A 114,093-nucleotide genomic window follows, 5' to 3' on the forward strand; every position below is an offset into this window, starting at 1 on the left:
TCACCCGCACGCTGACCACGCTGAAGCAGGACGAGACGCTGCTCGTGCAGTCCGGCCGTCCGGTCGGCGTGATGCAGACCCACGAGTGGGCCCCGCGCGTGCTGATCGCCAACTCCAACCTGGTGCCCGACTGGGCCAACTGGGAGGAGTTCCGCCGGCTGGAGTCGGCCGGACTGACCATGTACGGCCAGATGACCGCCGGCTCGTGGATCTACATCGGCACCCAGGGCATCCTCCAGGGCACCTACGAGACCTTCGCCGCGGTCGCGGCCAAGCGCTTCGGCGGCACCCTCGAAGGCACCATCACGCTGACCGCCGGCCTCGGCGGCATGGGCGGCGCGCAGCCGTTGGCGGTGACCATGAACGGCGGCGTGGTCATCTGTATCGACTGCGACCCCTCGCGGATCGACCGCCGGATCGAGCACGGCTACTGCGACACCCGGGTCGAGACGCTGGACGCCGCGCTCCAGCTCGCGGTCGAGGCGCGCGACGCCCGCCGCCCGCTGTCCATCGGCCTGCTGGGCAACGCCGCCGAACTGGTCCCGCAGCTTCTCGCGATGGACGCCCCGATCGACATCGTCACCGACCAGACCTCGGCCCACGACCCGCTCGCCTACCTGCCGGTCGGCGTCGCGTTCGAGGACATGGCCGAGTACGCGCGCACCAAGCCCGCCGAGTTCACCGACCGCGCACGCGAGTCGATGGCCCGCCACGTCGAGGCGATGGTCGGCTTCCAGGACAAGGGCGCCGAGGTCTTCGACTACGGCAACTCGATCCGCGGCGAGGCGCAACTGGCGGGCTACACCCGCGCCTTCGACTTCCCCGGCTTCGTCCCGGCGTACATCCGGCCGCTGTTCTGCGAGGGCAAGGGCCCGTTCCGCTGGGCCGCGCTCTCCGGCGACGCGCGCGACATCGCCAAGACCGACAAGGCCGTGCTCGACCTGTTCCCGGAGAACGAGTCGCTGGCCCGCTGGATCAAGCTCGCCCAGGAGAAGGTGCACTTCCAGGGCCTGCCCGCACGGATCTGCTGGCTGGGCTACGGCGAGCGGGACAAGGCCGGCGAGCGCTTCAACGACATGGTCGCCTCGGGCGAGTTGGCCGCGCCGATCGTGATCGGCCGCGACCACCTGGACTGCGGCTCGGTGGCCAGCCCGTACCGGGAGACCGAGGGCATGCTCGACGGCTCCGACGCGATCGCCGACTGGCCGCTGCTGAACGCGATGGTCAACGTGGCCTCCGGCGCCTCGTGGGTGTCCATCCACCACGGCGGCGGTGTCGGCATCGGCCGCTCGATCCACGCCGGCCAGGTCACCGTCGCGGACGGCACGCCGCTGGCGGGCGAGAAGATCCGCCGGGTGCTCACCAACGACCCCGGCATGGGCGTGATCCGGCACGTGGACGCCGGCTACGACCACGCCGTCGACGTCGCCGACGAGCGCGGCGTGCGGGTGCCGATGCGGGAAGGCGACGCGTGAGCACCGGCTTCGAGGCGATGTGGCGCGACCTGCTTCCGGTGGGTCGCGCCACGACCGGCGGCTACCGCCGGTACGCGTGGACCGACGCGGACACCGAGTGCCGCGCCTGGTTCCGCGAACAGGCCCAGAGCCGGAACCTGATCTACGAGGAGGACCGCAACGGCAACCAGTGGGCGTGGACCGCGCCCGGCGCCGACGCGATCGTGATCGGCAGCCACCTGGACTCGGTGCCGGACGGCGGCGCCTACGACGGACCGCTCGGCGTGGTCTCCTCGTTCGCCGCGCTCGACCTGCTGCGCGAGCGCGGCGCCGACTCGGCGCGGCCACTGGGGATCGTCAACTTCGCCGACGAGGAGGGCGCCCGGTTCAACGTCGCGTGTGTCGGATCCCGGTTGTCCGCCGGGGTGCTGACGCCGGATCAGGCACGTGCGCTGAAGGACGCCGACGGCGTCTTCCTGGGCGACGCGATGGAGCGCGCCGGTGTCGACCCGGCCGGGATCGGCGCCGACCCGGAGCGGCTGGGCCGCATCCGCGCGTTCGTCGAACTGCACGTCGAGCAGGGCCGCGACCTGGTGCACCGCGACCGCGCGGTGGGCGTGGCCTCGGCGATCTGGCCGCACGGACGCTGGCGGTTCGACTTCCGGGGCGAGGCCAACCACGCGGGCACCACCCGCCTGGAGGACCGGCACGACCCGATGCTGACCTACGCCAACACCGTGCTCACGGCCCGCAAGAAGGCCCACCTCGCCGGCGCGCTGGCCACCTTCGGCAAGGTCGACGCGCGGCCCGGCGCGGCCAACGCGATCGCCTCCGAGGTGCGCGGCTGGCTCGACTCGCGGGCCGCCGACGAGCACACGCTGGACGACCTGGTCGCCGAGATCATCCGGACCGCCGGCGAGCGCGGCGACCGGGACGGGGTCGCCGTACAGGTCACCCGCGAGTCGTTCACGCCGGTCGTCGAGTTCGAGGGCCCGCTGCGCGACCGGATCGCCAAGCACCTCGGCGGTGCGCCGATCCTGCCCACCGGCGCCGGACACGACGCGGGCATCCTGTCCGCGCGCGTACCCACGGCGATGTTGTTCGTCCGCAACCCGACCGGCGTGTCGCACTCGCCGGCGGAGAGCGCCGAGATGGTGGACTGCCTTGCGGGCGTCACGGCGCTCGCCGACGTGGTGACCGACCTGATCAGCGAGGACCTCGGGTGAGCGAGTACTGGTGTGAACTGGTGCAGACCCGCACCGGGATCGAACGCGACGTGCTGCTCGTGGTCGAGGACGGCCGGATCGCGTCGGTCACCCCCGACCGCCCGGCACCGGGCGGCGCCTCGGTGCTGCCCGGGCTGACCATCCCGGGCCTGGCCAACGCCCACTCGCACGCCTTCCACCGGGCGCTGCGCGGACGCACCCAGACCGGCACCGGCACGTTCTGGACCTGGCGCGACCAGATGTACCAGGCGGCCGGCCGGCTGGACCCGGACAGCTACCTCGCGCTCGCGCGCGCGGTGTACGCGGAGATGGCGCTCGCCGGGATCACCTCCGTCGGCGAGTTCCACTACCTGCACCACGGTCCGGACGGCACCCCGTACGACGACCCCAACGCGATGGGCCACGCGCTGATCGAGGCGGCCCGCCAGGCCGGCGTCCGGATCACCCTGCTGGACACCTGCTACCTGCACGGCGGCCTCACCGCCGACGGCTACCGGCCGCTGGAAGGCGTGCAGCGCCGATTCGGCGACGGCGGCTCGGACGCCTGGTACGAACGCTGGGGCGCGCTGCGCGGCGACGACAACACCCGGATCGGCGCGGCCATCCACTCGGTCCGGGCGTTCGACACCAAGGACGGCTACGCGACCTGGGCCGCGCGCACCGAGGGTGTCCCGGTACACGTGCACCTGTCCGAACAGCCCGCCGAGAACGCGGCGTGCGTCGCGCACCACGGGCTGACCCCCACCGGGCTGCTGGACGCGCACGGCTTCTGGAGCGCGAACGCGACGGCGGTGCACGCGACCCACCTCACCGACGCCGACATCGCCGCGCTGGCCCGGGCCGAAGCCGGCGTGTGCTTCTGCCCGACCACCGAACGCGACCTCGCCGACGGCATCGGCCCGGCCGGCGAGCTGGCCCGAGCTGGCGTGCCGCTGTCCCTGGGCAGCGACAGCCAGGCGGTGATCGACCTGTTCGAGGAGGCCCGCGCGGTCGAACTCGACGAGCGGCTGCGCACCGGCCGGCGCGGCCACTTCACCTCCGCCGCGCTGCTCGCGTACGCCACCGGCACCGGCCACCGCGCGCTCGGTTGGCCGGACGCCGGCCGGATCGAACCGGGCGCCCTCGCCGACCTGACCACGATCGGCCTGGACTCGGTCCGACTGGCCGGCACGGTTCCGCGGCTGGCCACCGAGGCGGCGGTGTTCGCGGCCACCGCGAGCGACGTCACGCACGTCATGGTCGGCGGACGCACCATCGTCCGCGACGGCGTGCACCAGCTCGTGGACGCGGTGCCGCAGGCGTTGGGCACGGCCATCCACGGCCTGTTCGGCTGATCCGCGGCCGTTCCGCCCCGGAGCGGCCGATCCCCCTCGAACCGGAAGGGACCACTCGCGCGTGGCCACCACCCTGATCACCAACATCGGCTCGCTGGTCACCAACGACCCCGACCTCGGCACCGGCCCGCTCGGCCTGATCGAGGACGCGGCTCTCGTGCTCGACGGCGACCGGGTCGCGTGGGTGGGGGCCGCCGCGGGTGCCCCGGACGCCGACACCCGCCACGACGCCGAGGGACGCGCGGTGCACCCCGGCTTCGTCGACTCGCACGCGCACCTGGTGTTCGCGGGCGACCGCACCGCCGAATTCGACGCGCGGATGTCCGGACAGGCCTACCGGGCGGGCGGCATCCGCACCACGGTGGCCGCGACCCGCGCCGCGAGCGACGAACACCTCGCCGCGAACGCCGCGCGGCTGATCGAGGAGGCGGCCCGCCAGGGCACCACCACGATCGAGATCAAGTCCGGCTACGGCCTCACCGTCGCCGACGAAGAACGCGCGCTGCGGATCGCGTCCGCGTTCACCCCCGAGACCACCTACCTGGGCGCGCACATCGTCGCGCCGGAGTACGCGGACGACGTGGCCGGCTACGTCGACCTGGTCACCGGCCCGATGCTCGACGCGTGCGCCCCGCACGCCCGCTGGGTGGACGTGTTCTGCGAACGCGGCGCGTTCGACGGCGACCAGGCCCGGGCGATCCTGAAGGCCGGCGTCGCCCGGGGCCTGATCCCGCGCGTGCACGCCAACCAGCTCGGACACGGGCCCGGCGTACAGCTCGCGGTCGAACTCGGCGCGGCCTCGGCCGACCACTGCACCCACCTCACCGACGCCGACGTGGACGCGCTGGCCGCCGGCGACACGGTCGCCACGCTGCTCCCGGGCGCCGAGTTCTCCACCCGCGCGGTCTACCCCGACGCCCGCCGGCTGTTCGCCGCCGGCGTCGACGTCGCGCTCTCCACCGACTGCAACCCCGGATCGAGCTACACCACGTCGATGCCGTTCTGCGTCGCGCTCGCGGTCCGCGACATGGGCATGACGCCGGACCAGGCGCTGTACGCGGCGACGGCCGGCGGCGCCCGCGCGCTGCGCCGCGAGGATGTGGGCGTCCTGCGTGCGGGCGCGCGCGCCGACGTGGTCGAACTCGACGCGCCCTCGCACGTACACCTGGCCTACCGGCCCGGGGTGCCGCTGGTGCGCGGGGTGTGGCGCGCCGGAGTGCGGGTCTGACCGGCGGTAACCGTCGGGGCACGGGTCGGGGCACTCCCCGGGGCCTGCGTCCGACAGACCGTTCGAAATCGACGTGCCCGCGTTACGGACCCCCTCTGTCGCGACCCGCCGCGCTCGTGGATACTCCCCGGTAACTCTCTCAACCAGAAGCGTGGCCGGGACCCCGGTGGTGGGGCCCGGACATGCGCAGACGGAAGGAGCGCCGCCCATGGGCCGCCTCGCACAGACCGACGGACTCACCGATGTCCAGCGGGAGATCCTCGCCACCGTGCGCACCTTCGTGGACAAGGAGATCATTCCGGTCGCCACGGAGCTGGAGCACAGGGACGAGTATCCGGCGGAGATCGTCGAGGGCATGAAGGCCATGGGCCTGTTCGGTCTGATGATCCCGGAGGAGTACGGCGGCCTCGGCGAGTCGCTGCTGACCTACGCGCTGGTGGTCGAGGAGATCGCGCGCGGCTGGATGAGCGTGTCCGGCATCATCAACACGCACTTCATCGTCGCGTACATGATCAAGCAGCACGGCACCGACGAGCAGAAGGCGTACTACCTGCCGAAGATGGCCGAGGGCGAGATCCGCGGCGCGTTCTCGATGTCCGAGCCGCACTGCGGGTCCGACGTCTCGGCGATCCGCACCAAGGCGGTGCCGGACGGCGAGTTCTACGTGCTCAACGGTCAGAAGATGTGGCTGACCAACGGCGGCAGCGCCAACCTGGTCGCGGTGCTCACCAAGACCGAGTTGGGCGAGGAGTCGGTCTACCGGAACATGACCACGTTCCTGATCGACAAGGAGTCCGGCTTCGGCGAGACCCGGCCGGGCCTGACCATCCCCGGCAAGATCGACAAGATGGGCTACAAGGGCGTCGACACCACCGAGATGGTGCTCGACAACTGTCGCGTGCCGGCCGACCGGATCCTGGGCGGGGTGCCCGGCAAGGGCTTCTACCAGATGATGGACGGCGTCGAGGTGGGCCGGGTGAACGTGGCCGCGCGCGGCTGCGGGGTCGCGCATCGCGCGTTCGAGCTGGGCATCCGGTACGCGCAGCAGCGGGAGACCTTCGGCAAGCCGCTGACCGGCCACCAGGCGATCCAGTTCAAGCTGGCCGAGATGGCGACCAAGGTCGAGGCCGCGCACGCGATGATGGTCAACGCGGCACGCAAGAAGGACGCGGGCGAGCGCAACGACCTCGAGGCGGGGATGGCCAAGTACCTGGCCTCCGAGTACTGCAAGGAAGTCGTCGAGGACGCGTTCCGGATCCATGGCGGGTACGGGTTCTCGCGCGAGTTCGAAATCGAGCGCCTCTACCGCGAGGCCCCGATGTTGCTGATCGGCGAAGGTACGGCCGAGATCCAGAAGATGATCATCGGGCGGCGCCTGCTGGAGGACTACAAGCTCAAGGGCTGACGCCTGGGGCAGCGCTCCCGCCTCGGATCTCGGGGCGGGAGCGACCCATACCCGCGAGCGCGGGGCCGACGCGTCCCTATACAGCCGTTCCATTTCGAATTCGGAACCATCCCCGCAGCGCGGGGCTCGAAGTGCGGCGCAACCAGCCCAACGAGCGGGTCCCCGTGTCGTTACGCCGAACTCGGCTCGGTGCCCTGCGCGCGTGTGTGCGACCAACCGGGTCCGGTATGGGCTTGGTCGGCGTAGTGGTCGCGTCGTTGCGGGGCGAGGATGGGGTGGCGGCCGATGATGGCGATACGTGTAACCGCCAGTGATCGGGAGCCCACCATGGCCGCGAGACGCCCGGTACCGGTACCGCCCGGCACATTCGTCCGGATCGACGGGACCGCCGTGCACGTGGTGCGCGAGGGCACCGGACCGGTGGTGATCGCCACCGGCGGGCTCGGGGGCGCGTGGTTCGACTGGGATCCGGTGGTGCCGCTGCTCACCGCCGACTGCACGGTGGTGCGGTTCGACCGGCCGGGCCTGGGCTACTCCGAGCCGGACCCGCGACCGCCCACCCTGGCGGGCGAGGCCGAGCGGATCGCCGCGCTGGCCGACGCGCTCGCGCTGCCCGGCCCGTACGTCCTGCTCGCCCACTCGCTCGGCGCGTTCCACGTCGAGGGCTTCGCGCGGCTGTTTCCCGAGCGCACCGCCGGACTCGTGCTGGTGGACCCGAGCAACGAGGACAAGCCCAGGTCCCGACCCGCCCGCCGGGCCCGGGTGCGGGCCGCGCGGCTGGCCGGGGGAGCGATGCGGGTCAGTGGGCTGGCCCGGGCGATCGGCCCCGCCGCGCGCCGGTCGATCCTGTTCACCCAGTCGCGCCGGCATCGCGACGTGGCGGACGCGCGCTGGGTGCGCGGCAGTTACGGATCGGGCCGGTTCTTCGCGACCGCGCTGACCGAGAACGCCACCTACTTCGACGTCGCCGCCGAGCTCGCCGATCTGCGCCGGGTCGCACCGCTGCCGGACGTGCCGTTGCGGGTGCTGGCCGCCGCCGGCGGGTACGAGAGCCTGGCCGCGCGGGCCCGCTGGGTGCGCGCGCTGCGCACGCTGGCGAACCTGTCCCCGCGCGGGCGCTGCGACGTGCTGGACGACTCCGCGCACTTCGTGATGCTGGACCGCCCGGACGCGGTGGCCGATGCGGTGCGCGAGGTTTTGTCCGATTGATCGATTTCTATGGATTGGTCACGTGTTGTGACCAATTTCGCCGGGTACACGCATCGGGTCGAACAACCACCCGGCCCACCACCCGGCATCGATGCGAGGCGGCACACCCATGTTCGGTCAGCAGAACCTCCCCCCGGGCGCCGGTGCGCCCGGCCCCGACCTCGCCAACACCGGCCAGGTGATCGCGTCGTACACGAACTACGCGGGTGCCCAGCGTGCGGTCGACTACCTGTCCGACAACGAGTTCCCGGTGGAGAACACCGCCATCGTCGGCGCCGACCTGCGGATGGTCGAGAACGTGCTCGGCCGGCTCACCGCGGGCAAGGCGGCGGCGTCCGGCGCGGCCAGCGGCGCGTGGTTCGGTCTGATGATCGGACTGTTCCTGGGCATCTTCGCGGTCCGCGCGCACGGTTGGCTCTGGCTGGTGCTGATGGGCCTGGTCTGGGGTATCGCGGCGGGCGCGCTGTTCGGCTGGCTGGGCTACAAGGCCCTGGGCGGGCGCCGGGACTTCGTCTCCACGAGCCAGATCGTGGCCTCCCGCTACGACGTGGTGGTGCGTCCGGACCTGGCCGAGCGGGCCCGCAATCTGGTGGGCCGGCTCGACCTGTAGGGGCGCGTCCGTCCGGGTGGCCGGCGCGGGCCCGCGCGTGGCCGTCGCGTCCGCGCGCGGTCGGTGTACGTGCGCGGCCGGCGTGTATGTGCGGCGTGTACGTGCGGCGTGTGCGTCACAACCACCCGTTGCGACGGAAGCCCCGGTGCATGAGCGTGCACACGACGACGATCACCGACAGCGTCATCGGGTAGCCGTACCGCCACTTCAGTTCCGGCATGTGCTCGAAGTTCATGCCGTACACGCCGGCCAGCATCGTGGGCACCGCGAAGATCGCCACCCACGCGGAGATCTTGCGCATGTCCTCGTTCTGCGCGACGGTCACCTGCGCGAGATTGGCCTGCAGGATCGAGGTCAGCAGTTCGTCGAACGAGGCCACCTGCTCGCCGACGCGCGACAGGTGGTCCTCGACGTCGCGGAAGTACTCGCGGATGTCCGGGTGCACCTGGCGCATCGGGCGCTCGGCCAGCGCGTGCAGCGGGCGGGCCAGCGGCGCGACGGCGCGCTTGAGTTCGAGCAGTTCGCGCTTGAGCTGGTAGATCCGACCCGCGTCGCCCGCGCCACCGCCGCCGAACACGTCGTTCTCGACCTGGTCGATGTCGTCCTGGATGAGCTGGGCGACGTCGAGGTAGGTGTCCACCACCCGGTCGGCGACGGCGTGCAGCACCGCCGAGGGCCCGGCGGCGAGCAGTTCGCCGCCGTCCTCCAGCCGACAGCGCAGGTCGGCGAGCGCGCCGTGCCGGCCGTGCCGCACGGTGACCACGAAGTCGTTGCCGAGGAAGACCATGATCTCGCCGGTCTCGACGATCTCGCTGGTCGCGGAGAGCTGCTCGTGCTCGACGTAGGTCACCGTCTTGAACACCGCGAACAGGGTGTCGTCGTAGCGCTCCAGCTTGGGCCGCTGGTGCGCGTGCACGGCGTCCTCGACGGCGAGCGGGTGCAGCCCGAACCGCTCGGCGATACCGGACAGTTCGAGCGCGCTGGGCTCGTGCAGGCCGATCCAGACGAAGCCGCCGCCGGTGCGCACCTCGTGGATCGCCGAGTCGGGATTCGCGTACCCGTCCAGGCGCCGGCCGTCGCGGTACACGGCGCAATCCACCACACAGTTCCCAGTCGCCACGGGCGTGGTGGACGGCAGCGGGGTGCGGCGGGACGGGCGGACTGCGGCGCGGAGGTCGCGGATCATCGACATGACGGGTCTCCTGCACTGACCGGCACGCGCCGACGCCGCCACGCCGCGGCGGGCAGGCCGCGGGGAGCGTCGACACGGGCGAGCGGAACGAATCACCGAAAGAACGGCAAAAGATCCTGACGCCCCGTCACGGAGGAAATTCGGAGATCGGGTACCGGGTCGCGATGCGGTGGCCGGCACTCGGCGAAAGTCTCGGAAACCCTCAGAAAGGGCGGGGCGTGCGACTGGATCGGGGAAGATCGGGTGAGCCGCCGGTACTGCACGGTGTGCTGGTATGCACCACGATCACCTCCCACGGCCGGTCCCCGCTGGGGGAAAGCCTTCGCTCGTCGACCGGGTGGGTCGAGGCGAGGGCGAGTCCGTCATCCGATGGCGCGCGAGGATGTCCACATCCGCGGGCCGACTACGTAGAGTACACCAGGACGCCGGCTGCAATGGCCGGTATGCGAAGGGCTCCTGACGGCGAATTAGCATGCAGGCATGTTCGACTTCACGCCGGGACCCGAGCCGGTCGACCCCACCTCGCAGGTCGAGGCGCATCTGACGGCCGCGTTCGGCGACCCCACCGGCCGAGCCGGTGTCACCTTCGTCGGCGCGGATCGCATCGAGGTGCTGCGTTTCGGACCCGACGCGGGCGGCGTGGTCCGGTACGCGACGCTGGGCATGTCCCGGGCCCCGATGGCCGATCCGGCGGCGGTGCTGGCCGATCCGATCGCGGGCCCGCGGGCCGAGTTGGTGCTCTCGGTACGCGGCGGGCACGACTCGGTGTTGCGGCCGTTGGCCGTGCTGGGCGCGACCCCGCAGGTGGAGGGCCTGGTGATCGCGCCCGGTGCCTCGCTCGACCTGGGCGGCCCGCTGTGGGACGGCGCCGGCTTCCACGCGGTGCTGGTGGCCGAGCCCGGCGGCCTGTTGGCCGACCTGCCGCTGCCCGAACCCGCCGACGCGGTCCGCTTCTTCCCGTTGTTGCCGATGACTCCGGCCGAGGCCGCCTGGAAGCGGGCCCAGGGCGCGGAGGCGCTCCAGGAGAAATGGCTCCGCGCGGGCACGGACCTTCGTGATCCGAACCGCCGTGCGGTGCCGCTGGGTTGAGGGGCGGGTTGGTGTGTTCGGGCCGCCGGCCCCGGGGGTCTCGTGGGGAGATTCCTCCGGGGCCGGCGGCCTTTGCGGGGGCGGGTGCGCCCTTCGCGTGCGCTTTGGGAGTGCTTTCCGGGTGCGCGTGCGCTTTTCGTGTGGGCTTTTCGTGTGCGGTGGATTACGGGATCAGCAGGACCGGGCACGCCGAGCGGTGGGCGACCGCGTCGCTGACGCTGCCCAGGAACAGGCTCGCCACGCCGCCGTGTCGGCGGGCGCCGAGCACGAGCAGGTCGGCGTCGAACGCGCGGGCCTGGTCCAGGACCGCGTTGGGCACGTCGCCGCGCACGGTTTCCTCGGTCCAGCCCTCGACGTTGGTCACGCCGGCCGCCTTGAGCGTGTCGACGGCGGCGGTGACCACCTTGACCGCCGCGTCGGCGGTCTCGTCCTCGACGACGCCGCCCACTCCGCCGCCGTCCACCACGTCCAGGGTCTGTACGTGCAGGACGCGGACGGCGGCGCCGCCGGCGGTCGCCAGTCGAGCGGTGTGCGCCAGGACTTCGTCGGCCTCGGGCGTGGAGTCCACCGCGACCAGAATCCGCTCGTACATGTCGTGCACTTCCTTTTCCACAGGTTTATGGATATCGAACTATGTGTACTCGCTCGGCCGAGTCGGGCTGCGGCCGGGTCAGGCGGCTGCCGGGACCGGCTGCGGCGCACGCACCGCCGCGGTGTCGTGGTGGTCGACCGCGGCCAGTGTGCGGCGCGCGCCGAACAGCACCGCGGCGGCGACCAGGCAGGTCGCGCCGGCGACCAGGAACGGCACGTGCACGTTGAAGTGTTCCTCCAGCTTCGGCGCCAGGAACGGCGCGGCCGCGGCGGCGAACCAGCGGACGAAGTTGTACCCCGCGCTCGCCACGGGTCGCGGCGAGTCCGAGACTTCGAGCGCCATCTCGGTGAACACGGTGTTATTGATACCGATGCAGGCTCCCGAAACGATGACACCGGTCACAATGACGGCCTTCGACCCGTACGCGAGCACGCCGAGGTCGACGGCGAACAGGAGCAGGCTCACGGCGGCCACGTTCGCGGAGCCGAACCGGGCCTGGAGCCGAGGGGCTACCAGGACCGAGCAGACGGCGAGCAGGACGCCCCAGCCGAAGAACACCGCGCCGCTGCGGTAGGGGCTCATGTTCAGCACGAACGGGGTGAACGCGAGCACGGTGAAGAATCCGTAGTTGTAGAAGAACGCGCCTGCGGCGGTGGTCGCCAGGCCCTTGTGGCCGAGCGCCTTGAGTGGGTCGAGCAGGCCGACCTTGCGGGCGGGCCCGGGCTGTTCCTGGAGCAGGGCGACGATCAGCGCGAAGCCGATCGCCATCAGCGCGGCGGTGCCGTAGAACGGGTAGCGCCAACTGGCGTCGCCGAGCACCGCGCCCAGCAACGGGCCGCACGCCATGCCGAGGCCGAGCGCCGATTCGTAGAGCAGGATCGCGGCGGACGAACCACCGCTCGCGGCGCCGACGATCACGGCCAGCGAGGTGGACACGAACAGCGCGTTGCCCAGGCCCCAGCCGGCTCGGAAGCCGACCAGTTCGCCGACGGATCCGGAGGTGCCTGCGAGTCCGGCGAAGAGTACGACGAGCGCGAGGCCGAGCAGGAGCGTGCGTCGGCCGCCGATCCGGCTGGAGACGAAGCCGGTGACCAGCATGGCCACGGCGGTGATCAGAAAGTAGCTGGTGAACAGCAGCGACACCTGGCTCGGCGAGGCGTCCAGCCCCTTGGCGATCGAGGGCAGGATCGGATCGACCAGGCCGATCCCCATGAACGCGACCACGGCCGCGAACGCGGTGGCCCACACGGCCATCGGCTGTTTGAGGATGCGACCTTGCTCGGGGGCGTGTTCGGGGGCGTGCTCGGCCTGGGTATTGCCCCGGGTCTGCCCGCCGTCGGAAAGGGACCGCATGCGAGACCTCCGCACTCACTGGACATGCTTGTTAGCTTGGCTAATAAATGTAATCTACATCTATGTGTGGGCGTGCGGCAAGAGACAGGCCCGAATCATGAGGGCCGGTGGGCGGGGCGGGTTGGTGTGAGGCGGCGTGGCGAGGAGTGGGGGGCGTGGCGCAGGTCCGCGGGCGTGGCGGGGGAGTGGTCGGCGCGAGACGGGCTTGGGGGGGGGGGGTGACGGGGGTCGCGTTCGCCGGCACGGGTCCTCCGTGGCCCGACGCACGTCTGCTCCGCAGCCGGGGTCGGGCCGCTCGCTCCGCGCCGGGACGCCCGTCCGCTACGCGGCCGACACGGCAACCGGTCCGGTGCGGGTGCGGGTGCGGTGTGGGTGGCGCAGGGGGTGCGGGTCGGCCGGTCGGGTTGCGGGAGCGGGCAGGCGAACGGCTTTAAGCGAACGGCTTCATGCGCCGTCCCACCCGTCGATGGCCACCTCGGGGCGCTCACCCGTGAGGTACCGCTCCAACGCGTGCAGGGTCGACGGAACGAATCGTTCGGCAGGTCGCCGGTGTCGACCCAGGCCACGGCCGAGTGCTTGCCCGGCTCGGCGTTGACCGCTTCGCCGTCCCACTCCTCCCAGCGAAGACCAGCACGACGAACCCCTCCGGCGCCTCCGGGCTGTCCACGCTGTGCGTCACATGGGCAAGGCGCAACGCCTGCGGTTTGACCTCCAGGCCTGTCTCTTCACGGAGTTCGCGAACGGCCGTGTGCGTGATGGGTTCCCCGGGCGCTCCTTTGCCGCTGGGCAGACTCCACATCCCGGGCGCGAACGCCTTTTTGTTGCCCCGACGCAGGAGTACGACTCGCTTGTTCGCCCGATCATGCACGATGACCGAGACGGCGAGCATGACCATCAGCCTTGGCCCACAGCTGACTTCCTCGCGCACATGCGCCTCTTACCCGTGACGTCGGATCACTGTTTCATGGACTGCGTCAGAGCCGCCCAGGCGGCCGGTGATATGGCCAGATGGCCGTGCGATCTGTTCTTGGAATCGCGGGTGCCAACGAAGTCGTCGAGTTGTGTCACCTCGACGCACTCTGGGGCGGTCTGACCGCTGAAGCTTGATTTCCGCCAATGGCGTGGCTGGGGCTCTGCCTTGTTCATTTGCTCTCCAAGAGATCTCGCAGAAGCGCGTGTGAACGCGAGGGTGAAAGAGCCTCAGCTCGCAGTAGATCGTATCGGCGCTGCACTTCCACCACAGCGTGGCCCTCGGCGACCATCTGTTCCTTGAACATGCCCTCTGCATAGGCGCACTCACCACGGCCAGGGATCGAGAGCAGGACGAACGCGCCATCCATGCACGGATGTAGGCCACAGTCCATCGGGACTACTTCGAGTACCACGTTCGACAACTCGCTCAGTTCCAGCAGATGGGCGAGTTGCGGCTCGGCAACCTTCGGATCGTCGTGCTTCAGCCGGATGAGGGTGGCCTCGTCGACGGCGGCCCAGTACTGCGGCGGTTCCATCTTGGTCAGCAGCCGCTTCCGCTTGAGTCGTCGTGTGACCAAAGAATCGATGGTTGCCGGCGCAATTCTCGCTCGCTGTAGTAGGGCCCGCGTGTACTCCTCGCACTGGAGTAGTCCCGGAACTACCTGCGGCTGAAACGTGCGGATGCGCGCGGCCTCCTGCTCGGTCTTCGCAAAGGTCTCGAACCAGCCAGGCTGTGCCTCCGCCAAGCGGTATGCGTGCGATGCCGTTGCGATCAGCAGACCGGTCCCGCCCAGGACCGCGTCAAGGTTGGCCACGAACTCGGAGCTCGGCCGCCGCTCGGCAGTCTCTATCTGTCCAACAAAAGACCCTGTTGAATGCAGGTCGCCCCCCAACTCCTGCTGCGTCTTGCCCGCGAGTTTGCGGAGAAATCGCAGGTGAGCGCCGAACAGGGCCCACATCGAGGCTTCCGGGTCAAGATCTTTCGCTGCCGGCATTGCGCGCCTATCCCTCAGATTCCACTGCTGAACGCTGCACCGTTCCCAAGGTAGACCCAAGGGTGTTCTCTCAGTAGCAGAACGGTCACACACAGAAGCAGTTCGATCCGCTGCGCCTGCTCGGATCGGTACCTCGTCAGGAGAGACCCATGGGTGTGCGAGAGGGCGAGAGCCGGATGACCATGCGCGTCTACCGCCTCTACCCCAACGGGGAACGCGAGGACATCAAGCCTCGCGAAGACTTCGAACTCGGCGATGCTTCAAGGTCGTTGCCCCAACTGCGAAACGGCGAGCAGAGCGAGTTGCCGATGCCGTGGCCGAAGCCGTACTGACGACAACCGGAGGCGAAGGCATGTTCACGACCGACACCGCAGGCTCGGCTGCCGCGCCCGGCGCGGTGGACTGGACCTTGGTCCGGATCGCCAGATGGGGAGTTCGGCATTACGGCAAGTTGTTCCGCGATCCGTATCGGGGAACCGTCGGCCGTCTCCGCGAAGTCGAGGGCCTCCTGGCCGTGTTGCGGACTCGGCAGGGGCTGGAGGTCGCTTGCTCCGTAAGGCACCTGGTGGGTGTCACCACCGGTGACACGGCCCGCGCGGTGTTGACCCCATGCGGCGAGAGCGGGTGACGCCGTGCGCATGGAGGAGACCACCGAAGCGGACAGGATGGCCGGGCGAGTGCTGGCATATCGCTACCTCGGGGCACGGGTGCACGAGGACGTGCGCGGTCCCACCGGGCGCGAAGGCGAACTGACCGCCGTCGACGGTCGACAGGCATGGGTGCGAACCCGAAGCGGAATCGAATTCGTCGTCCCGGTGCGCCGGTTGGTGATCGACACGTTGCCCGCGCCACGTGCGGGACAACCGGTGCGCCACCGCGACACCAAGGACCCGGTCGGCATCTACCTGTGCGTCCTTGCCGGACCGGACGGCCCGAGCGCGGTCGTACAGCGTTGCGACGGCACGCCGACCCGGGTCGGCCATCCGGACGACCTGGTGCCCGACTACCCCACAGGCCGCATCACCTGGCCGCCTCCCCCTTGAACCACCACACGGCTGCGCCTTCGGGAGATTGCGGGTTCACGCCCGCAATGCGCTCGCGAACCGAGTCCGAACCCAATCCGAAACGCGGGCAGTTCGACCCAGGACCGGGCTGAGCCCAGGGCATCCGGCGGAAACGTGGTCGATCGGCGCAGAGGCGCGCAAGCCACCCCTGAGTCACTGCCCGAGAGGCAGAGACACCGAACATCGGCTACCAGAGAGGACACTCGACAATGCACAACACCATCGAGGCACAGGCTCCTACGCAGCAGACGCCGGATGCTGATCTCCTCGTCCCGCTCCACCTGGATTACGGCATGTCGGTATCGAACGAGACTCCGTTTCCGGGGGCCGTGACCCTGGACGAGCGCCGGCAGATCGCCCTGGTGGACGGCGTCCCGATCATCGAGAGCGGGCTGATCGTGCGCATGGCCATCACGTCCTCCGACGTTCACTTGGACGGACAACAGGGCGCGATCGACCAAGGCCAGCCGGACGACGCCACCCCCAATGCCTGACCCGCGAATCCTCATTGCCACCGGCTCGTTCGACGCCACCGCCGATTTCGTGGTCGAAGAACTCAATCGACGGGGAATTCCGCTCGCACGGATCGACACCGGCGCGTTCCCGGACTCGGTGGACCTGTCGGCGACGTTCGGGCAGGACGGCTGGCGTGGCCGGCTCTCGGAGGGTGCCAGGACCGTGCGCCTGGAAGACCTGCGTGCGGTCCTCTGGCGTCGTCCGTCGAACTTTCCGGCGGACAGTGTCGAGGCGGGCCCCTCTCGGGAGTTCGCCTCCCGGGAGGCCCGTAGCGGCATGATGGGCGTGCTGTACTCGCTCCCCGATGTCGCATGGGTGAACCACCCTCTCGCGATCATGGCGTGCACCAAGCCGGCGCAACTTGCCGCGTTCGCTACGGCCGGTCTACTCGTTCCGGCCACCTGGATCGGCAATGTCCCGCAGGATCACGGCAGCTTCTGTGTGGAGGAATCGGCCGTATCGAAGACACTCGGCCCGATCGCCTACGACGGGCCCGAGGGGTACCAGGTGCTGTACGTCTCGCGGATTCCGCCGGAGCATCAAGGGCATCCGCGAGCGCGAGCGACTGCCAACTTCCTCCAACACGAGATCCGCGACAAGGTGGTCGAGTACCGGGTGGCCGTAGTGGCGGACCGCCTGTTCATCAGCGAGGCGCACTCGTCCGTGCCGTACCTCGACATCCGCGCGGCCGGCCGGGACGCGGTCACCTACACGCCGGCGACGCTGCCAGAGGCGGTACAGACGGGCATTCGTACCGTAACCCGCGGCTTCGGTCTGGTGTTTGCCGCATGGGACCTCGTACAGGACGTTGCGGGCAGGGTTTGGGCACTCGAAATGAACCCGAACGGGCAGTGGGCCTTCACACCCGACCGCGACGACATCTGCCGGGCCATCGCCGACTGTTTGGAGGAGGCCGCAACCACATGACGACTCTCGAAGGAGAAGAAGCAGTCCCACGGCGCACGGCCATGGTTGACGCGTTGATCGCCGGTGGCCACGCGCTCCGGCAGGAAGTGGTCGACGCGTTCCGGGAGGAGCCGCGCCACGTCTACGTACCTCGGTTCACGCGCCGTCGTCGGGTCGAGGACGGCTCGTGGGTGTCCGAGGAGGTGGATCGCAGACACCCGGACTGGCTCGACGAGGTCTACCGCGACCAGGTGCTTCTCACCTCGACCTGGCCCAGCATGTCCTCGTCCACGGTGCCTTCGCTCATGGCCGACATGCTCGATGCGCTCGATGTGCGGCGGGGGATGACGGTGACCGAAATCGGCACGGGGACGGGATACAACGCGGGCCTTCTGGGTCGGCTCGTGGGAGACGAAAACGTCCTCTCCATCGACGTTGCCCCGGAACTGGTCTTCGACGCCCGAGCCGCACTCGAAGCCACCGGGCACGGCGAGATCACCGTTGTCTGCGGCGACGGCGGAAGCGACAGCGTGGTCAAGCCCGACAGCACCGATCGACTCATCGCGACCTGCGGAGTGAATCGTCTCCCGGCCGCGTGGCGCCGGGCCGTTCATCCCGGCGGACTCATCGTCGTTCCACTCGGCGCCGGCATCGCCGTCCTCGACGTCGACAAGGAGCACGGCGTCCAGGGCCGGTTCCTTTCGACCGGGGCGTACTTCATGAGCCTGCGCCCGGCCGACGGCGCGCCGTTGATGCGGCGTCCCGACGACCCCAAGGGGCCTGCGGAGCCCTGCGCGATGCCGGTGACGGCCTGGGAGGACAGCGAGTTCACGTTCCTGGTCTCGCTGTGGCTGAGTCCGGACGAAGTCCTGACCGATGCCTCATCACCGGGTGTGCTTACCCTCTGGCACCGGGATGGCTCGATTGCGACCGTCACCGTCGAGGGAATCGCACGCCAAGCGGGGCCGCGCCGGTTGGCCGATCTACTGGGCCGCCTCTGGGGTGACTACCAGGCGCATGGGCACCCGTCGCGCAGTGCGTATCGAATCGCGGTTGCCCCCGACGGGACACGCGCCGTGTCAGTCGAGTGCACTGGAGGGGAGTGGCTTTTCCCGCCCTACGCCGGATAGCGTCTTGGTCGAACTGCGTAGCCCCCGCTTCGGCGGGGGCTATGGAGTTCCCCACGGCCGGCACGGCCGGGTGACGGCAGTGCGGTCGCCGGGCTCGGACCATTGCCCATGGAGGCCCGAGTGCCTCGGCCCTCCGCCTATCGAATCGGGCTGCGAGCACGGGCTCAGCAGGGGGCCTGAAGCGCTTTGATCAGCCCTGCCGCCTCATGCCGAGCGGGCTCGTACAGGGGGTCGGCGGGATCGCCGTATCCGCCGACGACCTTGGCACAGAAGAACAGAGCCATCACCCGGCCCTCCGCGCTCTCCAGATCCGCCCGACGCTCACGGCGTACGCGCTCGGCCAACTGTGGGAGAGCAAGCGAGGTTCCCCAAAGGGTGGAGGCATCCAGGCCGCGGGGGGCCATGCCCCAGTCTTCCCAGTCCAGAATCCAGCACTTGCACGACGACGTTACGTTCGCCCAGTGGAAGTCGGCATGTGCCGCTGACCATGTGTGAACTGTCGTGTCGATGGGCTGCGGAAACGCTTCTCGGATCGTCTTCGAGACCAGATCCTGGGTGATCGTCACAGTGTCCGGCGTTGCCACCCTTGTCGTCCTTTGTGAGGCCAGGGCGTCGAGTGACCCGTTGAGCGACTCCCACCATGCATCGGGCAACAGCGGATCGAGGAGGAGCCTCCCGCCCGGTTTCACCGGCCGAGCGGTCACCAACTCGGTCTCGTCCACCCGCCACATTGCCCGCGCTTCGTCATCCCTCCAAGACATGCCGGCAATCCATCTCGGTTGAAGAACGCCGTCCAAGACTGCGGCGGCCTCGATCCCGTTCCAGCCCTGACCTTCGATCCGGGACAAGGAGCGACGCTCGATACGCACCCACGTGCCCCGGTCGGTGGCGCTGCCGATGGATCGCCGCTTGCGGACCATGGTGGCCATGTCGAGACGTGTGTCCAAGCCGCGTGCGACACGATCGAGGACTGCGTCGATGGCCTCGGTGCGCAGATCTCCTGCATGGCTCATACCGCGAACCTAATGCGTACGGGGCCTGAGCAGCCGGTACGGGGCCGGTGCGGTGAAGCTCGCGTTTCGCGAGGTCGGGCGCGAGGTCCGCGTCCGGGGGCGCGGCGGGTGGAGCTCGGGGTCAGCCGCGCGCCCCTCGGTCAGCAGCGCAGCAGCGCCCGCGCTTCGCCTGCCGGCGAGTTGCCTGCTCCCGACTGTCCGGCGCCGCCGGCCGCTCAGCCCTCCGTCAGTTCCGTGCCCGGGAGGCCGAATTCCTGGTTGAGGCGGTCCCAGAAGCCGTTGCGCAGGGCGCGGCGCAGGTCCTCGTGCGGGCGGAGCGAATATTGCAGCACGCTCTCCGCGTCCACGAGCAGGCCCCGGTCGATCGCCTGCGGCAACATCGGGCCCGGCATCAGGTCGGCCAGGTTCTCCCGGCCGCGCACCACCAGCCAGCGCTTGGCGATCTCCTGGCCGATCCGCCACGCCTGGTCGGCGGTCGGCGGGCCGCCCGGCTGGACCGCGAGCGCGCCGGCGTGCGACGGCGGCAGCATCACCGGTGTCACGCACGTCTCGCAGAACTCGCGATGCAGCATCCGGGTGACGTCGGCCTCCCACACGAGTGGGTCGGCCTGGTTGGTGCCGTAGGCCGGCTCCACGCCCCACAGGTGCACGCGTACGCCGTAGGACTGCGCGGCCTCGACCGCCGAGACCAGGTCCTCGTCGCCGCTGATCACCACGGCGTCGTCGATCGCGTGGTTGCGCGCCAGCGATTCGAGGTCGCTGCGGATCAGCGAGTCGACGCCCTTCTGCTGGTTGTGCGCGTTGAGGTTGCCCAGCCGGACCTTGACGTCGGGCAGCTCGGCGATCTGCCGCTGCTCCACGGTGTGCACCCGCTCGCGCGCGCCGTCGTACCAGTACACCCGCAGTAGTCGACCCTCCGGGAAGACCCGGCGCGCCTCGTCGATCAGGCCGGTGATCAGTTGTTCGGCGTCCACCCGGAAGGCGCGACGTTCGGCCGAGCCGGCCACCAGCAGGCCCATCGCCGCGTACACGTAGCCGACGTCGACGAACAGCGCGTGCGTACCGAAGTGCAGGGGCGGCGAGACGGACTGGACCAGTACGGCCGGTCGGGTGAACGGTTCCGCCAGGTCCGGCAGCGGTCCGGGTCCGGCTTCGAAGCCCGCGACCGGGTGGTCCTCGAGCGGACCACCGTGCTCGGTGCCGAGGTCCCCGCCGGATTCGTGCACCACGGCGCCGAAGACGGCCGTCGCGCCAGTCCGGACGTCGTCCTCTCCCGGATCGTGCAAAGTCTCTCGTCCTCCCATGGCTGCTGCTGCCCGATCGGCGTCCGGCCGATATCTGTCAGACCGGCATTGTCCTATGCCGGTCGCCGTCGCGTCCTCGCTTGCTCGGCGCGTGATGTCGCGTCATGCGTCACGTGTAACCCGGGGAGAGTCAGGAAAGGAACATTTCAGTCAAGGGAATGCTATCGGTGTGACCGCTGTTGTTCAGTGCGGTGCCGGTAGTGACCCCTGCCGGGTCTTTGCCGATCCGTACGGATCCCGGCACCCAATCCTTGTAGACGAGGCCGTAGCACCATTCGGCCCCGTGCGACTTCGGACCGGAGGGAAGGGAGACGCGTATGCGTTACCGAATCACGAACCTCAGCCGAGCCCAGGAGAAGACCGGGTCCAACCCGGTCAGCTGCGCTGCCGACATCGACACCGTGCAAGCGGCTCTCAAACGAGCCGAGGCATACGGCGAGCGCCTGTACATCCGCCCCGTCAAGGTGGCGGAAGCCGGCTGATTGCGAATGAACCGAGGGCGCTTCCCCGTGTGGGGGAAGCGCCCTCGCCATGTCCGCAGGCCGTCGGGCCGGCTCAGTGGCCTCGGGCCACCCAGGCGTCGTAGTCCTTCGCCTCCGTGCCGATCGTCGTCTCGTCGCCGTGTCCGGTGAGCACGCGCGTGCCCTCGGGCAGCGCGAGCAGGCGAGCCTTGATCGAATCGAGGATCACCGGGAACGACGAGAACGAGCGCCCGGTGGCACCCGGGCCACCCTTGAACAACGTGTCGCCGGAGAAGAGCACACCCGGCTCCGGGGCGTACAGGCACACCGCGCCCGGCGCGTGGCCGGGCGTGTGCACCACCCGCAACTCGGTGCCCGCGACGGTGATCACCTCGCCGTCGGCCAACGCGACGTCCGGCGCGCGGTCCGGGTACACCACGTCCCACAACATCCGGTCCCGCGGGTGCAGGTGGATCGGCGCACCGGTGAGTTCGGCCAACTCGGCGGCGGCGTTGATGTGGTCGTTGTGGCCGTGGGTGAGCACGATGCCGGTCACCGTACGATCGCCGACCCGGGCCGCGATGGCCGCCGCGTCGTGCGCGGCGTCCACGACCACCACCTCGCGGTCGTCGCCGAGGATCCACACGTTGTTGTCCACGTCGAAGTCCTGGCCGTCGAGCGAGAAGACGCCCGAGGTGACCACGTGGTCGATCCGCGTCACAGGATCACCACCGAACGCAGCACGTCGCCGTGGTGCATCTTCTCGAACGCGGCCTCGACGTCTTCCAGGGTGATCCGCTCGCTGACGAACGCGTCCAGGTCGAAGCGCCCCTGGCGGTACAGGTCGATCAGTGTCGGGAAGTCGCGCGAGGGCAGACAGTCGCCGTACCAGGACGACTTGAGCGCGCCGCCGCGGCCGAACACGTCGAGCAGCGGCAGCTCGATGGTCATCTCCGGAGTGGGCACACCCACCAGGACCACGGTGCCGGCCAGGTCGCGGGCGTAGAACGCCTGCTTGTAGGTCTCCGGGCGGCCGACCGCGTCGATCACCACGTCCGCGCCGAAGCCGCCGGTCAGTTCGCGGATCGCCTCGACCGGGTCGCCGGCCTTCGAGTTCACCGTGTGGGTGGCGCCGGCCCGGCGCGCCCACTCCAGTTTGCGGTCGTCCAGGTCGACGGCGATGATCCGGGCCGCGCCCGCGAGCCGGGCACCGGCGATGGCCGCGTCGCCCACGCCGCCGCAGCCGATCACCGCGACCGTGTCGCCGCGCCCGACGTTGCCGGTGTTCATCGCCGCGCCCAGGCCGGCCATCACCCCGCAGCCGAGCAGGCCGGCCGCGGCCGGGTCCGCCTCGGGGTCGACCTTGGTGCACTGTCCGGCGGCGACCAGGGTGAGTTCGGCGAACGCGCCGATGCCGAGCGCGGGGCTCAGTTCGGTGCCGTCCTCCAGCGTCATCTTCTGCTTCGCGTTGTGCGTGGCGAAGCAGTACTGCGGACGGCCGCGTCGACACGCGCGGCAATCGCCGCACACCGCACGCCAGTTCAGGATCACGAAGTCGCCGACGGCCACCTCGGTGACGCCCTCGCCGACCGACTCCACGACGCCGGCGGCCTCGTGGCCGAGCAGGTACGGGTACTCGTCACCGATGCCGCCCTCGCGATAGTGCAGGTCCGTGTGGCACACGCCGCACGCCTGGACCTTCACACGCGCCTCGCCCGGACCCGGGTCCGGCACCACGATGGTCTCGATCGAGACCGGTGCGCCCTTGCCGCGCGCGACGACGCCGCGTACCGACTTGCTCATGTCCTCCGCCTCTCCCCAACCGCTGGATGCTCCGCTTCGCACCTTATGGCTTCGCCTCGATGAAGCCCCGGACCCCGTCCGCGCACAAGTCGTACGGCGATCGCGGACAGCCGGAGGCCGGAGAGCCGGGTCACCGAAGCACGCCGCTCTCCGTGATCACGAAGAGCGCGACGAAGGACGAGCCGAAGACGGTGACGTCGAACCGGTTCACGGGGTGATGGGCCTTGCTCCTGTCGCCAGTTCCGTGATCGCCCCGTACGCATCGGGATCCGTGGTGTTTTCCCCGAGGTCGATCGATTTGCGGGTGCCGTGGTAGTCACTCGAACCGGTGGTGATCAGCCGCAGTTCGCCGGCCAGCCCGCGCAGGTGCGCCCGCATCGCGTCGTCGTGATCCATGTGGTCCACCTCGACACCGGCCAGACCGGCATCGGCAAGTTCGGCGATCGTGGCGTCCGAGACGGTCCGACCGCGCCCCACCGCACCGGGGTGGGCGAACACCGCGACCCCGCCCGCGCCGCCGATCAGTCGGACGGCGTCGATTGCGTGGATCTCGTACTTCTCGATGAACGCCCGCCCGCCGTCCTTGAGCCACTCGGCGGTGAACGCGCCCGACACGTCCGCGACCACGCCCGCCTCGACCAGCGCGGTGGCCACGTGCGGCCGACCCACCGCGCCGCCGCCGGCGATCTCTCGGACCCGGGCCCACGTGATCGGCGCGCCGAGTTCGCGGCAGCGCTCGACCATCGCCTCGGCCCGGCGGACCCGGTCGGTGCGCACCAGTTCGCGGGCTCGGGCGAACTCCGGCTCGGTCGGGTCGAACAGGTAGCCCAGCATGTGCAGGCTGATCCCGCCCTCGGCCACACACGAGATCTCCGCGCCCCGGACCAGGGTCAGCCCGTCCGGCAGCGCCTCGACCGCGGCCGTCCAGCCGGCGGTGGTGTCGTGGTCGGTGAGCGCGACCACGTCCAGGCCGGCGGCGCGTGCCTTGACGACCAGTTCGGCGGGCGTGTCGGTGCCGTCGGATGCGGTGCTGTGGGTGTGCAGGTCGATGCGCACGCTGACCTCGTCTGCCGGGAGGGTCGATGTGGACGCTCACGACCCTAACGACCTCGGCCGAGCGCCTTCATGGGGCGGCCGTGCGGTCCGGGTGGCCGCCGTCCCGCTCGCGGCGCCCGTCGCCGGCCCGCCCGCGCGCCTTCGGGTGCGGGCCCTCCCGCCCCGGAGCGGTCAGTACTCCAGCAGTTGCGGGGACAGCGCGCCGCACGGCAACAACTGCAACTCGGCGCCGGCCTCGCGCAGATCGGTGAGCACCACGTCGTCGTAGACGAGATGGCCCGCCTTGCCCGGCCACAGGATCGCCCACAACCACAGGCCCATCGCCTCGCCCGCGTACACCGCGCGGTCGGCCGGTGCGTCGATCACGCACCACAGCGGGGTCGGCCGGCCGGCCGCCATCACCTTCGCGGGCGCGGACTTGACGAAGTCGCCGCCCGGGTCGTGCCCGGTCAACCCGGCGTACCGGGCACCGAGTCCGACGCCCACCTCCTCGGCGATCAGCAGCAGTTCGCCGCGTCCGCCCAGTGGCGCGGGACCCGTACACGCCACCGCCACCGCCCGCGAGCCGTCCCGATCGTCGCCCGCGTGCGCGACGCCGGTGTACAACCAACCCACCGGCAGCGGCCACGGCAGCCAGACCGGGACCCGTGAGCGGCGCACCACCGCGTCCAGCGCCTCGACGCTGGGCGGCACGACGGGTTGCAGCGGGGGAACGGCGCCATGGATCTCGCACTCCCACGTCTGTGAGAACAGACCCGGAGCGCGGACCCGGCCGCCGCAGCGGGGGCAGCTCGGCTCGCCCTTCATAGGACTAGACGGTCCACTGCCCGGGGCCCCGCGTCAAGGACGATCACTCCTTCGGTGCGCCCACACCCCCGACCGGCGTACGGGAGCGCCGGGGCGTGTCATCGATCCCCGTCGGGCCCCGCGCGTGAGCGCAGCGAGGAGCCCGAAGGGCGGATGCGGTGCCGGGCGTCGTGGAACTCGGCGGGGGATCGAAGACACGCCCCGCGCGCCGGGCCGCGCGCCCTCGCGCTGCCGGGCGCCGCGCGGCCCGCGGTCGATGTCCCGCTGCACGTCGGCGCCGGGGACTAGGCTCGGCAGGCATGCGGCTCATTCCCTGCGTCGGCGCGATCGTCCTCGATTCCGAGGGGCGGGTGCTCCTGGTGCAACGCGCGAAAATGCCGGGCGAGGGGCAGTGGTCGCTGCCCGGCGGGCGGGTCGAGGACGGCGAGACCGACGCGGTCGCGCTCGCCCGCGAGATGGTCGAGGAGACCGGGCTACAGGTGACCGTCGGACCATTGGTCGGGTCGGTGCTGCGGCCCGCGCCCGGCGGTGGGACGTACGAGATCAGGGACTACGCGTGCACGCCGCACGGCGGGGCGCTGCGCGCGGGCGACGACGCGGACGCGGTGCGGTGGGTGGCCACCGGCGAGCTGAGTCGGCTCGACCTGGTCGACGGACTGCTCGACGCGCTGCGCGAGTGGAACGTGCCGGGGGTGGCGTGAGCGGCGACCACGCGCGGCTGCTCGTGGTCGGCTCGATCAACGCCGACCTGGTGGTCCGGGTGCCCCGGCACGCGCGGCCGGGAGAGACGGTTCTGGGCGGCGACCTGGTCGTGCACCCGGGCGGCAAGGGCGCCAATCAGGCGGTCGCGGCGGCCCGGTTGGGCGCCGACGTCGCGTTCGCCGGGCGGGTGGGCGACGACGACCACGGCCGGATGTTGCGGGCGACGCTGCGCCGCGAGGGTGTGCGGACCGACGCGACGCGTACCGTCCCCGGCACCTCGGGGGTGGCCTTGATCACGGTGGACGACGCGGGCGAGAACACCATCACGGTGGCGCCCGGGGCGAACGGGCGATTCGGGCCGGCGGACGTGGCCGACCTGGCACCGGCGATCGAGGCCGCCGCGGTCGTCTCGCTCCAGTTGGAGATCCCGCTCGACACGGTATGGGCGGTGATCCGGCGCTGCGAGGCGGTGGACACCCGGGTCGTGCTGAACCTGTCGCCGGTCGTGGCCGCGGACGTCCTGACGTCCGCGTCGGTGGTGCGGGTGTGCGATCCGTTGGTGCTCAACGAGCATGAGGCGAGCGTGACGACGGGCGCGAAGGCGGGCGACGCGGGCGAGGCGCTGAAGGTGTTGCGCGCGCTCGATCCGCGTCCGCGTTCGATCGTGCTCACCCTGGGCGGCGGCGGCGCGCTGGTCGCGGTCGGCGACGCGGAAGCGGTACACGTGGCCGCGCCGAAGGTGGCCGCGGTCGACACCACGGGCGCGGGCGACGCCTTCACCGGCGCGCTCGCCTGGCGGCTGGCGGCCGGCGACGATCCGGTCGCGGCGACCCGGTACGCGGTCCGGGTGGGCGCGGCGGCGGTCCGGAGCGCGGGCGCCCAGTCGTCGTACCCGACGGCGGACGAACTGCCGTAGGGCGAAGGCCACGCGGGCCGCGAAGGCCGCCTCGGACCGCGAAGGCCGTCTCGGGACGCGGAGACGGGCGGGCCGCGCCGTCCCTGGGCGACCCGCCCGCGTTCGATTCCGGGATCGGACCCCCGGGTCGGTGACCGATCGGCGACCGATCAGCCCTCGATCAACTCGGGGCGTCCGGGCTGCTCGCCGCCACGCTTCTCGCCGTAGCTCTCCTTGGGCACCATGACCTTGCGCTTGAACACGCACACGAGCGTGCCGTCCTGTTTGTAGCCCTTGGTCTCCACGTACACGACGCCGCGGTCGTCCTTGGACTTCGACTCCCACTTGTCCAGCACCAGGGTCTGCCCGTAGATGGTGTCCCCGTGGAACGTGGGTGCCACGTGCCGCAACGACTCGATCTCCAGGTTGGCGATCGCCTTGCCGGAGACGTCCGGCACCGACATGCCGAGCAGCAGCGAGTAGATGTAGTTGCCCACCACGACGTTCTTGCCGAAATCGGTGGTGTTCTCGGCGTAGTTGGCGTCCATGTGCAGCGGGTGATGGTTCATCGTGAGCAGACAGAACAGGTGGTCGTCGTACTCGGTCACGGTCTTCCCGGGCCAGTGCTTGTAGATCGCACCGACCTCGAACTCTTCGTAGTAGCGGCCGAACTGCATGTCGGTCCCCTCTCACCTGGTGGCACATCGATCAGGACGTTCGCGTCCGACGATCGTCGAGCCCCGGTCGGATACCCGCCCGGGTGGGTCGGGTGACGACGGCTCGGCGAGTGCGTCGGCGGATGGCTCCGAGGATAGGGACGTTACCGGTGAGTTCAGTAGAGGCGGACCAGTGACGTAGGTCATGGGGTGTGGCGACGTCGACAGGTGCGGCCGGGAGTCGTCCGGATCTTGCGGGGAGGCATGGTCGCGGACCGTCGCTCCCACCGTTCGCCTCGTCTGGTCGGGCCGGTCAGCCCTTCCGGGCCGCGTAATACACGTTGAGGAAGTCGCCCTCCAGGGAGTGGCTCTCGATGTCGGTGAAGCCGACGCTCGTGAGAGCGGCGCGGGCGGCCTGTCGGCCCCACGCCGTGCCCAGGCCCTCGCCGCCCTCGCCCAGCGAGACGGTCATGCAGTAGAAGACCGAGAACGTGTACAGCCCCGGGCCCAGGGGATGGTCGAGGTTCTCCTCCAAGCGGCTGGAGGCGTTGACCTCGCCCATCAGGAACACGCCGTCCTCGCGCAGCGCGTCGGAGACCGCCGCCAGCGTGCGGGTCGGCCGGGCCAGGTCGTGGATCACGTCGAACGCGGTGATCAGATCGTGCGAGCCGAGCGGCTCGGCGGCGTCGACCACCGTGAACTCGGCGTTGTCCAAGCCCAGTTGCTCGGCCTCGCGGCGCGCAGCGGCGATGCCCTGGGTGGAGATGTCCACGCCTTTGACCCGGCTCTTCGGGAACGCCCGGGCCAGCACGTTCACCACGTGCCCCTGACCCGTCCCCACGTCCAGCACGTCGATACCCGCCGTCAGGCGCTCGGTCAGCCCGGGCACCATCGGCAGTACGCCCTGCACCAGCGCCGCGTCCCAGATCCGGCCGGACTCCTCGGCCTGGAGCGCCTGGAAGCGCGGGTAGGCCGAGTACGGCACGCCACCGCCCTGCCGGAACGCGTTGACGACCTGCTGCTCGACCTCGCCCATCAGCGCCAGGTACTGGGTCAGGCCGGCCAGGTTGTCCGGCCCGGCCGCGCGGGTCAGCGACGCCGCGTGCTCGGGCGGCAGCCGATACGTGGCCGTCTCCGGGAAGTATTCGACGATCCCGCCGGTGACCATTCCGCCCAGCCACTCGCGCACGTAGCGCTCGGTCAACCCGCAGGACCGGGCGATCTCGTCGCTCGTCGCGGCCGGCATCCCGGCCATCGTGTCGAACAGCCCGGTCTGGTGGCCGACGCTGGTCAGGAAGGCCAGACAGGCGTTGTCGAAGATGTTGAGCATCCGTCCCGCGAAGGCTTCCTGTCGCGCGGGGTCGACGTCGATGACGGTCATGGCAACTCCCGGTCGGTCGGCTCGACGGGAGCCGCCGTGGGTGCGCCGCCCCCCGCGTGCCGGGGTGGTCTCCCCGGATGTCCGGACACCGAGAGCACGGGCGACGCCCGTGGTGAGAGAAGTGTCTCCGTTGCCACGCTACGCCCGATCCGACGGGCCCGAGACCTCGGACCCGTCGCCGCTCGCGTCCGGGTTCAGGCCCGATCCGCGTATGCCGGCACGCTCGTCCAGAAGTCGGCCAGGGCCGCCGCCGTGGCGTCGGGCGATTCCACGTTGGGCGAGTGGTGCGTGTCCGGGATCACCACGTGCGGTACGCCCAGGCGGTCGGCCATCTCGGCCTGCCAGGGCAGCGGCCACGCGTAGTCCTCGACGCCGGAGACCACCAGCGCGGGCAGGCCGGCGGTCACGAGCGCGGCCAGTTCGGCCACCCGGTCGGGTTCGGTGCGCAGTTGTTCGGCCATGCCGAGCAGGCCCTCGGGGGTGGTGCCCAGCCAGCGGGCGTGCACGAACTCGGCGATCACCGGGTCGGCGGGCGGCAGCAGGCCCTCCTCGAGTTCCATGGCCCGCATCGCGTCCCACACCTCCTGCCGGGAGAGCACCGGGAGCACCTCCTCGAGCAGCAGGAGCCGGGTGATCTCGTCCGGGCAGATCGCCGCCGGCCCGGTGCTCATCAGCGTCAGCGAGGCCAGTCGGTGCGGCGCGCGCAGGGCCACCGAACGGCACACCAGGCCGCCGAAGGAGTGCCCCACCAGGTGGATCGGCTCGCCCGGGGCCACCGCGTCGGCGATCGCGAGCACGTCCGCCACGAGCGCGTCGCGGGTGTACGCCGCCGGATCCGTCGGACCCTCGGTCTCGTACTGGCCGCGCTGGTCCACGGACACCGTATGGAAGCCGCGTCGCGCCAGCGGGTCGCCGAGCGCGATGAAGTCCTCCTTGCTGCCGGTGAACCCGGGTACCAGCACGGCGGTGCCCAGGCGCGGCGCGGCGGTCGGCGGGGCGGACTCCAGGACGGCGAATCGTCCGCGCCCGGTCGCCAGGCGACGGGAGCGGACGGTCCCGGGCAAGGTCAGAAAGCGTGGCGTACTCACGGCTGCGAGCCTACTTACCCACAGGTACGACGACGGCCTCCGCCGCGAAGCGCGGACGTGATCGTCCACACTCCACACCGGAGGCCGTCGGCCTCGTGTTCGGCCGACCTTCGAGCCGGTGGTCGAGCGCCGGCCCTCGTGGGTCAGCCCTCGTCGGTCGCCACGGCGCCGGCCTCGGCACCCTCGGGACGGCGACGGGTGCGGCGACGGCGACGGCGCGGCGCGCGCTCGCCGTCCGCGTCCGCGTCCGCGACGACGGCCGGGCCGTCGACGGGAGCCGCCTGGGCGGGCACGGCCGACGGTTCGACGAACGTCGCGGTGGGGTCGAGCACGACGGCCTCGCCGGTCTCACCGTTGACGCGACGACGACGGCGCGAGCCCGGTGCCCGACGGCGGCTGGGGTCGCTCGCCTCGGCGTCGGCCGAGGACGGGCCCGAGGCGGCCGGCCCGGACGTGGCGGGACCGCTGCGGCTGCGCCCACCGGTGCCCTTGCGGCCCGAGTTGCCCCGGCTGTTCTTGCCGGTCTCGCCCAGGTCCTCGACGTCCTCCGCGCCCAGGCCCGCACGGGTGCGGTCGGCGCGCGGCAGCACGCTGCCCACGGTGGTGGGGATGTCCAGGTCGGTGAACAGGTGCGGCGAGGTCGAGTAGGTCTCGACCGGTTCGGCGAAGCCCAGGTCCAGCGCCTTGTTGATCAGGCTCCAGCGCGGGATGTCCTCCCAGTCCACCAGCGTCACCGCGGTGCCGGAGGCGCCCGCGCGGCCGGTGCGACCGATCCGGTGCAGGTAGGTCTTCTCGTCGTCGGGGCACTGGTAGTTCACCACGTGGGTGACACCCTCGACGTCGATCCCGCGGGCCGCGACGTCGGTGGCCACGAGCACGTCCACCTTGCCGTTGCGGAACGCGCGCAGCGCCTGCTCCCGCGCGCCCTGACCGAGGTCGCCGTGCACGGCGGCGGAGGCGAAGCCGCGCTCGGCCAGGCCCTGGGCCAAGTCGGCCGCGGTGCGCTTGGTCCGGCAGAACACCATCACCAGGCCGCGCCCGTTGGCCTGGAGTACCCGGGCCATCAGTTCGGGCTTGTCCAGGCCGTGCGCGCGGTAGACGCGCTGCTGGACCGACTTGACGGTGGCGCCCGCGTCGTCCGGCTCGGACGCGCGGATGTGCGTGGGGCGGCTCATGTAGCGGCGCGCGAGGGTGATGATCTGACCCGGCATGGTGGCCGAGAACAACATCGTCTGGCGGCGGGCCGGGAGGCGCTCGACGATCTTCTCGACGTCGGGCAGGAAGCCCAGGTCGAGCATCTCGTCGGCCTCGTCCAGCACCAGCATCTTGACCTCGGACAGGTTCACGTGACCCTGTCCGACCAGGTCGAGCAGTCGACCCGGGGTGCCGACGACGACGTCGACGCCCTTCTTGAGCGTGTCGATCTGCGGTTCGTACGCCCGCCCGCCGTACACGGCCAGCACGCGCACGTTGCGCAGCTTGCCCGCGGCTTGGAGGTCGTTGGTGACCTGCACGCACAGCTCGCGCGTGGGCACCACGACCAGGGCCTGCGGCGTACGCCCGGCAACCGTGCCGGCGGGCGCGCGGCCGGCCTCGATGTCGGCCGCGACGGTGATCCGCTGCAGCAGTGGGATGCCGAAGCCGAGGGTCTTGCCCGTTCCGGTCTTGGCCTGGCCGATCACGTCGTTGCCGGACAGAGCGACCGGAAGGGTCATCTCCTGGACGGGAAAGGCCTCGATGATGCCGAGCGCCTCGAGGGCCTCGGCGGTCTCCGAAAGTACTCCGAGTTCGCGAAAAGTTGTCAGGGGTCCAGCCTCTTCTGTGTGTTTGGGGGCCGTCCGTACCGAAAGCGGGTCGAGACCATGGCGCCCACCGAAATTGCGGGGCGCTCCACGGGACCTCTCGCCTTCGGGCGGCCACCCGAGCGGGTCGGTCGGAGCCAGTCGTCCTCCGACCGGGCATCCGCGTTCACTACCACTGTACCCGGCGAGGTGCGGCCGGTGGGGTGATGCTCATTACTGCTTGTCCGGAGATGGGCGACTCCGCCCGGACGTGGTGCCCCCGTGACCATGGTGCGCTCACTACGCTGCGTACTTGTGAACACTGGGGCGGCGGGCACGGACGAAGGGGCCGACATGAGCGCAGGTACGGAGCCGACCGGGGAGATGCGGGCCGCCGTGATCGAACTGCTCGGCGTACTCGCCTACGGCGAGATCACCGCCTTCGAGCGGCTCGCCGAGGACGCCAAGATGGCGCCGACGGTGGACGACAAGGCCGCGCTGGCCGCGATGGCGGTGGCCGAGTTCCAGCACTACACGCTGCTGCGCGACCGCATCGCCGCGCTGGGCGCGGACCCCGCCGCCGCGATGGATCCGTTCATCGCGCCACTGGACGAGTTCCATGTGCACACCGCGCCCGCCGACTGGCTGGAGGGCCTGGTCAAGGCGTACGTGGGCGACGGCATCGCGGCCGACTTCTACCGCGAGGTGGCCGCGCACCTGGACGAGGTCAGCCGGGATCTGATCGTCGAGGTGCAGCGCGACACCGGGCACTCGGCCTTCGTGGTCGACGCGGTGCGCTCGGCGATCGAGCGCGACCCCAAGGTGGCGGGCCGGCTCGCGCTGTGGGGGCGGCGGCTGATGGGCGAGGCGCTCAGCCAGGCGCAGCGGGTGGCCGCGGAGCGGGACGTGTTGTCCACGATGCTGATCGGCGGCGGGGCGGGCCCCGGATTCGACCTGGCCGAGATCGGGCGGATGTTCAACCGGATCACCGAGGCGCACCAGCAGCGGATGGCCGCGCTCGGGCTGGCGTCCTGACCCGGAGCGGGATCCCGAAAAACATTGCCGAAAACCCGAGGGTGGGTGGATCCGCGTGCGGATCCACCCACCCTCGGGTCGTGCGGTGCCGGTGTCGGCACCCGGCACTCAGGCGTTGGCGCCGAAGCCGACCTTGCGCGCCGACGACTCGCCGATCTCGACGTAGGCGAGACGGTCGGCGGGCACGATCACCCGGCGGCCCTTCTCGTCCGTCAGGGACAGCAGCTTGGACGCCCCCGACAGCGCGTCGGCGATGGCCCGCTCGACGTCCTCCGGGTTGTCCGTGCTCTCCAGCACCAGTTCCCGCCCGGCGTGCTGTACGCCGATCTTGATCTCCACGGCTGTCCCTCCGGCCTTGAAATTCTGGAGATCGGCGCCGCGACGACCGCGGGCCGTACCCATTCCAGCAGGCTAGTCGAGAGCCGGGGTCACCCAACGCCATGACGGGTACGCCGAACGCGAACGCCGGACGGGAACAAGCGCGTCCCCGGCCCGACGCCGCAGGTCGGCGGGCGTTCAGTGCTGCGGGTCGTCCTTGCGCGGGAACCGCGAGATGCCGCGCCAGGACAACGACGAGACCAGTAGCGAGGCGGCGTCGCGCGGGATGGTCGCGCCGCGCGCGATCCAATAGCGCGCGGTGACCTGCGCCATGCCGGTCAGGCCGATCGCCAGGAGCATCGATTCCTCCTGACCGAGCCCGGTGTCCTCGGCGATGATCTTGCTCACCGCCTCGGCGCACATCTCGCTGACCCGCTCGACGCGCTCGCGCACGGCGCTCTCGTTGGTCAGATCCGACTCGAAGACCAGACGGAACGCGCCGCCGTCGTCGTCCACGAACGCGAAGTAGGCGTCGACCGTGGCGGCCACGCGGAACTTGTTGTCGTGCGTCGACTCCAGCGCGCGCTGCACCGCCGCGAACAGCGCCTCGCAGTGCTGGTCGAGCAGCGCCAGATACAGCTCCAACTTGCCGGGGAAGTGTTGGTACAGCACGGGCTTGCTGACGCCGGCGCATTCGGCGATGTCGTCCATCGCGGCCGCGTGGTAGCCCTGCTTGACGAAGACTTCCTGGGCGGCGCCGAGGAGTTGCGTCCTGCGCGCGAGCCGGGGCAGCCGGGTACCGCGAGGACGGGGGTCCGCATCCTGGATGGCTGTCACGGGGCTCCTCAAGGTGTCGCTCAACGTGTCGCGGACACCGGATGGTTCGGTGATCCGGCGGGTCTCTCCACCACGTCATCCTACTTTCGGGTAACCCAGGGCGTAAGTTTCGTGGCGCAACGAAACAGGATCCCGCGCCTGTGACGACCCCCGCAAGGGGGCGCGTGAAGTGCGCGGAGGGTGGTCGCGAGCCCTGGGCTGCGGCGCGGGAACCGACCCTCAGCGATAGTCGTCGTCCTCCCGGCGCCCGACTCCCCGGCGCTGCTCGGTCGCGTCCGCGGGGTCCACGCCATCGGGCACCGACTCCCATACGGGATCGCCGTCGCCGTCGTCCGCCACCACCGCGGTGTGCTGATCCACCGCGTCCGGAACCGGAATCTCGGGGTCGTCGGCCGTCTCGTCGGAGAGTGCGGCGTCACCTTCGGTGACGTCTTCGAACTCGGGGGTTTCGTCGATGCGGTACATACGGCCTCCCTGCCCGTGCGGCGCGCCGCTATGCGGGCTTCCCGCAAGTCCATGATCCGCCCGGCGTGTGTTGCCGCACTTTCGGGATCGATGTCGAAACGTGATGTGGGAAGCGTTTACAGTGACGTCATGAAACAGGGCATAAGAGCCGAGAGCACCCGGGCCGACGAAGCCGGTCGAGGCATCCGCCCTTCCGTCTCAGTGATCATCTCGTAATATTGCCCACCGTGACGACCATCAGCCCCGCAAGCGAAGCCGACGCGACGCCTTGGCCTGCGCGTACGGTCGAAGTCGCCACCGGCAGCGAGGTCGTGGTGCGCCGCGACGCGCTCCGCGACGCCGACCTGCCGCCCGCGATGATGATCCACGGCCTCGGCGGCTCCTCCCTGAACTGGACGGAACTGGCCGCCGAACTGCGGTCGGATCTTTCCGTGGAGATGATCGACCTGCCCGGGTTCGGGTATTCGCCGCCGCCGCGGAACGGGGACTACTCGATCTCCGCGCACTGTCGTGCGGTCGAGGGCGCGATCCTGTCCCTGCGCAAGGGCCCGGTGCACGTGTTCGGCAATTCGATGGGCGGTGCGGTGGCCACCCGGCTCGCCGCGCGACGCCCGGACCTGGTCCGCACGCTGACCCTGATCTCGCCCGCGCTGCCGGACCTGCGGGTGCGTACGTCGGTGCTGCCGACGGCGATGCTCGGCGTGCCCGGCGTGGGTCGCGCGCTGCTGCGGCTCAGCCGCAACATGACGCCCGAGCAGCGCACCCGGATGTCGATCGCGATGATGTACGGCAACCCGGACACGGTCGGTGACAAGGCTTTCGCCGACGCCGCCGCCGAGTACCGGCGTCGACTCGAACTCCCGTACATGATGGACGCGTTCTCGCACTCGACCCGGTCGGTCATCGGGGCCTACCTGGAGCGCGGCGAGCGGGCGTTGTGGCGGCAGGCGGCCGACGTGCGGGCGTCGACGCTGCTCGTCTACGGGCGCCGGGACAGATTGGTCGACCCGCGCATGGCCAAGCGCGCGACCGAGACGTTCCCGGACGCACGACTGCTGGTGGTGCCCGACTCCGGGCACGTGGCCATGCTCGAACACCCCCGCGTGGTGGCCCGGGGTTTCCGCGAACTTCTCGACGGGGCCCTATCGCCGTCGAACGTGGTGGGGTGAACGCAGACTCATGGGACGTCACTCGGGAACGCAGACGAGCGTGCAGTACGGCGGTGAGGGGTTGCCGGACGACGCACTGTCCGGCGGCTACGCCGCGGTGCCGCAGCAGGGCGCATATGGACAGGCGCAGCAGGACGGATACGCCGGCGGCCTGGCCGACACCTCGTACGCGGGCGCGTATCCCGGGCAGGACACCGGCTACCACGACTACCCCGCGGACCCCGGCTACGGCGGCTACCAGGCCGCTCCGCAGGGCGGCCTCGGGTACGACGGCGGGCAGCAGCACGGCTGGGAGCACCCCGCGCCGGAGGCCGGCTCCGGGACCTGGACTGCGACCGGGACGATGCCCGGCGAGCCCGCGCACTGGGACGACCCGCTGGAGCCGTACGGCGCGCAGGCCGCCTCGGGCGGCTACGCGGCACAGACGTTCGGCGCGGACACCTTCAACACCGACACCTTCAACACCGATGGGTTCGGCACCGATACGTTCGGCGCGACCGCGTTCGCGACCGGCTCGTTCGGCGGTGACGCCTACGGCGCGGACTCCTACGGCGCCGACCCGTACGCCACCGGCGGCTACACGGCGGTGGGCCACGCGAACGACCTGTACGCCGCGGACGGCTACCCCAGTGGCATGCACGCGGTCGTCGAGGCGCCCGCCGCGCCGATGTACGACACCACCACGTTCGAGCCGCAGAGCTTCGTCGGCTACGGCTACGACACGTCGGGCGCCTACCAGGCGGTGTCGCCCGTGCGCGATCCGCTGGTGGACGCGCTGTACGAGATGCCCGCAGAGTCGGCGCAGGCGGCCGGTCCCGGTGCCGGGCAGTATGCGATGGAGGCCGAGCCGTGGGCCGTGTCGGCCCCCGAACTCGACCTGGAACAACTCTCGTTCGCGACCGAACCGGGCGAGGACTTCGCGGACGCGGAGTCGGAGTCGGCGTACGCGGTGGAGCCCGAGCCGGAGTACGGCTTCGAGCCGGACGCCGGGAGCGCCCCGCCGAAGGGCCGCGCGCAGTCCCGGCGGGCGAACCGTCCCGCGCCCCGCAAGGGCCGGCGCACGCTGGTCGCGGCGAGCGGCGCGGTGGTCACCGGTGCGGTGCTCGCCGGCGCGGTCGTGCTCCAGATGCCCGACGAGGGCACCTCCAGCCAGGCTTCCGGCGACGACCAGGCCGGGCCGGGTGCCGCGCCCCGGCCGACCGACCAGGCCGCGTCGCGCTCCTCGGATCGCGACCCGGTCGCGCAGGGCGGCGCCTCGTCGTTGCCGCTGCCGACGCCCGCGTCGCCGACCACCACCGACCAGCTCACCGTGCGCTTCCCGCTCGATCCCAAGCTCGGCCTGAGCGGCAGCTTCGACACGGTGCCCGGCAAGGAGGCCGCGCCCGGCCCCGGTCGCAAGTACACGTACGCCGTGGAGATCGAGCAGGGCCTGCAACTGGACGGCGAGCTGTTCGCCACGACGGTGCAGAAGACCCTGAACGACAAGCGCAGTTGGGCCACCGGCGGATTGACCTTCGAGCGCACCGACAACTCGCCGAAGGCGGACTTCGTGGTGCGGCTGGCCAGCCCGCAGTCGGTGCACAAGGCGTGCACCCCGCTCGTGGGCGACACCAGCGCGGACAACGTCTCGTGCGACGCGTACGGCACCCGGTACGTGATGATCAACGCGTGGCGCTGGGCGCAGGGCTCGACCGCCTACGGAGACGACATCGTCGGCTACCGGCAGATGCTGATCAACCACGAGGTCGGGCACCGGCTCGGGCACAACCACGAGAAGTCCTGCGGTGCGGGCGGCATCGGCTCGAACCTGGCCCCGGTGATGATGCAGCAGACCAAGACCCGGGTCGCCAGTGAGGGTGCGATGAAGGGCGAGACCTGCGAGGCCAACCCGTGGCCGTACCCGACGGGCAAGCTCACCAAGTAGGGCCGGCCGAGCCGCTCCGGGCGCCGTCGAAGGCGCCCGGAAGGCCCTCGCGCGCGCGAATCTCACGGACCGGACCCGATGCCCGGGAATCGGGACGAGCGTGGCACTGTTGCGGTAGGAAAAGAGCCGAGATGAACAGTCCGACCATCGGAGTTTCCGTGTCGCAGCTACCACCCCTGGTCGAGCCGGCCACCGAGCTGACCGTCGACGAGGTCCGTCGTTATTCGCGCCACCTGATCATCCCCGACGTCGGGATGGACGGGCAGAAGCGGCTGAAGAACGCCAAGGTGCTCTGTGTGGGCGCCGGTGGCCTGGGCTCGCCGGCGCTGATGTACCTCGCCGCGGCCGGTGTCGGCACCCTCGGCATCGTCGAGTTCGACACCGTCGACGAGTCGAACCTGCAGCGTCAGATCATCCACGGACAGAGCGACATCGGTCGCTCCAAGGCCGAGTCCGCGCGCGACTCGGTCAAGGAGATCAACCCGTACACCAAGGTCGTCCTGCACGAAGAGCGGCTCGAGGCCGACAACGTGATGGAGATCTTCGGGCAGTACGACCTGATCGTCGACGGCACGGACAACTTCGCCACCAGGTACCTGGTCAACGACGCCTGTGTACTGCTGAACAAGCCGTACATCTGGGGTTCGATCTACCGCTTCGACGGCCAGGCCAGCGTGTTCTGGTCCGAGCACGGCCCGTGCTACCGCTGCCTGTACCCGGAGCCCCCGCCGCCCGGCATGGTGCCCTCGTGCGCCGAGGGCGGCGTGCTGGGCGTGCTGTGCGCCTCGATCGGCTCGATCCAGGTCAACGAGGCGATCAAGCTGCTGATGGGCATCGGCGAGCCGCTGGTCGGCCGGCTGATGATCTACGACGCGCTGGAGATGACGTACCGCACCGTCAAGGTGCGCAAGGACCCCGAGTGCGCGGTGTGCGGGAAGAACCCGACCGTGACCGAGCTGATCGACTACGAGGCGTTCTGCGGCGTGGTCTCCGAGGAGGCCCAGGAGGCCGCGCTCGGTTCGACCATCACGCCCCGCCGGCTCAAGGAATGGCTCGACGCGGGCGAGAACATCGACCTGATCGACGTTCGTGAGCCGGGCGAGTACGAGATCGTCAGGATCCCGGGTTCGCGGCTGATCCCGAAGAACGAGTTCCTGATGGGCCGGGCCCTGGAGGAACTGCCGCAGGACAAGCGGATCGTGCTCAACTGCAAGACGGGCGTGCGCTCGGCCGAGGTGCTGGCGGTGCTCAAGAGCGCGGGCTTCGCCGACGCGGTGCACGTGGGCGGCGGTGTGATCGGGTGGGTCAACCAGATCGAGCCGGAGAAGCCGGTCTACTAGGTCCTCGGGGCCGGACGGCCGTGGGTCGGACCCGACCTGCGGCCGAGGCGTCCGCACACGCCGGACGAGCCGGACGGGATCGGGCTTCGGCCGGATGATCCTCGAACGCCGGACGGGCCGATTCCCATCGGCCCGTCCGGCGTTTTTTCGAGCCGTGGCGAGGGCTCAGATCGCCTGTTTGCGTTGCAGGTGGGTGAAGGCGAGCCAGCCGGGCAGGACCGGCAGCCAGAAGGTCAGGAAGCGGTAGAGCAGGACGGCGGCCGTCGCGGTCTCGAACGGCAGGCGCGCGGTGCTGGTCAGGCCCGCGATCAGGGCCGCCTCGACCGCGCCGATGCCGCCAGGGGTGGGTGCGGCCGAGCCGATCGCGTTGCCGGCCAGGAAGACCACCGCGATCGCGGCGAAGTTGGCCGAGCCGCCGAAGGCCCGCACGCTGGCGTCCAGACACAGGATGAAGGACAGCGTGAGCAACACCGTGCCGCCCAGCCCGGCCGCGAGCTTGGTGGGGGTCTGGAGCACGTCCAGCAGACGCGGCACGATGCCGGAGAAGAGTTGGCGCAGCCGCTTGACGATCCAGCGCCGCAGCGGCGGTACGGCCATCACCAGCAGCGTCACCAGGGCCAGGACCAACAGGCCCGCGATCACCGCGCCCGACGGCGCGAAGGACGGCGTCTCGGCGGTGCCCGCGATGTAGCCGAAGAAGGCCAACAGGCCGACGTGGAAGACCAGGCCGCCCAACTGCGAGACGCCCACGCTCGCGGCGGCGAGGGTGGGCGGGATGCCCGCCTTCTGTAGGTAGCGGGTGTTCAACGCGACGCCGCTGACCGCCGGTGGCGCGACCAACTTCACGAACGAGCCGGCGAGTTGCACCACAGTGGTACGAAACAGCGACAGCCGTTCCGGGACGAAGCCGAGCAACATCAGCGCCGCGCACACGTAGCTGAGCGAGGAGGCCAGCAGGCCGATCGCCGCCCAGCCCCAGTTCGCGCTGTCGAAGATCTCGCCCAGGTCCACGTGGCTGAGCTGGGACAGCAGGAAGTAGCCCGCGAACGCGCTGGCCACCACGGTGACCAGGGTGCGCGCGCGGACCCGCTCCAGGCGGACCGGCTCGACCTCGGCCTGCGGACGCAACTCCAGGATCTGCTCGCGGATCCGGGAGAGCAGGTTCTTGTCCTTGCGCAGCACCGCGCGGGTGCTTCGGCTGAGCGCGACCTTCTGCAACAGCGGCAGGCACGCGGCCACGGTGTCCGCGCCGAGCACCTCCGCGGCGGTGTGCACCGCGCGCTCCTCGCCCACCCGCAGCGCGATGGTGGTGAGCAACTGCGCGGTGTCGATCCGCAGCGCCAGATCGCTGGAGGCGATCTCGCCGGCTCGCAGGTCCACCAGCCACGGCTCGCCGGTGCCGTCCACCAGGATGCTCTCGGCGACCAACCGCCGGTGGGTGAGCCGGTGTGCCTGGAGCAGCCCCAGCAGCCCCCACAGCCGGGCCAGCAGCTCGTCGGTGAGCTCGTCGTCCTCGAGGGTTTCCAGGGTGCGGCCGGGCACGTGCGCGTAGGCGAGCAGCGCGGCGTCCGGGCCGACCTCGGTGGTGGCCACCAGCCGCGGCGCGCGCACTCCCGCGTCGGCGCAGGCGTACGCCATCAGCGACTCCTGCTCCAGCGCGCGGCGGGTGGACAACACGGTGCGGCGCTGGGTGACCCCACGCAGCACCAGGCGGCGGTAGAAGCGGTAGATCGCGCCGGAGGCCTGCTGGTCGCGGTCCAGCACGGTGACGTCCAGCAGCCGCTCGTCGGCCAGCCGGACCGCGTAGCGGCGGGTCTCCTCGGGGCCGTCGTCGGTGCGCACGCAGGACAACGCGACCAGGCCGAACCGGCGCAGCGCGGCGACCACCGACTCGGCCGGCGGCCGGGTGTTCGGCAGGCCGACCGCGTACAGCGTGGCGTAGGCGATGGTGCGGCCGAACAACACGCTGGTGAGCAGCGCGACGGGGGTGGTGTACCCGCCGACCAGGACGGTCGCCGCGTTCAGCAGGAGCAGCGTCCACACCACCAACTGCCAGCGCGGTCTGCGGACCAGGCCGACCGCGGTGACGTAGGCGACGATCGGCGCGAGGTAGCCGTGCACCGGGTCGGTCCAGCCGCTCCGCGGCAGCGGCAGCGGGCGGGTGAGCGCGTCGCGCAGCGCCTCGGGGCCGGGGCCGGTGATCCACCAGTCCAGGCCGAGCGAGGCCAGGTAGGTCATGGCGGCGGCGATCACCCCGTCGGCGACCCGCAACCCGTCCCGGCTGATCAGGCGTTCGATCCCGTAGGCCACCGGCACCACGAGCACCGCGACGGCGAACACCCCGCCGGAGAGGTTGAGCAGCAGGTGCGGCGTGCTGTTCTGGGCGCCGCGGACGATGTCCGATTCCAGGCCGGAGGTGGTCTGCCGGGCGATACTGGCCAGGAAGAAGACGACGCCGAGGGTGAGCACACCGAGCAGGACTCGGATCAAATCGGACGATCGGTGCACACGCAGCGGTTGTGAGGGCTCGACTACGAGGGCGCGCCCGTTCCCGGGGGCCCCCGTCGCGATCGTTTCGTCATGCTCTCGAATCACCCGTCACCACCGCGTCGATGGTGCCACGACCCGCGCCCGGGATTGCGCCCGGCCGCGCCGTAGTGCGGCCGAAAGGGGCGGGCGGTCGTCCGACCCCGTGTCCGACGACTCTGTCACCATGTGCGGATGAGTGACCCTAACCCCTTCGCCGAGCGGGTGCTCGACCTGGTCGAGCGCATCCCGCCCGGGCGGGTGATGGCCTACGGGGACGTCGCCGAGGCCCTCCAGGAAGGCGGCCCTCGGCAGGTCGGCCGCGTGATGGCGCTGTACGGCGGCGGGGTGCCCTGGTGGCGGGTGGTGCGCGCGGACGGCTCGTTGCCGCCGAGCCACGCGGTGCGCGCGCCCGGGCACTACCGGGCCGAGGGCACGCCGTTGCGTTCGGGCGGCGAGCGGGTGGACATCGGGCGGGCGCGCTGGGTGCCGGCGCCCGACGAGGTGCCCGCGGAGGCGCCCGCCGACCGGGAGGATCCGCCGATCTCCTGACCGTGCGGGGTGGGCCGGGTCACAGTGGTCGCGCCCCGATCCGGTCCCGGAAGTCCTGTGTGCTCCCGGGGCGAGCGGGCCGGGTGTGATCTGATGGGCATCGGCCGCGCCCTGCCGACCGGGGCGCGGCCGACCCACCGCGACCGAGACCGCTGTCCGACCTGTCGACGGCGCGGCCCGTGCAGACACAGGATTCGACGGCGACCCGAAGGCACTTTCGGCCAGATGACCACCCCGACCCCGGCGTACCGCCTGCGGCGCACCCCCGTGGCCCCGCCCGCGCCCGTGATCCCCGACGACTATCAGCGTGCCGTCGTCGAGCACCGCGGCGGGCCGCTGCTCGTGCTCGCGGGTCCCGGCACGGGCAAGACCACGGTGCTCGTGGAGGCGGTCGCCGAGCGGGTGGCGCGCGGGATCCGGCCGGAGGAGATCCTGGTCCTGACCTTCGGTCGCAAGGCGGCGGGCGAACTGCGCGACCGGTTGACCGCGCGGTTGCGCGCCGCCGGGGCGCGGACCGCGGCGGTGCCGACCGCGACCACGTTCCACTCGTTCTGCTACGCACTGGTGCGCGAACACCAGCCGGCCGAGTTGTTCAGCTATCCGCTGCGCCTGTTGACCGGTCCCGAGCAGGACGTGTTCGTGCGCGAACTGCTCGCGGGCGGGGTCGAGGAGGGCAGCCAGAGCTGGCCCGCCGAGCTGCGTGCGGCGGTGGGCACCCGGGGCTTCGCCGACGAGGTGCGCGCGGTGATCGCGCGCAGCCGCGAACTCGGGCTCGATCCGGACGCGTTGGCCCGGTTCGCCAAGGACACCGGGCGCCGGGACTGGGGGGCCGCGGCCGACTTCCTGGCCGAGTACCTGGACGTGATCGACGCGCAGGGCGTGGTCGACTACGCCGAACTGGTACATCGCGCGGTGTTGCTCGCCGAGCGGCCGGAGACCGCCGAGATCCTGCGCGGGCGCTACAAGGCGGTGTTCGTCGACGAATATCAGGACACCGACCCGGCGCAGGTGCGCCTGCTGGCGGCGCTGGCCGGGGACGGGCGGGACCTGATCGCGGTGGGTGACCCGGACCAGTCCATCTACGCGTTCCGCGGCGCGGACGTGAACGGCATCCTCGACTTCCCGCACCGCTTCCCGCGTGCCGACGGCGAGCCCGCGGACATCGTCGTGCTGCGCACCTCGCGCCGGGCGCCGGCCGGGCTGCTGGCCGCGTCCCGGGTGGTCACCCAGCGCATGCCGCTGAGCCGGCTGCCCGGCGACCGGGTGCGCGCGCACCGCGAGTTGATCCCGTCGGTGTCGGGTGAGCGGGACCCGAGCCGGGTCGAGGTGTACACGTATCCCACGCCCGGCGCGGAGCTGGACAACATCGCCGACATCCTGCGCCGCGCGCACCTGGAGGAGGGTGTGCCGTGGGGGGAGATGGCCGTGCTGGTGCGCTCGGGCGCACGTTCGATCCCGGGTCTGCGGCGGGCGCTGTCGGCCGCCGGGGTGCCGTTGGAGATCGCCGGCGACGAGTTGCCGATCGCGGCCGAGCAGGCGGTGTCGCCGCTGTTGACCGCGCTGCACGTGGCGGCGGATCCGAACGTGTTGGACGCGGAGACCGCGCGCTCGTTGTTGCAGTCTCCGCTGGGGGGGTTGGACGCGGGCGATCTGCGCCTGCTCGGGCGGGCGCTGCGGGCCGAGGAGCGGGCCGCGTCGGGCGCCTCGGTGACCAGTACCCGGCCCTCCGCCGAGCTGATCCGGGACGCGCTGGCCGAGCCCGGTCAACTGGTCGGGATAGAGCAGCGGGTCGGCGGCGGCGCGTTGCGCCTGGGCATGCTCGTCCGCAAGGCGCGCGAGGTGCTCACGGGCGGCGGCAGCACCGAGGACGCGCTGTGGGAGCTGTGGCAGGGCACGCCGTGGCCCGGACGGCTGGAGCGCGCGGTGCTGCGCGGCGGTACCGCCGGGCGCAACGCGGACCGCGACCTGGACGCGGTGGTGGCCCTGTTCGAGGTGGCCGCCAAGGCCGAGGAGCGGGCCGGCCATCGGGGCGCGCTGAACTTCCTGGCCGAGCTCAAGGCCCAGCAGATCCCCGGCGACCGGCTCGACGACAGCGCGCTGCGCGGCGAGTCGGTGCGCTTGCTGACCGCGCACCGGGCCAAGGGCCTGCAGTGGCGCCTGGTGGTGGTGCACGGGGTGCAGGAGGGGCTGTGGCCGGACCTGCGTCGTCGGGGTTCGCTGCTGGAGGCGGACCGGATCGGTTCGGACGGCCTGGCCGAGCCGCTGTCGCCGGGCGCGCTGCTCGCCGAGGAGCGGCGGTTGTTCTACGTCGCGGTCACCCGGGCGAAGGAGCGGCTGGTGGTGACCGCGGTCGACTCCAGCTACGACGACGGCGATCAGCCCTCGCGCTTCCTGGAGGAGCTGGGGGTCACGCCGGTGGAGGTCAAGGAGCGGCCCCGGCGTCCGCTGTCCACCTCGGCGCTGGTGGCCGAGCTGCGGTCGGCGGCGGTGGATCCGCTGGCGCCCGCCGTGCTGCGCCGGGCCGCCGCGCGGAGGTTGGCCGCGCTCGCGGACCTGCGCGACGACGAGGGTCATCCGCTGGTGCCGGCCGCGCACCCGGATCGGTGGTGGGGACTGGTGGCGCCGACCGATCCGGGGGTGCCGATCCGGGATCCGGATGGCGCGGTGCGCCTGTCCGGCAGTTCGGTGGCCAAGGTGCGCGACTGCGCGCTGAGCTGGTTTCTGGGCAGCGAGGTGCACGCGGACTCGCCGCGCTCGGCGGCGCTGGGCTTCGGCAACGTGGTGCACGCGCTCGCGGACGAGGTGGGTACCGGCGCGACCGCGGCCGAGTTGCCGGTGCTGATGGACCGGCTGGACCGGGTGTGGGACGCGTTGGCGTTCGACGCGCCGTGGCAGTCCGAGCAGCAGAAGGACGAGGCCCGGACGGCGCTGGAGCGGTTCCTGTCCTGGCACACCCACGAACGGCACCGGGTGGTCGCGGCGACCGAGCACGGCTTCGAGGTCGAGCTGACCGCGGGCGAGTACCGGGTGGTGATCCGGGGCTCGATGGACCGGGTCGAGCGCGGCGAGGACGGCCTCGCGTACGTGGTCGACTTCAAGACCGGGCGTCGGCCGCCGACCCGCACCGAGATCGAGGACCACCCGCAACTCGCGGTGTACCAGGTCGCGGTCGCGGCCGGCGCGCTCGACGATCTGCCCGGCTTCGAGGGCGGGCGACCGGCCTCCGGCGGTGCCGAGTTGATCCAGTTGCGCACGTCGGAGAAGGGCGACGCCGAGCAGCCGCTGGTGCTGGCCCAGGACCCGCCGCTGCCCGGGCCGGACGGCGGGACGTGGGTGGGCGGGTTGCTCGCGGACGTGGCCGGCCGGATCATCGGCGAGCGGTTCACCCCCAGCACGGGTTCGCACTGCGACATGTGCGATTTCCGCAAGTGTTGCAGCGCGCGTCCGGAGGGACGGATGACGGTCGACTAGCCGGTGTGCCGGCCGGTTTCGACGCGTCCGCCGGCCGGCATTTCCCTGTGAAGCCGCACGTATCGGGGCGGTTGATCATGCTTTCTTTGCCATGGCCATACTCGTGCGCAGGTCACTCCGGTCCCCGAGTCAAGGAGTTTCGTGCGCACTGCACGTATGTTTGCGATCGTCCCCGTCGTCGCTGTCGCCTTCGCCGGGCTGACCGCCTGTGGCGGCTCGGAGGCGAAGTCGAACGCCGGAACCGACGCCAAGGTGTTGGCCGACGAGGCGCAGCGACTGCTCGAATCCGTCGCCGACTACAAGATGGTCGGCGGTGGTCGGGACGAGGAGACCAGGATCGAGTGGGACCTGTGCATCCGCAACGGCGCGGACGTGCAGGGCAAGATGGTCATCGACGGCGACCCGGTCGAGATGATCATCGTCGGCAAGGACCAGTACATGAAGGCCGGCTCGGCCTTCTGGAAGAAGTCGATGAGCGACTCCGTCCCGGCCGCGGTCCTGGATCGGGCCGTGGCGCTGGTGTCCGGCAAGTGGGTCAAGACCCCGGTCGACGACGAGGACGGCGGCCCCGGCAGCATGGCCGACCTCTTCGACGGCTCCACCGACGGGGTGAGCAAGGGCGAGCCGGTCGAGATCGACGGCGTGAAGGTGATCCCGCTCGGCAAGAAGGACGAGGACGGCGTCACGACCACCGTCTACGTGCGGGAGAAGGGCAAGCCCTACCCCTACCTGGCCAAGTCCGAGGGCGACGGCGACATGTCGGTGAAGTTCACCAAGGGCAAGAGCAAGTGCGAGCCCACCGCGCCGGCCGAGTCGATCACCAAGGAAGAACTCAAGGGCCGATTCAAGGACGCGTGATCGGGCGCCCCGCCCGGACACCGGTCCCGCGCCCACACCGGCCCCGCACCGCGACCGCTCCTGTCGCCGTGCGGGGCTAGTGTTCCTCCGGTGCACGCCGTACTGACCGACCCGGACGACCTGTGTCGCCTCCTGGGGATCCCCTTCACACCGGAGCAGCTCGACGCGGTGCTCGCGCCGCTGAGCCCCGGGGTGATCGTGGCCGGGGCCGGATCCGGCAAGACCACGGTGATGACCGCGCGGGTGGTGTGGCTGGTGGGCACCGGTGCGGTGCGTCCCGACCAGGTGCTCGGCCTCACCTTCACCAACAAGGCCGCCGGTGAGCTGGCGCAGCGCGTGCGCAAGGCGATCGCCCAACTGCGCGGCGGCGAGATCCCGGCCGACGAGGACGCGGGCGAGCCGACCGTGTCCACGTATCACGCGTTCGCCGGCCGGCTGCTCCAGGAGCACGGGCTGCGGATCGGCCTGGAACCCTCCGCCCGGTTGCTCGCCGACGCGACGCGCTACCAGCTCGCCGCCCGGGCCGCGCGCACCGCGCGGGGCCCGTTCCCCACGCTGACCGGCCGGCTGCCCGACGTGGTGGCCTCCGTCCTGCACCTGGGCGGCGAACTCGCCGAGCACCTGGTGCCCGTCGACCGGCTCCAGGAGTGGGACCGGGCCTTCGTCGCCGACGTGGAGGCCGCCGCGAAGCCCTCCGCCGCCGCGCGCAAGGCCGCCGACGCCGCGCGGAACCGGCTCGACCTGACCCGCCTGGTCGACGCGTACGCGCACGCCAAGAGCGGCCGCGACCTGCTCGACTTCGGCGACCAGATCGCCTACGCGGCCAGGATCGCGGGGGAGCGGCCCGAGGTCGGCGAGATCCTGCGCGACACCTACAGGGTCGTGCTCCTGGACGAGTACCAGGACACCTCGGTGGCCCAACGCGTGCTGCTGCAGGGGCTGTTCGGGCACGGCCACCCGGTGACCGCGGTCGGCGACCCGTGCCAGGCGATCTACGGCTGGCGCGGCGCCTCGGTCGCCAACATCCACGACTTCCCGGTGCACTTCCCGCAGCGCGACGGCACCCCCGCGGCCCGCTACGCGCTGTCCGAGAACCGGCGCAGCGGCGGCCGGATCCTGGCCTTCGCCAACGACCTCTCCGAGCCGCTGCGCACCCCCGAGAGCGGTGTGGAGGCGCTGCGCCCGGGTCCCGGCGCCGAACACGAGGGGTGGGCCGTCGCGGCGCTGCTGCCCACCCACCGTGCGGAGATCGACTGGCTCGCGGACCGGATCGGTACCGCGATCGGCACCGTCCTGGACAAGAACGGCGACCCGATCACCCCCGGCGACGTCGCCGTGCTCGCGCGCACCGCGGCCGACTTCGCGGACATCCACGCCGCGCTGGTGCGCCGCGACATCCCGGTCGAGGTGGTCGGCCTGTCCGGGCTGCTGCACCTGCCCGAGGTGGCCGACCTGGTGGCCGTGTGCGAGGTGCTCGACGACCCCACCGCCAACTCCGCGCTGGTGCGTCTGCTGGCCGGGCCGCGCTGGCGGATCGGGCCGCGCGACCTGGCCCTGCTCGGTCGCCGGGCCGCCGAGCTGGTTCGCGTCGATCGGGCCGGCGCCGACGACGCGGACGCGCGCCTGGAGGAGGCGGTGGCCGGGATCGACCCCACCGAGGTGGTCTCGCTCTCCGACGCGCTCGCCGACCCCGGCGAGCACCACCCCTTCTCGGCCGAGGCGCGCCGCCGGTTCGCCCGGGTCGCCACCGAGATCCGCGACCTGCGCCGGCACCTGGGCGAGCCGCTGATGGACCTGCTGCACCGGGTGCTGGCCGGTACCGGCCTGGAGGTCGAGCTGTCCGCGTCGCCCGGCGCGCTGGCCGCGCGCCGCCGGGAGACGCTGCACGCGTTCCTGGACGTCGCGGCGGGCTTCGCCGACCTGGACGGCGACCCCTCGCTCACCGCGTTCCTGGCCTTCCTGCGCACCGCCGCCGAACACGACAAGGGGCTGGACGGCAGCCTGCCCACGGCCGGCGACTCGGTGAAGGTGCTCACCGCGCACAAGTCCAAGGGCCTGGAGTGGGAGGTGGTGGTGGTCCCCGGGTTGATCGAGGGCGTCTTCCCGAGCGTGCGTACGCAGACCAAGTGGATCACCAACGGCAAGGCGCTGCCGCACCCGCTGCGCGGCGACGCGGACGCGCTCGCGGTGTTGCCGGACCTGACGCCCAAGGGCTTCAAGGCGTTCGACGCCGCGATGCGCGAGCACCAGGCGACCGAGGAGCTGCGCCTGGGCTACGTGACCTTCACCCGCCCCAAACAACTGCTGATCGCGTCCGGCCACTGGTGGGGGCCGACCCAGAAGAAGCCGCGCGGCCCGTCGGCGTTCCTCACCCGGCTTCGCGAGCACTGCCGGGCCGGCAACGGCACTGTCGAGGTGTGGACGCCCGAACCCGCCGAGCCGGTCAACCCGTATCTGGCGGACACCCTCGAACACGCCTGGCCGCTGCCGCTGGACCCGACCGCGCTGGTGGAGCGCCGCCGGGCGGCCGACGCGGTGCTCGCCGAACTCGCCCGGCGCGAGGCCGCCCGGCGGGTCGACCACGCGATGCAGCACCCGTCGGTCGAGTCCGAGCCCGAGTCCGAGCCTCGGACCGAGCCCGAGCCCGAGTTCACGGTCGCCACGGCTCCGACCGACGACGAGCGGGTGCCGGTCGAGGTCTACGACGCGCACATCCCGCCGGACCCGGAGCACGAGGCGCCGCCGCCGGAGCACGACCCCGGGCCGCCCGCCCGCGACCTGCCCTCGCGCGATCACGACGACGCCCGCGAACACACCGACGAGGTGCGCGCCGGGCACCCGGCGGTCGAGGGCCCCGCGACCGGCGCCGCCGGCCGGTTCGAGCCCACCCCGGACGAACTGGCCCTGATCGAGTCGTGGGACCGCGACCTGGTCCGGCTGGCCGAGGAACTGCGCCGCGGCCGATCCGGGGTGCGCGAGGTGCCGCTGCCCGCGACGTTGTCCGCGTCCCAGATGTTGCGCCTGTCCAACGACCCGGACGGCCTCGCCCGCGAACTGGCCCGGCCGATGCCGCGCCCGCCCGCCCCCGCGGCCCGCCGCGGCACCCGCTTCCACGCGTGGGTCGAGTCGTTGTTCGGCGAGCGCCCCCTGCTGGAACCGGACGACCTGCCGGGCGCGGCCGACGAGGAGATCACCGACGAGGCGGACCTGCTCGCGCTCCAGGAGGCGTTCCTGCGCACGCCCTACGCGCAGCGCGCCCCCTACCGGGTGGAGGCGCCCTTCCAGCTCTTCCTCGGCGGCCGGATCGTGCGCGGCCGGATCGACGCGGTCTATCGCGAGGGCACGGGGTTCGAGGTGGTCGACTGGAAGACCAACCGGGTGCAGAACGCGGACCCGCTCCAGCTCGCGGTCTACCGGTTGGCCTGGGCCGAATACGCCGACGTGCCGATCGAGGAGGTCTCCGCCGCGTTCTTGTACGTGCGCACCGGGGAACTCGTCCGGCCCAAGGGTTTGCCCGGGCGAGACGAACTGGAACAGTTGTTCACGGAAGGTGACGAACCGGGCCCGGACCAGGGTTCTTGATCCGGAGGAAACCCCGGTCGGGTGACGATGGGCCCGATGCGGCCGGTTTCCGACACTCGTATGGTTTATGAGGATCGGCAGTACGGCGAACTTCGAACGGGACGGGAAACGGCACCGGTGCGCGGAACAGCACAGACGAGACGGGCACTGCGGCTTGTCGGCGTCGCGGGTGATCGCCCCCTGCTGCCGGTGATCGGCCTGGTCCTGCGCCTGCTGTCGTTCCTGGTGATCTTCGCGGTCGTGGTGCTGGCCGCCGCGACGCCGGAGAACGTGCACGTGGGACCGCTGCTCGCGGTCGCGCCCGCGCTGTCCGGACTCACCCAGACGGCCCCGCGCGGACCGCTGATCACCGGCGCGGTGGCGGCCGTGGTGGCGGTGGCGCTGACCGCGCTCGGCCAGGGCCGAGGCGGCGGCGAGCCGTTCATCACGCTCGTGTCGATCGCGCTGGTGACCACGACCGCGTGGGCCGGCGTACATGTGCGAATGCGCCAGGAACGCACCATCGAGGAGGTGCGCAGCGTCGCCGAGGCGGCCCAGGAGGTGCTGCTGCCCCAGGTGCCCCGGTCCATGGGCTCGCTCACCGTCGGTGTGCGCTACCGCGCGGCGGCGGCCGAGGCGCGGATCGGCGGCGACCTGTACGAGGTGGTGCCCACGCCGTTCGGTGTCCGGGTGGCCATCGGCGACGTGCGCGGCAAGGGGCTGGGCGCGGTGCGTACCGCCGCCGCGGTGCTCAGCGCGTTCCGCGAGGCGGCGTACGAGGAGCCGGACCTGCCGGGCGTGGCGCGGCGGCTCTCGGCGAGCCTGGAGCGTCGGCTCGGCGAGGACGACGAGGAGTTCGTCACGCTGATCCTGCTCGGCTTCCCGAGCGAACCCGCGTGCGTGGACATCCTCAACTGCGGCCACCCCGCGCCGCTGCTGCTGCGCGCCGCGCACGCGCAGGCGCTGGACCCGCCGGCCCCGACGCCGCCGCTGGGCATCCTGGACCTGCGCGAGTCGGACCTGCCGGTGCTGCGCGTGCCGTTGCAGCCCGAGGACCGGCTGCTGCTGTACACCGACGGGATCATCGAGGCGCGCAACGCGGCCGGCGAGTTCTACCCGCTGCCCGACCGCGCGCCCGACAGCCTGCCCGGCGTCGAGGACACCCTGGACCGGCTGGAGGCGGACGTGCAGCGGCACGTGGGCCACCCGCTCCAGGACGACGCGGCGATGGTGCTCCTGCGCTACCGGCCCGTGCTCGCCCGGCAGGACGGGCTGCGCGGGGCGCGCCTGAGCGCCTGAACCCCCGGCGCGCTCAACCCACGTTCACCTCCACCACCAGCGCGCAGTGGTCCGAGACGCCCAGACGGACCGCCTCGGTGCGGCGCACCGCCTCCGGACCGATCCCGTGTCCGAGCACGTGGTCGAACTGGACCCTGGGGTGATACGAGGGATACGTGGGCACCCGGGCCAGCGATCGCCAGCGCACGGCTCCCGCCCCCGCGCCGCGCCCGCGCCGACCCACCACCGCCTGCGGGATGCGCCCGGGCAGGTTGAAGTCGCCGAGCAGCAACTGCGGACCGGGCAGGTCGGCGGTGGAGCGGCGGATCCGGGCGAGCTGGGAGATGTTCCAGCCGGGCACGAAGGACAGGTGCGCCGCGAGCACCGTGAACGGTCCGTGCGGGCCCTCCACGACCGCCGCGAGCACCCCGCGGGGTTCGTCCGGCACGCGGGTCAGGCCGGGCCGGCCCTGCACCCGCAGCGGCAGGCTCAGCGGCGCGGCCGGGAAACGCCGGACCCGCCAGCGCGACACCGGCAGCCGGGACAACAGCGCGATGCCGTACCCGGGGCCGCCCTCGCCCCGTTCGTCCGCCGTGTACACCCGACGCTCGTCCGGTACCGGATCGTCCTCGGTCCAGCCGGACACGGGCGCCGGCACGCCGTGCACCGAGGCCAGGAAGCGCCACTGCGACATGCCCAGCGCCTCGGCCGCGATCGCCGCCTGGTCCGCGCCGCCCGAGCGCTCCTGATGCCGGTCGACCTCCTGGAGGGCCACGATGTCCGCGTCGAGATCGGCCAGCGCGGCGCGCAGCCGCTCCGGGTCGGATTCGCCGTCGGCCAGGTCCATGCCGTGCAGCAGGTTGAAGGTCGCGACACGCAACGTGGTCATCGCCCGACGGTAACCCCACCGGGTGCGGAGCGTGCGGCGATCGGCGCGCCGGCGCCCGGTGCCACCCGCCCGGGCGGCGGGCATATGGTCGAATCCATGAGCATCCCCGACCGCGACATCTCCGCCTATGTGCACGCGCACGCCGCCGACTTCTTCGCCGATCTGCGCACCTGGCTGGCCATCCCGTCGATCTCCGGCGACCCGGCCGCGGCGGCCGACGTCGAGCGCAGCGCGTGGTGGCTGGGCGGCGCGTTGCGCGACGCCGGCTTCCCCACCGTCGAGGTGTGGGAGACGTCCGGGCTGCCGGCCGTGTTCGCCGAATGGCCCTGCGCCGACCCGGACGCGCCCACCGTGCTGGTCTACGGGCACCACGACGTACAGCCCGCGGCGCTCGCGGACGGGTGGAGCACGCCGCCGTTCGAGCCCACCGACGTGGGCGATCGGCTGTACGCGCGCGGCGCGGCCGACGACAAGGGTCAGGTGCTCTTCCACCTGCTCGGCGTGCGCGCGCACCTGGCCGCGACCGGGCGGGACACGCCCGCGGTCAACCTCAAGCTGATCGTCGAGGGCGAGGAGGAGTCCGGCTCGGAGCACCTGCCGGCGCTGCTGCGCGAGCGCCGGGACCGCCTGGCCTGCGACGTCGTGGTGGTCTCGGACACCGGCATGTGGGGCGCGGACACGCCCAGCACCTGCACCGGCATGCGCGGCCTGGCCGAGATGCAGATCGACCTCTTCGGCCCCACCTCGGACATCCACTCCGGCTCGTTCGGCGGCGCGGTGCCCAACCCGGCGACCGCGCTGGCCCGGCTGATCGCCGCGCTGCACGACGAGGACGGCCACGTCGCGATCCCCGGTTTCTACGAAGGCGTCGGCGAACTCACGGACCGCGAGCGGGAGTTGTTCGCCAAACTGCCGTTCGACGAGGCCGCGTGGCTGGGCAACGCGAAGTCCGCCGCGGCGAGCGGCGAGGCCGGCTACAGCACGCTGGAGCGGGTGTGGGCACGCCCCACCGCCGAGGTCAACGGCATCTGGGGCGGCTACACCGGCCCCGGTCGCAAGACCATCGTGCCCGCCTCCGCGCACGCGAAGATCTCCTTCCGGCTGGTGGACCGCCAAGACCCGGAGCGGATCGAGCAGGTCGTGCGCGCGTGGGTGGCCGAGCGGCTGCCCGCCGGGATCCGCTGCGAACTCGACTTCGGCACCGGCGTCCGGCCGTGCCTGACCCCGCTGGACCACCCCGCGCTGCGCTCGGTGGTCCGCGCGCTCGGCCGCGCGTTCGACACCGAGATCCTCCACACCCGCGAGGGCGGCTCCGGGCCCGAGGCGGACCTCCAGGAGGTGCTGGGCGCGCCGGTGGTCTTCCTCGGCGTCTCGCTGCCCGACGACGGCTGGCATTCGGTCGATGAGAAGGTGGAGAAGCCGCTGCTCCTCAAGGGCGCGGAGGCCGCCGCGCACCTCTGGGAGGACCTCGCGGCGACCTGGCACGAAGCACGATCCGGGAGGGACGTCAGTTGATCCACCCCAAGCCTGTCGCCGGGCAGGCACTGGCCCGATCCGCCCTCGACCGGGCGGCCGAACACCGCCTGGACCAGGGGTGGTTGGATCGGGCCTGGCGCGCGCCGAAGACGCGCGTGCTGGTCCTGGGACAGGGCCGGGCGCACTGGTCGGGCGACACGGGCGCGCCGCACCTCGTTCTGGTCGATCCGGCACACGCGCCGGAGGGCGAGCGCTACCTGCTCGGCGTCGACGCGGCCGGCGTGTGCTACTTCGCGGTCTCGGTGGGGGAGTTGGCCGAGCCCGCGGCGGGAGTGCGCGAGGGCACCCTGCGCGAACTCGGCACACTCCTGGACGACCGGGACGCGGGCCTGCTCGTGCACGCGACCGGCCTGCACCACTGGCACCGCACCCACACGTTCTGCGCGCGCTGCGGGCAGCCGACCGAGATCGCCGCGGCCGGTCACGTGCGGCGCTGTCCGGCCTGCGGGGCCGAGCACTACCCGCGCACCGACCCGGCGGTGATCATGCTGGTGCTGGACCGGGACGACCGGTGCCTGCTCGGCCGCCAGGCGAGCTGGCCGGACAAGCGGTTCTCCACCTTCGCCGGCTTCGTCGAGCCCGGCGAGTCGCTCGAACAGGCCGTCGCGCGCGAACTGCACGAGGAGGTCGGCGTGCGTACCGCGTCCACGGAGTACGTCGCCAGCCAGCCCTGGCCGTTCCCGTCCAGCCTGATGCTGGGCTTCCTCGCCTACGCGGTGGACGAGCGGGTGCGGGTGGACGGCGAGGAGATCTCCGAGGCGCACTGGTACTCGCGGGCGCAGCTCAAGGAGGCGATCGACACGGGCGAGGTGGTCCTGCCCGGGGCGTTGTCGATTGCCCGCCACCTGATCGAGAAGTGGTACGGCGAGGCGCTGGACGAGGACAACCACTGGTAGCCGCGGCCCGCACGTGCGGCGGCCCGCGACGGGAATCCGTCGCGGGCCGCCGCTGCGCCGGGGTGCGGCTCGCCCGGGTTCAGGCGGCGAGCTCCGCCACGGCGGCCTTGACCTGGGCCAGGCTCGGGTTGGTCGCGGTCCACAGCGGCGCCCCGCCGTCGGGCGGCAGGATGACCAGCGTCGGCACGGTCTGGTTGCCGCCGTTCACGCTCATCACGAAGTCGGCGGCCTTGGGGTCGTGCTCGATGTTCACCTCGGTGTAGGCGATGCCCTCGCGCTCCATCTGGCTCTTGAGCCGGCGGCAGTAGCCGCACCACGTCGTGCTGTACATCGTCACGGGGGCCGACATCGTCATGCACTCCTTTGTGTTCGCCCGGTCCGGGAACGGTTGTCCACATCGGCAACATGTGCGCGGTCGGTTTGATTCCACACCTGTGCGGATCACCGGGGGCTGTGCACAACCGGCCTCGGGCCGAGGGGATGCCTGAGAGGATGGGCCGATGATCGCTTCCCCCGACGACGTCCTGGACGCGCTCGATCCCGAGCAGCGGCGGGTGGCCAAGGCCGTCGACGGCGCCGTGTGCGTGCTCGCGGGCGCGGGCACCGGCAAGACCCGCGCGATCACCCATCGCATCGCCTACGGCGTGCTGACCGGCACGATGCAGCCCGGCCAGACGCTCGCGGTCACCTTCACCGCGCGAGCCGCGGGGGAGATGCGCGGCCGGCTGCGCGACCTGGGCGTGCCCGGCGTGCAGGCGCGCACGTTCCACGCGGCGGCGCTGCGCCAGCTCTCGTACTTCTGGCCGAAAGTGTTCGGCGGAGCCCCGCCGCAACTGGTGGAGACCAAGTTCCCGCTCGCCCGCGACGCGGTGCAGCACTGCCGGCTGCGGGCCGATCGGGCCGAGCTGCGCGACATCGTCGGTGAGATCGAGTGGGCCAAGGCCACCCAGACCGCGGCGGACGACTATCCGCGCGTGGTGCTCGCGGCGGGCCGCAAGCCGCCGCGCGCGGCGGCCGAGATCGCCCACGTCTACGCGGCCTACGAGAAGATCAAGTCCGGCAAGGGCCTGATGGACTTCGAGGACGCGCTGCTGCTGACCATCGGCCTGCTCGACGAGCGCCCCGAGGTGCGCGAGGCGGTCCAAGCGCAGTACCGGCACTTCACCGTGGACGAGTACCAGGACGTCAACCCGCTCCAGCAGCGGCTGCTCGACCTGTGGGCGAACGAGGCGCGCAGCCTGTGCGTGGTCGGCGACGCGAGCCAGACCATCTACTCGTTCACCGGCGCCACACCCGCCTACCTGCTCGGCTTCCGCCGCCGCTACCCGGACGCGGAGGTGGTCGAGCTGGTCCGCGACTACCGCTCCACGCCGCAGGTGGTGGGCCTGGCCAACCGGCTGCTCGCGCACGCCACGGGCGAGGCCGCCAAGCACCGGCTGAAGCTGATCTCGCAGCGCGGCGAGGGCCCGGCGCCGCGCTTCGTCGAGCACGCCGACGAGCAGGCCGAGGCGGAGAGCACCGCGAAGCAGATCCGCGCGCTGATCGAGGAGGGCGTGCGGCCCGCCGAGATCGCCGTGCTGTTCCGTACCAACTCGCAGTCCGAGTCCTACGAACAGGCGCTGGCCGATCAGTCCGTGGCGTACCTGCTCAAGGGCGCCGAGCGGTTCTTCGAGCGGGCGGAGGTCCGGCAGGCGATGGGCTTCCTGCGCGCGCACGCCATCTCCGGCGGGTCCGAGGCCGAGCGCGGCCCGCTCGCGGGCGAGGTGCGCGCGGTGCTGGGGAACACCGGGTGGAGCGCACAGCCGCCCGCCGGATCCGGCCAGGCCCGGGAGAAGTGGGAATCGGTGGCCGCGCTGCTGCGGCTCGCCGAGGAGTTCGAGGTCAAGTGGCCGGAGGCGACGCTGCGCGACTTCACCGCGGAGTTGGCCGAGCGGGCGAGCGCGCAACACGCGCCGACGGTCGAGGGCGTCACCCTCGCCTCGCTGCACGCGGCCAAGGGCCTGGAGTGGGACGCGGTGTTCCTGGTCGGCCTCAACGAGGGGATGATGCCGATCGCCTACGCGGACACCCCGGACAAGATCGAGGAGGAGCGCCGGCTGCTCTACGTCGGGGTGACCCGGGCGCGCGAGCGGCTGACCCTGTCCTGGTCCCTGGCCCGCACTCCGGGCGGCCGGGGCCGCAAGGCGTCCCGGTTCCTCGACGGCCTGCGCGGCGCGGACGGCTCGCGCGGCCCGGGTTCCGCGCTGCCCGACGCGTTCCGTTCACCGGCCCGCGGCCCGGACGGTACGGTCCGGCCCCGGCGCAAGGTGGGCCCGGTGCGCTGCCGGGTGTGCGCCCGGGCGCTCCAGGACGCCGCCGAGCGCAAGATCGGGCGCTGCCTGGACTGCCCCTCGGACGTCGACGAGTTCCTCCTCGAGCAGTTGATCGTGTGGCGGCAGGGGCGGGCACAGGAGCAGAGCCAGCCGGCGTTCGTCGTCTTCACCGACGCGACGTTGACCGCGATCGCCGAGACCCGGCCGCTCAACGAGCGGCAACTGGCCGGGATTCCGGGGGTGAGCCGGACCAAGCTGGAGCGATTCGGTGACGACGTGCTCGCGCTGTGTGCCGGTCACGACCTCGCGATCGAGCCCGCGCCGGAGGACTTCGGGCACATCCCGGAGGACGAGGATGCTCCTGCCGGGGAGTGAGATCCGAGGGGTTTCCCTCGAGTGACGAGGACCATGCAATAAATCGTTTGCGTCTCGCTCCGAACCGCATCTACGCTCACGAGCACGGTCGGAACGTTCGACCGTGCTCGTCCATGAAACCTGGAAACACCTCTGCGGTGTTCCCCGAACCCTCTCGAAAGGAGGTGAACGTCGTGATTACCAGGAACTTGAAAGCCCAGCGTCAGGCGTTCACCGCCGCTTCGGTCGTGGTGTCGGTGGGCTCCGCCAAGCTGTCGCATGCCGATCTCTCCCTGTCCAAGTCCGGCCTGGCCGGGCTCCCCACGGATCTGTCCTATGCCGGGACCGATGCCCTGATCACCGCCTCCGCGCGACTGCGCGGCAACGGCAGTGGTGCGTCCGCAGTCGCGAGCGCCTCAGGTCTCGTCGGTCTGGCGGGCAGCGCCGAGGGTCCGTGGCAAGGCGAGCAGGCAGCGGCGACGCGTCGCAACGAGCGACCGTCGAACGCGGCGGCTTGCGAGCAGGCGCAGACGCAGGAATCGCAGCAGGCCAATGGAATGACCATGGCGGCCTTTGCCGGTAACAACGGGTATCCGTCCTGGAGGAACAGGACCTGACGTAACGTCAGGTCGGCACCCTCCAGGGCCGCGGAATCCCGAACACCGGGATCCGCGGCCCTTGTCTTTTGTCGGCTGTCAGCAGCACCGAGTAGCGACCACCGGGGACCCGAGTCCCACGAATCACAGGAGCACCACGTGCCCCACGGCAAACCCCCCGCACCCGGCAGCACAGCCACAGCGACATCGGAGGTAGACCTGATGACCCTTACCGCTTTCGAGGACGTCGAGCAGCTCGAGTCGACGATCCCCTGCCGTTCCTACGACCCGGAGGTCTTCTTCGCCGAGTCCCCCGAGGACGTCGAGTACGCGAAGGCCCTGTGCCGTGAGTGCCCCGTGCGCGAGATGTGCCTGCAGGGCGCGCTCGAGCGCCGCGAGCCCTGGGGTGTCTGGGGTGGCGAGCTCTTCGTGCAGGGCGTCGTCGTCGCCCGCAAGCGTCCCCGTGGCCGTCCGCGCAAGACGGAGGTCGCCGCGTGACCCCGCCGGCGGGACCCCGACGCACGAGCACCCGACACACCACGTACGCGCAGGAACCCATGAAGCACATTCACGACACGAACGCCGTTTTGCCCAATGACAGGAGCAGGGAGTTGCATCTCATCAACGAAGCCCTCGCGAGGGCTCAGATGGATCAACAGCTCCGTGAAGCGGAGCTCCAACGCAGGGCGTACCACGTCCGGATGGCGCGCAGGATGCGTCGTCGGGCGGAGGTCGCCTCCATGCGCGCGCGCCGGGCGCTGGCCATCGCGGTGATGTAAGCCGCCGATGTCGCCCGACCGGTACGCGGCACGCCGAAGGGCGGGCACCCCTCGAGGGGTGCCCGCCCTTCGGCGGTTCGCGGCGGCGCGGACGGGCCCTGACGCCCGGCGGTGTCCTAGGAGTTGTCGGTCTCCTCCGCGTCCTCCACGTCTTCGATCTCCTCGATGTCCTCGATGGAGAAGTCGAATTCCTCGGCCTCGTAGTCCTCGTCGACGAACCCGGGCAACCAGGTGGCCAGTTCATCGCGGAACGGCGCGGTCGCGCCGAGCTGACACAGCACGCCGATCGTGCTCAACGTGACCCGGTGGATCAGCAGGTAGCTCGGCGGCAGGTTGAGCTGGCGGGCCAGCGCGGACGCCGGATTGCGCGGGTCGCCGATCCGCGCGCCCTGCTCGCGCATCCAGGCCCGGGTGAAGGTGAACTCCTCGGCCTCGGCCGGCTCCAGGAACGGCAGCAGATAGTCCAGGACTTCGGCGGCGTCGAGCTTGATCGACGGCTTGACGAAGCCCTCGGTGCGCAACACCTGCATGACGCTGTCCGCGTCGCCCTCCAGCGCGAGTCGGAATGCCAGGCCGATCGGCTCGGGCAGCCCCTCGGGCAACCGGTTGACCGTGCCGAAGTCCAGGACGCCCAGGCGCCCGTCGTCCAGCAGCCGGAAGTTGCCGGGATGCGAGTCGGCGTGCAGCATGCCGGTGCGGGCGGGACCGGAGAACAGGAAGCGGCTGAGCATGTGCCCGGCCCGGTCGCGCTCTTCCTGGCTGCCCTTGTCGATCACCTGGGACAGCGGTTTGCCGTCCATCCACTCGGTGATCAGCACCCGCTCGGTCTGGTGCACCACGTGCGGCACGAAGATGTCCGGGTCGCCGTCGAACTCCACCGCGTGCGCGGTCTGCGCCTCGGCCTCGAGCTGGTAGTCCAGCTCCTCGGCCACCCGGGCCTTGAGCTCGGCGATCAGCGGCTTGACGTCGATGCCCGGGATCAGCGCGCCGGCGAAGCGCGCGACGTGCCCGAGCTGGTTCAGGTCGGAGATCAGCGCGTCGCCGGCCCCGGGGTATTGGATCTTGACCGCGACGGTGCGGCCGTCGTGCCACACCGCCCGGTGTACCTGGCCGATCGAGGCGGCCGCCGCGGGGCTCTCGGAGAACTCCTCGAAGAGCGAGCGCCAGTCCGCGCCGAGATTCTCCGCGAGCGCCTTGTGCACGGTACGCGCGGGCATCGGCGGCGCCGCGTCCTGGAGTTTGGTCAGCGCCGAGCGGTAGGGCCCGGCCACTTCCTCGGGCAGCGCGGCCTCGAACACCGACAGGGCCTGCCCGAGCTTCATCGCACCGCCCTTCAGCTCGCCGAGCACCTTGAAGAGCTGCTGGGCGGTGCGCTGTTGCAGTTCGGCGGCGACGATCTCGGCCGGTCTGCCGCCGATACGCCTGCCCAGGCCCAGTGTCGCCCGGCCCGCCACCCCCAGCGGGAGGGACGCGAGCTTGGCGGTGCGGGTCACGGCCCTACGCGGAAGATCGCTCACGCGACCCATTGTGTCCGACTCGGCGACGCGGCATGTGTGATGGGGCCCACCTCTTGCGCCGCGTGGGTGGCGCGGCAGTCGCAGCGCGGGTGTGGCGACCAGCTCCGGCGCCGGGTCAGGCCGTCCGGCAGCTCGATCTCCACGGTGCCGTCCACGGTGGTGGGCAGCGCGCCGTCGAGGAAGGTGAGCACCTGAAGGGCCGCCCGGGCCGCTACCTCGGTGGCGAGCACCACATCGCACGGGGTCTCGCCGGGGCCGGGCGCCGCCGCGAGCTGGGCCAGCAGGCGCGGCCAGCCCGGGTCGCGATCGCTGCGGGCCAGGTCCAGGCAGCGCCCGCACGCCGACCGGCCCACCAGCACGAACGGTCCGATCACCCCGGTGGTCTCGCGGATGTCCGCGTACAGGTGCGGGACCCGCTGCCGGATCAGGCGGGCGCCCGGCTCCGGATCCGGGCGGCCCTCCGGGACGAGCACCGCGACGTCGGGCGTGCCGCGTCCGGCGGGCAGCGCGCAGCGCACTCCCGGGGCGGAGCGACGCAGCGCGGCCCGCACGGTGGTCTCCCGACGCGGGCGCTCGTCGTCCCAGCCGAACGCCACCGGCCCGGCGTCTCCCGGGCGCACCGGACGGCGGTCGGCGGGCACCACGTGACCCACCCCGGCGGCGGCGAGCAGGCCGGCCACCGCGGCGCCGACCCGACCGGCGCCGTGCACCGCCACCACCGCGCGGGCGCGTCGGTCGAGCGCGGCCAGGCCCGCCTCGCCGCTGCCGTGCAGCAGCGCGAGCGAGGTCAGGTCCGGACCCAGCCGGGCGCGCTCGTGGGGCAGCGTGGGCACCGGGGTGGGCCGCCCGGAGGCGTCCTCCAGCACACCCTCGCGGGCCAGCAGGTTCAGCACCGCCTCGGCGTGCGCGCGAGCGAGGCCGACCCGTTCGGCCAGCTCCCAGGTGCGCTCCAGGTCCCGGGTGCCGTCCAACTGCTCGACGAAGCGGGTGGTGGTCGGGTCCAGGCCGCCCACCAGCACGGCCCGGCGCGGATCCAGGCCCAGTTGCAGGGTCTGTCGATCGCGCCACAACCGACGCAGGGCGGGCTTGAGGAGCGGGCGCATGAGAGGGCCTCCGGAGGAGCGGTGCACCGGGAACGGGGACGGCGACCGGGCGCGCGGGGCGACTCGGCCGATCCCAGCGTGCCCGCCCGGGAAGCGCCGGGTATTTCGTCGTCCACAGCCCGCGTATGAATATGCTATTTGGAAATATTAGGCCGAGAAGAATGGAATGGGAATAATCGAACGAATAGTGCTTATGCCCGTGAGAAGCGGTGTCGAATATCCCCCGGCCGGCCCGAAGCGGCGGCGCCCTGTCGGTGCCGTCGGTTAACGTCCTGGTTATGGTCGCGGATCCCGGGGCCGGACACGACATGCGGTCCGGAGCCCCCTACCAGGGTGCCGTCGAGGTGCGTCGCAGCGCCCGACGGAGACGAACCGTGTCGGCCTACCGGGACGGGGATCGGACCGTGGTCCTGCTCCCCGGCCGGATGACGCAGACCGAGGAGAAACGCTGGGTCGGCGTGATGCTGGAGCGCCTGGCCGCCCAGGAGCGGCGCCGGCGGCCCAGTGACGAGGATCTCGCCGCGCGGGCACTGGAGCTGTCCGCCCGCTATCTGGACGGCCGGGCCCGGCCCGCGAGCGTGCGCTGGGTGGGCAACCAGAACACCCGTTGGGGTTCGTGCACGCCGATCGACGGCACGATCCGACTCTCCACCCGGCTGCGCGGCATGCCGACGTATGTCGTCGACTATGTATTGCTGCACGAGTTGGCGCATTTGCTGGTGCCCGGCCACGGACCGCGTTTTTGGACACTGCTCGCCGCATATCCGCGGACCGAACGCGCGCGGGGATATCTGGAGGGTGTCGCCGCCGCGAGCGGACTCGCGATGAGCGACGACAAGGACGATGTGGACGCCGCGCCCGGCGCCCCGAAGTCGGCGGTGCCGGAACCGGCCCCGCCGACCCGCGGCCGAGCCGCCGCGGCGGGGGGTCGAGCGGCTCGCAAGGGCACCGCCGCTGCGGACGGTACGCGCGCCGGGACAACGCGCGATCGCACCGCCCGCAAGCCCCGCGGCTGACCCGGATCCGGCGCGCGAGAGTCGTCGCGGTGCCGGATTCGGGCGTATAGCGTGAGGCGCGTACACAGCCGGGAACCGGTCGCGGGCAATCGCTCGTCGCAAGCACGAGACTGCCGCCGGGCGTTTTGCCGTACCCGGACCGGGGCGGATCCGATGTTGTAGCGTGCCGTGCGCGGCGGGGACCCAGGTGGTGGGCGCCCGCACCGCCGGCGGCGGAAAAGCGGGGAAGGGAGCCACACAGTGGTCGAGTTCAGGAAGGGACAGAAGTCGAAGCTGTCCGACCTGACCGCGGGGACCGATCTGTATGTCGGGGTACATCTGGACAGTCCCGGGCTGACGTTCGACATCGCGTGCTTCGGGTTGGACGCGGGTGAGCGATTGTCCGACGATCGGTACTTCATCTTCTTCAACCAGCCCAAGTCGCCCGAGGAATCGATCCAGCTCCTGGGCGCGCAGGCCGGTGACACCGAGTCCTTCCGCGTGACGCTGGACCGGGTACCGCCGAACGTCAACAAGCTCGCGTTCACCGCGACCATCGACGGCGACGGCGTGATGTCCCAGGTCGCCTCCGGCTACCTGCGGATCGTGGCGGGCGGCCAGGAGGTCGCGCGCTACGCGTTCACCGGGCGCGAGTTCAGCACCGAGCGCGCCGTGATGATCGCGGACATCTACAAGAAGGACGTCTGGCGGTTCTCCGCCGTCGGGCAGGGCTTCGACGGCGGGCTGCGCGCGCTCCTGGAGAACTTCGGTGGCGAGGTCGCCGAGGACGAGCCGGACGAGGCTCCGAAGCCGGCCCCGGTACCGCCCGGCGGTGCCCCGGGCTTCGCCCCGCCCGGCGGCGGGATTCCGGCGCAGCAGCCCGCGCCCTCGTTCGGGCCGCCCGGGGGCGGCCCGCCGCCGCCCGCTCCCGCGCCGAACTTCGGTCCGCCGCCCGGCGCGCCGCAACCGGTCGGTTCGATGCAGGGCGGTCCGCCCCTCCCGCCGCAGTACAACGAGCCCGGCACGCCGCCGCACGGCGCTCCCGGCGGGTATCCGCCGCCGCCCGGCCCGCCGCAATACAACCAGCCCCAGGGCACACCGCCGCACGGCGCGCCGGGAGGCTACCCGCCGCCGCCCGGTCCGCCCGGCCCCGGCGGCTACCCGAACCAGACCCCGCACCAGGGCCACATGGCGCCGCCCGCGCATCCCGGCATGGGTCAGCCCGGCGGCTACCCGCCGCCGCCCGGCCCCGGTGGCTACCCGCCGCCCGGTGGCCCCGGCCCCGGCGGCTATCCGGGTGGCGGTCAGCCCGGCCAGATGCAGCCCACGCTCCAGATGCCGGTGCCCGGCGGCCCGCCGGCCCCGCCGCAGGGCATGCAGGGTGTCGGCGTGGCCTCGGCCGAGCCGGCCTTCCAGTACGGCGTCGAGCAGTACCGCGAGGTGCCCGCCGGCGGTCGCTGGACCCAGCAGAACGCCAAGATGGTCCGGGTCGACGTCTCCGGCGGCAAGGTGATCGCCCGCCAGGGCGTGATGGTGGCCTACCAGGGCGACGTGAAGTTCAAGTTCCAGGGCCAGACCCTGCGCAGCCGCTTCGACAACCGGCAGACCGGCCAGTCGCTCGAACTGATGCGCTGCGAGGGCAACGGCGAGGTGTTCTTCGCCGAGGACGCCGCGCACCTGCACCTGGTCGAGCTCCAGGGCACCAAGCTGTTCGTCAACGTGGCCAACGTGCTCGCCTTCGACGAGGGCCTGACCATGGAGCCGGCCCGGGTCGAGGGCGTGGGCATCCCCGGCGGCGCGCTGTTCGCGCAGACCTTCAGCGGCCAGGGCACGATCGTGATCAAGACCCAGGGCATCCCGCTGGTGCTCCCGGTGCAGGGCCCGACCTTCGCGGACAGCAACGCGATCGTGGCGTGGACCGACATGGACGTCTCCACCACGACCCAGATGCGGCTGCGCAGGACGGCCTTCCCCGGCCACAGCGGCGAGACGGTCAACCTGCAGTTCCGCTGCCCGCCGGGCGGCAACAACTTCATCGTCGTCCAGCCCTACGAGGTGTGAGGGGAACATGGATCAGCAACTGATCGCCGCGTACGGGCAGACCGCACCCCAGGCTCGGATGAGCGCGCACGGCAACAAGATCTGTCGGGTCAACATCCAGCCCAACTCGCCGGGAGTGTTGGCCAAGCAGGGCGCGATGATCGCCTACGAGGGCTACATCCGCTTCGAGGGCCACGGCCAGGGCATGCAGCGCCGGATGACCGGCGGCATCACCGGCGAGCGCATGCAACTGATGAAGTGCACCGGCCAGGGCGACATCTACTTCGCCGACTACGGCGCGGACGTGGCCATCATGCAGCTCAACCCGAACGAGGGGCTGTCGGTCAACGCGAGCAACATCCTCGCGTTCGACGAGAACCTGGAACACCGGATCAAGATGGTGAGCGGGGTCACCGCCAAGTTCAGCGGCAACGGCCTGTTCAACATGGAGCTGTCCGGCCAGGGCTGGGTCGCGATCACCACGCGCGGCACGCCGGTCGTCCTCAACCCGTCCGAACGCGAGACCTACGTCGACCCGGACGCCCTCGTCGCGTGGAGCACCAGCCTCAAGGTGGGCACCAAGCGCTCGATGCGGCTCGGCGGCATCGTGGGGCGCGGTTCCGGCGAGGCGATGCAGGTGTCCTTCAAGGGCAACGGCTTCGTCGTCGTGCAGCCGGCCGAGGACGCCACCGACCGTTTCCACGTGCGCGGCTGACCGCGAGCGAAGGAGGAATACCGTGCAAAGCTCGCTTTTCGGCCACGCGCCCGTGCAGACGCCCGAGCGGTTCAGTCTGCAGAACCCGCACATGCTCAAGGTCCAGCTCGGCAACGGGCTGCCCGACCACTGTCTGGCCCGGGTCGGTTCGATGGTCGCCTACCAGGGCGCGATCGACTTCGACGGCAACATGCGCTCCGGCGCCGAACGCCAGGCCGCCGCGGCCACCGGTGAACAGCTCAACCTGATGCGCGCCCACGGCACCGGCACCATGTGGCTGGCCAACATGGCCCAGTCGATCCACGTACTCGACCTCGACTTCGAGGGCCTGACCGTGGACGGCGAGTACGTGCTGGCCCTGGACAGCTCGCTGAGCTGGAACGTGGTGGCGATCGAGAGCGCGCAGTCGGTCGCCGGCGCCGGCTCCTACAACCTGGACATCAGCGGCAACGGCAAGATCGCGCTGATGACCTCGGGCAAGCCGCTGATCATGCGGGTCACCCAGGGCACCGAGGTGTTCGCGGACGCCGACGCGGTGATCGCGTGGAGCACCCGGTTGTCGATCAGCATGCAGGCGCAGACCAACTCGGCGCGCATCTACCGACGCCGCCGGGGCACCGGCGAGGGCTGGAACATGGCCTTCATGGGTGAGGGCTACGTGGTGGTCCAGCCCAGCGAGATGTTGCCGCCCGTCGACTTCATCTCCTCCGGCGGCTACCTGGCCAACCGCGGCCTGGGCCAGAACGGCGGAGTCCAGGGCAACACCTGGGGCCAGTAGCAATCCGGGAACACGTACGCCGAGGGGCGCCCGACCGTCGACGGTCGGGCGCCCCTCGTGGCGTTCGCGCGGCTCAGACCGTCTCGCGGGCCCGGGCCACCAGCGCGCGCACCGCGTCGTCCGTGTCGGCGGGCAGCGCGTCGAACGCGAACCAGCGCAGATCCAGCGACTCCTCGCTGATCAGCTCGGTCGCGCCGGGCGGGGCCAGCGCGACGTACTGCACGTCCAGGTGCACCGCGCACGGCGTGTGATGCCGGTCCAGGCCCACCGGCGCACCGCCCGCGAGCAGGCTCAGCCCGGCGATCCCGGACTCCTCGCGCGCCTCGCGCAGCGCCGCGTCGGCCAGCGTGCGGTCCACCGGCTCGCAGTGCCCGCCGGTCTGCAACCACATGCGGATCTTCGCGTGCAGGGTGAGCAGCACCCGGGCCCGGTCCGCGTCCACGATCACCGCGCTCGCCGTCACGTGCCCGTCCCGACAGGCCTTGAGCATGCCGTCCTCGTGCGCCGCCAGGTGCTCCAGGTACGCCCCGCGCAGTCGGTCCGCACGGTCGTCGGGCGCGTTCCACTTCGACAGCACGTCGACCGCGTCGAGCCGTAGGCTCACGCGCCGGGCCCCTTCTTCCCGTCGTCCTCGCCCTTCGAGTCCTCGCCGCGACCCGGCTCGCCGGCCGGCTTGTCGTCGCCTGCCTGCTCGTCGCCGGCCTTGTCGTCGCCGGGCTTGTCGCCGGTCGACTCCAGCTTGTCCAGGTCCGCGTCCAGCTCGGCGTCCAGGCCGGAAAGGTCGAGCTCGGCGTGGTGCACGAAGCCGTCCGGGTCGTCCAGGTCGTCGGCGGTCGGCAGCAGGTCGGGGTGCTGCCACACCGCGTCCCGGCCGTCGACGCCGCGCGCGTCCGCGAGCGAGGCCCACAGCCGCGCCGCGTCGCGCAACCGGCGCGGGCGCAGTTCCAGGCCGACCAGGGTGGCGAAGGTCTGCTCGGCCGGACCGCCGGTCGCGCGCCGCCGCCGCAGCGTCTCGCGCAGCGCGCCCGCCGAGGGCAGCCGGGGTGCGGCGGCGCTGTGCACGACCGCGTCCACCCAGCCCTCCACGAGCGCCAGCGCCGTCTCCAGACGCGACAACGCGGTCTTTTGCTCCGGCGTCTCCTCGGGCTCGAACAGACCCTGCGAGAAGGCCTCCTGGAGCGCCTCGGGGTTGCTCGGGTCGATCCGCCCCGCGGCCTCCTCCAGCCTGCTCATGTCCACCTTGATGCCCCGCGCGTACGCCTCGACCGCGCCGAACAGGTGCTGCCGCAGCCACGGCACGTGCGCGAACAGTCGCTGGTGCGCGGCCTCGCGCAGGGCCAGGTACAACCGCACCTCGTCCTGCGGCACGGACAGGCCCTCACCGAACGCGGTCAGGTTGGCCGGCAACAGCGCGGCCTTGCCCGCGGGCCCGATCGGCAGCCCGATGTCGGTCGAGCCGACCACCTCGCCGGCCAGCGCGCCCAGCGCCTGCCCGACCTGGGCGCCGAACATCGCGCCGCCCATCCCGCGCATCATGCCGAGCAGCGGCCCGGCCATGCTCTGCATCTCCTCGGGCATCATCTCGCCCATGGCCGCGACCACCCGGGTGGCCAGCGGCTCCACCAGCGCGCGCCACTGGGGCAGCGTCGCCTCGATCCACTCGGAGCGGCTCCAGGCGGCCGTGGTGTGCACACCGGAGGGCAGCGAGGTGGCCTCGTCCAGCCACAGCTCGGCCAGCCGCACCGACTCCTCGACACCCGACCGCTCGACCGCGCCGATCGACGCGTCGCCCTGCTGGGCCACGGTCTGCCGGGCGATGTCGCGGGCCAGGTCCCAGTTGACCGGGCCGCCCTCGTACGACAACAGCTTGCCCAGTTGTTGGAAGGCCGCGCCCAGGTCGGCCTGGTTCATCTGCCCGAACAGCGCGCCGAACGGGTTGTTCGGGTCACCGCCGGCCGCGCCGAAGCCGAACGGGTCGTTCGGATTCGAGCCGCCGGAACCGCCGCCGGGGCGATCGGGATCGTCGTCGCCCGAGGGCTTGCCGAAGCCGAAGGGGAAGTCAGCCATGGTGGGGCCCCTCTACGTTGTCCAGGTGTGTGGTGCCCTCGGGCCCGACCACTCGATGCTGACTCACGGTTACCTCGTCTCGCTCGGCCGGTCCGCCGTCCCGGTCGGAGGCGACGCCGCGCGAAGGCCGAAACGCGCCTGGCGTGAAGATCACAACAACACCTCCGGCAGGATGGATCGCGGACACTGACAGGAAAGGCAAGCAGTCGCGCGTACCTTTCTTGACGAACCGCTCGTACCAAACTAACCACGGGAGACCGCCAGTGAGTTCCCAGCCCCCACGCGTTCGCTCTGGGCGGAGCGGGCGGGAGAGCACGAGCGATGGCACCGGGACCGATGCCTCGGAGACCGCTCCGGAGCCCATTCCCTCGGCCTCGGACCAGCCCTCGGACAAGAGTGTGCCCCGGGTGCGCCCGGTCATCGCGGTCACCGGTGCCGCGGCCGGCCTCGGTCATCGCGTCGCGTCCCTTCTGGCCGCGAACGACCAGGTCAAACGTCTGATCGCGATCGACGAGCGGCGCGGTGAGATTCCCGGCGCACAGTGGCGGATCATGGACGTCCGCGACCCCGCCCTGGCCGGTCGGCTGGAGGGCGTGGACGTGGTGGTGCACCTCGCGCTCGACATGTCGCTCGACTCCGAACCCCGCGCCCGCGGCGCCCGCAACGTGCGCGGCACCCAGACCGTGCTGACCGCCGCCGCCGCGGCCCGGGTGCCCCGGGTGGTGCTGTGCACCTCGGCGATGGTCTACGGCGCGCTGCCGGACAACGCCGTACCACTGGCCGAGGACGCGCCGCTGCGCGCGACGGCGGACGCGTCGCTGGTCGGCGATCTGCTGGAGATCGAGGAACTGGCCGAGCGCACCCCGCGCGCCCACCCGCACGTCAAGGTCACCGTGGTGCGCCCGGCGACGCTGGTCGGCGGGCCCGAGGCGGACAGCGTGATGACCCGGCACTTCGAGGCGCCGCGCCTGCTGGTGGTCTCCGGCGGGCAGCCGCGCTGGCAGTTCTGCCACCTCGACGACCTGGCCTCCGCGCTGGAGTTCGCCGCGCTGGGCCGGGTCGAGGGTGTGGTCACCGTCGGCTCCGAGGGCTGGCTCGAACAGGAGGAGATCGAGGAGCTGTCCGGCATGCGCCGGATGGAGCTGCCCGCGTCGCTGGCCCTGGGCACCGCCGAACGGCTGCACCGACTGGGCATCACGCCCGCGCCGGCGGGCGACCTCGCGTACACGATGCACGGCTGGGTGGTGCCCTCCGAGCGGCTGCGCGCGGCGGGCTGGCGCCCGGTGTGGACCAACGAGGCGGCCTTCGCGGTGCTGCTGGAGGACGTCGACGGGCGGCACGCGCTGGTGGCCCGCCGACTGGGCCGCAAGGACGCCACCACGCTCGGCGCGGCGGGCGCGACCGTGGCCCTGGTGGGCACGGCCGCGATCGTGCGCAAGGTTCGGCGCCGGCGCCGCGGCTTCTGACCTTCGCCGACCTCGCCGACCTCGCCGTCCGCGAGCGGCCCGTCCGCGAGTGCCGGGCGGGCGGGCCCGGCACTCGCGGACGGCGCGCACACGTGCGCGAGGGGACCGGGATGATCGCCCCCGACCGGTCGCGCGCGATACTGCCCGGTATGGACGTCATCCGCATCGCCGAGATCCGCGACACGCCGTTGTCCGTCGACGAGGTTTTCGCCGCGCTCGGCGACCCGTCGGCCGGTGGCACGAGCCTGTTCGTCGGTACGGTCCGTAACGCCGACAGTGGACGCTCGGTCACCGCGCTGGAGTACTCCGCGCACCCCTCGGCCCGGGCCGAGCTGCGTCGGGTGATGGAGAAGATCGCCGCCGACCTGCCGGTGCGCGCGATGGCCGCGGTGCACCGGGTCGGCCGACTGGAGATCGGCGACCTCGCGGTCGTGGTCGGCGTCTCCTGCCCGCATCGCGCGGAGGCGTTCACCGCGTGCCGGCGGCTGATCGACGAGCTCAAGCACGAGGTGCCGATCTGGAAGCTCCAGCACTTCGTGGACGGCGACTCGGACTGGGTCGGCGCCTGCTGAACCCGGCCCGGACACCCGCTCCGATCCCACCCGTCCCCGAGGTCACACCCACCTCGGAGCGGCGGAAATGCACCATCTCCACCACATACATATGATTTAAGCCGTCACCCTCCCCCTCCTGTGGACGGAGTACGTCATGGCGTCTGTCGCGTGGTGGTGGGCAATTCCGGGGGTCGCGCTCGTGCTCGCGGTCTGCTGGGCGGCGTGGACCTGTCGGTCCTTCCGGACGCCGAGCATGCACGAGTCGATGTCCGACTTCGCGGAATGGAGCGCGGCCCTGGACCGGGTCCGCACGGCGACCCCGGTGCAATCCGAACCCACCCCCGACGATGTCGCGGGACCGGCCCAGGAACCGGGCTGCGAAACCCCGTGACGGCCCGGGCCGCACCGGGAAAACCCGGGTGCCGTAGGGTCGGGCGCATGTCGCGCCGCACCGCCACACTGGTCGTCTCGGGGCTGTTGCTGCTGGCCCTGGCCTGCGCCGTCCTGTTCGCGCCGGTGCCCTACGCCGAGCTGAGCCCCGGGCCCACGTACAACACGCTCGGTGACGAAGGCGGCAAGCCGGTCATCGAGATCTCGGGCCACGAGACGTATCCCACCAGCGGCCACCTGAACATGACCACGGTGTCGGTGACCAACAAGTCCTACGACATGCCGCTGCTCGACGCGCTCGCCGGCTGGGTCAAGGGCGACTCGGACGTCGTGCTCAAGAAGTCGCTGTACCCCGACGACAAGTCCGCGGCCGAGGTCGAGCGGGAGAACGCCGAGGAGTTCAGCTCGTCGCAGGAGCACGCCAAGGTCGCGGCGTTCGCGGCGCTGGGCATCCCGATCGAGAAGCAGGTGATCGTGTCCACGGTGGCCAAGGACGCGCCCGCGCTCGGCAAGCTGCACGCCGGCGACATCATCCTGGCCGTGGACGGGACGCCGATCGGCAAGCCCGAGGATGTCGCCGCGGCGATCACCAGGCACCAGGCCGGCGAGAGCGTCACGCTCACCGTCGATCCCGCGGACGCCCGGGGCACCCGGCGCGACGTGCAGGTGGTGACCCGCAAGGCCGAGGACGACGGCCGGGCCCTGGTCGGCATCACGCCGGGCATCCTGCCCAAGTTCCCGTTCAAGGTGGAGATCCACCTCGAGGACGTCGGCGGCCCGAGCGCGGGGATGATGTTCGCGCTCGGCATCGTGGACAAGCTCAGCCCCGGCGACCTGACCGGCGGCAAGTTCGTGGCCGGCACCGGCACCATCGACGACGCGGGCAAGGTCGGCGCGATCGGCGGCATCCAGATGAAGACCATCGGGGCCCGCCGGCAGGGCGCGAAGTACTTCCTGACGCCCAAGGCCAACTGCGCCGCCGCCGCGCAGACCAAGCCGGGCGGGCTGACCCTGATCCAGGTGGAGACCCTGGACGACGCGCTCAAGGCCCTGGAGACGATCCGCACCGGCCAGGGCACGCTGACGGAATGTCATGCGTGACCGGTGCGGACCCCCTCGGGGACTATCGGTCCTCGTCCTCGTCTCCCTCGCCGAACGTGGCCAGCAGCGCCTCGGCCAGCCCCGGCACCAGATCCGCGCCGGAGAGCACCTCGGAGTCGTCGTCCTTGTCCCGCAGCCGCACCGCCGACTCGCGCGAGCCGTCGCGCAGCACGCCGACCGCGAGCCGGACCTCCTGCCGCTGCGGGTGCGACGCCACCCACTCGTGGATCTCCCGATCGCTGCCCACCGCGGGCATGGTCGCCTCGGCGGCCGGCGGCAACATCAGCCGCTCGACCACCAGCGCGCAGCCGAGCACCGCTTCCGGCCACGCGATACTGGCCAGGAACTCGTCGATCGCGACGTTCTCGGGGACTTCCTCCTGCTCGATCGGAGTGAGGGTGTCGATGGGCGCGTCACGGTCGGCGGACAAGCCGAGCTGTGCCGCGAGGTCGGGTTCGGTACGGGCCAATTCCGCGGTGTCCACGAGCGCGTAGAGGCGGGCCTGCTGGTCCCAGCCGTACGCCGCCACGTGGCGTTCGATCTCGACGAGGGCCTGGGTGAGTGCAACGGTCATGGCCCCATCTTCCCGTCTTCACCCCACGGCGGATCACGAGCCTGTATCGGCCGTGTCTGTGGGGAACCACGTCCTGTCTCGGTAAGTTGACCCATCGAGCGCCGACCGGGCGCGTCCAGGTAATGATCGAGGTGCGCACCCTTGGTTTTTCAGATGCCCGAACGAGGCGGCTCAGGTGGCCGTCGGATCAGAATGGGAGCTCCGTCCCGCAGGTCCAGAACCCTGCTCCTGACGCTGGCCATCCTCGTGGTGATCGTTGTCGCGTGGGTGCTGTTCGCGAATTTCTGGACGGATTGGCTCTGGTACAAGTCGGTCGGCTACGGAAACGTATTCACGACCAAGCTGTGGACGCGCATCGGGTTGTTCCTGGTGTTCGGTCTGCTCATGGCCGGGGCCGTCGGCGCCAACGTGTATGTCGCCTATCGACTGCGCCCGGCCTTTCGCGGGATGTCGCTGGAGCAGCAGAGTCTCGACCGATACCGGTCGGCCATCACCCCGTTCCGCACGTGGTTGCTGATCGGCCTGTCGGTCATCATCGGCATCATCGCCGGCACGTCGGCGTCGGGACAGTGGAAGACGTGGCTCCAGTTCGTGAACGGGGTCTCGTTCGGGACCAAGGACCCGCAGTTCCACAAGGACGTCTCGTTCTACGCGTTCGACCTGCCGTTCTATCGGTTCCTGATCAATTTCGCGTTCGTCGCGGTCGTCGTCGGCCTCGTCCTCGCGGTGATCACGCACTACCTCTACGGCGGACTTCGGGTGCAGAGCCCGGGGTCGCGGGCGACACCGGCCGCGCAGGCGCATCTTTCGCTGCTGCTCGGCCTTTTCGTGCTGTTCAAGGCCGTCGCGTACTGGCTGGACCGCTATTCGCTCGCGGTCTCGTCCGGTGATTTCAAGCAGGCCTCGCAATTCACCGGCCTGCGGTACACCGACGCGCACGCGGTATTGCCGGCCAAGACGATCCTGTTCATCGTCGCGCTGATCTGCGCGACGCTGTTCTTCGTCAACGTCTTCCGCCGCACGTGGGCGCTGCCGATCATCGGCTTCGGCCTGATGGTGCTCTCCGCCGTGCTCATCGGCGGGCTGTACCCGGCCATCGTCGAGCGCTTCCAGGTCAAGCCGAACCAGCAGGCCAAGGAAGCCAAGTACATCGAGCGCAACATCCAGGCGACGCGCGACGCGTACGGCATCGACAAGGTGGAGCCGGAGAGGTACGACGGCAACGTCGAGGCCAAGCCCGAGCTCAAGGACCAGGCCGCGAACACGGCCAGCATCCGCCTGCTCGACCCGAACATCGTCTCGCCGACGTTCAATCAGATGCAGCAGCTGCGGCAGTACTACGGCTTCCAGACCACGCTCGACGTCGACCGCTACATGATCGACGGCAAGATGCAGGACACCGTGATCGCGCTGCGCGAGCTCAACCCGAGGGGTGGTCAGAGCCACAACTGGGTCAACGACCACACCAAGTACACCCACGGCTACGGCGTCGTCGCGGCCGAGGGCACCCGGGTGGACCGCGAGGGCAAGCCCGTCTACATCGAGGGCAACATCCGTACGGACGCGCAGGAGGCGGAGACGCCCAGCCCGCTCGGCCCGTACCAGCCGCGGATCTACTTCGGCGAGTCGACCACCGAGTACTCGATCGTGGGCGCGCCGAAGAACACCACGCCGACGGAGGTGGACTACCCGACCGACACCGCGTCCGGCCAGGCCACCTACACGTACAACGGCAAGGGCGGCGTCCCGATCGGCGGCATGTTCAACAAGCTGCTGTACGCGACGAAGTTCCAGGAGGGCAACATCCTGCTCTCCGACACGATCAACAAGGATTCCCGGATCCTGTACAACCGCACGCCCAAGGAGCGGGTCGAGGCGGTCGCGCCGTGGCTGACCATCGACGGTGACCCGTATCCGGCGGTGATAGACGGCAAGGTGCAGTGGATCGTCGACGCGTACACGACCAGCAACGGTTATCCGTACGCGACCCGCACCACGCTGGGCGACGCCACCGCGGACTCGCTGAACGCGGAGGACCGGGCCCGGGGGGCGGTCGGCAACACCGGCAACGTCAACTACATCCGCAACTCGGTGAAGGCGACGGTCGACTCGTACGACGGCTCGGTCAAGCTCTACCAGTGGGACGAGCAGGACCCGGTTCTGAAGACCTGGATGAAGGCCTTCCCGAACACGATCAAGAAGAAGAACACGATCCCGCCCACCCTGATGGAGCACCTGCGCTACCCGCAGGACCTGTTCAAGGTGCAGCGTGATCTGCTCACCCGGTACCACGTGACCGACCCGCGCACGTTCTTCAACGGCTCCGACTTCTGGAAGGTCCCCAAGGACCCGACGGGCCGGGTGCCGGGCTCGGGCGACCAGCCGCCGTACTACCTGTCGATGAAGATGCCGTCCGCGACGCCGGGCGGTGCGCCCGACGCGCAGCAGTCGTTCCAGTTGACCAGCACGTTCGTGCCGAAGGAACGGCAGAACCTGGCGGCCTTCATGGCGGTGAACTCCGAACCGGGGTCACCGGGCTACGGGAAGATCAGACTCCTGAGTCTGCCGCCGAACACGGCGATCCTGGGTCCGGATCAGATGCAGAACCAGTTCAAGTCGAACGCCGCGGTCGCCCAGGTGATCAACATCCTGCAGCGCGGTGACTCGGTGGTGGTCTACGGCAACCTGCTGAGCCTGCCCGTGGGCGGCGGCATGTTGTACGTGGAACCGGTGTACGTCCAGGCGAACGCCGCCGGGTCGTATCCGGTGCTGCAGAAGGTGCTGGTCTCCTACGGCGGCAGCATCGCCTTCGAGGACACTCTGGATCAGGCCCTGAGCAAGGTGTTCAGCGGCTCGCCGACCACGACGGTGCCACCGACCGACACCGGTACGCCGCCGTCCACCGGCACCCCGCCGGGCACCGGCACCACGCCGCCGCCGACGACCGAGAACCCGACGGTCAAGCAGGCGCTGGATGAGGCCAACCAGGCACTCAAGGACGCGGACGCGGCCATGAAGGCCGGTGACTTCGCCAAGTACGGCGAGGCGCAGAAGCGGCTCCAGGCCGCCGTGAACAAGGCCATCGCGGCCGAGCAGGCGGCGGCGCAGCCGCCGGCGGGCACCCCGCCGGCGTCGACGCCGCCCGCGAGCGGGACGCCACCGGCCTCCACGGCGCCCAAGCCGTGACCGCCGGTGCGTGACGCGTGACGCAGGCCCGTCCCCTCCGGGGGCGGGCCTGTCGCGTTATCGATTTGGTGTGCGGCCTCGGGTCACGTAAGCTCAAGGCACAACGCATCGCGGGGTGGAGCAGTTCGGTAGCTCGCTGGGCTCATAACCCAGAGGTCGCAGGTTCAAATCCTGTCCCCGCTACTCGATGAAAACGCGAGAGGCCCGGTTCCTTGGGGAACCGGGCCTCTCGCGTTGTGTGTGCCGGGAGTTGCGGGTCGTGCCGCGTTGCTCGATGCCCGCGGGCCGGATCGGTCGGGTCGGCCGTGATCCGGATCGGGACATGACCCGACTCGGAGAGTCGGGCGGAGGCGCACGGACTTGAGGGTGTCGGACTAGAGCGCGATCTGGCGGCGGCGCTTGGCGCGCAGCGGAGCCATCAGGGTCACGCGTGCCAGCCGATGGGTGCCGCGCTGATCGTTGCGCGGAGCCAGGCTCTGGATGATGGCGGCCGATTCGAGGCTGTTCGCCGTCTCCTGCGTCGTGGCATGGCCGATGAGGGCGAGGTGCCGCTCGAGGCGCTCGCCCACGCCGCTTCGGCCTACGTCCATCGGCGGAACCGGGACTCGGCGCGGCATGCTCGGATGGTCCATTCCTGATATGACCACGACGCAGACCGTACCCCATCGGGGGGACGCCGTGACGGCTTCCGGCCCCATGTCGAGACCCGATCGTGTTTCGGATTGGCCGGCAACCCGGTTGTGGCGCAATCGAACTCCTGGGCAACCAGGGGTAATTGCTGTCAAAGGGGAAGCACGCGGGGCTCGGGGTGGGCGCGCGCATGTTCACCCCATGGTCTGAATCCGGCCGCTCTCCCGGGGGACGTGCCGATGCGCGCGGGTCGAAGGCGCCGGGTCGGGTGCCCGGGGCCGCCTCGGAGCGGATTTGCCTGCCCCGGGGCGCTGTCGTACAGTTGGGTCTACCGACGCGGGGTGGAGCAGCTCGGTAGCTCGCTGGGCTCATAACCCAGAGGTCGCAGGTTCAAATCCTGTCCCCGCTACCACATCGAAGGGCCCGGTCTCACGACCGGGCCCTTCGTGCGTGCGCCGACAAGGTGTGTTCCGCCACAATTCGGTCCGAGTCGGGTGGGTCGTTGCCGAATCGCGACTGCATGGATGTGGCCCGAGATGCCACGATGGACTCATGGGGGCGTGGAAGGGACATCGCGGACGGCGGGGGGAGCACCCACCGCCGGATCCGGACGTCTTCGAAGCGGTGCCGGAGGGCCCCGACACCGTGGTCCTGGACCGCGGTCGAGCCGCTGCCGCGACCGCTCCCGCGCATCCCGACGACTACGCGGTCCTGGTTCCGTTCCGACCGCGCCGGCGTAGTCCCGGCGGCAGCGTCGAGGGGCACGAGGCGCTGGATCGACACGAGTCGGCCGAACTCGAGCGACGCTATCGCGAGCGGGCCGGCCGCAGCCCCTCCGCCGCGAACACCCTCGCGCTGATGTTGCTCGAGCGGGGCGAACAGGACGAGGCCGCCGAGTTGTTGCACCGGGCCGCCGAGGCGGGACACCGGGGCGCGGCGACCAACCTCGGCGTGTTGATGCACCGTCAGGGGCGGGACGACGCGGCGTCGTTGTGGTGGCACCGGGCGGCCGAGGCGGGCAGCCGGATCGCGGCGTTCTCGCTCGGCGCGCTGCTGCTGGATCAGGCCGACGCGGCGCGGGCGGGTGCCGGCGCGGGCGTGGGCGAGTACCACGATCTGTCCGGGCAGGGCGTCTATTGGCTGCGCAACGCGGCCGAGTCGGGGCATGTGCGGGCCGCGCTCACGCTGGGCGAGTTCTTCGAGCTGACCGGGCGGGCCGGGGCCGAGCGGTGGTATCGCCGGGCGGCCGAGGCGGGGCATCCCGAGGCGGCCTATCGGCTCGGCCGGATGGGGCAGGAGCGCGACGACGAGCGCGCGGCGTCGACGTGGTTCCTGCGCGCGGCCTCGTGCGGGCATGTGCGGGCCGCGGTGCGGCTGGCGACCTCGCTGGAGCGGGCGGGGGATACCGCGGAGGCGATCGGGTGGTACCGGCTCGCGGCCGAGGAGGGCGATGCCGAGGGCGCCCGGGCGCTCGGGTTCCTGTTGCAGGACTCGGGCGACGTCGAGGGCGCGGTGCGGTGGTGGCAGGTCGCCGCGGAGTCCGGCGACGGTACGGCGGCCAACGCGCTCGGGGCGTGGTTCGCCGCCGGTGGGCGCGCCGGTGAGGCGGCCCGGTGGTACGAGCGGGCCGCGGCGGCGGGCGAGTGCAACGGGGCTTTCAACCTGGGCCTGTTGCACGCCGAGCACGAGGATGTGGCGGGCGCCGAGCGCTGGTTCCGGATGGCCGCCTACGCGGGGCACGGGGACGCGGCCAACGCGCTGGCCGGGCTGTTGCTGGAGCGCGGGGACGACGAGGAGGCGCGGATATGGTTCGCGCGGGCCGCCGAGGCGGGCAGCGTGGACGGCTCGTACAACCTGGGCATCCTGCACTCGCGCAACGGTCTCGACGACGCCGCCGAGACGTGCTGGCAGCGGGCGGCGGAGGCCGGACACGCGGACGCGGCACTCCAGTTGGGGCTGTTGCTGGAGCGTCGTGGCGATGCCGAGGGGGCGGCGCGCGCGTATGAGACGGCGGCGCGGGCGGACCGGCCGACGGCGGCGTTTCGGCTCGGTGCGATGCTCGCGGACGCGGGGGCGGGCGAGCAGGCGGAGCGCTGGTACGGGGTGGCCGCGGACGCGGGGCACGTGACGGCGGCGCTGCGCTGCGGGGTGCTGTGTGCGCGGCGCGGCGAGGACAAGTCGGCGGCGCGGCGGTTCAAGGTCGCGGCCGAGGCGGGCAGTGTCTCGGGCGCGTGGAACCTGGCGCTGTTGCACCTGCGGCACGGGGACCCGGAGGGCGCGGAGCCGTGGCTGACGGTGGCGGCGCGCGGAGGGCACGGGCGGGCGGCGTTGCGGCTGGTGGTGTTGGCGCTGCGGCGTGGGGATCTGGCCGACGCGGAGCACTGGTGTGGGCCGGCGGTGGAGCACGGTCCCGCGGAGGTCGCGGCGAAGGCGCAGCGGCTGCTCGACGCGTTTCGTGCGGAGTCGCTGGCGAGTTGACCGTTGGCTCCGCGATGTGGGTTGGCCTGCGGCTGGGTGTTGCGCGGCTTTGGTGTCCTCAAACGCCGGACGGGCTGATTTGGTGTGGTCGGGTGGGTCGGCTGCGGTTGGGTGTTGTGCTGGGTTGGGTGTCCTCAAACGCCGGACGGGCTGGATTTTGGGTGGGTCTGGTGGGTGCGCTGCGGTTTTCGGGTGTCCTCGAGCGCCGGACGGGCTGACTGTGGTGCGGTCGGGGTGGGTTGCCGGGCTGGGTGTTGCCGGGTCGGGGGGCCTCAAGCGCCGGACAGGCTGATTTGGTGTGGTCGGGTGGGTTGTTGTGGTTGGGGGGCGAGTGGGGTGGATTTGGTGGGGGCGGTGGGTTGTTGGGGGCGGGGGTGTGGTGGGCTGGGGGATGGGTTCGGGGTTTGACGGGAGGCGGGCTATGGGGCGTGGGCGGTTGTGGCGGGGGCGGGGGGTCGGGGACGCGGGGATTGTTGTGGGGGAGTGGCCCCGAGGTGGTGGGCCGGGGGAGTTGGTGGCGTATTTGCGGGGTGTGGCGCTGACGGGGGACGGGGACCTGGACGCGGTCGTGGCGCGGGTGGTCGGGTTGTCCGCGGGCACCCTCGTGCGGGTGGATCGGGCCGCTCGGCCGAGGTCGGCGGTGGGGGTGCTCGGCGGTTTGGGGCCGGCCCGGGTGTTGTTGCGTACGCGTCCGCATCCGTTGGTGGCCGCGGTGTCGAGCATGGACGAGAACGGTGGGCTGCGCGAGGAGGCGGTGGTTCGGCTGGCGGCCGAGCCCGGGCCGTTGGCCGCGGTCTTCCTGGCGTTGCGCACCGACGACTGGGTGGACTCGGTGCGCGAGCGGGCGTTGGCCGCGCTGCGCTGGCACGACGAGCCGGACGAGGTGCGGGCGGTGGTACCCGTGCTCGACGCCCTCAGTGGGCGGGCCCGGTCCAAGGGTGTGCTGGACGCCTATCGCCAGGCGCTGCTCGCACATCCGCGTCAGGACGCCGTGGGTCGTGCGTTGGCCGCCGAGAAGGAGCCGAGCGTGCGTCGCCTGGGAGTTGAACTCCTGGACGAGGCGGCCCTGTTGGCGATCGCGCTGCGGGACGCGGATCACGCGTGCCGGACCGCCGCCGGGCATGCGCTGCTGGCCCGCCTGCGCGGTCGGGACCGGCATCACGTCGCGTTGCGGCTGCTGCGGGTGCCCGACCCGAGGGTGCGTGAGCGAGCGGTCGAGGTGTTGCCGGCCGGGACCGAACCGGCCGCGCTCGCGGGCGCCCTGGCGGATCGTTCGCCCAAGGTGCGTGACGCCGCGCGGCGCAGGTTGCGGGCCGGGGGCACCGATCCGGCCGCCGCCTACCGGGACTTCCTGCGTGCCCAGGCGTCGCCGGGGATGTTGCTCGGTCTCGCCGAGTGCGGCGGTGACGAGGACCTGGACATCCTGCACGCGCACCTGGACGCGGAGCGGTCCGCGCTGCGCCGGGCGGCCCGGGCCGGCGCGGTCCACCTGGTCCGCCGGACCACGTCCCCCTGACCCGTGCCCCGGCGCCGGCCCGGGCGCCGGGGTCCCCGCTTCAGGGGCGCTTGCAGTCCGGGCAGATGCCGCGGAAGGTGATCTCGGCGCCGGAGACGTCGAAGCCGAAGCGCTCGGCCTCGGGGAGGCCGGCGACCGGGTCGCAGTCCGGATGCACATCGCGGATCGTCCCGCACGCGCCGCACACCAGATGCTGGTGCGCGATGCGGGCGTTGGGGTCGTACCGCTTCGCGCGCCCGTCGGTGCCCACCTCCAGCACCTCGCCGAGCAGGACGAGTTCGCCCAGCGTGTTGTAGACGGTCGCCCGGCTGATCTCCGGCAGTCGTTCGCCGGCCCGCGCGTGCACCTCGTCGGCGGTCAGATGCACGTGGTCCCCGTTCAGCACCTCGGCCACCACACGACGCTGCGCGGTCAGGCGCCATCCCCGCGCGCGCAGTCGCTCCGGAAGGTCGCTCATGGGAACGAAGATACACGTCCATGATTGGAACTGGTCTAAATACTGTTCTGGACAAAGTCCAAACTTGGCTCTAGGTTGGGCGTCGGACCGCAGCACGAGCAACGCCAGGGGAGACGCAGACCATGTCGCAGCAGCCGAACACGCTGACCACCGAATCCGGCGCACCGGTGGCCGACAACCAGAACAGCCAGGCCGCGGGCCCCGGCGGGCCGTTGTTGCTCCAGGACCAGTACCTGATCGAGAAGTTGGCCCGGTTCAACCGCGAGCGCATCCCGGAGCGTGTGGTGCACGCCCGGGGCTCGGGCGCGTTCGGCCACTTCGAGGTCACCGCGGACGTGTCCCGGTTCACCCGGGCGCACTTCCTGGCCGAACCGGGCCGACGTACCGAGGTGTTCACCCGCTTCTCCACCGTCGCCGGCAACCTCGGCTCGGCGGACGCGGTGCGCGATCCGCGCGGGTTCGCGGTGAAGTTCTACACCGAGGAGGGCAATTACGACCTCGTCGGCAACAACACCCCGATCTTCTTCATCAAGGACCCGCTGAAGTTCCCGGACTTCATCCACACCCAGAAGCGCGACCCGTACACCGGCATCCACGAGGCCGACAACGTCTGGGACTTCTGGTCGCACTCGCCCGAGGCCATCCACCAGGTCACGTGGCTGTTCGGCGACCGCGGCATCCCCGCGTCGTACCGGCACATGGACGGCTTCTCCTCGCACACCTACCAGTGGGTCAACGCCGAGGGTGCGGCGTTCTGGGTGAAGTACCACTTCAAGACCGACCAGGGCATCAGGAACCTGACCGCCGAGACCGCCGCCGCGCTCGCGGGCGCCGACGCCGACTCGCACCAGCGCGACCTGCTCAACGCGATCGACGCCGGCGTCGCGCCGTCGTGGACGCTGAAGGTGCAGATCATGCCGGTCGCGGAGGCCGCGACCTATCGGTTCAACCCGTTCGACCTGACCAAGGTGTGGCCGCACGCCGACTACCCGCTGATCGAGGTTGGTCGGCTGACCCTGGACCGCAACCCGGAGAACGTGTTCGCCGAGGTCGAGCAGGCGGCGTTCAACCCGGCCAACTTCGTGCCGGGGATCGGCCCCAGCCCGGACAAGATGCTCCAGGGCCGGCTGTTCGCCTACGGCGACGCGCACCGCTACCGGGTGGGCGTCAACCACACCCGGCTCCCGGTCAACGCGCCGCGCGCCACGGTCGCCCGCAACCACGGGCGAGACGGGCAGATGGCGACCAACCCCGGTGGTCGGGCCAAGAACTACGAGCCGAACAGCTTCGGCGGCCCGTACGAGAGCGGTGTGCCGCTGTGGGCGCCGACCGGGGTGGCCGGCGCGACCGGGACCCACGAGGCCCCCGCGCACGCCCAGGACGACGACTACGCGCAGGCGGGCGACCTGTACCGGCTGATGTCGGCGGACGAGCAGGCCCGCCTGGTGGCCAACATCTCCGGCTTCCTGGCGCAGGTCTCGCGAGAGGACATCATCGACCGCGTCGTCGGCCACTTCCGGGCCGCCGACCAGGCCTACGGCGACCGGATCGCGGCGGCCGTGAAGGACCTGCGCGCCTGATCGCCCCCCGGAACCGCCGCCCGGTACCTGAGCCGCGAATCGGTACCGGGCGGCGCTCATTCGTACGCGGATCCGGCCCGCCGATCGTCGGATGGTAAAGTTTTCGCCAAGTCGATCGAACGCGCCCCGCCGGACGGAGGGGAGCACGTGTGCCGCAGCGGCCGAACCGCCGGTCTGCGCCGGTCGTCGCGTTGCTCTTCGTGCTCTCCCTGGTGGCCGCCTTCGGTGCCGGGTTCGCCCGGGGCGAGGGAGCCGGTGGATCGTTGCCGGTGGCCGCGGCCAACGTGCACGCGACCCCGGTGCCCGGGGGGTCGCCCGGCCCCGAACGGCCCCAGGACTGCCGACCCGCCTCGGCGACCTCCGCGCTGCCCGCGGCCGGCGAACTCGATCGGCCCGAGGCGGACCCGTACCCGCACCCCGACCTCGCGACGTTCGTCGCCGCCGGCGCGTGCCTGCCGCGGCCGACCCCGTGCCGCCCGTCGCCGGGACGCGCACCGATCCGCCCGCCGGCCGCGGCCCGCGCCCGCCTCCCGCACGAGCACCACCGGTCCGCGCCGGGACCTGACGCTCGGCCCCAGGCCCTGTCCGGCTGATCCCGGTCGGTCCGCGCCGCCTGGCACCGCGCCTCGCCGCACCGGAGAAACAGCCGAATGCAACCACCGTGCGGCTGCCTCTCCGGCACGCCGACGCACGGCATCCGCCCTTCGGGCTCCTCGCTGCGCTCACGACGCGGCCCGATCCACCGGGATCCGCCGGACCGGGCCCAGCCGACGCCAGCCGTCCCCGACGACGCCCGGACCCGACCACCGCCCCGGAAGGACGGTGATCTTCGTGCATCTCGCGGAGGCCCTGATCGCACTCGGCGGCGCATTCCTCGCCGCCGGAATCCTCGCCCGCACCGGCGCCCGCATCGGGCTGCCGACCATCCCGCTGTTCATGCCGGCCGGCATCCTGTTCGGCCCCAACACCCCCGGCATCGCCCTCGTCGACAACCCGGCCGACCTGCAACTGCTCGGTGCGATCGGCCTGGTCTTCCTGCTGCTCAACGGTGTCGCCGGGGTGGCCGCCGCGCGGATCTGCGAACTCGACCGGTCGCAGGCCTCGAACGTGGTGTTCACGATCTTGTCCCGAGGCGAGTTCGCGCTGGTCCTGGCCGCCCTCGCGGCGGGAGCCGGCGGTCTGGACGCGCGACTCGCGCCGTTCATCGCGGGCTATGTGCTGGTGATGGCGGTGCTCGGGCCGCTCGCCGCGACCCACTCGCGCGTGTTCGAACGGGCGTTGCCCGCCCGGCTGTTCCGGGCCCGGGAGGGCGCCGTCGGGGAGCGAGTCGGCTGAGGCCGACGCGGGCGACCGGGCCGCGACCGGTCGCCCGCCGCGCTCAGCCCACCAACTCCTGGGTCCGCTGGGCCTCGTGTATCTGGCAGCGCACGATGTCGCGGACCGAGATGATGCCGAGCACGTCGCAACCGTCGAGCACGATCAGGTGGCGGAAGCCGCCGCGCGTCATCGCCGCCGCCGCGTCCGCCAGGGTCCACGACGGGGTCGCGAAGACCACGTTCGAGGTGAGGTGGTCGCCGGCGAACTCGGTGTCGGGATCCTGGCCCGCGCCGATCGACATCAGGATGTCCCGCTCGGTCAGGATGCCCAGACCGGATGTGTCCGGGTCGATCACCACCGCGGCGCCGATCTGGCGGGCGGACATCAGGCGCGCCGCGGCGCGGAGTGTGTGGGCGGGGCCGATGGTCAGAACGATCGTGCTCATGCCGTCGCGGACGAACATGTGACACCACCTCCGTCGGGGCGTGGATGTCAGGGCGGGGGGTGTGCTCGAGAAAGAATTCACAAGTTCACAAGCCCTGTTTTCACATGGTCACATGCCCGGGAAGGTCAAGGGAAGGTATAGCGGGCAACTCACTCGAAGGGAGTAGCTCGGGTGGGACCCGACGATTCGTCGGAATCCGCTCAGGCGTGCCCGTGCGGGTCGCCGAGCCGGTCCAGCAACTCGTCGTGCAACAGGCCGTTGGACGCGGCCGCGGTGCCACCGGCCGGACCCGGAGCGCCACCGAGCGAGGTGAACCGCCCGCCCGCCTCCTCGACGATCACCGACAGCGGCGCGAGGTCCCACAGGTTGACCTCGGGTTCCGCGCAGATGTCCACCGCGCCCTCGGCGACCAGCATGTACGACCAGAAGTCGCCGTAGGCGCGGGTGCGCCAGCAGGCCCGGGTCAGGTCCAGGAAGTCGTCCATCCGGCCGCGCTCCTCCCAACCGCCCATGCTCGAGTACGCGAACGACGCGTCCTCGATCGCGGCCACCTTCGACACCCGGCAGCGCGAGGCCTGGGACAGACTGCGGCCGGTCCACGCCCCCGCGCCCTTCGCGGCCCACCAGCGGCGACCCAGCGCGGGCGCGGAGACCACGCCCATCACCGACTCGTCGCCGTCCATCAGCGCGATCAGCGTCGCCCATACGGGTACGCCGCGGACGAAGTTCTTGGTGCCGTCGATCGGGTCGATCACCCAGCGCCGGGGGCCGTGGCCGCTCGAGCCGAACTCCTCGCCCAGCACCGCGTCCCGCGGCCGACCGCGCCCGAGTTGATGCCGGATGATCTCCTCGGCGGCCTTGTCCGCGTCGCTGACCGGGGTCATGTCCGGCTTCGTCTCGACCCGCAGGTCGAGGGCCTTGAAGCGGTCCATGGTGGTCGCGTCGGCGGCGTCCGCGAGAACGTGGGCGAAGCGCAGGTCGTCGTCATAGCCGGGCATGAGCGAACAGTACCGGCGGCTCGCCCGGGTGTCCGCGCGCCCCGCGCGCAGGGACACACTTACGCGCCGTCGCCGGGGCCTCGTACGCTCGTTAGGCAGACAAGGAAGCGCGGCCGGCGACAGTCGACAACCGTTCGTCGGTCGTGCGCGTGTTACGAGTACGAGTCGATGGCGGAGGGGGTGCGGGACCGCGATGGCACTGTTCGGGGTCGGGCGCAGAGCGACACACGGCAAAGAGGCCGTACCGGGACCCGGTCTCGTCCAACCGCGTCGAAGTCTGGACGGTTGGACGCTGGAGGGCACCCCGCTCGCGGACCGTTTCGAGCGCGAGGATCTGCGCGAACTGGGCACCCTGCTGCACGGTGTCGGGGCCGAGATGCGCACCGCGTGGACCTACGAGCGCGCGGCCGACCTGCTGGAGCGCGCGGGCGAGCGGCCGCAGGCGCTGGCCGTCGTCGAGGTGTGGTTCGCGCTGCCCGAGGAGGTGCGCCGGGCCAATCCCGCCGCGACCCGATCGCTGGGCCGGCGCCGGCAGCGGCTGCGCAGTCGGTTGGGCACCGCTGCCGGACCCGCCGCGGCCATCCCGGCGCAGGCCAGGACCGCGGTGTCGATACCGGCCAAGCCGGGCACGCCGCCCCCGGTGCCGGGCGGGGAAGGGGCCGGGGCGCCCAGGGCCGAGGCGAAGGGCGGATCGCGGACCGGTCAGGCTACTCGCTGGTAATCGATCGTCCCGAAGGGGTTCCGGTCCGCGCGATGAGGGCGTAGGACAGCGGTACACGGCTACCGCCGCCCGCACGTCACACGTCTGCCGCGAGGAGAACGCCCGTGTCGACGCACGACCTGTACGCGCTGCCCGCCGACATGACCGTCTGGGAGGTCCCCGCGTCGGGGGCCGCCCGCTTCAACTGGGAGTACGACGAGGGCCGCGACCGGCTCCTGTCGTTGTACGCCAAGGGCAAGGACAAGCAGTGGGACGCCGCCCGGCGGATCGAGTGGGATCTGCCGGTGGACCCGATGAACCCGCTGGGCATGCCCGAGGAACTGCACACGCTGTACGGCACCCGGAGCTGGAACATGATGTCCCAGCGGGAGCGCGACGAGCTGGGTCGGCACGCCATCGCCTGGCAGTTCAGCCAGTTCCTGCACGGCGAACAGGGCGCGCTGATCTGCAGCGCGCGGATCGCCGAGTCGGTCCCGGACCTGGACGCGAAGTTCTACGCGGCCACCCAGGTGATGGACGAGGCCCGGCACGCCGAGGTGTACGCGCGCTTCCTCAAGGACAAGGTCGGGCTGTACTACCCGATCAACCCGAGCCTGAAGTCGCTGCTCGACGACACGCTGTCCGACGCCCGCTGGGACATGCCCTATCTGGGAATGCAGGTGCTGATCGAGGGGCTGGCGCTGGCCGCCTTCGGGATGTTGCGCGACCTGACCACGGTCGCGCTGCCCAAGCAGATCCTGGCCTACGTGATGCAGGACGAGGCCCGGCACGTCGCGTTCGGCCGGATGGCGCTGCGCGACTACTACCGCGAGTTGACCGACGCCGAGCGCGGCGAGCGCGAGGAGTTCGTGGTCGAGGGCTGCTACCTGATGCGCGACCGGCTGCGCGACGAGGAGGTGTGGGAGAACTTCCAGATCGACAAGGTCGAGGCGCGCGAGGCCACCGAGAACTCCGAATACCTGCGCGAGTTCCGCCGGTTGTTGTTCAGTCGGATCGTGCCGTGCATCAAGGACATCGGCCTGTGGGGGCCCAGGGTGCGGGAGACCTTCGCCGAGATGGGCGTGCTGGACATGGGCGATTCCAACGTCGAGCGGATGATGCGCGACGACGAGGACCAGGCCGAGGCGCTGGACCGGGACCGGCGCATCCGCGCGGAGGAACGGGCCCGGGCCGCCGAGGTCACCGACATGGTGGACCTGGGCGCTCAGGACTAGAGCGGGCTAGATTTTCGGTATGACCGATCTTGTGCGTTCCCGTCCGCCCGCCTTCGTCTTCGACCTCGACGGCACGCTCGTCGACAGCGTCTACCACCACGTCATGTCGTGGCAGGAGGCGCTCAGCGAGGCGGGCATCGACCTGGCGATGTGGCGGATCCACCGCAAGGTCGGGATGAGCGGCGGGCTGTTCGTCAAGGGCATCCAGCGCGAGACGGGCATCGACCTGTCACCCGAGCAGGTCGAGGCGCTGACCGACGCGCACGGGCGCAACTACGCCGCTCGGGTGCCGTTCGTGGAGCCCCTGCCCGGTGCCCCGGAGCTGCTGCGCCACCTCACCAGGGTGGGCATCCCCTGGACCATCGCCACCAGCGGGCGGCGGGCCGGCGCCGAACCGATGCTGGCCAAGCTCGGCGCGCCGGCCGACCTGGCGATGGTCACCCGTGACGAGGTGGCCCGGGCCAAGCCGGACCCCGACCTGTTCCTGGCCGGCGCCGCCAAGCTCGGGGTCGACCCGGCCCAGTGCGTCGTGGTCGGGGACAGCATCTGGGACCTGCTGGCCGCGCGCCGGGCGGGTTCGCTGGGCGTGGGGCTGCTCTCCGGCGGCTACGGCGCGGACGAGCTCGAACGCGCGCACGCCTTCCGGGTCTACGACGAGCCGGGCGACCTGCTCGCGCACATCGACGAACTGGGCGTACGCGGCGACTGACCGTGCCCCGGGCATCCGGGTGATCCTGTCCGGCAACGCGTCCCGGCCGGAGCCCGACGTCCTACCCTGGAGACATGGGTCCGGCCGACGAACCTGCGGAACTGCTCCGTCTCCTCGCCGACGACACCCGGTTGAAGGTGTTCGCCGCGTTGGTGCTGGAGGCCCGTCTCAGCTCCGATATCGCCGATCGCACGGGGCTCTCGCTCCGGGAGGCGATCAAGGCGCTGGCCCGGCTGGAGTCGGTGGGGCTGGTCGCGCGGGCCGGGGACGGCTGGCACGCGTGTCCCGAGGCGCTCGCCCAGGCCGCGGCCGGGATGGGCGAGGAACCGGACGACGCGTTCGCCGACCGGGGCCCCGCCGAGGCGGCGGTGCTGCGCACCTACCTCGCCCGGGGCCGGGTCCGCCAATTGCCCGTGCAGCGGGCCAAGCGGCTGGTGGTCCTCGATCACGTCGCGAGCAGTTTCGAACCCGGTGTGCGCTACGACGAGGCCGAGATCGAGGAGACGCTGCACCGGTTCATGGACGACCACGCCGCGCTGCGCAGGCACCTCGTGGACGAGGGCTTCCTCGGCCGCGAGGGCGGGGTGTACTGGCGCACGGGCGGGTCGTTCGTGGTTTGAACGGCCCGCCCGCGCGATGGGTTCGGCGGGCCGAAGCCCGCGCGCTGTGTCTAGCGGGCCGGGACCCGCTCGATGTCGATCCCGCCGTTGTCCGTGGCCACGTCGATCACCCGGTTCGAGCGCGGGTCGTTGTCGACGTCGTTGCGCACTCCGCCGTTGTCGGTCTTGGTGGAGACCCGGTAGGTGTTCTCGTCGTCGGGCACGCTGATCCGGACGCCGCCGTTGTCGGTGCGTACCTTCACGTTCGTGGGCGCGGTGTCCAGGCGCAGGCGGACGCCGCCGTTGTCCGTGTCCACCGAGATCCGGCCGGCGTTCACCCGGGCCACGGAGACGCCGCCGTTGTCGGTGCCCAGGGTCAGGTTCCCGGTGCTGTCGCTGATGTCGATGCCGCCGTTGTCGGTATCGAAGCGCATGTCCTGCCGCAGCCCGTTCGCGCTGATCCGGCCGTTGTTCGTGGAGACGTGCAGCGGCACGTCGAGCGGGACCTTGATCCGGTAGGAACCCTCGCAGTTGACGTTGACGAAGCCCGGACAGTGCAGGCGGAGCTCGAGCCGGTTGCCCACCAGGGTCCAGCTCGGGTCGGGGCCGTTGATGCTGTGGGTGACCTTGCGGTCCACGGTGATCTTCCCGGGCTCACCCGGTTCGAGGGTGACCCCGCCGTTGTCCGTGTCGATGACCAGATCGCCGCTGCCGAGCGCGAAGGCCTTCTGGTCGCGCACGTCGTGGCTGGAGAGCACGGTGATCCCGGTCCACGCCGCCAGCAGGATCCCTCCGATGGCGAACACCCCACCGAAGAAGATCAATGACGTCCGTAGCGGCCTTTTCATGACACTCTCCCCGACAGGTGATCCGAAGCTGCCCAAACTGTATGAGCGGCGGGCCCGGGCCCGGCATCCGGCGGTCACCCGAACCGGGGGTAGGGCTGGCCCCCCTGAGCGGACCGTGACGGGTCGGGCGGGGCGAGTGTTCGACACCCGCTGAACCCGGGCACTCTGGGAGCCGTTGGTCTGTGCGAGGGTCGTTCCCGCCCTCGGGTCCCGACCGCTTAGGAGTGCCGTTTCATGTTCGACACCGTCTCCGGCCTGCCCCTCCACGTCCTGGTCGTGCACTTGGCGGTGGTCATCGTGCCGGTGGCGGCGATCGCGAGCGTGCTCGTGGCGGTCCGCCGGTCCTGGCTGCTGCGCGCCGGGTGGTGGGTGGTCGGCCTGGACGCCGCCGCCGCGCTGACCACCTTCGTCGCCAAGGAGAGCGGCGAGAAGCTGCTCGCCCGACTGGACCGGCTCGGCGACGGTACGCGCAACGCCGCCGTGCAGACGCACGTGGACCGGGGCGCGGACATGCTCTGGTACGCGCTCGGCCTGCTCGGCGTCACGCTGGTGTTGCTGCTGGTCGCCCGGCATCGGGCCGCCGCGACCTTCCGGCCGCGGACGATACCGCCGATCGTGGTCCCCATCGTGGCCGCGTTGACCGTGGTGGCCGCGGTGCTCGCGGTCGTCCAGGTGGTGCGGGTGGGCGAGTCCGGTTCGAAGGCGGTCTGGGAACCCACTGTGCAGAACAGCCTCGCGGCGCCGCGCTGACCCGCGCGGACCCCCGGGGCGACACCCGGAGTCAGTCGCCCTCGTCGCGCTCGCGCGTGCTCAGCAGCCGGCGCAGCGAATACAACCGGGCCGGGTCCGCGTGCCCGGCCTCGACCCACGCGTCCAGCGCGCAGTCCCGCTCGTCGTGCGAGCACGCCCGCGGACAGTTCTCGGTGCCCGCCGCGAGGTCGGGGAACGCGTTGATCACCCGGCTGAGGTCGACGTGGTTGAGTCCGAACGAGCGCACACCCGGGGTGTCCACGACCCAGCCGCGGCCCTCGCCGGGCTCGGCCGCCTCGCCCGCGAAGGGGGGCAGCCGCAGGGTCAGCGCCGACGTGGTGGTGTGTCGGCCGCGGCCGGTCACCTCGTTGACGTGTCCGACCGCGCGCTGGTGATCCGGGACCAGCTCGTTGACCAGGGTGGTCTTACCGACTCCGCTGTGGCCGACGAAGACGGTGATCTTGCCGGCCAGGCGCGCGCGGATCGGGTTCAGGTCCCAGTCGGACGCGCTCCTGGTGACCACGTACTCGACGCCGAGTGCGCCGTACATCTCCAACAGGTCGTCGGGAGAGGCGAGATCGGCCTTGGTCAACACCAGCAGCGGCTCCAGGCCCGCGTCGTAGGCCGCGACCAGGCAGCGGTCGATCAGGCGCGGGCGCGGCTCCGGGTCGGCCAGCGCGGTGACGATCGCGAGCTGGTCGGCGTTGGCCACGATGATCCGCTCGTACGGGTCGTCGTCGTCCGCGGTGCGGCGCAGAGTGCTACGGCGCTCCTCGACCCGGACGATCCGGGCCAACGAGCCGTCCTCGCCGCTGAGGTCGCCGACGATGCCGACCCGGTCGCCGACCACGACGCCCTTGCGGCCCAGCTCGCGGGCCTTCATCGCGGTGATCGAGCGGTCCGGCGCGTCCTCGTCCTCCAGCAGGCAGGTGTACCGACCCCGGTCGACGGTCAGCACCCGGCCCTCGCGGGCGTCCTCGTGCTTGGGCCGGGTCCGGGTGCGCGGGCGCGAGCCGCGCTTGCCCGGGCGGATCCGGATGTCGTCCTCGTCGAGGTCCTTGCGTCGGTTGGAGCCGAGTCCCGCCATCGTCCCGAGCCCCTCAGCCGCGTCGCGCGCTCAGCATGCGCGTCCACAGGCCGGTGAAGTCGGGCAGCGTCTTCGCGGTGGTCTCCACGTTCTCCACTTCCACGCCCGGGACCACCAGGCCCAGCACGGCGGCCGCGGTGGCGAGCCGGTGATCGTCGTAGGTGTGGAAGACGCCGCCGTGCAGCGGGCGCGGCCGGATCTCCAGGCCGTCCTCGATCTCGTTCACGTCGCCGCCGAGGTCGTTGATCTCCTTGACCAGCGCGGCCAGCCGATCGGTCTCGTGCAGGCGCAGGTGGGCCACTCCGGTGAGCCGGCTGGGGCCGTCGGCCAGCGCCGCGACCGCCGCGATCACCGGGGTCAGTTCGCCGACGTCGTGCAGATCGGCCTCGATGCCGTGCACCGCGGTGCCGCCGGTCAGGGTCAGGCCCGCCGAGGTCGGCACGCACGAGCCGCCCATCGCGGTGAAGATCGAACGCAGCCGGTCACCGGGCTGCGTGGTGTACTCCGGCCAGTCCCGCACGGTCACCGAACCGCCGGTGACCAGCGCGGCGGCCAGGAACGGCCCGGCGTTGGACAGGTCCGGCTCGACCACCATGTCGCGGCCCAGCAGCGCGCCCGGGGCGACCCGCCACACGTTCGGCTCGGCGTCGTCGACCCGCGCGCCGGCCGCGCGCAACATGTCCACGGTCATCGCGATGTGCGTCATCGACGGCACCGAGCTGCCGGTGTGCCGGACCTCGACACCCAGGTTGAAGCGCGGCCCGGACAGCAGCAGCGCGCTGACGAACTGCGACGACGAGGACGCGTCGATGCGCACCACGCCGCCCTCGACCCCGCCGCCGCCGAGCACGGTCATCGGCAGCCGGGCCTCGCCCTCGTCGTCGATCCGGGTGCCCAGGTCGCGCAGCGCGTTGATCACGCCGCCCAGGGGGCGCTCGTACGAGCGCGGGTCGCCGTCGAAGCGCACCGGCCCGTCGGCGAGCGCGGCCACCGGCGGCAGGAAGCGCATCACCGTGCCCGCGTTGCCGCAGTCCACGGTCGCGGGGCCGGTCAGCCCGCCGGGCAGCACGTACCAGTCCTGGCCGCGGTCCTCGATCACCACGCCGAGCGCGCGCAGGCCGGCCACCATCAGCAGCGTGTCGCGGCTGCGCAGCGGGCGGCGGACATAGCCGGGACCGTCGGCCAGCGCGGCCAGCACGAGGGCGCGGTTGGTCACCGACTTGGACCCGGGCACCTCGACGGTGGCGGTCACGGGAGCGGAGGCGACAGGGGCAGACCACAACGCAGACATCACGGTCCAAGCCTAGTCGTTTGCGGGCCCGCCCCCGATTTCGTTTCGGTACGTGGCACCCTGGACGCCATGTGTGGCCGGTACGCGTCCAGCAAGAGCCCCGACGACCTCGTCGAGATGTTCGAGGTCGATCGCTTCGACCCCGCGGACGAACTCCCACCCGACTGGAACATCGCGCCGACCAAACAGGTCTACGCGGTCCTGGAACGCGCGGTCGAGTCCGATGGCCCGCCCGCCCGGCAACTGCGCACGGTCAAGTGGGGCCTGGTGCCGTCCTGGGCCAAGGATCCCGGCATGGGCGCCAAGATGATCAACGCCCGGTCCGAGACCGTGCACGAGAAGCCGGCCTACCGCAAGGCGTTCGCCGCGCGGCGGTGTCTGCTCCCGGCCGACGGCTACTTCGAGTGGCACACCCCGGAGACCGCGCCGGACGGCCCCAAGGGCGCCTCGCGCAAGCAGCCGTACTGGATCCACGCGGCGGACGGCTCCGAGGTGGCCTTCGCCGGGTTGTACGAGTGGTGGCGGGACCGGGGGCGCGCGGACGACGACCCGCTCGCGTGGTTGTGGACGTGCACGATCCTGACCCTGGACGCCGATCCCGAGCTGTCCCGGATCCACCACCGGATGCCACTGGTGCTGACCCGGGACAAGTGGGACGAGTGGCTGGACCCGGCGTGGACCGAGGCCGAGGAGGTCCGCGGCCTGTTGGTGCCGCCGCCCACCGGGTTCATGACCGCCCGCCCGGTCTCGACGGACGTCAACAACGTGCGCAACAACGCGCCCCACCTGCTCGACGCGATTCCCGAGGACGAGGTCACCGTTGACGCGACGCTCTTCTGATCCGACCCGGCCCGTCCGCGTGGAGACCGTCGGCGTCGAGACGGCCGCCGACGCGCCCGAGGCGACCCGGGGGGCCGTGGCGCCCGAGGTGTTCGAAGTGGACACGCCGGTCGGCGCCGCGCGGGTGAGCGTGCACCGCGCGAGGGGCGGCCCGGCCCGGGCGTGGTTCGTGGCGAGCCACGGCGCCGGCGGCGGGATCGAGGCGCGCGACCTGGTGGCGCTCGCGGCGGCGCTGCCCGCGCGCGGCATGCACGTGGCCCTGGTGGAACAGCCGTGGCGGGTCGCCGGCCGCCGACTGGCTCCCGCGCCCAAGACCCTGGACGCGGGCTGGCGACCGGTGCTGACCGAGATCTCCCGGCGCAACCGGGCCGAGGGGTTGCCGGTGTTCGGGGCCGGCCGCAGCGCCGGTGCGCGGGTCGCGTGCCGGATGGCGGGCGAGACCGGTGTGGCGGGTGTGGTCGCGCTGGCCTTCCCGCTGCATCCACCCGGTCGGCCGGAGCGTTCGCGCTTGGCTGAACTGCTCGGCGCCGGCGTGCCGACCCTGGTCGTCCAGGGCGAACGCGACTCGTTCGGGGGTCCGACGGAGTTCCCGGAGGAGGGTCCGAGCGTGCTCGCGGTGCCGTTCGCGGACCACGGATTTGCCGTGCCCAAGCGTGCCGCAACCACCCAGGAAGCGGCATTGGCCCTGATCACAGCGGGTGTCGGCGATTGGCTGGTGGCCGCGAGCGGGCGGGAATGATCCGTGTCGGCGACGTGTTCCCCCAACTGTCAAGCGTCGACGAGTGGAGGTCGCTCCCATGCTCAAGGCCGCCGGTTCGGTTGTCCGAAACGAGGCACCGTTTCTCGCCTGGCCCGAGTGGGGTGCGGGCACCGATCAGCCTCGGGCGATATCGTCGACTCCTGGCTTGAAGGAGGTGGGTCTCGTACCGGAGACCTTGGAGCAGCAAGACGCGCGGTTCGAGCGGGACGCCCTGCCGTTCCTCGATCAGTTGTATTCGGCGGCCCTGCGGATGACCCGCAACCCGGCGGATGCCGAGGACCTGGTCCAGGAGACGTTCGCCAAGGCGTACGCGTCGTTCCACCAGTTCAAAGAGGGCACCAACCTCAAGGCCTGGCTGTACCGCATCCTGACCAACACCTTCATCAACTCCTACCGCAAGAAGCAGCGGCAGCCGCTGGAATCGCATGCGGAGGAGATCGAGGACTGGCAGCTGCACCGCGCCGAGTCGCACATGTCCACCGGACTGCGCTCGGCCGAGGCGCAGGCGCTCGACCACCTGCCGGACTCCGACGTGAAGACGGCCCTGCAGGCCATCCCGGAGGAGTTCCGGATCGCGGTGTACCTCGCCGATGTCGAGGGCTTCGCGTACAAGGAGATCGCGGACATCATGGGTACTCCCATCGGGACCGTGATGTCGCGCCTGCACCGCGGGCGGCGCCAGCTTCGCGATCTGCTGGCCGACTACGCACGTGAGCGCGGCCTCGTCCCCGCAGGCACCGACCGGAAAGGCTCGGACTCATGAGCTGCGGTGACCACCACGAGGTGGATTGCTCCGAGATCCTCGGGCACCTGTACGAGTACATCGACAACGAGTTGGCGGACGCGGACTGCACCAGCATCCGCACCCACCTCGACGAGTGCTCGCCGTGCCTGGACAAGTACGGGCTCGAGCAGCAGGTGAAGGAGCTGGTGCACCGCTGCTGCGGGCGCGACGAGGTCCCCTCGGAGCTGCGCAACAAGGTGCTGGAGCGGATCAAGCTGGTGCGGGTCGAGGTGGACGCGCAGCGGGTCTCGGTCGAGGAGACCGTGGTCGAGATAGAGCGACCGGGTCGGTCCTGACCCGATCGACGCGCCGGTGCCGTCGGGTCCTCGACCCGATCGAGTGATCGACCCGCGCGGGTGGCTGACCCGAACGAGCTAAAACAGGGCGCATGGCCGGGATAAACCGGGCATGCGCCCTTCGGCCGTTGGTGGGGCGCCCTATTCTCGGTGGTCCGAGCGACCAGCCGAGGAGTCGCATGCGCACGCTGCCGCCGAGCGCCCGGATCCACGTCGGGATCGTGGTGGGCGGGTCCGTGCCCGCGCTGATCCTGCTGCCGTGGTCGGGCGTGGACATCGATCGACTGGGCGCGTTGGCGGTGTTGTTCATCGCCTTCGGGGCGGTGGCCCGAGCCCGACTCACCGGCCTCGGCGGCGCCCCCGACGGGGCGCTTTTTCCGTTGGTGTGCGCGGCCGTGCCGCTGTTGCCCGGCGGTGCGGCCGCGGCGATCGTGGTGCCCGGCGTACTGATCGCGCGGGCCCGTGCCGCCGACCCGGTCACTCCCGTGGTCAACGCCGCGCATCTGGTGTTGTCCGTCGCGGTCGCCTCCCGGGTGTACGAACTCCTGGACGGGTCGCGATATCCGACCGCGTCCGAGTTACCCGCCAAGCTGGTGCCGACGGCCGCGGCGGGAGTGGCGCTGTATGTGGTGAGCGGGCTGCTGGACGCCGGGTTTTGCACCGCGACCCAGGGCGCCGCCCGACTCCCGGTGTTGCGCGAGGTGTTCGTGCGCTCGGCCGGCTGGCGGCTGGGCTCGGTGCCGATCGCGCTGATGATGGCCGTGTTGTGGCAGCAGCGGCTGGGCGTGTTCGCGGCCGTGCTCGTGCTGCTCCCGCTGTACGTGGCCTTCTGGGCCTACGCCCAGCAGGCGCGCGAGCGGGCGGCGCACGAGGCGACGGTGCGCACCCTGGTGCGCGCGGTGGAGATCAAGGACGGCTACACCCGGGGCCACAGCGAACGGGTGGCCCGGGCCTCGGTGTTGATCGCCCGGCGGCTGGGCATGCGGGAGGACCGCGTGGTCCGGCTGCGCTACGCGGGGATCCTGCACGATGTCGGCAAGCTGAGCGTGCCCACCCGGGTGTTGACCAAGCCGGGGCGGCTGGACGCGGACGAACTGCGCGAGATGCAGCGACACCCGGTCAGCGGCGCCGAGATGGTGGCCGACCTGACCTTCCTCGGCGAGGCGCACGGCGGCATCCTGCACCACCACGAACGCATGGACGGGCGCGGTTATCCGGCGGGCCTGGTCGGTGCCGAGATCCCCGAGTTCGCCCGGGTGATCGCGGTCGCGGACGCGTTCGACTCGATGACCTCGACCCGCTCGTACCGGCCCGCGCGCGGCGCGGACGCGGCGATGGCCGAACTGCGGCGGTGCAGCGGCAGCCAGTTCGACCCCAGGATGGTCGAGGCGCTCGCCCAGGCACTGGACCGGCACGGCTGGCCGGAGAGCGAGGTCGCCGAGGGCGGCGAGCCGGTCCGGACGCCGAAGCCGGCGGGCGGGGTGCGCGACCGGGTGCCCGGGCCGCGCGGGGAATCGCCCGCCGACACCCACTCGGTGGCCCGCGGACGGGTCGGTGGCGACTCGTGACGGCGACCGAGGTCCGGCCCGAACAGGGCGGTACGGCCGGCCGACTGCGCGCGCACACCGGTACCGCGGTGCTCGTGCTCGGTGCGCTCGCCGCCGTCGCCGCGGTGGCCGCCACCGCGGCCCGAGGCGTCGTGCAGCCGTCCTACGCGCTGGTGTTCGGCACGGTGATCGCGGTCGGCGAGATGGCCCGGGTGACCCTGCCGGACGGCCGGGAGACCGCTCCGCTGGGCGCGGCCGGCGCGCTCGCGTACGCGCTGCTCCCGGACGTGCACGGCACCGTGTCGCGGCATGGTGTGCTCCAGGTGGTCGCGGTGGTCGGGGTCGCGCTGCTCGCCGGGACGTTGCCGCACGTCGCGCGCGGTCGGGCGCCGGCGCCGGCGTACGTCGCGCGCCGGTTGCTCGCGGCGGGCTTCGCGGCGACGCTGTTTCGGCCGCTGTACGCGACCGGCGGGCTCGATCCGGTGATGGCGCGCGGGTGGGCCTATGGCACGTTCCTGGTCCTGGTGGTGCTGTTGACGTCGCTGTGCGACGCGGTGGCGGCCGCGATAGTGCGGGTGGGCGGTCCGTTCTGCCCCGTACTGCTGGCCGAACTGCGGGCGCTGTGCGCGGGGTTGAGTCCCACCGAGCGGATCGGGCCGGACGGTGAGGGCACCGGGAACAGGGCCTGCGGGCTGACCGGGATCGGCACCGCCGTGGGCGCGACCGGGATGCTGATCGCGCTGTCCACCAGCGCGTTGGGACTGTGGGCGGTGCCGGTGTTCTGCGTCCCGTCACTGCTGGTGCTGCTGTCCTTCCGGCGCTACACCGCGACTCGGATGGTGCATCGGCAGACCGTCGACGCGCTGTCCCGGCTGCCGGAGGCGGCCGGGTGCGGGTCGCCGGGGCACGCGGCCCGGGTGGGTGAACTCGCGCACGCGGTCGGGGTGGACCTCGGGCTCGGCGAGGTGGAGCTGCGCGAGCTGGCGTACGCGGCGAAGATGCACGACATCGGGCAACTCGCGCTCGTCGACCCGGTGCCCGGCGGCACCACGCTGGATCTGCCCGAGGCCGAACAGCGCCGGATCGCCCGACTGGGCGCGGACGTGATCCGGGAGAGCGGCGTGCTGGACCGGGTCGCCACCATCGTGGCCGCGCAGGCCGACCCCTACCACGACGACGCGGCCGGGCCGCCGCCACCACTGGCCAGCCGGATCATCAAGGTCGTCAACGCCTACGACGACCTGATCGCGCCGACCGACGACCCGCGGGCGCGGCGCGAGGTGTTCGCGCGGCTGCGCGCCGACGCGGCCGGGGCGTACGACCCGCGGGTGGTCGAGGCGCTGGCGCAGGTGCTGGAGCGGACCGACTGAGCGGGAGGCCCCGGTGCCGGTGCGGGTCGGCCTTGTCGTCGATGACGCCCGCCGCGGGCGGCTTCCCGTGGTTGGATTTCGGGCGGGGCACGATCGCGCCCCGCCCGACACGCGCTTCACAACGGCCCGACCCGGGCCCGAAGGAGGAACGACGATGGCCGAGCAGGTCCTGGCGGAGATGGTGGCCAACGTGGCCAAGGTCGTCGCCCACGAGGGGGACACGGTCGAGGCCGGCAGCACCCTGGTCATTCTGGAGTCGATGAAGATGGAGATCCCGGTCCTCAACGAGTTCCCGGGCACCATCGCCCGCATCACCGTGGCCGAGGGCGACGTGATCCAGGAGGGCGACCCGATCGCGGTGATCGAGTAGCCGCCCCCGCCGAGGTGTCCTGCGGGGGGCGCCCCGGCCGGGCCGGGCGGACCGCTTGTGCCCGGGTCGAGCGCACCGGGCCGAGCGCACCGGGCCGAGCCGAGCGCACCGGGCCCTCGTGCCGGTCAGGCCGACGTGAGCACTCCGTGCTCGACGCACTTGGCGGTCCAGCCGCGCGGGGTCACCTGTACGGTCATCCGCCGCCGGCACTGTCCGCAGTAGCGCGGCGGTTCGAGTTCGCGGCGCCGCACACAGTCGTCGTGCGCGGCGCCGGCAAGCTGTTCGCCGCAGTGGTCGCAGAAGGCTGCAGTGGTGGTCACGGCCGTAGATTACGGCCTGCGCCCCCATCGCCGGACCGGCCCTCCCGGCGACCGCGGCACGCGGGCCGGGTCAGGTCTGCGGGGTCTCGCGCAGGTCCTTGAGGTAGCAGATCAGTTCCACCTCGGGCACCGGCCACCAGTCGCGCTCGGGCGCCCGGTGGAAGCCCATCCGCGCGTAGAGGCGGTGTGCGGCGCGCATGTCCCACACGGTGGAGATCGCGACGGCGGTGAAGTGGTGCTTGCGGGCCCGCTCCAGGCAGGCCTCGACCAGCGCCTCGCCGATGCCGCGCCCCCGCGCGTCCGGACCGACCGCGAGCATCCGGAACTCGCCCTCGCCCTCCCGGGAGACCTCCGCGTACGCGCTGCCGGGCAGCACGAACGCGACGGTGCCCAGGATCTTGCCGTCGGCCTCGTCCACGGCCACGAGCAGTTCGGAGTTCTCCGCGCGGTGCGCGGCCTTGCGCAGATCCTCGACGTAGTCCCGGTCGGCGGCGAGCAGACCCGCGTAGCCCGCGACGGTCACTTCCCCCACCGCCTCGTACTCCTCCGGACGGGCCTGGCGAATGTGGACGCCGGTGGGAGCGGGGTGCCGATCGTGGGGTCGGGCCGCGGCGGCGGAGACAGGAGGATTCATAGCCGTCCAGTTTACGCTGCGGATCACACCCCGATGGTCGCGCGCGGGTAGATCGCCTCCGGATCGGTGAGCACGTTCAGCAGGTACGGCACGCCGGAGGCGAACGCGCGGCGCAGCGCGGGGGCGATCCGCTCGGGCCGGGTGATCGTCTCGCCCGCGCCGCCCAACGCCCGCACCACGTCGTCGTAGCGGGTCGCCGGGGCCAGGTCGGCGGCCACGTCGTGGCCGTACAACATCCGCATCGGATGCTTCTCCAGCGCCCAACAGCCGTTGTTGCCCACGATCAGCACCACCGGGAGGCGGTGCCGGACCAGGGTGTCCACGTCCATCAGCGAGAAGCCCGCCGCACCGTCCCCCAGCAGCAGCACGACCTGGGCCGAGGGCCGGGCCAGCCGGGCGCCCAGGGCGTAGCCCAGGCCGGTGCCCAGGCAGCCGTACGGGCCCGCGTCGAGCCAGCCGCCCGGGCGCGCGGGCTCGATGTACTTGCCCGCGAAGGACACGAAGTCGCCGCCGTCGCCGATCACCACCGCGTCCTCGTCGAGGACGCGGAGCAGTTCGCCGTGCACGCGGGCCGGGTGGATCGGCCGGCCGGCGCTGCCCAGGAGCGGGGCGTCGGACTGCGCGGCGGTGTGCGCCGCGGCGCGTACGTGGGCGGACCAGGTCCGGTACATGCCGACCCGGCCGACCCGCGCCCAGGCGTCGGTGAGCGCGTCGAACAGGGCGCTCAGGTCGGCGGCGGCGGTGACCGCGCAGTGCGCGTGCGGGCCGGTCCCCGGGGCGGAGTCGGTCAGGTGCACGACGCGGGCGGGCGGCCCGCCGGCCCGGCCGCCGAAGCTGCCGTAGCCGAGGCGGAAGTCCAGCGGCGCACCCGCCACCAGGACCAGGTCGGCGTCGCCGAGCGCGGCCGCCCGGGCCCGGCCGGCGAGCAGCGGGTGGCCGGTGGGCAGTACGCCGCGGCCCATGCCGTTGGCCACCACCGGCAGGCCGATCGTCTCGGCGGCGCGGCGCGCGGCCTGCTCGGCGCCGCCGATCCACACGTCCTGGCCGAGGACCAGGACCGGTCGCAGCGCGCGGGCGAGCAGGTCGGCGACCTCGGCGACCACGTCCGGGTCGGGAGGCACCGGCGCGGGCGGCTCGACGGGCGGCAGCGTCACCTCGGCCCGGTCGTAGAGCACGTCCATCGGCACGTCCAGGAAGACCGGACCCCGGTGCGGGCTGTTCGCCAGGGTCAGCGCGGCGTTCACCTCGGCGGCGATCCGGTCGGTGTCGTGCACGGTGGCCGCGCGTTTGGTGATCGGCGCGAGCAGCGGCGGGTGGTCCAGTTCCTGGAGTGCGCCCGAGCCCCAGCGGAACGCGGGCGCCCGGCCGCCCAGCACCAGCATCGGCGAGCCGTTGAACCAGGCGGTGGCCACCGCGCTGATCCCGTTGGTGACGCCGGGCCCCGCGGTCAGTACCGCCAGTCCCGGTCGGCGGGTGAGCTTGGCGGTCGCCTCGGCGGCGAACACGGCGGTCTGCTCGTGCCGTACGTCCACCACCCGCAGCGGCGGCTCGGCGTCGACCGCGGCGTCGTAGAGCGGGAAGACGTGGCCTCCCGACAGCGTGAACATCGTGTCGATCCCGTGCGCCCGGGCGGCGGCGACGGCCAGTGCGCCACCGTGTCCCTCGACCCGCTCGTCGCCGGTTTCGCGTTCCCGGTCCCCTCGTCGTGCGCGCATGCCCGGCCTCCGTCGCCGTAGACGCCGCCACCGTCGTGCCGGAGGGAAAACCTATCCGCGTGCGCTACCGGGCAGTAGGGGGCGACCGCCGACGGCCCCGGGTCGGGGCCGTCGGCGGCTCGGGCCGGGGCCCTACAGGGTCTGGTTGAGCGCCTTGACCGGCATGCTCAGTTCCTCGAGCAGCTGCAGGTCGGCGTCCGCGGCGCGGCCCAGGGTGGTGAGGTAGTTGCCGACGATCACCGCGTTGATCCCGCCGAGCAGGCCCTCACGCGTGCCCAGGTCGCCGAGCGCGATCTCCCGGCCGCCCGCGTAGCGCAGGATGGTCCGGGGGAGGGCGAGCCGGAAGGCGCCGATGATCTTGAGCGCCTCGCGCGGCTCCAGCACCTCCTGGTCGGCGAACGGGGTGCCCGGGCGCGGGTTGAGGAAGTTCAGCGGTACCTCGTCCGGCTCCAGCTCGGCGAGCTGACCGGCGAACTCGGCGCGCTGCTCGGCGGACTCGCCCATGCCGACGATGCCGCCGCAGCACACCTCCATGCCCGCCGCGCGCACCATCCGCAGGGTGTCCCAGCGCTCCTCCCACGTGTGGGTGGTGACCACGTTGGTGAAGTACGACTTGGCCGTCTCCAGGTTGTGGTTGTAGCGGTGGATGCCCATGTCCGCGAGTTCGTCGACCTGCTCCTGGGTGAGCATGCCCAGCGACGCGGCGATGTTGATGTCGACGGCCTCGCGGATGGCCGCGACGCCCTCGCGCATCTGCTTCATCAGACGCTCGTCCGGGCCGCGTACGGCGGCCACGATGCAGAACTCGGTGGCGCCGGTCGCGGCGGTCTCCTCGGCGGCCCGCACCAGCGAGGGGATGTCCAGCCACGCGGCCCGTACGGGGGACGGGAACAGGCCCGACTGCGAGCAGAAGTGGCAGTCCTCGGGGCAGCCGCCGGTCTTGACCGACACGATGCCCTCGACCTCGACCTCGGGGCCGCAGTGCCGGACCCGGACCTCGTGCGCGAGTTGGAGCAGCTCTTCCAGGCGGTCGTCCGGGAGGTTCAGCACGGCGAGCACCTGATCGGCGTGCAAGCCGCGCCCCTCGTCGAGGACTTGGTGCCGGGCCACCGCCAGGATGTCGTCGTTCACGGTCTGCGTACGGTCACTGTCGAGGGTTTCCGTCATGTCGCTCACCTCGCGGTCGGATCCTGTATGGCGCGGAACGCGGCCGGATCGAAGGTACCGCCCAGGGCGGGGGACAAACTCGCGCGGGCGGTGAGCAGGAAGTCGGCGGGGTGCAGCGAGCCCGCGCCGGCGGGCAGGACACCGGCCAGCGGGCGGGCGGCCAGGGTCTCCAGATCCCGGACGTTGCAGCGCATCGCCAGGTCCGGTTCGGCGGGCCAGGAGCCGATCACCACGCCGACCAGGTCCACGCCCCGGTGCGCCATCGACTCCAGGGTGAGCGCGGTGTGGTTGAGCGTGCCCAGGTCGGGCCGGGCCACCACGAGCGCGCCCGCTTTGAGCTCGTGCGCGAGGTCGGCGATCGTGGTGCCGTCGTCGTCGAAGCGCACGAGCAGGCCGCCCGCGCCCTCGATGACGACCAGGTCGGTCTCCTTGGCGAGGGCGCGCACCCGGTCGGCGACGCCGTACAGGTCCACCGGCGGCAGGCCGGAGACCCGGGACGCGGCGGCGGGGGAGAGTGGGTCCGGGTAGCGGGAGTACTCGTGCAGGTCGGTCACCCCGGCCAGGCGCCGCACGTCCGCGAGGTCGCCGGGCTCGTTCGGTGCCACGCCCGTCTGCGAGGCCTTGACCACCGCCACCGTGCCACCGCGCACGGCCGCGATCGCGGCGACGGCCGCCGTGACGATCGTCTTGCCCACCCCGGTGTCGGTACCGGTCACCACGAGAACGCTCATGGCGGTTCAGCCTAGAGGGACCTTGGGCCTGCGGTTCGCGGACCTGTGGCCCCGGTGGGCGACCCGGGGACGGGCGCATGATGAAGGTGATGGGTGTGCGGCTCGGCGGAGCCGCGTCACGCGCCGAATCGGCGGCCCGCTGCACGGGGCTGTGGGAGCGAACGGCATTGCTCCGGCGATCGGCCGGGCGGCCCGGGCGGACCCGGATCGCCCGGGCCGACGGCATGCGGCGGGGCCGATCGCCGCCGGGTTCACTCCTGGGGGCGACGCAGGCGGGCGACGAACTTGTACCGGTCCCCCCGGTACACGGACCGGACCCACTCGACCGGTTCACCCTCGGTGTCGAAGCTGTGTCGGGACAGCAGCAACAGCGGCAGGCCCACGTCGGTGCCCAGCAGGCCCGCCTCGCGCGGGGTGGCCATCGCGGTCTCGATCGTCTCCTCGGCCTCGGCCAGGTGTACGTCGAAGCCGGCCGACAGGGCCCGGTAGAGCGAGTTGTGCTTGGCCAGATGCTTGCGCAGGCCCGGGAATCGTTTGGTGGACAGATGTGTGGTCTCGATCGCCATCGGCTCGGAGTTGGCCAGCCGCAGGCGCTCTATCCGCAGCACCCGGTTGCCGGGCCGGATCGCGAGCCGTTCCGCGAGGTGGTCGTCGCAGGTGATGTAGCCGATCTCGATCAGTCGCGAGGTCGGCTCCAGGCCCTGGGCCTGCATGTCCTCGGTGTACGAGGTGAGCTGGAGACTCTGCGCGACCTTGGGCTTGGCGACGAAGGTGCCCCGGCCCTGGGCACGCTCGAGCCGGCCCTCGATGACCAGTTCCTGGAGCGCCTGGCGCACGGTGGTGCGCGAGATGTCGAATTGCGCCGCGAGGGTGCGCTCCGGCGGTACGGGCGTGCCCGGTGGCTGGGTGTTGGTCAGCTCCTGAAGATGGCGCTTGAGGCGGTAGTACTTGGGCACGCGCGCGCTCGACTCGAGGCCGGCGTCGCCTCCTGCCATCGCACTGTCCGCCGCGGTCGTGATCGCGTGTTCCGCCGTCACCGGTGCCCTCCTGACACGTTCGGTCCCCATCGTGGCACGACCACCGATCCCCCCAGGACCAGGAGTGCGGATGTCGGTCCGATAACAGCGCGGGTTCGCCGTCTACGGAACCTTGACACCCCAATTGGTCTATGCCAACCTCCGAAATGGTCTAAACCATTGATGGTCACCGCGCAACCCTCGTCCCTGGTGCGTCAGTGTTCTCCCATTCGAGTCCCCTCCCCAGTGGGGGGCTCGGTCGGTCCGCGCACCTCACGGATCCGACGGGGGACATCGGCAACTCCAAACCGAACTGCGGTGCCCGACATCCTGAGGAGGATGTAGTGAAGCGTCGTCTTCTCGTCGCGGCCGGTGTCGCGGCGGCGCTGACCGGTGTTGCCGCCTGTGGATCCGACAGCAGCGATGACAAAAAGGACAACAAGCCGGCGGCGGCGTCCAACGCGCCGGCCGCGGGCAACGGCAAGACCGTCCGCGTCTGGCTGATGAAGGGCTCCGCGCCCGACGACTACATCGCCGCGCTCAAGGCGAAGTTCGAGGCGGACCACCCCGGCGCCAAGCTGGACGTGCAGATCCAGCAGTGGAACGGCATCGGCCAGAAGGTCACCGGTGCGCTGGCCAGCAACGACGCGCCCGACGTGATCGAGGCCGGCAACACCCAGATCGCCCAGTACGGCGCCTCGGGCGGCCTCAAGGACCTCAGCTCCAAGGTCACCGAGCTCGCCGGCAAGGACTGGCTGACCGGCCTGTCCGACCCGGGCAAGGTCGACGGCAAGACGTACGGCATCCCGTTCTACGCCGCCAACCGTGTCGTGATCTACAACAAGGAGCTCTTCGCCAAGGCCGGCGTCCAGCCGCCGAAGACGCGCGCCGAGTGGATCGAGAACACCAAGAAGCTCAACACCGGCGACCAGCAGGGCATCTACCTGCCCGGTCAGAACTGGTACTTCTACGCGGGCCTGCTCAAGGACGAGGGCGCGGACATCGCCACCAAGTCCGGCAGCGCCTGGAAGGCCAACCTGGACGCCGCCCCGGCCGTGGCCGCCGCGAACTTCTACAAGGAGCTCCAGGCCCTCGGCAAGGGCCCCAAGGACAGCGACGAGAAGACGCAGCCCGAGGTCCTCGCGGCGGACGGCGGCAAGATCGCCCAGTTCGTCGCGGTGCCGGCCGAGGCCGAGACCATCGCCAAGGCCAACCCGGCCCTGAAGGACAAGTTCGGCTTCTTCCCGATCCCGGGCAAGGACGCGAGCAAGGCCGGCGCGGTGCTCACCGGCGGTTCCGACCTGATGGTCCCGGAGGCGTCGAAGAACCAGGACCTGGCCTACGACTTCATCAAGCTGATCAACAGCGACGAGTGGCAGACCAAGCTCGCGCAGGCGACCAAGCAGCTCCCGAACAAGACCACGCTCGGCAGCGCCGTCACGGCCGACCCGGGTGGCGCGGCGATGATGGAGGGCGCGAAGAACGGCTTCGCCACCCCCAACTCGCCGAACTGGGCCTCCGTCGAGGAGAACAACCCGATCAAGGCGTACCTCACCAAGGCGCTGACCGGTGGTGACCCGGCCGCGGCCGGCAAGGAAGCCAACGCGTCGATCGAGAAGACGCTGAACACCAAGAACTGACCCGGCGCGTGCACCCGAACCGCCGAGCGCATCGGGTGAAGCGCAACCGGGCCGAACGACCGGCTCCCGTCGCGGGGTACACCCTCGCGGCGGGACCGGCTCGGCCCACTCGGCGCGGCCCGCCGGCGGTTCCCCGCCGCCGGCTCCGCGCTCTCGCCACGTCCCGCCACCGGGCCGGACGGGCCGCAGACCCCCGACACCGAACAACGGGAAGGCAGCTGTGTCAGCCTCCAAGGCAGATGCGGTGGTCGCGACACCTACGCAGCCCCCGCGCAAAGCGGCACCGACCGGTGCCAGACGCGCAACGAAGCCCCCGCGCAAGCCGTCGGGGATCGCCAAGCTGGTCACCCCCTACCTGCTTGTCGCGCCCGCGATCCTCGGGATCGCCTTCCTGCTGTTCTATCCGGTGGTCCGGAACGTCATGCTGTCGTTCCAGCACTACCGCTTCAAGCAGCTCATCTCGCGGTCGGCCGAGTACGTCGGCTGGGAGAACTACGACGCCGTCTTCAAGGACAGCGAGTTCTGGGAAGTCACTCGGCGCTCGTTCTACTTCACGGCGGTCAACGTCGTGGCGATCATGGTGATCTCGACGCTGTGCGCGCTGATGCTGATGAAGCTCGGCAAGTTCATGCGCATCCTCGTGCTGATCGGCCTGGTCGCCGCGTGGGCGACCCCGGTGATCGCGGCCACCACGATCTTCAAGTGGCTCTTCCGCTCGGACAACGGCGTGGTCAACTGGGCGCTGGTCAAGCTCGGCTTCGACTACGAGAACTACACATGGTTCGCGCACGGCACCTCCACGCTGGTGGTGGTGACCCTGCTGATCGTGTGGCAGTCGATCCCGTTCGCGACGCTGACCATCTACGCCGGCCTGACCACCGTGTCCACCGACGTGTACGAGTCGGCGCGGCTCGACGGCGCGGGCCCGGTGCGGATCTTCAGCTCGATCACCTTCCCGATCCTGCGCCCGATCTTCGCGCTGGTGGCCTCGCTCGAAGTGATCTGGATCTTCAAGTGCTTCGCCCAGATCTGGGCGATCGCGGGCGAGAACGGACCGATCAACGACGTGCGCACGCTGCCCGTGTACGCGTACCAACAGGGCATGTCGCTCAAGTTGTTCGACATGGCCGGGGCGATCTCGACGATCACCGTGCTGATCCTCGTGGTGATGCTCGTCTTCTACTTCCGTCAGATGTTCAAGCAGGAGCGGGAGGCCGACAAGTGAAGGCGCGCACCCTGAAGCGGATTCCGCTCAACGTCGCGGCGCTGTTGGTCTTCGCCGTGTCGATCTTCCCGGTCTACTGGATGGTCCTCACCGCGTTCAAGCCGGCCAAGGACGTGCAGTCGCCGACCCCGAAATTCTGGCCGAGCTCGATCTCGTTCAAGAACTTCGACACCGCGACCCACCAGCCGTTCTTCTGGGACTACTGGCGCAACAGCCTGATCGTGGCCGGCGTCGGCGTACTGCTGGCCCTGGTCGTCGCGTGCTTCGCCGCGTTCGCGGTGGCCCGCATGCAGTGGAAGGGTCGGGCGCCCTTCATCCTGATGGTGTTCATCGCGCAGATGGCGCCGTGGGAAGCGCTGATGATCCCGATGTACCTGATCGCGCGGGACAACGACCTGCTCGACTCGCTGCCGATGCTCACCGCGATCTACTTCGTGATGACGCTGCCCTTCTCGATCGTGACCCTGCGCGGCTTCCTCGGCGGCATCCCGGTCGAGTTGGAGGAGGCCGCCCGGGTGGACGGCTGTTCGCGGTTCACCGCGTTCCGCAAGATCGTCTTCCCGCTGCTGGCCCCGGGCCTGCTGTCCACGTCGCTGTTCGGCTTCATCACCGCGTGGAACGAGTTCGCGTTCGCCAACGCGCTGCTGATCAACAACCCGAACCAGCGCACGCTGCCGACCTGGCTCAACTCGTTCAGCAACGGTCTGACCACCGACTGGGGCGCCATCATGGCCGCCTCCACCCTGTTCATGCTTCCGGTACTTGCGATCTTCCTGGTGTTGCAGGGCAAGGTCACCGGCGGTCTCACCTCCGGCGCGGTAAAGGGCTGATCGACCATGTCCGAACCTCTCGAGCGCCTCGCGCTCGCCGTCCTGCAGCCCGGTTTCGACGGTCTGACCGCGCCCGAGTGGCTGCGCCGACACATCGCCGGCGGGCTGGGCTCGGTGGGTCTGTTCGGTCGCAACATCGCGACCACCGAGCAGGTCACCGCACTGACCGAGGAACTGCGCCGGGAGAACCCCGACCTCATCGTCGCGATCGACGAGGAGGGTGGTGACGTCACCCGCATCCACGTGAACACGGGCAGCCACTGGCCGGGCAACCTGGCGCTGGGCGTGGTGGACGACATCGCGACCACCGAGGCGGTCGCCCGCGGGCTCGGGCGCGAGCTGGCCGCGTGCGGCGTCAACCTCAACTGGGCGCCGTCGGCCGATGTGAACTCCAACCCGGACAACCCGATCATCGGTGTGCGCTCCTTCGGGTCCGACCCCGAGCTGGTCGCGCGGCACACCGCCGCGTACGTGACCGGCCTGCAGGCGGCCGGAGTGGCCGCGTGCGTCAAGCACTTCCCCGGCCACGGCGACACCGCGATGGACTCGCACCACGGGATGCCGCTCGTGGACGTCTCGCGCGAGACGCTGGCCACGCGCGAGCTGGTCCCGTTCCACGCGAGCATCGCGGCGGGCAGCAAGGCGATCATGAGCGCGCACATCCTGCTGCCGGCCTACGACACCGAGTTCCCGGCGACGCTGTCGCACAAGATCATGACCGGCCTGCTGCGCGGGGAACTGGGCTACACCGGCCTGATCGTCACCGACGCGATCGAGATGGGCGCGATAGCCGACACCTACGGCATCGCCGACGGCACGGTACGCGCGATCGCGGCCGGCGTCGACGCGGTGTGCGTGGGCGGCGGCCTGTGCGACGAGGACACCGTGCTGCACCTGCGCGACGCGCTGGTGACCGCGGTCCGCGAGGGCCGGCTCGCCGAGGAACGCCTGGTCGACGCGGCCGGCCGGGTACACGCGCTGGCCACGTGGGCCAAGGTCGGCGCGGCCGAACCGGTCGACTACGCACTCGGCCTGGACGCGGCCCGCCGCGCGATCCGGGTGACCGGCACGGTGGTCCCGATCACCACCCCCGCACACGTGGTCGAGCTCTCGCCGACCGCCAACATCGCGGTCGGCGAGCAGACCCCGTGGGGCATCGCCCCGGTCCTGACCGAGGCCCTGCCCGGCACCACGGTCACCCGCGCCCGCACCGCCGACCCGCGACTGGTCGAGGACGCGCTGCGCTCGGCGACCGACCGCCCCCTGGTCCTGGTGGTCCGCAATCTGGACCACCACGACTGGGCGACCGAAATCGTGGCGAGCCTGCTCGCCGCCCGGCCGGACGCCGTCGTGGTCGAGATGGGCATCCCCGGAGCTGCCACTCCGGGCGCCGCCCACCTCGCCACGCACGGCGCCGCCACGGTCTGCGGGATCGCGGCGACGGAGATCCTGACGGGGCGGCGGCTGGGCTGAGCGTGCCGACGCACGCTCGGCACGTCGGTCGGGCACGAAGCGTCCGGACGCCGTGACGTCCGGACGCTGTGAACCGGTTGGACACGGCGCGTCCGGACGGTGTGAACCGAGTGGACACGGGGCCGGCGGACACTGGGAGCGGTGGTTGGGCCGTGGCTCCGGCCGCATCCGCGTCCGTGACCGGCGCCGGGATTCCTCCGGGCCCGCCGGCAGCGCCAACCGACCACCCGGCACTCGACCCGCCGCACGCAGCACCAAACGCCCGACCCGCGACAACCGCCGACACCGAACACCATCAGCACGTGGAATCAACGGAAGGCCGCACCATGTCCGCCACCGACGACCGTGACGTCCTGGGACCCGACCGGGGCACCATCATGTCCGCCGAGATGGCGGAGCAGCCTGCCGTCCTGCGCCGGATCCTGACCGAGGGCGCGCCGGCGATCCGGGCCATCGCGGCCGAGATCGCCGCGCGCAACCCGCGCTTCGTGCTGCTGACGGCGCGCGGCACCAGCGACAACGCCGCGCTGTACGCGAAGTACCTGATCGAGGTGCTGCTGGGCAAGCCGGCGGGACTGACCTCGATGTCCACGACCACCGCGTACGGCGCGAAGCCGGACCTGGCCGACTGCCTGGTGATCACGGTCTCCCAGTCGGGCGGTTCGCCCGACCTGGTGGCCTCCACCGAGGCGGCCCGCAAGGCCGGCGCGATCACCCTCGCGGTGACCAACAACCCGGAATCGGCCCTGGCCGCCGTCTCCGAGTTCCACATCGACGTGCTGGCCGGCCCGGAGAAGGCGCTGCCGGCGACCAAGACGTACACGGCGGAACTGCTCGCGCTGTACCTCTTCGTCGAGGGCCTGCGCGCCGGCGACACCTCGCCGGCCGACCTGCTGCCCGCGCTGGCCCAGGACGTCCTGGACCGCCGGGACGAGGTGGCCGAACTCGCCCAGCGGTACCGCTTCGCACAGCGCCTGGTGATCACCTCGCGCGGCTACGGCTATCCGACGGCCCGCGAGGCCGCGCTCAAGATCATGGAGACCAGCTACATCCCGGCCCAGCCGTTCTCCGGCGCCGACCTGCTGCACGGGCCGCTGGCCATGGTCGACAACGTCAGCCCGGTGATCGCGGTGGTCCCCGACGGCAAGGGCGGCGACGCCCTCCAGCCCGTCCTGGAACGCCTCCGCGGCCGCGGCGCCGACCTGATGGTGATCGGTACCGCCGACCAGGTCGCCCGCGCCTCGGCGGGCTTCGCCCTCCCCGAAGGCGTCGCCGAGGAGGTCCAGCCCATCCTGGAGATCATCCCGCTGCAACTCCTGGCCTACGAAATCACCATGGCCCGCGGCCTCGACCCGGACGCGCCTCGCGCACTCGCGAAGGTCACGGAGACCCACTGACCTCGTGCCATGCTCGTGGCCGCGTGGCCCTGATGGGTCCACTGGGCTCGGGTTCGCTTGGCTGCGCTCGCGAGGCACTTGGCTTTGATGGTGTGCCCACCCGCCCACCCGTTGCGTTTGCGTTCGAGGGCTGCGGTTCTTTGGGCGACCGGTGGGCGCGGTCCGGCCCGGTGAGCATGTCCTGTGGCTCCGGGGTCGGGTGCAGCGTGCTGCGGTTTGGTGTGGGGTTGCCTTGGGTTGTGTACCCGCCCGCTCCACTCGTTGCGTTTGGTGCGGAGGTTGGGGTTTCAGGCGCGGCGGCGTGACCTGCTCCGGCCCCGCGGCCTCCGGAGCGGTGGCGAGCCGCCCGGTCCTGCCCGCGGCGGTCTCCGGTGCGGCTGCTCGCACATGGGTGGGTTGGCCGCGATGGGGATCGGGCCTTGCCCGGGTCGCCGAGCTCGCGCCGCGGTTCGTACGCCGGCGCCCACGACCCCGGCGAGACCTCGTGACCGACGCGAGAAGCGTGGAGCACGAAGTCGGGCGGGTGGGGGCTTGGAGAGCCGAGACGACCCGGCCCGTCCCTGCGGCCCCGGTGTGGCTGCCCGGGGTTGGGTGGGTTGGCCGCGGTGAGGAATCGGCTTCCCCTGGGCCCCGAGCTTGGCTGCGGTTCGGCGCGTCAGCGCCCACGACACGGTTGAGACCTCGTGATCGACGCGCGAAGCGCGGAGAGCGGCGGAGCCGCAGAACTTGGGCTTCGTGGCCCGGAGCGAAGCGGAGGGACACGAAGCCCCGAGCGAGGGGCCGCCTTTTTTCTCGGAGGAGCTTGCGGGGGAGAGAAAAAAGGTGGTGCCTCGCGAGCCGGCGACGAAGTCGCCCAACAAGCAGCAACGCCGTGCCTGCGACTTCGGCCGCGTCCGCTCCTCGCCCCTGCGACTTCGGCCGCGTCCGCTCCTCGCCCCTGCGACTCCGCCCGCCCGCGCTCCCTCCCCGCGCCCGAGAAACCCGTCACCCCAGGCCACGGCCCCCTCACGCCCCAGGCCACGATCCCGTGGCCCGCTTCACCCCCAGGGCGCCTGCGCGTTCGACCGCGGTGCGGGCGACGGCGAAGATCGCGCCCTCGATTGCGGCGGTGAGCAGGATTTCGGTCCAACCCCGGTCGCGGTCCCACGCGTCGGCTGCGTCGTCGCGGCCGGTGAGGGTCGTCCAGGTGTGGTCGGCGAGCTTTCCGGCGAGCATGCCCGCGCCGATGCCGGCGAGCAGGCCGATCGGGCGATAGGGCAGTGCCTTGGCAGTCGTGTTCATGTCCTGCGGCTGCCCCGGGAGGGCGGGTCCACGCCGGCGGCTCGGCCGGTGAGGGGTGTGGCGGCGGCGGCGGTCAGATGCCCGCTTCGTAGGCCACCACGCCGCCGACCCACGTCTTGAGCACCGTCCAGTCGTCGCTCCACCAGACCAGGTCGGCGGCGGCGCCCGGGGTGAGCCGGCCCAGGTCGGTGCGGCCGAGGGCGTCGGCGGGGACTCGGGTGGCGGAGGTGAGGACGCGGGCCGGGGGGTTGCCCAGGCCGATCAGGTTGCGGACGGCGACGTCGAGGGTGAGGGCGGAGCCGGCGATGGTGCCGTCGGGGTTGCGCGGGACGTCGCCCTCGACCAGCGTCACGTCGACGTCGCCGAGGCGGTAGCGGCCCGGTGGCATGCCCGCGGCGGCCATCGCGTCGGTGACCAGCGCGGTGCGCTCACCGGCGACGCGCAGGACCAGTGAGCAGACCGGGCCCACCACGTGGTGCAGGTCGGCGATCAGGCCGGGAGTCAGGCGCGGGTCGCTCAGCGCCGCGCCGACCACGCCCGGTTCGCGGTGGCCCAGGCCGCGCTGCGCGTTGAACAGGTGGGTGACCATGGTCGCGCCCGCGTCCGCGGCGGCGGACATCTCGGCGGCGGTCGCGTCCGTGTGTCCGGCCGAGACTCGGATCCCCGTGGCGACGATGCGTCGAATGGCCTCGAGCGCACCGGGAAGTTCGGGCGCCAGGGTGATCAGGGTCAGCGCGTCCCGGACCGCGTCGTCGAGCAGCAGGCGGTCCACCAGTTCGGCGGTGGGCTCGCGCAGGTATTGCGGCGGGTGCGTACCGACCCGGGCCGGGGACAGGAACGGCCCCTCCAGGTGCACGCCCAGGTCGCGGGCGATCGGTTCCTGGGCGAACTTGGCGCGCAGCTCCGCGGCCCGCACGAGGGCCGCGGTGAGCGTATCCAGGTCGCCGGTGATGAAGGTCGGGCAGAACGCGGTGACCCCGGTCGAGGGGAGCTTCGCGGCGACCTCGCGCCACGCGGTCGCGTCGGCGGCCACGAAGTCGTGTCCGAACGCGCCGTTGAGCTGGAGGTCGATCAGGCCGGGGGTGAGCACGCCGTGCGGCAGTCGCAGGCCGTCGGGCCCGCCCGGGCCCTCGGTGACGCCGGTGATCCGGCCCTGCTCCACACCCACCTCGGCCGGGCCGACGAGCGTCCCGTCCACAAGCACGCGAGGTGCCCCAATGCCGGCCACGCGTGCCCTTCCTTCCCTGCGGGACCGCTACGCGGCCGAACGTTCGGCGGCCTCCCGGTGCGGGCCGGGAGGCCGTCGCCCATTTTGGTTCAGACCAATCCTAGTTGTCTAGACCAATGTCGAGGGACATGCCACGTATACCTGCTGTTATCGGGTCATACATTGACGAACCGCAGGGCGCACAAGTGCAGGGCTCACCGGCGCGGGGCCCGCACGTGACGACCCGAGGCCCCGACGCGGCGCCGAACCACGGTGCTCGGCCGGGCGGCACGCTCACATCGATGTAGCCGCCTCCAGCGCCGTCACCGCCCGAGCGATGTCGGCCGCCGTCAGGTCCGCGCGGGCCGCGAGCCTCAGTCGGGAGATGCCGTCCGGCACCGACGGCGGGCGGAAGCAGCCGACCAGGACTCCGGCCGCCGCGCAGCGCGCGGCGGTGTCGAAGGCGAGTTGCGCGTCGCCGATCAGCACCGACGCCACCGCGCCCTCGGGTTCGGTCACCCGCAGACCCGCCTCCCGGGCGCCCGCCGACAGCGCGCGCGCGTTCGCCCGGACCGCGTCGGCCAGACGCGGCTGCGCACGCAGGATCCGCAACGCCTCCAGGGCCGCCGCCGCGCACGCCGGCGCCAACCCCGTGTCGAAGATGAACGGCCGCGCCGCGTCCACCAGATGCTCGATCACCCGGGCCGGCCCGAGCACCGCGCCGCCCTGCGAGCCCAGCGCCTTGGACAGGGTCGCGGTCAGCACCACGTCGTCGGCCCCCGCCAGCCCCGCCGCGTGCACCGCGCCCCGGCCGCCCGGACCGACCACGCCCAGGCCGTGCGCCTCGTCCACGAGCAACACGGCGCCATATCGCCGTGTGACGGCCGCGAGCTCCGCGAGTGGGGCGATGTCCCCGTCGACCGAGAAAACCGCGTCCACGACCACCAGGGCGCGTTCCTCGGCCCGTTCCGCCAGCACCCGGGCCACCGCCTCGACGTCGCGGTGCCCGGTGATCGCCACCCGGGCCCGGGAGAGCCGGCACGCGTCCACGATCGACGCGTGGTTGATCGCGTCGGACACGACCAGGCCGCCCTTGCCGACCAGGCCGGTGATCACCCCGAGGTTGGCCAGGTAGCCGGAGGAGAACACCAGCGCCGCCTCGGCGCCCATGTGCTCGGCCAACGCGGTCTCCAACTCGGCGTGCAGCGTGGTGGACCCGGTCACCAGCCGCGACCCGGTCGAGCCGCCGCCCCAGGTGCGTACCGCGCGGACCGTCGCCTCGAGCACCCGGTCGTCGCGGCACAGCCCCAGGTAGTCGTTTCCGGCCAGATCCAACCCGCCCGCCGTCGCCGCGCGCGGTCGCAGCCGGCGGCGCAGTCCCGCCTCGACCCGCTCCTTCTCCCGTACGTCGAGCCAGTCCAGCGGGTGATCACCGCCGCTGAGGGACTGCCGGGACGTGGGCGATTCGGTGGACATCGAGACCTCACAGGTGCGGCGGAGTGGGGCGCCCAGGATCGCAGGCCGGTCGGAAAGTACGCTGCCGGTGTGCCCTCGATGAACGATCTCGTCCGCCGCCACGCTGCGCTGCCCGCCGCCGACCTGGAGTGGCTGCACCTGTTGGTGTCCGAGTGGCAGCTTCTCGCCGACCTGTCCTTCGCCGACCTGGTGTTGTGGGTGCCCACCGGCGACGGGCAGTACGTCGCGGTCGCGCAGATGCGGCCGAACACCGGGGCCACCTCGCACCAGGACGACCTGGTCGGCGACTTCGTGCCGCGCGGGCGGCGGCCGATGTTGGACGCGGCGCTGGACGAGGGCCGGATCGTGCGCGAGGGCGATCCGGAGTGGCGCGACGACGTACCGGTGCGGGTCGAGGCGATCCCGGTCTCCCGGGAGGGCCGGGTGATCGGCGTGATCGCGCGCAACACCAACCTGCTCACCGCGCGCACTCCCAGCCGGCTGGAATTGACCTACCTCCAGAGCGCCGCGGACCTCGCGCAGATGATCGCCGCAGGGACGTTTCCGCACGCGGGTGAGCTGCTCGACATGGACGCGTCGCCGCGCGTGGGCGACGGGCTGATCCGCCTCGACGCGGACGGCATCGTGCAGTACGCCAGCCCGAACGCGCTCTCCGCCTACCACCGGCTCGGCCTGACCACCGACCTGGTCGGTTGCCACCTCGGCCGGATCACCGCCGAACTCGCGCCGCACGAGGGACCGGTGGACGAGGCGATCTCCGCGGTCGCCAGCGGGTGGGCCCCGCGCGAGACCGAGGTGGAAACGCCCGCGGCGGTGGTGCAACTGCGCGCGATCCCGCTCAAGCCGCGCGGCCAGCGGATCGGCGCGATCATGCTCCTGCGCGACGTGACCGAGCTGCGCCGGCGCGAGCGCGAGCTGATCACCAAGGACGCGACCATCCGGGAGATCCACCACCGGGTGAAGAACAATC

General features: G+C 71.6%; 105 protein-coding genes, 2 tRNA genes and 2 pseudogenes (2 of these 109 only partly in view). 66 read left to right on the forward strand and 43 right to left on the reverse strand.

The features are described 5' to 3' along the window. The 7 genes from hutU to OG948_RS23195 all read left to right on the forward strand — a co-directional run. Positions 1-1,475 carry the 3' portion of a urocanate hydratase gene (gene hutU / locus OG948_RS23165; RefSeq protein ID WP_402230414.1) on the forward strand. It extends 199 nt beyond the left edge of the window, so 1,475 of the gene's 1,674 nt are visible here — the last part of the coding sequence; its start codon lies beyond the left edge, outside the window; its stop codon occupies positions 1,473-1,475. Positions 1,476-1,492: 17 nt separating this feature from the next. Next, the gene (locus tag OG948_RS23170) at positions 1,493-2,680 is read left to right on the forward strand and encodes an allantoate amidohydrolase (RefSeq protein ID WP_406300321.1); all 1,188 of its coding nucleotides are present in this window, start codon (positions 1,493-1,495) and stop codon (positions 2,678-2,680) included. After that, positions 2,677-4,014, forward strand: coding sequence for a formimidoylglutamate deiminase (locus OG948_RS23175; protein WP_406298327.1), 1,338 nt, complete (start codon positions 2,677-2,679; stop codon positions 4,012-4,014). Before OG948_RS23170 ends, OG948_RS23175 begins: the two co-directional genes overlap by 4 nt. Positions 4,015-4,075: 61 nt before the next feature. After that, positions 4,076-5,242 (forward strand): imidazolonepropionase, encoded by a 1,167-nt coding sequence (gene hutI, locus OG948_RS23180; protein ID WP_406298328.1) that lies wholly within the window; start codon positions 4,076-4,078, stop codon positions 5,240-5,242. Between the two features lie 208 nt (positions 5,243-5,450). Continuing rightward, the gene (locus tag OG948_RS23185; RefSeq protein ID WP_406298329.1) at positions 5,451-6,647 is read left to right on the forward strand and encodes an acyl-CoA dehydrogenase family protein; all 1,197 of its coding nucleotides are present in this window, start codon (positions 5,451-5,453) and stop codon (positions 6,645-6,647) included. Positions 6,648-6,974: 327 nt separating this feature from the next. Next, a complete protein-coding gene (locus OG948_RS23190) occupies positions 6,975-7,856 on the forward strand; it encodes an alpha/beta fold hydrolase (RefSeq protein ID WP_406298330.1) in 882 nt (293 codons plus the stop codon). 109 nt (positions 7,857-7,965) lie between these two features. Further along, on the forward strand, positions 7,966-8,466 hold the full coding sequence (locus OG948_RS23195) for a general stress protein (protein WP_395866362.1): 501 nt from the start codon (positions 7,966-7,968) through the stop codon (positions 8,464-8,466). A 115-nt stretch (positions 8,467-8,581) separates the two neighbouring features. On the opposite strand, the gene corA is transcribed toward OG948_RS23195, so the two are convergent. Further along, entirely contained in the window at positions 8,582-9,658 is a 1,077-nt protein-coding gene (gene corA / locus OG948_RS23200) for a magnesium/cobalt transporter CorA (RefSeq protein ID WP_406298331.1), read from the reverse strand. Positions 9,659-10,138: 480 nt separating this feature from the next. On the opposite strand from corA, the gene OG948_RS23205 reads away from it, so the two are divergent. Continuing rightward, on the forward strand, positions 10,139-10,747 hold the full coding sequence (locus OG948_RS23205; RefSeq protein WP_406298332.1) for a suppressor of fused domain protein: 609 nt from the start codon (positions 10,139-10,141) through the stop codon (positions 10,745-10,747). Between the two features lie 163 nt (positions 10,748-10,910). Here OG948_RS23205 and OG948_RS23210 read toward each other — a convergent pair whose 3' ends face one another. The 5 genes from OG948_RS23210 to OG948_RS23230 form a co-directional block, all read right to left on the reverse strand. Beyond that, positions 10,911-11,339 carry a universal stress protein gene (locus OG948_RS23210; protein ID WP_406298333.1) on the reverse strand — a complete coding sequence of 143 codons (429 nt, stop codon included), beginning with the start codon at positions 11,337-11,339 and terminating at the stop codon, positions 10,911-10,913. Positions 11,340-11,417: 78 nt separating this feature from the next. Beyond that, positions 11,418-12,692, reverse strand: coding sequence for an MFS transporter (locus tag OG948_RS23215; RefSeq protein WP_406298334.1), 1,275 nt, complete (start codon positions 12,690-12,692; stop codon positions 11,418-11,420). 484 nt (positions 12,693-13,176) lie between these two features. After that, the gene (locus tag OG948_RS23220) at positions 13,177-13,587 is read right to left on the reverse strand and encodes an NUDIX domain-containing protein (RefSeq protein WP_406300322.1); all 411 of its coding nucleotides are present in this window, start codon (positions 13,585-13,587) and stop codon (positions 13,177-13,179) included. Between the two features lie 59 nt (positions 13,588-13,646). After that, positions 13,647-13,838 carry a DUF397 domain-containing protein gene (locus tag OG948_RS23225; protein WP_406298335.1) on the reverse strand — a complete coding sequence of 64 codons (192 nt, stop codon included), beginning with the start codon at positions 13,836-13,838 and terminating at the stop codon, positions 13,647-13,649. Further along, positions 13,835-14,659 (reverse strand): helix-turn-helix domain-containing protein, encoded by an 825-nt coding sequence (locus tag OG948_RS23230; RefSeq protein WP_406298336.1) that lies wholly within the window; start codon positions 14,657-14,659, stop codon positions 13,835-13,837. Before OG948_RS23230 ends, OG948_RS23225 begins: the two co-directional genes overlap by 4 nt. A 149-nt stretch (positions 14,660-14,808) precedes the next feature. Here OG948_RS23230 and OG948_RS23235 point away from each other — a divergent pair, with 149 nt between their 5' ends. The 6 genes from OG948_RS23235 (at position 14,809) to OG948_RS23260 (ending at position 18,275) form a co-directional block, all read left to right on the forward strand. After that, positions 14,809-14,991, forward strand: coding sequence for a hypothetical protein (locus OG948_RS23235; protein WP_406298337.1), 183 nt, complete (start codon positions 14,809-14,811; stop codon positions 14,989-14,991). Between the two features lie 20 nt (positions 14,992-15,011). Then, positions 15,012-15,287 (forward strand): hypothetical protein, encoded by a 276-nt coding sequence (locus OG948_RS23240; protein WP_406298338.1) that lies wholly within the window; start codon positions 15,012-15,014, stop codon positions 15,285-15,287. Between the two features lie 10 nt (positions 15,288-15,297). Further along, positions 15,298-15,702 (forward strand): hypothetical protein, encoded by a 405-nt coding sequence (locus OG948_RS23245; RefSeq protein ID WP_406298339.1) that lies wholly within the window; start codon positions 15,298-15,300, stop codon positions 15,700-15,702. Between the two features lie 230 nt (positions 15,703-15,932). Then, entirely contained in the window at positions 15,933-16,217 is a 285-nt protein-coding gene (locus OG948_RS23250) for a hypothetical protein (protein ID WP_406298340.1), read from the forward strand. Beyond that, a complete protein-coding gene (locus tag OG948_RS23255) occupies positions 16,210-17,166 on the forward strand; it encodes an MvdC/MvdD family ATP grasp protein (RefSeq protein WP_406298341.1) in 957 nt (318 codons plus the stop codon). Before OG948_RS23250 ends, OG948_RS23255 begins: the two co-directional genes overlap by 8 nt. Positions 17,167-17,207: 41 nt before the next feature. After that, positions 17,208-18,275: a methyltransferase domain-containing protein gene (locus OG948_RS23260; RefSeq protein ID WP_406300323.1), complete on the forward strand. Its 1,068-nt coding sequence runs from the start codon at positions 17,208-17,210 to the stop codon at positions 18,273-18,275. A 164-nt stretch (positions 18,276-18,439) separates the two neighbouring features. Here the strand turns inward: OG948_RS23260 and OG948_RS23265 are convergent, their stop codons facing one another. Beyond that, positions 18,440-19,288, reverse strand: coding sequence for a hypothetical protein (locus OG948_RS23265; protein ID WP_406298342.1), 849 nt, complete (start codon positions 19,286-19,288; stop codon positions 18,440-18,442). 215 nt (positions 19,289-19,503) lie between these two features. Beyond that, the gene (locus tag OG948_RS23270) at positions 19,504-20,592 is read right to left on the reverse strand and encodes an NYN domain-containing protein (protein WP_406298343.1); all 1,089 of its coding nucleotides are present in this window, start codon (positions 20,590-20,592) and stop codon (positions 19,504-19,506) included. A gap of 317 nt (positions 20,593-20,909) precedes the next feature. Here OG948_RS23270 and OG948_RS23275 point away from each other — a divergent pair, with 317 nt between their 5' ends. Then, positions 20,910-21,074, forward strand: a complete 165-nt coding sequence (locus OG948_RS23275) for a hypothetical protein (RefSeq protein ID WP_395866336.1) — start codon at positions 20,910-20,912, stop codon at positions 21,072-21,074. A gap of 73 nt (positions 21,075-21,147) precedes the next feature. Here OG948_RS23275 and OG948_RS23280 read toward each other — a convergent pair whose 3' ends face one another. The 4 genes from OG948_RS23280 to OG948_RS23295 form a co-directional block, all read right to left on the reverse strand. Further along, positions 21,148-21,774 (reverse strand): MBL fold metallo-hydrolase, encoded by a 627-nt coding sequence (locus OG948_RS23280; protein WP_406298344.1) that lies wholly within the window; start codon positions 21,772-21,774, stop codon positions 21,148-21,150. Next, on the reverse strand, positions 21,771-22,856 hold the full coding sequence (locus OG948_RS23285; protein ID WP_395866332.1) for an S-(hydroxymethyl)mycothiol dehydrogenase: 1,086 nt from the start codon (positions 22,854-22,856) through the stop codon (positions 21,771-21,773). Before OG948_RS23285 ends, OG948_RS23280 begins: the two co-directional genes overlap by 4 nt. Positions 22,857-23,063: 207 nt before the next feature. Next, positions 23,064-23,912, reverse strand: coding sequence for a PHP domain-containing protein (locus OG948_RS23290; RefSeq protein WP_406298345.1), 849 nt, complete (start codon positions 23,910-23,912; stop codon positions 23,064-23,066). A 171-nt stretch (positions 23,913-24,083) separates the two neighbouring features. Continuing rightward, positions 24,084-24,719: a DUF6758 family protein gene (locus tag OG948_RS23295; protein WP_406298346.1), complete on the reverse strand. Its 636-nt coding sequence runs from the start codon at positions 24,717-24,719 to the stop codon at positions 24,084-24,086. A 299-nt stretch (positions 24,720-25,018) separates the two neighbouring features. On the opposite strand from OG948_RS23295, the gene OG948_RS23300 reads away from it, so the two are divergent. Together OG948_RS23300 and OG948_RS23305 are read left to right on the forward strand one after the other, a co-directional pair. After that, entirely contained in the window at positions 25,019-25,420 is a 402-nt protein-coding gene (locus OG948_RS23300; RefSeq protein ID WP_406298347.1) for an NUDIX hydrolase, read from the forward strand. Then, positions 25,417-26,337, forward strand: a complete 921-nt coding sequence (locus OG948_RS23305; protein WP_406298349.1) for a ribokinase — start codon at positions 25,417-25,419, stop codon at positions 26,335-26,337. The genes OG948_RS23300 and OG948_RS23305 overlap by 4 nt, the downstream gene beginning before the upstream one ends. Before the next feature lie 149 nt (positions 26,338-26,486). Here OG948_RS23305 and OG948_RS23310 read toward each other — a convergent pair whose 3' ends face one another. From OG948_RS23310 to OG948_RS23325, 4 genes are all read right to left on the reverse strand, one after another. Then, positions 26,487-26,993, reverse strand: coding sequence for a MaoC family dehydratase (locus OG948_RS23310; protein WP_020552598.1), 507 nt, complete (start codon positions 26,991-26,993; stop codon positions 26,487-26,489). A 292-nt stretch (positions 26,994-27,285) separates the two neighbouring features. Then, a complete protein-coding gene (locus OG948_RS23315) occupies positions 27,286-28,353 on the reverse strand; it encodes a class I SAM-dependent methyltransferase (RefSeq protein WP_406298350.1) in 1,068 nt (355 codons plus the stop codon). A gap of 194 nt (positions 28,354-28,547) precedes the next feature. Next, a complete protein-coding gene (locus OG948_RS23320; protein WP_406298351.1) occupies positions 28,548-29,441 on the reverse strand; it encodes an alpha/beta fold hydrolase in 894 nt (297 codons plus the stop codon). 143 nt (positions 29,442-29,584) lie between these two features. Continuing rightward, positions 29,585-31,156, reverse strand: a complete 1,572-nt coding sequence (locus OG948_RS23325) for a DEAD/DEAH box helicase (RefSeq protein ID WP_406298352.1) — start codon at positions 31,154-31,156, stop codon at positions 29,585-29,587. Positions 31,157-31,576: 420 nt separating this feature from the next. Here OG948_RS23325 and OG948_RS23330 point away from each other — a divergent pair, with 420 nt between their 5' ends. Continuing rightward, the gene (locus OG948_RS23330; RefSeq protein ID WP_395866314.1) at positions 31,577-32,257 is read left to right on the forward strand and encodes a ferritin-like fold-containing protein; all 681 of its coding nucleotides are present in this window, start codon (positions 31,577-31,579) and stop codon (positions 32,255-32,257) included. A 108-nt stretch (positions 32,258-32,365) separates the two neighbouring features. Here the strand turns inward: OG948_RS23330 and OG948_RS23335 are convergent, their stop codons facing one another. From OG948_RS23335 to OG948_RS23345, 3 genes are all read right to left on the reverse strand, one after another. After that, positions 32,366-32,596 carry a DUF3107 domain-containing protein gene (locus OG948_RS23335; RefSeq protein WP_395866525.1) on the reverse strand — a complete coding sequence of 77 codons (231 nt, stop codon included), beginning with the start codon at positions 32,594-32,596 and terminating at the stop codon, positions 32,366-32,368. Between the two features lie 177 nt (positions 32,597-32,773). Continuing rightward, on the reverse strand, positions 32,774-33,412 hold the full coding sequence (locus OG948_RS23340) for a TetR/AcrR family transcriptional regulator (protein WP_395866312.1): 639 nt from the start codon (positions 33,410-33,412) through the stop codon (positions 32,774-32,776). 219 nt (positions 33,413-33,631) lie between these two features. After that, a complete protein-coding gene (locus tag OG948_RS23345) occupies positions 33,632-33,877 on the reverse strand; it encodes a hypothetical protein (protein WP_406298353.1) in 246 nt (81 codons plus the stop codon). 227 nt (positions 33,878-34,104) lie between these two features. Between OG948_RS23345 and OG948_RS23350 the strand changes: the two genes are divergently transcribed. The 3 genes from OG948_RS23350 (at position 34,105) to moeZ (ending at position 38,310) form a co-directional block, all read left to right on the forward strand. Then, on the forward strand, positions 34,105-35,046 hold the full coding sequence (locus OG948_RS23350; protein ID WP_406298354.1) for an alpha/beta fold hydrolase: 942 nt from the start codon (positions 34,105-34,107) through the stop codon (positions 35,044-35,046). Between the two features lie 10 nt (positions 35,047-35,056). Continuing rightward, on the forward strand, positions 35,057-36,970 hold the full coding sequence (locus OG948_RS23355; protein WP_406298355.1) for a DUF3152 domain-containing protein: 1,914 nt from the start codon (positions 35,057-35,059) through the stop codon (positions 36,968-36,970). Between the two features lie 131 nt (positions 36,971-37,101). After that, positions 37,102-38,310, forward strand: a complete 1,209-nt coding sequence (moeZ, locus tag OG948_RS23360; protein ID WP_406298356.1) for an adenylyltransferase/sulfurtransferase MoeZ — start codon at positions 37,102-37,104, stop codon at positions 38,308-38,310. A gap of 165 nt (positions 38,311-38,475) precedes the next feature. Here moeZ and OG948_RS23365 read toward each other — a convergent pair whose 3' ends face one another. Then, positions 38,476-40,818 carry a YbhN family protein gene (locus OG948_RS23365; protein ID WP_406298357.1) on the reverse strand — a complete coding sequence of 781 codons (2,343 nt, stop codon included), beginning with the start codon at positions 40,816-40,818 and terminating at the stop codon, positions 38,476-38,478. 213 nt (positions 40,819-41,031) lie between these two features. Here OG948_RS23365 and OG948_RS23370 point away from each other — a divergent pair, with 213 nt between their 5' ends. The 5 genes from OG948_RS23370 (at position 41,032) to OG948_RS23390 (ending at position 50,577) form a co-directional block, all read left to right on the forward strand. Further along, positions 41,032-41,388, forward strand: coding sequence for an MGMT family protein (locus OG948_RS23370; RefSeq protein ID WP_406298358.1), 357 nt, complete (start codon positions 41,032-41,034; stop codon positions 41,386-41,388). Between the two features lie 225 nt (positions 41,389-41,613). Continuing rightward, positions 41,614-44,859 (forward strand): ATP-dependent helicase, encoded by a 3,246-nt coding sequence (locus OG948_RS23375; protein ID WP_406298359.1) that lies wholly within the window; start codon positions 41,614-41,616, stop codon positions 44,857-44,859. 141 nt (positions 44,860-45,000) lie between these two features. Beyond that, positions 45,001-45,717: a hypothetical protein gene (locus tag OG948_RS23380; RefSeq protein ID WP_406298360.1), complete on the forward strand. Its 717-nt coding sequence runs from the start codon at positions 45,001-45,003 to the stop codon at positions 45,715-45,717. A gap of 90 nt (positions 45,718-45,807) precedes the next feature. After that, entirely contained in the window at positions 45,808-49,299 is a 3,492-nt protein-coding gene (locus OG948_RS23385; RefSeq protein ID WP_406298361.1) for a UvrD-helicase domain-containing protein, read from the forward strand. A gap of 117 nt (positions 49,300-49,416) precedes the next feature. Continuing rightward, positions 49,417-50,577 carry a PP2C family protein-serine/threonine phosphatase gene (locus tag OG948_RS23390; RefSeq protein WP_406298362.1) on the forward strand — a complete coding sequence of 387 codons (1,161 nt, stop codon included), beginning with the start codon at positions 49,417-49,419 and terminating at the stop codon, positions 50,575-50,577. Positions 50,578-50,590: 13 nt separating this feature from the next. Here OG948_RS23390 and OG948_RS23395 read toward each other — a convergent pair whose 3' ends face one another. Beyond that, positions 50,591-51,445, reverse strand: coding sequence for an endonuclease/exonuclease/phosphatase family protein (locus OG948_RS23395; RefSeq protein ID WP_406298363.1), 855 nt, complete (start codon positions 51,443-51,445; stop codon positions 50,591-50,593). Between the two features lie 96 nt (positions 51,446-51,541). On the opposite strand from OG948_RS23395, the gene OG948_RS23400 reads away from it, so the two are divergent. Together OG948_RS23400 and nudC are read left to right on the forward strand one after the other, a co-directional pair. Then, a complete protein-coding gene (locus OG948_RS23400; protein WP_406298364.1) occupies positions 51,542-52,960 on the forward strand; it encodes a dipeptidase in 1,419 nt (472 codons plus the stop codon). Then, a complete protein-coding gene (gene nudC / locus OG948_RS23405; RefSeq protein ID WP_406298365.1) occupies positions 52,957-53,877 on the forward strand; it encodes an NAD(+) diphosphatase in 921 nt (306 codons plus the stop codon). Before OG948_RS23400 ends, nudC begins: the two co-directional genes overlap by 4 nt. Positions 53,878-53,956: 79 nt before the next feature. Here the strand turns inward: nudC and OG948_RS23410 are convergent, their stop codons facing one another. After that, on the reverse strand, positions 53,957-54,226 hold the full coding sequence (locus tag OG948_RS23410) for a mycoredoxin (protein WP_395866285.1): 270 nt from the start codon (positions 54,224-54,226) through the stop codon (positions 53,957-53,959). A gap of 151 nt (positions 54,227-54,377) precedes the next feature. On the opposite strand from OG948_RS23410, the gene OG948_RS23415 reads away from it, so the two are divergent. The 4 genes from OG948_RS23415 (at position 54,378) to OG948_RS23430 (ending at position 57,918) form a co-directional block, all read left to right on the forward strand. Beyond that, positions 54,378-56,564, forward strand: a complete 2,187-nt coding sequence (locus tag OG948_RS23415; RefSeq protein ID WP_406298366.1) for an ATP-dependent DNA helicase UvrD2 — start codon at positions 54,378-54,380, stop codon at positions 56,562-56,564. Positions 56,565-56,728: 164 nt separating this feature from the next. Then, positions 56,729-57,160: a hypothetical protein gene (locus tag OG948_RS23420; protein ID WP_406298367.1), complete on the forward strand. Its 432-nt coding sequence runs from the start codon at positions 56,729-56,731 to the stop codon at positions 57,158-57,160. Between the two features lie 138 nt (positions 57,161-57,298). After that, positions 57,299-57,637 (forward strand): WhiB family transcriptional regulator, encoded by a 339-nt coding sequence (locus tag OG948_RS23425; protein ID WP_026218651.1) that lies wholly within the window; start codon positions 57,299-57,301, stop codon positions 57,635-57,637. 59 nt (positions 57,638-57,696) lie between these two features. Then, positions 57,697-57,918, forward strand: coding sequence for a hypothetical protein (locus OG948_RS23430; protein WP_355541032.1), 222 nt, complete (start codon positions 57,697-57,699; stop codon positions 57,916-57,918). A 116-nt stretch (positions 57,919-58,034) separates the two neighbouring features. Here the strand turns inward: OG948_RS23430 and OG948_RS23435 are convergent, their stop codons facing one another. Continuing rightward, on the reverse strand, positions 58,035-59,435 hold the full coding sequence (locus OG948_RS23435) for an ABC1 kinase family protein (protein WP_406298368.1): 1,401 nt from the start codon (positions 59,433-59,435) through the stop codon (positions 58,035-58,037). Further along, a complete protein-coding gene (locus OG948_RS23440; RefSeq protein ID WP_406298369.1) occupies positions 59,432-60,538 on the reverse strand; it encodes a ThiF family adenylyltransferase in 1,107 nt (368 codons plus the stop codon). Before OG948_RS23440 ends, OG948_RS23435 begins: the two co-directional genes overlap by 4 nt. 278 nt (positions 60,539-60,816) lie before the next feature. Here OG948_RS23440 and OG948_RS23445 point away from each other — a divergent pair. The 4 genes and pseudogenes from OG948_RS23445 to OG948_RS23460 all read left to right on the forward strand — a co-directional run. Then, positions 60,817-61,359 (forward strand): annotated as a pseudogene (locus tag OG948_RS23445) (M48 family metallopeptidase); the annotation flags it as partial. Between the two features lie 435 nt (positions 61,360-61,794). After that, a complete protein-coding gene (locus OG948_RS23450; protein WP_406298370.1) occupies positions 61,795-63,594 on the forward strand; it encodes a TerD family protein in 1,800 nt (599 codons plus the stop codon). A gap of 7 nt (positions 63,595-63,601) precedes the next feature. Further along, entirely contained in the window at positions 63,602-64,288 is a 687-nt protein-coding gene (locus OG948_RS23455; RefSeq protein ID WP_406298371.1) for an AIM24 family protein, read from the forward strand. Between the two features lie 22 nt (positions 64,289-64,310). Further along, positions 64,311-65,066 (forward strand): AIM24 family protein, encoded by a 756-nt coding sequence (locus OG948_RS23460; RefSeq protein ID WP_406298372.1) that lies wholly within the window; start codon positions 64,311-64,313, stop codon positions 65,064-65,066. Positions 65,067-65,139: 73 nt separating this feature from the next. Here OG948_RS23460 and OG948_RS23465 read toward each other — a convergent pair whose 3' ends face one another. After that, complete coding sequence (locus OG948_RS23465) at positions 65,140-65,670, reverse strand: NUDIX hydrolase (protein ID WP_406298373.1); 531 nt, start codon at positions 65,668-65,670, stop codon at positions 65,140-65,142. Beyond that, on the reverse strand, positions 65,667-67,133 hold the full coding sequence (locus tag OG948_RS23470; protein WP_406298374.1) for a zinc-dependent metalloprotease: 1,467 nt from the start codon (positions 67,131-67,133) through the stop codon (positions 65,667-65,669). The genes OG948_RS23465 and OG948_RS23470 overlap by 4 nt, the downstream gene beginning before the upstream one ends. A gap of 263 nt (positions 67,134-67,396) precedes the next feature. On the opposite strand from OG948_RS23470, the gene OG948_RS23475 reads away from it, so the two are divergent. The 4 genes from OG948_RS23475 to OG948_RS23490 all read left to right on the forward strand — a co-directional run bounded on the left by OG948_RS23475 (position 67,397) and on the right by OG948_RS23490 (position 70,644). Further along, complete coding sequence (locus tag OG948_RS23475; RefSeq protein WP_395866266.1) at positions 67,397-68,599, forward strand: NAD-dependent epimerase/dehydratase family protein; 1,203 nt, start codon at positions 67,397-67,399, stop codon at positions 68,597-68,599. A gap of 149 nt (positions 68,600-68,748) precedes the next feature. Then, on the forward strand, positions 68,749-69,171 hold the full coding sequence (locus OG948_RS23480) for a molybdenum cofactor biosynthesis protein MoaE (RefSeq protein ID WP_406298375.1): 423 nt from the start codon (positions 68,749-68,751) through the stop codon (positions 69,169-69,171). A 136-nt stretch (positions 69,172-69,307) separates the two neighbouring features. After that, positions 69,308-69,544, forward strand: a complete 237-nt coding sequence (locus OG948_RS23485) for a hypothetical protein (protein ID WP_406298376.1) — start codon at positions 69,308-69,310, stop codon at positions 69,542-69,544. Positions 69,545-69,591: 47 nt separating this feature from the next. Then, positions 69,592-70,644, forward strand: coding sequence for a PDZ domain-containing protein (locus OG948_RS23490; protein ID WP_406298377.1), 1,053 nt, complete (start codon positions 69,592-69,594; stop codon positions 70,642-70,644). A gap of 22 nt (positions 70,645-70,666) precedes the next feature. On the opposite strand, the gene OG948_RS23495 is transcribed toward OG948_RS23490, so the two are convergent. After that, a complete protein-coding gene (locus OG948_RS23495) occupies positions 70,667-71,218 on the reverse strand; it encodes a PPA1309 family protein (RefSeq protein ID WP_406298378.1) in 552 nt (183 codons plus the stop codon). Positions 71,219-71,371: 153 nt separating this feature from the next. Here OG948_RS23495 and OG948_RS23500 point away from each other — a divergent pair, with 153 nt between their 5' ends. Together OG948_RS23500 and OG948_RS23505 are read left to right on the forward strand one after the other, a co-directional pair. Continuing rightward, positions 71,372-74,404 (forward strand): UPF0182 family protein, encoded by a 3,033-nt coding sequence (locus OG948_RS23500; RefSeq protein WP_406298379.1) that lies wholly within the window; start codon positions 71,372-71,374, stop codon positions 74,402-74,404. A 109-nt stretch (positions 74,405-74,513) separates the two neighbouring features. Next, positions 74,514-74,587 (forward strand) — tRNA-Met (locus OG948_RS23505). Between the two features lie 191 nt (positions 74,588-74,778). Here OG948_RS23505 and OG948_RS23510 read toward each other — a convergent pair. Continuing rightward, positions 74,779-75,051, reverse strand: a complete 273-nt coding sequence (locus tag OG948_RS23510) for a hypothetical protein (protein ID WP_406298380.1) — start codon at positions 75,049-75,051, stop codon at positions 74,779-74,781. A gap of 318 nt (positions 75,052-75,369) precedes the next feature. Between OG948_RS23510 and OG948_RS23515 the strand changes: the two genes are divergently transcribed. The 3 genes from OG948_RS23515 (at position 75,370) to OG948_RS23525 (ending at position 79,028) form a co-directional block, all read left to right on the forward strand. After that, positions 75,370-75,446: transfer RNA gene (locus OG948_RS23515), tRNA-Met, on the forward strand. Positions 75,447-75,586: 140 nt separating this feature from the next. Next, positions 75,587-77,512, forward strand: a complete 1,926-nt coding sequence (locus OG948_RS23520) for a tetratricopeptide repeat protein (RefSeq protein ID WP_406298381.1) — start codon at positions 75,587-75,589, stop codon at positions 77,510-77,512. 514 nt (positions 77,513-78,026) lie between these two features. Then, entirely contained in the window at positions 78,027-79,028 is a 1,002-nt protein-coding gene (locus OG948_RS23525; RefSeq protein ID WP_406298382.1) for a hypothetical protein, read from the forward strand. A 40-nt stretch (positions 79,029-79,068) separates the two neighbouring features. Here OG948_RS23525 and OG948_RS23530 read toward each other — a convergent pair whose 3' ends face one another. Continuing rightward, positions 79,069-79,485: a Fur family transcriptional regulator gene (locus tag OG948_RS23530; protein ID WP_406298383.1), complete on the reverse strand. Its 417-nt coding sequence runs from the start codon at positions 79,483-79,485 to the stop codon at positions 79,069-79,071. Between the two features lie 122 nt (positions 79,486-79,607). On the opposite strand from OG948_RS23530, the gene OG948_RS23535 reads away from it, so the two are divergent. From OG948_RS23535 to OG948_RS23545, 3 genes and pseudogenes are all read left to right on the forward strand, one after another. Further along, positions 79,608-81,065, forward strand: a complete 1,458-nt coding sequence (locus OG948_RS23535) for a catalase (RefSeq protein ID WP_406298384.1) — start codon at positions 79,608-79,610, stop codon at positions 81,063-81,065. Between the two features lie 149 nt (positions 81,066-81,214). Beyond that, the gene (locus OG948_RS23540) at positions 81,215-81,658 is read left to right on the forward strand and encodes a hypothetical protein (protein ID WP_406298385.1); all 444 of its coding nucleotides are present in this window, start codon (positions 81,215-81,217) and stop codon (positions 81,656-81,658) included. Between the two features lie 259 nt (positions 81,659-81,917). Further along, a pseudogene (locus tag OG948_RS23545) lies at positions 81,918-82,106 on the forward strand (cation/H(+) antiporter); the annotation flags it as partial. Between the two features lie 337 nt (positions 82,107-82,443). Here the strand turns inward: OG948_RS23545 and OG948_RS23550 are convergent. Both OG948_RS23550 and hisN read right to left on the reverse strand, forming a co-directional pair. Beyond that, complete coding sequence (locus tag OG948_RS23550) at positions 82,444-82,845, reverse strand: cyclic nucleotide-binding/CBS domain-containing protein (protein ID WP_395866241.1); 402 nt, start codon at positions 82,843-82,845, stop codon at positions 82,444-82,446. A 182-nt stretch (positions 82,846-83,027) separates the two neighbouring features. Then, positions 83,028-83,825: a histidinol-phosphatase gene (hisN, locus tag OG948_RS23555; protein ID WP_395866239.1), complete on the reverse strand. Its 798-nt coding sequence runs from the start codon at positions 83,823-83,825 to the stop codon at positions 83,028-83,030. 193 nt (positions 83,826-84,018) lie between these two features. Between hisN and OG948_RS23560 the strand changes: the two genes are divergently transcribed. The 4 genes from OG948_RS23560 to OG948_RS23575 all read left to right on the forward strand — a co-directional run bounded on the left by OG948_RS23560 (position 84,019) and on the right by OG948_RS23575 (position 87,089). Beyond that, positions 84,019-84,546: a hypothetical protein gene (locus OG948_RS23560; RefSeq protein WP_406298386.1), complete on the forward strand. Its 528-nt coding sequence runs from the start codon at positions 84,019-84,021 to the stop codon at positions 84,544-84,546. Positions 84,547-84,650: 104 nt separating this feature from the next. Continuing rightward, positions 84,651-85,760: a ferritin-like domain-containing protein gene (locus tag OG948_RS23565; protein WP_406298387.1), complete on the forward strand. Its 1,110-nt coding sequence runs from the start codon at positions 84,651-84,653 to the stop codon at positions 85,758-85,760. Between the two features lie 19 nt (positions 85,761-85,779). Then, positions 85,780-86,469, forward strand: a complete 690-nt coding sequence (locus OG948_RS23570; protein WP_395866234.1) for an HAD family hydrolase — start codon at positions 85,780-85,782, stop codon at positions 86,467-86,469. Positions 86,470-86,543: 74 nt separating this feature from the next. Continuing rightward, on the forward strand, positions 86,544-87,089 hold the full coding sequence (locus OG948_RS23575; protein ID WP_406298388.1) for a DUF2087 domain-containing protein: 546 nt from the start codon (positions 86,544-86,546) through the stop codon (positions 87,087-87,089). Between the two features lie 50 nt (positions 87,090-87,139). Here the strand turns inward: OG948_RS23575 and OG948_RS23580 are convergent, their stop codons facing one another. Next, positions 87,140-87,916, reverse strand: coding sequence for a DUF4097 family beta strand repeat-containing protein (locus OG948_RS23580; RefSeq protein WP_406298389.1), 777 nt, complete (start codon positions 87,914-87,916; stop codon positions 87,140-87,142). A 234-nt stretch (positions 87,917-88,150) separates the two neighbouring features. Between OG948_RS23580 and OG948_RS23585 the strand changes: the two genes are divergently transcribed. Next, a complete protein-coding gene (locus OG948_RS23585) occupies positions 88,151-88,666 on the forward strand; it encodes a DUF2231 domain-containing protein (RefSeq protein ID WP_406298390.1) in 516 nt (171 codons plus the stop codon). Between the two features lie 31 nt (positions 88,667-88,697). Here the strand turns inward: OG948_RS23585 and rsgA are convergent, their stop codons facing one another. Together rsgA and aroA are read right to left on the reverse strand one after the other, a co-directional pair. Then, positions 88,698-89,753, reverse strand: a complete 1,056-nt coding sequence (gene rsgA / locus OG948_RS23590) for a ribosome small subunit-dependent GTPase A (protein ID WP_406298391.1) — start codon at positions 89,751-89,753, stop codon at positions 88,698-88,700. Positions 89,754-89,766: 13 nt separating this feature from the next. Then, positions 89,767-91,044 carry a 3-phosphoshikimate 1-carboxyvinyltransferase gene (aroA, locus tag OG948_RS23595; RefSeq protein WP_402230850.1) on the reverse strand — a complete coding sequence of 426 codons (1,278 nt, stop codon included), beginning with the start codon at positions 91,042-91,044 and terminating at the stop codon, positions 89,767-89,769. Between the two features lie 69 nt (positions 91,045-91,113). Here aroA and OG948_RS23600 point away from each other — a divergent pair, with 69 nt between their 5' ends. The 7 genes from OG948_RS23600 (at position 91,114) to OG948_RS23630 (ending at position 97,011) form a co-directional block, all read left to right on the forward strand. After that, complete coding sequence (locus OG948_RS23600) at positions 91,114-91,884, forward strand: SOS response-associated peptidase (RefSeq protein ID WP_406298392.1); 771 nt, start codon at positions 91,114-91,116, stop codon at positions 91,882-91,884. A gap of 76 nt (positions 91,885-91,960) precedes the next feature. Then, the gene (locus OG948_RS23605) at positions 91,961-92,623 is read left to right on the forward strand and encodes an alpha/beta family hydrolase (protein ID WP_406300324.1); all 663 of its coding nucleotides are present in this window, start codon (positions 91,961-91,963) and stop codon (positions 92,621-92,623) included. Positions 92,624-92,771: 148 nt separating this feature from the next. Then, positions 92,772-93,407 carry a sigma-70 family RNA polymerase sigma factor gene (locus OG948_RS23610; protein ID WP_063744985.1) on the forward strand — a complete coding sequence of 212 codons (636 nt, stop codon included), beginning with the start codon at positions 92,772-92,774 and terminating at the stop codon, positions 93,405-93,407. Continuing rightward, positions 93,404-93,724: a mycothiol system anti-sigma-R factor gene (gene rsrA, locus OG948_RS23615; RefSeq protein WP_395866222.1), complete on the forward strand. Its 321-nt coding sequence runs from the start codon at positions 93,404-93,406 to the stop codon at positions 93,722-93,724. Before OG948_RS23610 ends, rsrA begins: the two co-directional genes overlap by 4 nt. Before the next feature lie 179 nt (positions 93,725-93,903). Next, a complete protein-coding gene (locus tag OG948_RS23620; protein ID WP_406298393.1) occupies positions 93,904-95,292 on the forward strand; it encodes an HD-GYP domain-containing protein in 1,389 nt (462 codons plus the stop codon). Further along, positions 95,289-96,641: an HD-GYP domain-containing protein gene (locus tag OG948_RS23625; protein ID WP_406298394.1), complete on the forward strand. Its 1,353-nt coding sequence runs from the start codon at positions 95,289-95,291 to the stop codon at positions 96,639-96,641. Before OG948_RS23620 ends, OG948_RS23625 begins: the two co-directional genes overlap by 4 nt. A 154-nt stretch (positions 96,642-96,795) precedes the next feature. Continuing rightward, positions 96,796-97,011, forward strand: coding sequence for a biotin/lipoyl-binding carrier protein (locus OG948_RS23630; RefSeq protein ID WP_355535427.1), 216 nt, complete (start codon positions 96,796-96,798; stop codon positions 97,009-97,011). Positions 97,012-97,136: 125 nt separating this feature from the next. Here OG948_RS23630 and OG948_RS23635 read toward each other — a convergent pair whose 3' ends face one another. The 6 genes from OG948_RS23635 to OG948_RS23660 all read right to left on the reverse strand — a co-directional run bounded on the left by OG948_RS23635 (position 97,137) and on the right by OG948_RS23660 (position 102,573). Beyond that, positions 97,137-97,331, reverse strand: coding sequence for a hypothetical protein (locus tag OG948_RS23635; RefSeq protein WP_406298395.1), 195 nt, complete (start codon positions 97,329-97,331; stop codon positions 97,137-97,139). A gap of 70 nt (positions 97,332-97,401) precedes the next feature. Beyond that, positions 97,402-97,965 carry a GNAT family N-acetyltransferase gene (locus tag OG948_RS23640; protein ID WP_406298396.1) on the reverse strand — a complete coding sequence of 188 codons (564 nt, stop codon included), beginning with the start codon at positions 97,963-97,965 and terminating at the stop codon, positions 97,402-97,404. A gap of 23 nt (positions 97,966-97,988) precedes the next feature. Further along, complete coding sequence (locus OG948_RS23645) at positions 97,989-99,680, reverse strand: acetolactate synthase (RefSeq protein WP_406298397.1); 1,692 nt, start codon at positions 99,678-99,680, stop codon at positions 97,989-97,991. 132 nt (positions 99,681-99,812) lie between these two features. Continuing rightward, a complete protein-coding gene (gene bioB / locus OG948_RS23650) occupies positions 99,813-100,847 on the reverse strand; it encodes a biotin synthase BioB (RefSeq protein ID WP_406298398.1) in 1,035 nt (344 codons plus the stop codon). 5 nt (positions 100,848-100,852) lie between these two features. After that, entirely contained in the window at positions 100,853-101,578 is a 726-nt protein-coding gene (gene bioD / locus OG948_RS23655; protein WP_406298399.1) for a dethiobiotin synthase, read from the reverse strand. A 251-nt stretch (positions 101,579-101,829) separates the two neighbouring features. Beyond that, on the reverse strand, positions 101,830-102,573 hold the full coding sequence (locus tag OG948_RS23660; RefSeq protein WP_395866518.1) for a GntR family transcriptional regulator: 744 nt from the start codon (positions 102,571-102,573) through the stop codon (positions 101,830-101,832). Between the two features lie 365 nt (positions 102,574-102,938). On the opposite strand from OG948_RS23660, the gene OG948_RS23665 reads away from it, so the two are divergent. The 5 genes from OG948_RS23665 (at position 102,939) to OG948_RS23685 (ending at position 109,159) form a co-directional block, all read left to right on the forward strand. Beyond that, a complete protein-coding gene (locus OG948_RS23665) occupies positions 102,939-104,234 on the forward strand; it encodes an extracellular solute-binding protein (protein ID WP_406298400.1) in 1,296 nt (431 codons plus the stop codon). A gap of 244 nt (positions 104,235-104,478) precedes the next feature. Next, entirely contained in the window at positions 104,479-105,459 is a 981-nt protein-coding gene (locus OG948_RS23670) for a carbohydrate ABC transporter permease (RefSeq protein WP_402230513.1), read from the forward strand. Continuing rightward, entirely contained in the window at positions 105,456-106,289 is an 834-nt protein-coding gene (locus tag OG948_RS23675; protein ID WP_406298401.1) for a carbohydrate ABC transporter permease, read from the forward strand. The genes OG948_RS23670 and OG948_RS23675 overlap by 4 nt, the downstream gene beginning before the upstream one ends. Positions 106,290-106,295: 6 nt before the next feature. Further along, entirely contained in the window at positions 106,296-107,762 is a 1,467-nt protein-coding gene (locus OG948_RS23680) for a glycoside hydrolase family 3 protein (RefSeq protein WP_406298402.1), read from the forward strand. Positions 107,763-108,088: 326 nt separating this feature from the next. Then, positions 108,089-109,159, forward strand: coding sequence for an SIS domain-containing protein (locus tag OG948_RS23685; RefSeq protein WP_406300325.1), 1,071 nt, complete (start codon positions 108,089-108,091; stop codon positions 109,157-109,159). A 1,005-nt stretch (positions 109,160-110,164) separates the two neighbouring features. Here OG948_RS23685 and OG948_RS23690 read toward each other — a convergent pair. The 3 genes from OG948_RS23690 to OG948_RS23700 all read right to left on the reverse strand — a co-directional run bounded on the left by OG948_RS23690 (position 110,165) and on the right by OG948_RS23700 (position 113,123). Continuing rightward, positions 110,165-110,440 (reverse strand): DUF4235 domain-containing protein, encoded by a 276-nt coding sequence (locus OG948_RS23690; protein ID WP_406298403.1) that lies wholly within the window; start codon positions 110,438-110,440, stop codon positions 110,165-110,167. A gap of 73 nt (positions 110,441-110,513) precedes the next feature. After that, a complete protein-coding gene (gene nagA / locus OG948_RS23695) occupies positions 110,514-111,668 on the reverse strand; it encodes an N-acetylglucosamine-6-phosphate deacetylase (protein ID WP_406298404.1) in 1,155 nt (384 codons plus the stop codon). Between the two features lie 273 nt (positions 111,669-111,941). Continuing rightward, positions 111,942-113,123: an 8-amino-7-oxononanoate synthase gene (locus tag OG948_RS23700; RefSeq protein ID WP_406298405.1), complete on the reverse strand. Its 1,182-nt coding sequence runs from the start codon at positions 113,121-113,123 to the stop codon at positions 111,942-111,944. A 78-nt stretch (positions 113,124-113,201) separates the two neighbouring features. Between OG948_RS23700 and OG948_RS23705 the strand changes: the two genes are divergently transcribed. Beyond that, positions 113,202-114,093, forward strand: partial view of a sensor histidine kinase gene (locus OG948_RS23705; RefSeq protein ID WP_406300326.1) — the 5' portion only. Its footprint extends 578 nt past the window's final position; 892 of the gene's 1,470 nt are visible here — the first part of the coding sequence; it begins with the start codon at positions 113,202-113,204; its stop codon lies off the right edge, out of view.

Source organism: Embleya sp. NBC_00888 (assembly GCF_045207655.1).
Taxonomy (GTDB): domain Bacteria; phylum Actinomycetota; class Actinomycetes; order Streptomycetales; family Streptomycetaceae; genus Embleya.

Bases quoted from the DNA above. Each gene is read 5' to 3' on its own strand.
- OG948_RS23170 (WP_406300321.1), top strand. From the start codon at position 1,493: ATGTGGCGCGACCTGCTTCCGGTGGGTCGCGCCACGACCGGCGGCTAC.
- OG948_RS23185 (WP_406298329.1), top strand. From the start codon at position 5,451: ATGGGCCGCCTCGCACAGACCGACGGACTCACCGATGTCCAGCGGGAG.
- OG948_RS23190 (WP_406298330.1), top strand. From the start codon at position 6,975: ATGGCCGCGAGACGCCCGGTACCGGTACCGCCCGGCACATTCGTCCGG.
- OG948_RS23195 (WP_395866362.1), top strand. From the start codon at position 7,966: ATGTTCGGTCAGCAGAACCTCCCCCCGGGCGCCGGTGCGCCCGGCCCC.
- corA (WP_406298331.1), bottom strand. From the start codon at position 9,658: ATGTCGATGATCCGCGACCTCCGCGCCGCAGTCCGCCCGTCCCGCCGC.
- OG948_RS23205 (WP_406298332.1), top strand. From the start codon at position 10,139: ATGTTCGACTTCACGCCGGGACCCGAGCCGGTCGACCCCACCTCGCAG.
- OG948_RS23210 (WP_406298333.1), bottom strand. From the start codon at position 11,339: ATGTACGAGCGGATTCTGGTCGCGGTGGACTCCACGCCCGAGGCCGAC.
- OG948_RS23215 (WP_406298334.1), bottom strand. From the start codon at position 12,692: ATGCGGTCCCTTTCCGACGGCGGGCAGACCCGGGGCAATACCCAGGCC.
- OG948_RS23220 (WP_406300322.1), bottom strand. From the start codon at position 13,587: ATGGTCATGCTCGCCGTCTCGGTCATCGTGCATGATCGGGCGAACAAG.
- OG948_RS23225 (WP_406298335.1), bottom strand. From the start codon at position 13,838: ATGAACAAGGCAGAGCCCCAGCCACGCCATTGGCGGAAATCAAGCTTC.
- OG948_RS23230 (WP_406298336.1), bottom strand. From the start codon at position 14,659: ATGCCGGCAGCGAAAGATCTTGACCCGGAAGCCTCGATGTGGGCCCTG.
- OG948_RS23235 (WP_406298337.1), top strand. From the start codon at position 14,809: ATGGGTGTGCGAGAGGGCGAGAGCCGGATGACCATGCGCGTCTACCGC.
- OG948_RS23240 (WP_406298338.1), top strand. From the start codon at position 15,012: ATGTTCACGACCGACACCGCAGGCTCGGCTGCCGCGCCCGGCGCGGTG.
- OG948_RS23245 (WP_406298339.1), top strand. From the start codon at position 15,298: ATGGAGGAGACCACCGAAGCGGACAGGATGGCCGGGCGAGTGCTGGCA.
- OG948_RS23250 (WP_406298340.1), top strand. From the start codon at position 15,933: ATGCACAACACCATCGAGGCACAGGCTCCTACGCAGCAGACGCCGGAT.
- OG948_RS23255 (WP_406298341.1), top strand. From the start codon at position 16,210: ATGCCTGACCCGCGAATCCTCATTGCCACCGGCTCGTTCGACGCCACC.
- OG948_RS23260 (WP_406300323.1), top strand. From the start codon at position 17,208: ATGGTTGACGCGTTGATCGCCGGTGGCCACGCGCTCCGGCAGGAAGTG.
- OG948_RS23265 (WP_406298342.1), bottom strand. From the start codon at position 19,288: ATGAGCCATGCAGGAGATCTGCGCACCGAGGCCATCGACGCAGTCCTC.
- OG948_RS23270 (WP_406298343.1), bottom strand. From the start codon at position 20,592: ATGGGAGGACGAGAGACTTTGCACGATCCGGGAGAGGACGACGTCCGG.
- OG948_RS23275 (WP_395866336.1), top strand. From the start codon at position 20,910: ATGCGTTACCGAATCACGAACCTCAGCCGAGCCCAGGAGAAGACCGGG.
- OG948_RS23285 (WP_395866332.1), bottom strand. From the start codon at position 22,856: ATGAGCAAGTCGGTACGCGGCGTCGTCGCGCGCGGCAAGGGCGCACCG.
- OG948_RS23295 (WP_406298346.1), bottom strand. From the start codon at position 24,719: ATGAAGGGCGAGCCGAGCTGCCCCCGCTGCGGCGGCCGGGTCCGCGCT.
- OG948_RS23300 (WP_406298347.1), top strand. From the start codon at position 25,019: ATGCGGCTCATTCCCTGCGTCGGCGCGATCGTCCTCGATTCCGAGGGG.
- OG948_RS23310 (WP_020552598.1), bottom strand. From the start codon at position 26,993: ATGCAGTTCGGCCGCTACTACGAAGAGTTCGAGGTCGGTGCGATCTAC.
- OG948_RS23315 (WP_406298350.1), bottom strand. From the start codon at position 28,353: ATGACCGTCATCGACGTCGACCCCGCGCGACAGGAAGCCTTCGCGGGA.
- OG948_RS23325 (WP_406298352.1), bottom strand. From the start codon at position 31,156: ATGACCCTTCCGGTCGCTCTGTCCGGCAACGACGTGATCGGCCAGGCC.
- OG948_RS23330 (WP_395866314.1), top strand. From the start codon at position 31,577: ATGAGCGCAGGTACGGAGCCGACCGGGGAGATGCGGGCCGCCGTGATC.
- OG948_RS23345 (WP_406298353.1), bottom strand. From the start codon at position 33,877: ATGTACCGCATCGACGAAACCCCCGAGTTCGAAGACGTCACCGAAGGT.
- OG948_RS23355 (WP_406298355.1), top strand. From the start codon at position 35,057: ATGGGACGTCACTCGGGAACGCAGACGAGCGTGCAGTACGGCGGTGAG.
- moeZ (WP_406298356.1), top strand. From the start codon at position 37,102: ATGAACAGTCCGACCATCGGAGTTTCCGTGTCGCAGCTACCACCCCTG.
- OG948_RS23370 (WP_406298358.1), top strand. From the start codon at position 41,032: ATGAGTGACCCTAACCCCTTCGCCGAGCGGGTGCTCGACCTGGTCGAG.
- OG948_RS23375 (WP_406298359.1), top strand. From the start codon at position 41,614: ATGACCACCCCGACCCCGGCGTACCGCCTGCGGCGCACCCCCGTGGCC.
- OG948_RS23395 (WP_406298363.1), bottom strand. From the start codon at position 51,445: ATGACCACGTTGCGTGTCGCGACCTTCAACCTGCTGCACGGCATGGAC.
- OG948_RS23400 (WP_406298364.1), top strand. From the start codon at position 51,542: ATGAGCATCCCCGACCGCGACATCTCCGCCTATGTGCACGCGCACGCC.
- OG948_RS23410 (WP_395866285.1), bottom strand. From the start codon at position 54,226: ATGTCGGCCCCCGTGACGATGTACAGCACGACGTGGTGCGGCTACTGC.
- OG948_RS23415 (WP_406298366.1), top strand. From the start codon at position 54,378: ATGATCGCTTCCCCCGACGACGTCCTGGACGCGCTCGATCCCGAGCAG.
- OG948_RS23430 (WP_355541032.1), top strand. From the start codon at position 57,697: ATGAAGCACATTCACGACACGAACGCCGTTTTGCCCAATGACAGGAGC.
- OG948_RS23440 (WP_406298369.1), bottom strand. From the start codon at position 60,538: ATGCGCCCGCTCCTCAAGCCCGCCCTGCGTCGGTTGTGGCGCGATCGA.
- OG948_RS23455 (WP_406298371.1), top strand. From the start codon at position 63,602: ATGGATCAGCAACTGATCGCCGCGTACGGGCAGACCGCACCCCAGGCT.
- OG948_RS23470 (WP_406298374.1), bottom strand. From the start codon at position 67,133: ATGGCTGACTTCCCCTTCGGCTTCGGCAAGCCCTCGGGCGACGACGAT.
- OG948_RS23480 (WP_406298375.1), top strand. From the start codon at position 68,749: ATGGACGTCATCCGCATCGCCGAGATCCGCGACACGCCGTTGTCCGTC.
- OG948_RS23485 (WP_406298376.1), top strand. From the start codon at position 69,308: ATGGCGTCTGTCGCGTGGTGGTGGGCAATTCCGGGGGTCGCGCTCGTG.
- OG948_RS23490 (WP_406298377.1), top strand. From the start codon at position 69,592: ATGTCGCGCCGCACCGCCACACTGGTCGTCTCGGGGCTGTTGCTGCTG.
- OG948_RS23495 (WP_406298378.1), bottom strand. From the start codon at position 71,218: ATGACCGTTGCACTCACCCAGGCCCTCGTCGAGATCGAACGCCACGTG.
- OG948_RS23500 (WP_406298379.1), top strand. From the start codon at position 71,372: ATGCCCGAACGAGGCGGCTCAGGTGGCCGTCGGATCAGAATGGGAGCT.
- OG948_RS23520 (WP_406298381.1), top strand. From the start codon at position 75,587: ATGGGGGCGTGGAAGGGACATCGCGGACGGCGGGGGGAGCACCCACCG.
- OG948_RS23530 (WP_406298383.1), bottom strand. From the start codon at position 79,485: ATGAGCGACCTTCCGGAGCGACTGCGCGCGCGGGGATGGCGCCTGACC.
- OG948_RS23535 (WP_406298384.1), top strand. From the start codon at position 79,608: ATGTCGCAGCAGCCGAACACGCTGACCACCGAATCCGGCGCACCGGTG.
- OG948_RS23550 (WP_395866241.1), bottom strand. From the start codon at position 82,845: ATGTTCGTCCGCGACGGCATGAGCACGATCGTTCTGACCATCGGCCCC.
- hisN (WP_395866239.1), bottom strand. From the start codon at position 83,825: ATGCCCGGCTATGACGACGACCTGCGCTTCGCCCACGTTCTCGCGGAC.
- OG948_RS23560 (WP_406298386.1), top strand. From the start codon at position 84,019: ATGGCACTGTTCGGGGTCGGGCGCAGAGCGACACACGGCAAAGAGGCC.
- OG948_RS23570 (WP_395866234.1), top strand. From the start codon at position 85,780: ATGACCGATCTTGTGCGTTCCCGTCCGCCCGCCTTCGTCTTCGACCTC.
- OG948_RS23575 (WP_406298388.1), top strand. From the start codon at position 86,544: ATGGGTCCGGCCGACGAACCTGCGGAACTGCTCCGTCTCCTCGCCGAC.
- OG948_RS23580 (WP_406298389.1), bottom strand. From the start codon at position 87,916: ATGAAAAGGCCGCTACGGACGTCATTGATCTTCTTCGGTGGGGTGTTC.
- OG948_RS23585 (WP_406298390.1), top strand. From the start codon at position 88,151: ATGTTCGACACCGTCTCCGGCCTGCCCCTCCACGTCCTGGTCGTGCAC.
- rsgA (WP_406298391.1), bottom strand. From the start codon at position 89,753: ATGGCGGGACTCGGCTCCAACCGACGCAAGGACCTCGACGAGGACGAC.
- aroA (WP_402230850.1), bottom strand. From the start codon at position 91,044: ATGTCTGCGTTGTGGTCTGCCCCTGTCGCCTCCGCTCCCGTGACCGCC.
- OG948_RS23600 (WP_406298392.1), top strand. From the start codon at position 91,114: ATGTGTGGCCGGTACGCGTCCAGCAAGAGCCCCGACGACCTCGTCGAG.
- rsrA (WP_395866222.1), top strand. From the start codon at position 93,404: ATGAGCTGCGGTGACCACCACGAGGTGGATTGCTCCGAGATCCTCGGG.
- OG948_RS23620 (WP_406298393.1), top strand. From the start codon at position 93,904: ATGCGCACGCTGCCGCCGAGCGCCCGGATCCACGTCGGGATCGTGGTG.
- OG948_RS23630 (WP_355535427.1), top strand. From the start codon at position 96,796: ATGGCCGAGCAGGTCCTGGCGGAGATGGTGGCCAACGTGGCCAAGGTC.
- OG948_RS23640 (WP_406298396.1), bottom strand. From the start codon at position 97,965: ATGAATCCTCCTGTCTCCGCCGCCGCGGCCCGACCCCACGATCGGCAC.
- OG948_RS23645 (WP_406298397.1), bottom strand. From the start codon at position 99,680: ATGCGCGCACGACGAGGGGACCGGGAACGCGAAACCGGCGACGAGCGG.
- bioB (WP_406298398.1), bottom strand. From the start codon at position 100,847: ATGACGGAAACCCTCGACAGTGACCGTACGCAGACCGTGAACGACGAC.
- bioD (WP_406298399.1), bottom strand. From the start codon at position 101,578: ATGAGCGTTCTCGTGGTGACCGGTACCGACACCGGGGTGGGCAAGACG.
- OG948_RS23660 (WP_395866518.1), bottom strand. From the start codon at position 102,573: ATGGCAGGAGGCGACGCCGGCCTCGAGTCGAGCGCGCGCGTGCCCAAG.
- OG948_RS23680 (WP_406298402.1), top strand. From the start codon at position 106,296: ATGTCCGAACCTCTCGAGCGCCTCGCGCTCGCCGTCCTGCAGCCCGGT.
- OG948_RS23685 (WP_406300325.1), top strand. From the start codon at position 108,089: ATGTCCGCCACCGACGACCGTGACGTCCTGGGACCCGACCGGGGCACC.
- OG948_RS23690 (WP_406298403.1), bottom strand. From the start codon at position 110,440: ATGAACACGACTGCCAAGGCACTGCCCTATCGCCCGATCGGCCTGCTC.
- OG948_RS23700 (WP_406298405.1), bottom strand. From the start codon at position 113,123: ATGTCCACCGAATCGCCCACGTCCCGGCAGTCCCTCAGCGGCGGTGAT.